Source organism: Sanguibacteroides justesenii, assembly GCF_003204205.1.
Classification (GTDB): domain Bacteria; phylum Bacteroidota; class Bacteroidia; order Bacteroidales; family Marinifilaceae; genus Gabonibacter; species Gabonibacter massiliensis.
Genome location: NZ_QJPL01000007.1, coordinates 57,672 through 173,014 on the forward strand (window position 1 = coordinate 57,672; position 115,343 = coordinate 173,014).

Consider the following 115,343-nt stretch of genomic DNA (forward strand, 5'->3'; position numbering starts at 1 on the left):
TCCGAGTCCCGTTCCCAAGGTGACCACCACGAAATTTTTCATTCCTTTTGCCCCGCCATAGATCATCTCTCCAATGGCGGCAGCCTTGGCATCGTTGGTCACTACAGCAGGTAATTTGAACTGCTTCTCGATGAGTTCCACGATCGGAATAATACCTTTCCAGTATAGATTTGCAGCGTGTTCGATGGTTCCGTTGTAGTAGTTGCCATTCGGGGCTCCGATGCCGACTCCGATGGGAGTAATATCCAGTGATTTCAATTCAGAGAAGATCTTGGCATGCAATTCCGTTATGAAGTTTTGGATATTATTGTAAGAGCGAGTGGCTAACGTTCCTTCCGCGTAACATTTACCCGCTTGATCAATAATACCGAAAACCGTATTGGTACCTCCTATATCGATTCCGAGTGAAACTTTCGTTTGCATGGTTATTTCCGTTTGAGTTGTATGTTTCTCCTTTCTGAGGTTAAAAGTAATAAAAAAATAAGAGATCGATGGGGCGATCTCTTATTTTTAATTACTAACTACTAACCTAAACATACAAACTTATGAAAAAAAACTGTGTCTTTTTGTCTGTTTCTACATTGCAAAGATAAAATGAAGGTAGGGATCGGATAGTTAACACTTCGTTAATCTTTTCTGTATAGAGATTTAAATCTGAGGGAAGAGGTGAAATAATTTAAAATGAAATAATTAGCTGTTCAGGTAAAAATCCATGGTCAGATTCTTGTAACTTTCATGGTATACATGTCTTTCTGTCTCAATAATTAACACGTCTTCTTGGTAAATGGTTTCCCGGTCGGAAATCTGCATAAGCAAACGTTTGGGGGCTTTACCTGGATTAGGTAAAACCTTCGTTAATTTGTTAATAAACCATTTTTGTGTTTTAATGTGCCCTATAAAACTCTCTGCTTCCGTTACCGGGAGAATGACATGAAAGGAACCTCCCGGGAGTAAAAGTTTTTGTACCGCAATGAAAAGATCTTCGTGAGACAAGGTTGTGCAATGCCTTGCCAAAGTTCGTTCCGGCAAAGGGGGCGGTGTGGAGCGAATAAAAAACGGAGGATTGCATAGAATGGCGTCGTAGCTGTTTTCAGGAGAAAATTGTTGGATCGCTCCTAAAAAAAGCTCTATACGGTCAGCCCAAGGACTGCTGGTGATATTTTCTTTTGCCTGAGAATAAGCCTCCGGATCGATTTCGATAGCATGGATTTTTGTTTTCGGATTACGTTGAGCTGCCATAAGAGCGATTAATCCGCTTCCGGTTCCGATATCGAGAATGTGTTTTTTATCTCGGATGTCAGCCCACGCTCCGAGTAAAACTCCATCCGTACCCACTTTCATGGCACACTTTTCCTGACGGACGATAAACTGTTTGAACTGGAAATAAGAGTTGCCCATAGTTTTGGCTGAAACTTTATGTAGAAAAGATGTTTAAAAAGTGGATTAGTGAATTCTTTTTAAACATCTTTTTGAGAGGAATTACTTACTCTCTTCTTGTTTCTCTTCGTCAAATAGCAAGATCTTTTTTTCCAACAAGAGATTGTACCATTGTAACATCTTTTTCATGTCGGAAACGTATACCCGATCTTTGTCGTATTCCGGAATGATGGATTCGATATAATCGGTGATTTTGGCGGAAGACTCTTTATGACTGATGGTCTGACCTCCGTTTTCTTTTTCGTAAATGCGCTTGAATACTTCTTTCAGCGGCATATCCTCACCTTCAGTGTATATGGAAATATCCTCCAAAGCAATGATTTTGGCATTGGAATAAGCTGGAAAGCGTTTACCGTCAATTAACGATTCGACAATAAGGGCCTTGGGGGTGTTGTTGATCAATTTGTATAAACCCGGTTGACCTGATATGGATAAAATCTCTTTTAACATACTTTGTTTTTTTGATGTGTTATAAATGAGACTGCAAAAATACGAATCAATGTTTAAAAGTAAAAGTAAAAACAAAATATAATCGAAAGGCAAAGGGCGAAATAATAATCAGGGATGATATTCGCGTGGTTTTATAAACCTCGTTGTTTTTTTATTTTTTCATACGCTTGGTTGATGGCCGTGAATTTTTTTTCTGCAGCCTTGCGTACGTCTTCTCCCAAATAACTTACCTTATCCGGATGATTTTCCATAGCCATTTTCCGGTAAGCTTTTTTAATCGTTTCATTGTCAGCAGACGAATCGACCCCTAAAATGCTATATGCTGAATTTAAATCGTCATAATACATGGATTTGATGGATCGGTAGGTGGTGGGATCTACTCCCAACAGATCGGCGATTCGATCCAATAACCCGATTTCCCGGTTACATACGTTTCCATCGGCCTTGGCCAATCCGAAAAGAAAATAGAGTAATTGAATCCGGGCGTGTATATTCATGTTTTGTCGAATCTGGATACATACGGGTTCGATTCTGATCTCTTTATGCATAATCTCTTTGATCATGGCCAAAGCTTCCCGTTCTCCTTCCGGTCCGAAATTTTCTCTGAAGAAAGTTTTCACGTAATCCAATTCGTTACGTGTGATTTTTTCATCGGCTTTCATTAATGCGGTAGCCAATACGACCAAACTACATAAGAAATCTCCTCTTCCGGAGGTGGTAGGACCTTCTTGTGTCGTTTGGATGACGGCCGGAGAATCAAAAGCCGACCCGATAAAGAAACCGAATAACGCTCCGATAGGACCGCCCATGGCGAATCCTAATCCCGCTCCTATCCATTTTCCGTATTTTCCCATAATATCGTATATTGTATGAAGTCTCTCTCTAAGGAAACTTTCGACCTATTGTATTTTTCTTGCAAAAATATAAAGATTCCCGGACAATGGGACTGGTATTTTAAGCTTTTAGTTTTTTTACGATTTCGATGATTTGCTCCAGAAGATAGTCTGAATCGTTATTATGGATAACAAAGTCGGATTGTAGGCATTTCTCCCTATCGGGTAGTTGATTGTTGATACGTTCTATTATTTTTTCCCGGCTGACCGCATCCCGCTTCATTGCCCGTAAGATACGGGTCTCCCGATCTGCGGTGACGGTGATTATGTGATCGAAAAGCGGAGTTAATCCGGCTTCGAAAAGGATAGCCGATTCAAAAAAAAGAAAAGGTGTGTTCTGGGATTCACTCCATTCTAAAAAATCTTCCGTCACAACCGGATGGACGATTTTATTGACTTGATCGATCCTCTTTTTGTCATTGAATATGAGGGAAGCGAATTTTTTTTTATCTAATTCTCCCGTCGGCAGATAAACAGATTCTCCGAAGAGTGCGATCAAGTCTCTTTTTATTTCATGGCGGTGATTGATTAACCATGAGGCTCTTGTATCGCTGATGTATACTGGATAACCAAGAGCTTGGAAGATGCGGGATACGGTTGTTTTGCCGCTGCCGATCCCTCCTGTCAGACCGATTTTTATCATCACCGTTTATTTGATTTTTTTTCAATAAGAAATTCTACCTGTTCGGGCGAGAATGAGAGGTTCTGAATATAGGGAGGATATTTCCCGAGTGTTACGTTTAAGGCCGTCGTGTTTTTAGTGATCTGCTTATAATCCACACTGAACCTGAAACTCGTATCCGTGACTTGATCGTATCGGCTAAGCCCCACGTCGAACGTGACGTCTATGGCGCTGGGAAATAATCGCATTTGTAAAGAATCGGGTAAATTCTTTACGGTTAATGTCACATTTTTTTTAGACTCGGTGAAACGTTCCACTTCGATCAGAATTTTAGCATTATTGTCATCTATCTGAACACCGTGGATCTCTTCGAATGAGACATTTTTCGTAATATCTTTGGATAAATCTTTAAGTCGGACGGGAAGGGTGCATACGGACTGAATCGTATCGATAACGGAAGCCGGGCCGCTAATTGTTAATTTATCGGGTGTCACGGATATAGGATTTTTTAGCATGTACTGTTTTTTCAGTGTATACTCGACACGAGGTTGTACGGGGACGACCTTACTTTCGAATCTTGAAAATTGGAAATGTATGGTCTCCGGAGTGATGTTCAATAGTTTGATATCCGAGTTTAGTTGAGCGGCGATTCTGTCCTTGATGTCTATCGTATTCAGGGTATAATCCAGCATGTCTTTCTTGTCGAGTATGCCGTTGCTGTAACTGTTCACGTTGAAAACGATAGGTAGGAAAGAGGTTCCTATTTTATAGCGTAACAGGGCAAACCCGTGAGCCCTGATTTCTAACGTCATCTCTTGAGGCAGTTCGGAAACAAGTAATTTACCCTTGGGTAAATCCGTATATCTTACGGGGTATGTGATTTGTGTCGCGTACTCTTTGTTTAGCGTGTTTAAAAACCACAAAACTGTTGCAACGATGAGACATATACCATAAGTAATGATATTGCGTTTTAAATGCAAACGCTTCCGTTCTTTAAACAAATGACCGATTCTACCGGATAAATCACGCATATTCAGAGGTTAAGTAATTCAAAGATTAAGTGATTCGGAAATCACCTGATCACTTAATCTGAAATCTGCAAAAGTATTGTTTTTATTTGGCCGGAACATCCGTCATGTCCTTAACAATGGCTTCTTTGCTTACTTTTAATCTTGCCTGGCTTTCAACCTCGATGATAACCGTAAAATCGTTGATCTCAACAATCTTACCGAAAATACCCCCCGTAGTCATTACTTTATCTCCTTTTTGTAAAGATTCTCTATATTTTTTGAGTTCTTTTTGTCTCTTCATTTGCGGTCTGATCATAAAGAACCAAAAAACGATAACAATCAGGATTAAAGGTAAGAATGACATAATACCACCGCCTTGAGCCGCTTGCGCTTGTAATGTTAACATGAAAATTGTGTTCATAGTTTACTGTTTTGTATTAATTTTTAATATTTGCCGTTATTTTTAAAGTAAAACTTTTTTCCGGAATGTTTGCAAAGATATGAATAACTTTGTATTGTTTGCCCATTCGACCGGAAGAGTTGAATTCGACCTCGATTTTTCCTTCTCCGCCCGGGGGAATAGGTTTCTTATCGTATTTAGGAATGGTACATCCGCAACTGCTTTCCGTATGGGTGATGAGCAGATTCTTCGTACCCGTGTTTTTAATCTTAAAAGTGTGCGTGACAATTTCTCCTTTCTGAATCTCTCCGAAATTGAAGTGTGGATCTTCTATTTGAACTTTGGCAAGAGTATCCGTGCCTTGAACCGAGTCCGTGTGTAGAGTGGTGATTGAATTTGAAATCGTGTTTTCATCCGTTTGCTTTCTCTCTTTGTTATCACAAGAGCAGATCAAGATGATTCCTGTCAATATATAAATGAAAAACCTCCCCATAATCCTTATTTTTGCAACGAAAATACGATATTAATTTAAAATATGAGATGCCTCATGGAATAATTTTTATCTTTGATATCATTCATCGTTTCAAGACCGATATCGAGATGTTGCCGAACGAAATTCTGAGTTACCATCTTGTCTGAGGCCGTTGTTTTGATACCGTCTGAAATCATGGGGCGGTCTGAGATCAAAAGAAGAGCTCCCGTGGGTATCCGGTTTGCAAAACCCACGGTAAAAATAGTTGCCGTTTCCATATCGATGGCTAAGGCACGAGTGGTAATCAAATACTCTTTAAAACGGTCGTCGAACTCCCATACCCGCCGGTTGGTCGTGTATACGACTCCCGTGTAATAGCTTCTTTGGTTTTTGGTGATCGCTTTCGAGCAGGCTTTTTGTATACTAAAGGCCGGAAGGGAGGGGACTTCTCTCGGCAGGTAGTCGTTGGAAGTACCCTCTCCTTTGATGGCGGCGATCGGCAAAATATAGTCCCCCACGAGGTGCTTGGTCTTGAGGCCGCCGCATTTTCCCAAGAAAAGAACCGCCTCCGGTTCTATGGCGGACAATAAATCCAGAATGGTCGCGGCATTAGCGCTTCCCATTCCGAAGTTGATCATGGTGATTCCATTGCTGGAAACATTAGGCATGTTTTTGTCTATACCGACGATTGGTGTTTGAAATTTTTCTGAAAAAAGTTCCAAATAATAATCGAAATTAGTCAGTATGATGTGTTTCGAAAACTCTTCTAAAGGACGTCCCGTGTAACGGGGTAACCAGTCTTCAACGATATCTTTTTTTGTTTTCACATTCTCGGATTTTCAGATTATCTTTGTCCCTTCAAAATTAAAACAATATTATGGACGAAGAAAATTTTCGTCTGAAAATTTGAAAGTATGTTAGAAGAGTTAAAGGGTATTCGCATAGAAGAATATACGTATGATCTGCCTGACGAACGGATTGCCAAATTTCCATTGGAGAATAGGGATGCCTCTAAATTGTTGATATACGAGGGGGGGAAAATCCGTGAACGTCGCTTTTATGAGGTGCCTGATATGCTGAATGCCGGACAGACTCTGATCTTTAACAATACTAAAGTTATTTATGCCCGTATCCTGTTTCAGAAAGTAACCGGTGCCGCCATCGAGGTATTTTGTTTAGAACCTTACTTGCCGGCTGATTATGTCCGGAACTTTGCGGCTGTGAAGAGTTGTGAATGGAAGTGTATGGTCGGGAATCTGAAGAAATGGAAGGAAGGAACCATCGTATGTCCTTACCATTGGGAAGGAATCGAGGGACAATTGAGAGCGACCCGAATGAAGCAGGAGGGAAATGATATGATTGTTCGTTTCGATTGGGATAGTCCGATTAGTTTCAGCGAGGTATTGGAACATTGCGGTAAAATTCCCATTCCTCCCTATTTGAACCGGGATTCGGAAGAGGACGATAAGATTCGTTACCAGACCGTCTATTCTAAAAACGAAGGTTCCGTCGCGGCACCGACGGCGGGATTGCATTTTAGCCTATCTGTGCTGGATCGATTACGGGCAAAAGGAACAATGATGGGGGAATTGACGCTTCATGTGGGAGCCGGAACCTTTAAGCCCGTGAAAAGCGAGACCATCGGGGAGCACGCCATGCATACGGAACACATTGTCGTACAACGGGAATTGGTAGAGCATCTTTACGAGTGTCCGGATCATATTATTGCTGTCGGGACAACTTCTGTCCGTTCATTGGAAAGTTTGTACTGGATGGGTGTAAAGCGATTGGAAGGTGATAACGATTTTAATTTGTTGGAACAGTGGGAAGCTTATACTTTACCCCGGCATTACTCTTTGCGGGAGGCTATGGCCTCTTTGTTGCAATGGTATAAAGAACGGGATGCTGAAATGTTAAAGGCGCAGACAACAATCATCATTGTGCCCGGTTACCGGTTCAGGGTGATTTCCGCCATGTTTACTAATTTCCATCAGCCGCAGAGTACGTTATTGCTTTTGGTCGCTGCGGCCATCGGGGAAGATTGGAAAAAAATATATCGGTATGCCTTGGAACATGATTTCCGTTTTCTCAGTTATGGAGATAGTAGTTTTTTAAAGATAAAAAAGTAAATTTGCGTGATTTGTCATAATATTATCCGATGAAAGAACTGTGCCTGCCTGCATTCGATTATAAGGTGAAAAAACAGCAAGGTCAGATGCTGATTTTTGATATCGTTCGCAAACGGTATGTCGTTTTGACTCCTGAGGAGTGGGTGAGGCAGCACTTCATTCATTTTCTGGTGGCTTACCGGGAATTTCCTGTACGATTGATCGCCGTGGAAAAAGAGGTGGCGGTTTGCGGATTAAAACAACGATTTGATATCGTTTGTTATGATCGGCAAGGAGAGCCCTATTTGATCGTGGAGTGTAAGGCACCGACTGTATCTCTTTCACAAGTGGTTTTCGATCAGGCTTTTCGTTATAATCTTTCCGTTGGGGCTCGCTTTGTGGCCATCACGAACGGGTGTGAGCTTTATTGTGGTGAAATGACGGAAAGCAGAGTGTTCCGGTTATTGGCTGGTATCCCTTATTTCGGTGCTTGATTTTTATGTTTGTCGGAGTGAGTTCGAGCTTTTTAGAGTAATATTTTGACCTGTTGTGACCGATTGTGGTAACTTTTTTTTATTTTTACGGGGAAAGTTTATAAATATTCACTAAATAGCAGCGTTATGATTCCAGCATTTGCTTTGAACCCCGATCCGTTAGTGCGATTTTTAGGAAAAATTCCCAAAGAGTTTACAAAGGCCGATATTATTCGTTATATCATAGAGAATGATATTAAAATGCTTAATTTAAGGTATCCGGGAGCTGATGGCCGTTTAAAAACATTGAATTTTATAATAAACAGTCTGGAACATTTGGATGGTATTTTGAGCTGTGGTGAACGGGTGGACGGTTCCAGTCTTTTCCCTTATATAGAAGCTGGAGCGAGCGATCTGTACGTGGTTCCTCGTTATAGAACCGCTTTTTATAACCCGTTTAGTGAGGTCCCTGCTATTGATATTCTTTGCAGCTTCTACGCGAAAGACGGAAAACCGTTGGAGATGTCGCCGGAATATACCTTGAGAAAGGCGCATGAAGCCCTTAAGGAGGTTACGGGAATGGAGTTCGAGGTGATGGGAGAATTGGAATATTATGTAGTGAGTAATAAAGAAGAGCTTTTTGGGGCTTCGGATCAGAAAGGATATCACGAATCGACCCCTTTCAATAAAGGGCAGGAGCTGCGGGTGTTGGCGATGAAATATATCGCCGAAACCGGAGGTTTGATTAAATATGGTCACTCGGAGGTAGGAAATTTCACGAAAGATGATTTGATGTATGAACAGAACGAAATAGAGTTTCTGCCGACGACTTTGGAGGATGCCGCGGATCAATTGATGATTGCCAAATGGATATTGAGGACATTGGCTTATCAATATAGGGTGGACTTGACATTTGCCCCTAAGATTACGGTCGGTAAGGCAGGGAGCGGATTGCATATTCATACCCGTTTGATGAAGGAGGGAAAAAATCAGATGATTCAAGACGGGGTGTTGACCGATAATGCTTTAAAAGCCATTGCCGGTTACTTGGATTTAGCTCCTTCTTTGACGGCATTCGGAAATAGGAATCCGACCTCTTATTTTCGGTTGGTGCCCCATCAGGAAGCCCCGACTACTGTTTGTTGGGGGGACCGGAATCGCTCGGTACTGGTTCGTGTGCCTTTGGGGTGGACAACCGGAGCGAATGAAATGGTAAAGGATGCTAATCCTTTGGAAAAGGTGTCCCATGTGGATCATAGCGTGAAACAGACGGTGGAGTTTCGTTGTCCGGACGGCTCGGCAGATATATATCTGCTGTTGGCCGGTTTGGCCGTGGCGGCCCGTCATGGTTTTGAGATGGAGAACGGATTGGATTATGCAAAAGAACGCTATGTGGATGTAAATATATTCGATGAAACGAATAAAGGCGTTGTCGCCCGGTTGAGTCAATTACCGACCTCTTGTGTCGAGTCTGCTGATTTCTTGCAGAAACAACGGGCTGTATTTGAGGAATATGGCGTGTTTGCTCCTCGTTTGATCGATGGAACCATCGAAATGCTGAGAAAATATAATGACCGGACATTGCGTCGGGACATAGGAGAGCATTCCGAGAAAATCATGGAATTGGTCAATCGTTATTTCTATTGCGGATAGACAATTGACAATTGTAGATTTGATGATTCGGAGATTCCGTGATTGAATTTGATGTTTTGAATCACGGATTCGATTCGTTGTTTTAATTGTCAATTTGCAATTTATAATCTACAATTAAAAGGTTATCTTCGCGTAAATGTTAATTAAGTGAGTTATGCAACAAAATATAGAACATCCGGAAAATGACGCTTGTTACGAGGGGTTGGCTGTTAATAAAGGAATTGAACAGCCTGATCCAGTGAATCCGGCTATCCTTGAAAGGCTAAAGCAGATTAAGAAAAAGACGTTGACCACGGACGATTACGTATCAGGTATTTTCCGAGGGGATATTAATATTTTAAGTCAAGCGATTACCTTGGTCGAGAGTGCCCGGGTCGATCATCAGGCGGTGGCTCAGGAGGTGATTAACCGTTGTTTGCCGAACACGGGGAAATCGGTACGAATCGGTATCACGGGAGTTCCGGGGGCTGGGAAGAGTACCTTTATCGAGGCTTTCGGTAAATTCTTAACTGCCCAGGGACACAAGATTGCCGTGTTGGCTATCGATCCGAGCAGTGAACGTTCCAAGGGGAGCATTTTAGGAGATAAAACCCGGATGGAAGAACTTTCCTGTGATCCTCATGCTTATATCCGGCCTTCCCCTTCTGCCGGATCGTTAGGAGGTGTGGCCCGCAAAACAAGGGAGGCGATGTTGCTTTGTGAAGCTGCCGGTTTTGATATCATCCTGATTGAGACGGTGGGAGTGGGGCAGAGCGAAACGGCGGTACATTCCATGGTGGATTTTTTCCTTTTGGTACAAATTGCCGGTGCCGGAGATGAATTGCAAGGCATCAAACGAGGAATCATGGAGATGGCCGATTCTATCATTATCAATAAAGCCGACGGAAATAATATCACCCGGGCCGAATTGGCGAAGGTGCAATTGCAAAATGCTCTCCACCTTTTCCCGCCTCACGAATCGGGCGTCGAACCTCAGGTGATGACTTGCTCCGCCTATGAGAAGACGGGTATCGATAAGATATGGGAAAACATTTTGCATTATTGTAGTGAAACCCAACAAAACGGTTATTTCGAACACCATCGAAGCGAACAAGCTAAATACTGGATGTACGAGACGATTAACGAGCAGTTACGTAATCGCTTCTATCAAAACCAAAAAGAAGCAATCAAGGAGGCAGAACGGCAGGTTCGGAATAACGAAGTCAGCTCCTTTGCCGCGGCATTTCAGTTGTTAGATAACTATTTTAATTGTAAATAAGAAAGAATTGTGATTTGGAGATTAATAGATTCCGTGATCGGGTGATATTTATTGATTTCGTGATTTCATTTTAATCTCCCAATCATTATATTTCCCGATATACAAACACCAATCTTTTTTAATCATCTAATCCCTTGTCCCTTGGTCCTTTAATTCTATCGTTTTTTGAATTGTCGACCGGAAATGTTGGTTTGAATTTTACCGTTTTTCGGGTATCCAATTGGATGCACTTTCCGCTATAAGGGCTATATGCTTCTCTCGGGGGACGTTCGTGCGGGAAGAAAGCACCGAATCCCATCAGGGTAATTCTCTCTCCCGATTGCAGGGTTTCCATGATGCAATCGATCATGGCCTGTACGGCTCTGCCGGCTTCTGTTTTCGTGATGCCGCTCCGGACGGCTACTTGATGGGCTAATTCTCGTTTATTCATGAAGTGTTATTAGTTTTTTCTCTGTTATTCTCTGATACAACGAACGGGTGCGGCCAAAGAGTTGATATCGTCGCCGTCGTTTAGAAAGGCATTTGCATTTCCCGGAGCCAAAAGCCCCACGTTGTGTGCCGGATCGTGAAAAATATCGATTACACTTCCTCCGTTTCCCCAGTACATACCGTTTGAGTAGTAATAGGGGTTGGGTGAGGAGGTCGGATACCGGTGAGCGTGGGTGGAGGTAAGTCTTCCGGATGCCTTAATACGGTAGCCGGGGCAAGGCAGGAAAAAGGTTTGGATTAGGTCTCCTTCAACGTCTTCTTTTATTAGTAGGATACCGGAGCACGCCAGCGGGTCTTCCGGGTCGTTTATCCGTCCGTAAAATATTTTATTGAAATAGGCGGCAATGGGTTCTCCCGTAGGAATAACCGGATCTCCGATGTTTCCGCTTGTGATTTGCCCTTTTAAGGTTGCTATAGCCGTTTGTCCGGGAACTGTATAGCCGGCGGGACTGATCGTCCAGGTCCCTGTCGACTGTCCTTGAACCTGATAGCCTGGGTAATCTATCCCTATTCCCGGGGTGATGGCGTCGTAATGAGTAGTCGTGTGCATTTGATAAAGGCCTCCTGGGACGTCCGGCCGGAGTGTGAAATTTCCCGGGGTATTCACGTTCCGGGCAGCCCAGTAACGGCTCCCGATCTGAATATCACGGAATCCCTGGTGCACATAAATGGTGTGGGTGGCATTGGAGAGGCCGTAGGTAATCACGATCTTTCCGTAACGGTCGTTGCCCGTAGTATTGGGTAAAAGCCGATAGGTAAAGCGAACAACCTTTTCTCCTGTTATACTTCCTGTGCCCAAGTCGGTAGCATCGTATCCCCCGATGCGGATAAAATCGTCTCCTTGCGTGACCGTGGCGGTCCAAAGTTCTTTCGTGTCATCTAAAACCACAGGGTAGATGCCGTCGTCATTATCATCCCGGTAGATACCGATAATACCTTTTCCGGTTATCCCGTCGAAATATTTGGATTGTTTTATGGCTATGATCTCGTCTTGGAAACCTTCGGCGCTTAGCTTGACGTACATGGTTCTGTAAGTGTTGTTGAGATGTTCTCCATAATATCCCGAAGAGGTCGTTAACGCAAAAATAACGGTTTGAGCAGGTTGCCCCGTTTGTACGGAAGTACCCGGGGCGGTAAAACTTGCGCTTCCGGTTTGTGCGAGGGTAATGTTTATGTTACCGGTCGGGTTGGCCGTGTCTACCGGTAAAGTGACGGGTATACGGATGCTGCAATCTTTTTCCCACCCTACGTAAAAGACGGAGCCTACCTCGAAGCGAAGCAACCGGCTTTGCCGGATGGAGATTTCCCGGGAGAGGTTTCCCACGGTTACCCGTATTTTGGCTTTTCGGGTTCCGGCGGCGGAAAGGGGAGGTAGCCGGAGAATCAACTCGCCTGACGGATTAAGCGGCAGAAATTCCCCGGCCGTTTTTCCGAGAATAAAGTCCTCGCCTGTCGTTGTGCCAGATTCTTCGACAAGGGTACACCGGATGTCGTCGAGGGTGGGTATCGTTCCGGTAACGCCGTTTATGCGGGTAACGGCCATCCGGGTAATCGTTACGTTTCCTTCCGTTTCCGTGGGTTCTAACAAATTAATGTCGGAGCGGGTCAGTTCCAGGGAGTATTGTCCGTTGGTAATCACATCTTTGATGGCCGAGTCTTCGTTAACCACGGTAGTTACACGGATATGATTGAAGGGAGGATACCGTAGGGCCTCGTCCAGGGTTGCGTATCCCGGGCCGTCGATCTCGAGGATCCGAATGTCGTATTGGTGGTTTCTCTTGATATCCAACGGAGTGTAAGCGGGAGGGTTAACCTGGGCAAGTGCGATTCTGTAAAAAGTGGCGGCGGTACTACCGTATTTCCCTTTCAGTATAAGATAGGGAGAGGCATTGCTTTTTCGCTCGTAGGCGTGGACGACGGCAGTTTGTCCCGAAATCCGGGCGTTGAATATTCCTGTCGTTGCCGAAGCGGGTTCAGTGAGCGTTGCTGGGGCGGAGGGAATGATCATTCCGGCGGTAAACGTGTTGTAAAGTTTGATGTCATCACAAACGAAATTGGAGATTCCGTTCCAGGAGATACTGATTCGGGCTGCATCCCGGATGACTTCGATCGAAGGAAGTGTTGTGAGAGCCGCAATGTCCGGGAGATGGATACTTCCCCACATGGTGTAATCCGTGTCTCCGGAAATGTTATATTCTTTACGGTCGATCAGCATCCCCCGAACCTCTCCTTCGTGCAGTCCGGCGAAATCGCTTGCAGAAAAAGCGGAGAGATTGGCATTTATCAAATAGTGTAAAGTACGTTCGTTCGTCAACGACGGATCGACGGAGAGCGTCAGATCATAGGTATACGTGCCGGGTATTCCGATCGCCGGGGATAGGTTGACGGCTTTTTTCCATTCTAAAAATATGCTGTCTTCCGAGAACACGAGCACGTCTATCGTGCTCAGGTCGCTACGGACCGTTCGGGCTGTCGGCGATACGGTCAAAGAGGGAGGGACGGATAGGAAGCCTTTTAATGTTGTGTGCTTTTTCCTTGTTTCCGGTTCCAAAGAGGGATCGGAACAAGCCCCGTGCAGGACGAAAAGCAGGATTAAAAACAGATAATCTCTTTTGTTCATGGCTATTTTGTTATATCGTGAACACAAATCAGACGGGCTGATGTGGCGTAGTTTCCTGTGGAAGTGGTATTGTCCGTCAAATTGACGATCGTGTACTCCGAACTACCGGTGGACAGTTGCCGGGCCGACCAGTAGGAGGCTCCGGAGACGAGGTTCGTGAAAGGAGCCACGGTACGGTTTGGGGTCCCCGGGGTATATTCCGCTTCCAGAGCCTTGTAGATTAATTGTAGTTCGGCGACGGTCGGTACCCGCCACCCGGGTCGTCCGTCTATGGTCGGCACGGTGAGGTTTCTGGCGATTTCATCCGGGTGATGAGGAGTGGTTCCGCCTGTCACCTCTTGCCCGTGAATATAGATTTGAAATCGGGGGGAAATTTTTTTATTCCCGCCTGCGGTGGGTTCGGTAACCCCATGGGTGGTTACAGGTATTGACAAGTCGACATCCCCTTCCCCGACCCGTGATTCGAATACGGTAAAATCCGGAACTCCCGGTGTGGCTTCCTGGAAAGAGGAGTTGGGGTATTGTCTGAACGTGAGTTTTTTCTCGAGTATACCGGAAGTGATGCTCACGGTGATGCCTCGTGTTGGAGTGAAAGAAGTAAGAGAAGGGAGAGTCGCTTCGATTCTGTTTTCATTGGCCAAAGAGTACGAGGGAGGAATGAGAACGGTTACGGGTGCGTTGTTGTTGTCGATGGCCGTTATTACCGGAAATCGGTTGGTCTTTAATTTGAAATCGAAAGAGGTACCCGTGAATTCGCCCTCGGTTTTGGACACTTGTATAAAATCGTTTACAACGGTTACATCCGATGATTCGAATGTCCACTCTTTGATTTCGATCCGGTTGCCGGTTAACGGAGTTGCTGTTTGCGGATTGTTTGCACCTAATTCCCGTACGATCACTTGAATGTCGAATAGGCTGTTACGTGCTATTGCCCTGTCGGAGAGGGGAATTTTATAGTAGTTATTCGCTTGGAGTATATTGTTTTGATCGATGTAAGGAAGTTGTAGAGTTATAAAGCTCTCTTCTCCGCGATCGTTCCATGGATTTTCCAACGTATAAAGAATGGTGGAGGTTTGGGATTGTAGTACGCCTTCCGCTGAAGGAGGGGAAAATGTTATACCGGGAAGGAGGGAATTCAAATCCTGATGGTTGATGGTGGACGTGGAAAGTGGCCTGAGCGGATCCTCCACGACCCGGCTTCGGGTGGAAAAATGTTGCCTTTTCAGTTCGATGTTTTCGTTTTTCCAGACTTTCCATTGTTCCTCGGGAGTCCCGTCAGCCTTAAGGGGAGTAGCCAAGGTGAAACGGAGGCGTATTTTAACGGCAATTCGTTTCAAAGATAACGCGATGAACGGGTAACGATTGATATTGTACGGGATAGCTTCGTTATTATGTGTTTCCATGATAAATAACGTGTTTGGAGCGTTATTCATGGCATGCTTTTCGTCGGTCAATTTGTTTTCCAACACGGATAGCTCTGTCGGAGGTGTTATATCGGTATGGTCGAAATTGGCCAAAGCGTATACCCATATATTATCCGTGGGGTTTAAGTCGCTTAAAGCAGAAACGGGAATCGTGATTAGCCCGTTTCCGTTCAGGGCTGTTGTAACCTCCGCTCCTGTTCTGGTGATTTTGACAATGATCTTTTTCTCTCCTCCTTCTTGTCGGACAAAAAAGAAAACCATCTCGTCGATTTTGTTTTCCTGTAAAGGGTCTTCGCCAGATTCGGAAACGGATCGTGCGACCGTTTTTTCTTTCGGGGTGCTGAGCCGGATATAAATGTACGTCTCTTCCGGTTCGGGAGTGGAGACCGGGGAGTGACAACACCAGAATAGCGTAATGGCGGAGAGGAGTAGATATATCTTTTTTAGCATGCTCATGTCTTAAGGTATTTGTCGAATGGTAATTACTGCACCGGGAACTCGTTTATTGTCCACTGTGATGTATACTTTAGTTTCATGATTCGGGTCTGTTCCGGAATTATAGGGCCGGGTCGGTCGGACACTAAATTTCAGGAAAGGCGGATTGGTTCCTGAATGCGGAACCTCACCGGAGGTGACAGATTCGGGTGTAAATTCAAAATCGTAGCCGTTCGAAAGCGATACGTGCCACCTTCGACCGATCGGGTGTCTCAGGCGGATTCCGATACGCGTGGCTTCGGATTCTCGTAATTCGATGGCGGCAGGCAAAGTTCCTATCGTTATGTCGTCGATCCATGTCCCCCATTCGTATTCCGTCGGTCCGAATTCTTCGGTGACCGTATCTTTGTTCCAGGGGCGGATCTCGGTTTTAACATAAATGTTTTCGGGCGTCCAATTCCGAATTTCCGCGTTTACGGTCAGGGACGAGTTCCGGGGAATGGCATAACTTATGATATCCCCGGGTGTTTTTTGGTATTCTAAAATGGTAGAGTAGGTATGAGATTCGGAAGTCTCCGTGTAGTATGGTGAAGAATTTGTACCTGTTAATTGCCTTTGAATAACCTTAAAATGAAGCGGTAACCCTTCGTTTAAATCGTAAGGATTTTCCGGGAGATTTTCCGGTATATAAAAAACGGTTGTTGCGCTCCTGTCGTGGGTTATTGAAATTTTACGCGTGTTTATAAGATTGATATAAGAAGTCCAGCTATCGGTAGTACTTGTTTTATGTATTACCGGAGTCGTTGTACCGAGTATGCGAGGATTACTTTTGGATATCAGGGAGTAGTCAGGTGGCGAAGAGATGTTGAAGGCATCTATGATGTAACAGCTTGCGATTCCTGTAGGATCACTCCACCAGCTTGTTGCGTTTGTGAAAACGGCCGGTGGTAATTGATTCAGGTTTACCGTCACCCGGGAAAGGGTACGAACCAGAGAGATGTTGATTTCGTTTCGACTATAGGGTTTGATTGCTTGATTCAAAAGGTTTGCCGTCATCAAAAAAGGGGTGGTTTCGCTTGGAGTAAAGAGGGTAGTGTAGGTTATTTTTAGATCGAGCAGTTGCTGTTCGGTCGTGACACCTGCGAGTCGGGCGGCGAGACCCGTTTCCGAGTCCTCGTTGGCCACGAGGTAGATATTATGCTTGCCGGGGGTAGTTTCCGTCTCGATCGTGATCGAGGTCCGGTCGGAGGGATAGTAGCCGGATACGGGAAAGCGTTGGTTGTTGGGGATGGATGTGTTCGTGAGGGAGTTGTTGTAACGACTGATACTGCCGTCGGGATCGAAGATCAATACCCGGACGGTTTTTACCCGGTTGTCGACATTGGTGGCGCTGATATTCGTATTCGGGTTGGAGAGTGAAAAGGAGACCGTCGATCTTTTGGTTTCGGGTGCGATGTTTTCCTCCTCTCTCGCCGGGAATGAATCTTGGCAAGAAAACATCAAAAACAGGCCGAAATAAAAGAAAATGATTCGCATGGTCTTTTCTGGTTACCAGATAATGGTTTGGTTAATTACTTCTCCCCACGGTTTTACCACTACATGAACGGAAAGACTCGTGGTGGCAATGTAGATGACGATGTTCATGGTTTGATTGGCCGCGGCTTTTGCCGGTAAGGGCTCCGAGTGGATGACTTTTCCGTCCCGGAGGATGTCGAGGGTCATTTGTTGTTTTATGGAACAGGGAAGCAGATTGCGTATTCCGCTATACCAGGCTTTCTTTCCGTGCAAGATTTCGGGACGGGGATCGAAACGGTAGTCCACGGCCTCTCCCCCGGATTTACCGTGAAAGTCCAGACCTTCTGGAGTGTGCTTGAGTCTGAAACGGATATCGCTTTCTCCCAATCCCTGATCCATGTCGTAGCAGGTGATGGCCACACTGCCCACGCTCCGACAAAGAGTGACGGTTTGGATGCGCTCTTCGTCCGGTTCGTCGCAAGCCAAGCGGGTTATCCCGTGAAAAAGGTCGGAAGGAAAGTTGACATACTCCCCGTTACGTGTCAGCAGTAGCCGGCAAGCCGCAAGAGCGGGTTCGTCCGGAATGGAAAATGTCTCTCTCGTGTCGTCCTGGTTTCCCCAGATCACCACGGTAATCGAATCCCGGGTGGGGTATTCCAATTCGATGGGTTGCTGTTGTTGAATGGTGTTTCCGGCTATTCTTTGCTGTTTCACGAGTCGGCCGTCCTTGTCAAAAATAAAAAGTAAGCCTTCTCTGACAGGATATGGACGGGTTGCTGCTGCTTTTGCCTGAACGTCGAGCTTGACGTATAGCTTTGCCCGGAAGACCGATGGGGGACAGTTGCTCAGATCATCCCGGATACAACCGGAACATAGGATACAACCTGCCACTCCTATTTTCGTGATCAATGACTTTAACATGGTCTCGGTTTAAGACTGCTGTTCTCCGGAGTGAACAGCGGCTTTGGTTTTGTTTGCTTTATATTTTTTTAAGATTACCATATTACGCTTTGTGTAATGGGCGTATTCCAAGGTTCGAGTGTAATTTGAGCGTCTAACCAGGCATTGACCGCAACCCAGGGATTGTTTGCTCCTTTACGGGTGATCGTTACTTGGATGTCGTAAACGTTGTTGCGGATGATGGTGTACTCCTGTGTTTGTCCCGTGTTTACATTGATGATGATGGGATAATAGACGGTTTCTCCCTCTCCGGCTACAGAAGGGTCATCTTTCCATTTTCCTTCGATGACTAACATCGTGGAGGCCTTGTGGTCGGTGATGACGGAATATTCACCGCTTGCTGCTTCGTTACCGTTATTTTCGAACAGGTAGTAATAGAGGGGAGCCGTGGAGCTTACGCCGCCGTTGGGCCAGTTGTCGGCTAATGCTGTTGTCGGGGTAATCGTCGTCGGATCTTTAGGAATGGAGTGATAGCTGCCCGGGTAGAGCGTATTATTCTTAAAGGGTGTTGTTCCTCCCGGATTCGATCCGTAAACGAAGTTTTCAAAGCCGTTTACCTTTAACGAGGTTCCTGTCAACTTGGATTGGTTCTTGCCGTTTAGAATATAGACTTTGTTAATTGTCAGGTTGGTGTTGATAGAGGTCTCCTTTTCGCATCGGGTTAACATGACTTTGGCTACGATGCGTTTTACTTTAAAATCGTCACCCACGCTGGTGCCTGTAGTCGGAGAAGCCCCGTATCCCAACGCGTTTTGGCCTGCTTGTAAAGAGCTTGTCGTTGCCTTTCCTGCCACGGTGGAGTGCGAGAATTGGTTGGCGATGTTTTCAATTGCCGGAAGCTCGTCAACCTTCGTGATTGTGGACAGGTCGAGCATGGTGGTTCCGTCGGCTGCGTAGACATTACCGAAAGCGTAGACGTTGTAAGACTGTCCAGCTGTGACTAAAATGCCTTTGACTTCCGTCACGGAAGTCGTAGCTCCTTCGGCCTCGGCTTTTCCGTAACCCGCCTTCACGCCGTTGGCAAACACAAGTATCTGCAGGTTTTTAATATCTATACTTTCATGGGCATTGTGGGAGGAACCTGTGGCTTTGGCGGTTGGGGTTCCCGATACGCGTACGCTGATTGATGCGGTCCCTTCCGGTTGGGGTTGAGGGGCGGTTTTGTCGTCGGAACAGGCCCCGAAAAGAAGTGTTGTCAGGGCTAATGTCCAGAATTGAAATTTTTTCATGATCTTTCTTTTTGTTATTAATGATTGTTTTGTTATGAAGGATTCTGCTCCTCTATTTGTCTGATGTATTTTCCTGCTTCCGGGATTCCGGCAGCTTCGGCTTTCATCAGGAATTTCAATGCTTCCTCCTTCTCTCCCCTGAAAAGATGACAGATCCCCAACGGGAAGAAACTTCGAGGATCTTCTTTGTATTGCTGTAATAGGTCGAATGCTTCCGTGTAATCTCCTCGATTCAACCGCTCGATGCCCCGGTTGATTTCCGTTAGTACCGGATCGGGAGCGGCTTTATAGAAGATGCGGATGTAACAGGCATTCCGTAATTGCGGATAATATTGGTCGAGTAACACGATATAAGCACGACCTCCGTGAAGGCTTTGGAGAGCTTGTTCTCTTTTTTCCACGGGGTTGCGGTCGATAATTCTTAGAATTTCGTTTTTGTACTTCAAAGAAGAGGAAGCGATCAAACGGCGCAATTCCTTGTAGTTTGCCCCTCGTTGGTAAATGGTAAAATTGTTTGATTCTATATGATGTTTATTCGCAATGTAATCACGCAGGGCCTTGGCTCGTTTTTGAGCCAATTGCTGATTATACAGAGAATTACCTTCCGGCGAGGCATAGCCTTCGATGCTGATGTTGTCGATCGTGCAACGATCGATCTGTTTTAATCCGGTAATAGCGGAATCGATAACGTTTAGTACTTCCCGGTTATCGTTTAGCTCCGGATCTATGCTTGATTCGTTAACTTTAAAACGGATGACGATCCTTTGTTTGTCGGGTCGTTTCTCTCCGGTCGGACTTACAAAGGTATACCGTCGCATAAGTTCTCTTTCAGGAGCTATTATCGGGGGGATATCCAAACCGTAAGGGGTAATTTCTGTTTTGAAAGAGCAGGTAATGGAATAAGTTTGTTCCTGCCGGGGATAAGTTTTAGAACAACCTTCCTCTTCCGTTTGAATCCGGAGTTGGCAGACAGCCATCCATTCTTTGTAAGGAATTCGAGCCTTGTAATGTAAAATATCCTCTTCTTTGCCAAAAAACGTATGCTTCTCTTTTTCCGCAACTTTTGCTAGAAGCCGTTTTTGCAGACTGCGTTTGCGCCATTGTCTGCCTTTGATGACCACGGAAGGAAGTTTCTTCTGTTTAGTTTTATTTACTATTGCGGGGTAGATCCGGAGACAATGGCAACTTTTTACGGTATTCCGGGTTTTGGAAATGGTGAAACTTACGTGTATATAGCCGTTTTCCACCTTGGTTTCTAATTGCTCAAGAGTCAAATGGGCCTTTTGGGCTTTTGCCGAAGAAATGATGAGTAACAGAATATAGAGGATGTATTTCTTCATAAGGATTTATTTTAGCATGTAAACAATCGATAGTCCTAATTTCGTTGGAATGATGCGGTTCCCGGAGAAGTCCCCTTGTTTTTGACTGCATCTGTTGCATTTGTAGAGGGAATAATCCGTGTGAAGGAAACCGATACCGGCGGTAGCTTCAATGTTCCATCGGTTTCCTATAACCCAGACATACCCGTACGAGAGTCCGACGGTAAATCCCCGCCCCTCGTATCTTCGGTAAGATAGTGTGTTGACGAACGGTATTCTTTTTTTACTGATATTGAATTCTACTAATCCCACGTGAAGACCGAAAAAGTGACCGTAAAATCGCTCACAGGTCCAGTAACGGAACTCCGATCGTATCAGCACATGCTTCCATTTTTCGTTATGACGGAAGGTAAACGGGTTGTATCCTCCGTCGATGTTTAGCGAGGTCTGTTTTCCTAATCCCAATTCGATGGAGAAATTGGGAGTTGCTGTTCCCCAGTATAATGCGTTTGTTTTGATGGCTATTGTTTGTCCGTGTGATACGGAAATGAGAACGAGAATGAAAAAGAGAAAAAGAGACAATTTCATATTGTAGTACTGTTTATTTTTATACACGTTTATTCATTATTTATCAGAATGTAAATATTAACTATATGTTCCGATTCTATATAAGAGGCGGAATAAATGTGATGTAGTGATTTATTATCGTGATAATAAGTATTTTATGTTTGTTATAGGATGATATTTAAGTTATTTGATAAACAAATTTGTAAACCTATTTTATTTATGGATAAACGGTGTTATTTATATTACTTATAATCAATAGTATATAATATAAAATAGAGTTGTATTAAATATGAATAGAAAAACAATTAGTTAACATAATGATAATCAATGTTATACAAAATAATAGCAAGAATGAATTATATAAAAAAAGAATTTATTTTTAATTTTATTTCTATATACAATGATTCCAGTTTTGTTTTTTATGGAATATAGTCATATATTTGCGACAATAATAGACAATTCCGCCTCTTATATAGAATCAGAATAGTCTATTGATTGCATTATAGCATGAATTGTTTTTAAAATTAGATCGGATAGAATCCGTAGAACAATTTTTTCTACCTTTTGTCGATATAAAAGACTATAACGAGGTCACCTCTTCGTTGGCTTTGTCAAGCAAGCGGTTATCCAATGAATCCAAGTAGATGACAGTTGTTCGTTCAGAATGGTGTCCCATGCCTTCGCTGATGATGTGAAGAGGAATTCCTTTACGATGAGCGATAGTAGCCCAGCTATGCCGAGCCACATAAGTAATATTTAGAAATGCAATAAAAAACAGAATGACGAGAATTAAACGTAAAACGTTTATAATTAAGCGTTTTGCAAAAATTGCATAATAGACAGACCTGCAAAAGAAAACAAAATATTGCGACGTTTCAGTTACCAGACTGTTAGCCGCCTGTTTCGGAAACAACGGCAGGTAACCAAGTTTTTACCGACAGGAACAAAGCGGATTTGTATTCACTGTTTATCAATGTTTTGCATGCCAAAGGACGCTTTTCAAAGGAGTATTTTTACAACCTAAAAAAGAGCGTATGAAAGTGGAAAAATTCAAGGTGCTGCTCTACCTGAAAAAGAGCGAGCCGGACAAGACCGGCAAGGCCCCGATCATGGGACGGATCACCCTGAACCGCACGATGGCGCAGTTCAGCTGCAAGCTTTCCTGCACTCCCGAGCTATGGAACGCGCGTGAGAGCCGGCTGAACGGCAAAAGCCGGGAAGCGGTGGAGACCAATGAAAAAATAGAGAGGCTGCTGCTTGCCGTACACTCGGCCTTCAATTCCCTCATGGAAAGGAAGAGAGATTTCGATGCCGCTGCCGTAAGGGACCTGTTCCAAGGTAACGCGGGCACGCAGATGACCCTGCTCAAACTTCTCGACCGGCACAATGAGGAGATGAAAGCGCGTGTGGGCGTGGACCGTGCGCCTACCACGCTCTCGACCTACCTCTTCACCTACCGCACGCTCGCCGAATTCATCAAAACGAGGTTCAAGGTCCCGGATCTTGCCTTCGGACAGCTCAACGAGCAGTTCATCCGTGACTACCAGGATTTCATCCTCCTGGAGAAGAAATACGCCGTGGACACGCTGCGCGGCTACCTGGCCATTCTGAAAAAGGTCTGCCGCATCGCCTACAAGGAGGGGCACTCGGAGAAATACCATTTCTGCCACTACAAGCTACCCAAGCAGAAGGAGACCGCCCCACGGGCGCTCAGCCGGGAGAATTTCGAGAAGCTGTGCGACCTGGAGATACCGGAAAAACGCAGGTCACATGTCATCACCCGGGACCTCTTCCTCTTCGCCTGCTACACCGGTACGGCCTATGCCGATGTGGTAAGCATCACCCGGAAGAACCTCTTCACGGACGACGATGGCTGTCTTTGGCTGAAATACCGGCGAAAGAAAACCGACTATCTCGGACGCGTCAAGCTGCTGCCGGAGGCCCTCGCACTGATCGAAAAGTACCGTGACGATACCCGTGCCACCCTCTTCCCGCCGCAGGACTACCATACGCTCAGGGCAAATATGAAATCCCTGCGCCTGATGGCGGGGCTCAGCCAGGACCTTGTCTACCACATGGGAAGGCATTCCTTCGCCTCCCTGGTCACGCTCGAGGAGGGGGTGCCGATCGAGACCATCAGCAAAATGCTGGGACACTCCAACATAAAGACCACCCAGATATACGCGAGCGTGACCCCGAAACGACTGTTCGAGGACATGGACAGGTTCGTCAAGGCAACCCGTGATTTGAAACTTATTCTTTAATCCCTAAACAATCATTATCATGCGCAGTACATTCAAGCTTTTATTCTACATCAACCGTAACAAGGTCAGATCGGACGGCACGACCGCCGTCCTCTGCCGGATCAGCATCGACGGGAAGAAATCGGCTGTCACGACAGGCATCTATTGCAGGCCCGGTGATTGGGACAGTACGAAGGGAGAAATCAAAACAGCCAGGGAGAACAACCGCCTTGCCGCCTTCCGCAGCCGGCTGGAAGAGGCGTACGCCAACCTGCTGAGGAACCAGGGAGTGGTCACTGCCGAACTGCTCAAGACCACCGTATCCGGTACCAATTCCGTGCCGGAATACCTCCTGCAGGCCGGAGAGGTGGAACGCGAACGTCTCAGGGTCCGCTCCAAGGAGATCAACTCCACTTCCACCTACCGCCAGTCAAAGACCACGCAGCTTAACCTCAGGCAGTTCATCGAATCCCGCGGGATGAAGGACATCGCCTTTTCGGACATCACCGAGGAGTTCGCCGAATCGTTCAAGGTCTTTCTCAAGAAGGAGCTGGGACACAGGAATGGACACGTGAACCACTGCCTGTGCTGGCTCAACCGGCTCATCTACATCGCCGTGGACCGGGAAGTACTAAGAGCCAATCCGATAGAGGACGTGGCATACGAGAGGAAAGAAGCACCTAAACTAAGGCATATCAGTCGCGGTGAACTGAAGCGGATGATGGAAACCCCGATGCCCGACCCGATGATGGAGCTGGCACGCAGGACGTTCATCTTCTCCTCGCTGACCGGTCTGGCCTACGCGGATACGAGGGCTCTCCATCCCCGTCACATCGGAACGACCTCGGAAGGAAGAAGGTATATCCGCATCCGCCGCGCCAAAACGGACGTGGAGGCGTTCATCCCGCTGCATCCCATAGCCGGACAGATATTGGAGCTTTACAACACCACGGATGACGACAGGCCGGTATTCCCGCTGCCGGTCCGCGACGTCCTCTGGTACGAGGTACATGGAATGGGCGTGGCGTTAGGTATGAAAGAGAACCTGTCCTACCACATGGCCCGGCATTCGTTCGGAACCCTGACACTGACCGCGGGTATTCCGATAGAGAGCATCGCCAGGATGATGGGCCATACGAACATCGACAGCACGCAGGTCTACGCCCAGGTCACCGACCGGAAGATATCCTCGGACATGGACCGGCTGATAGAAAGAAGAAAGCCTGCGGCTTCCTTTCCGGCCGCAGGCTAAATAAAAACTGCCGTCGGAATCGTAAATGCAATTCCGGCGGCAATCCTTAAACTTGAATACGATATTATACCAATGCAGGGTGATAATTCTCCTCCAGCAGCCTCTCGATGTCCGATTGCCTGTATAGGATCTTCCCACCGAGCTGGATATAGGGAATCCGTCCTTGATCCCTATAATCCTGCAGGCACCTGCGGCTGATCTTCAACATACCGGAAAACTCCCTGTCGGTCAGGAACCGTTCCCCGTTGAAGGGAGGACGGTTGTCACGGGCAAGACGCTCCATCTTTTTCTCCATGTTGTCCAGCAGGGCAAAGAACCTGCGGACACGTTCGTTCTCCTTGTCGATAATGCCTTCCATCTCTTCCGCTCTTTAAAGGTTTTCGTTCTTCCTTCTTTCTCTCACCTCCTTCTCCTTGCGTCTGATGCCGACGTAGACCATCAACTTCTCCACATCCCCGGGCTTGTAATAGAACTTCCGCTGGAGGCGGGTGAACGCCAGCCGTCCGGTATCGCGGAGGGTTTGCAGGGTACGTGGCGAAATGTCAAGGCGCAGGCAGACATCCTGACCGTCCAGTCACTCTCCGGATTCCTTACAGCGGTTTCTCTCATACAGTCTGTCCACACGTGCGGACAGGTTCTCGGCACGTGCCAGCATCCTCTCAAGGACACCGGCCTCGATGTAGCGTATTTCCATATTCCTAACTCGTTTAAATGTCAGTGCGAATATAAGGGAAGAAACCATGAGAGGCAAGCACGACCAGCACACTGGCAGGAATAGTCATGGATAGTCGGCTATTGTCATGCGAAAGAGGTAAAGAAAAAAAACTCCACCGTACAAAATAAGTATCAAAAAAATGAGTATAAAATCTCTGGAGTGCTCCATATAGGCTAAGAACTTTATCATTGCGATTTCAACAAGTGGTTCCAAACGAGAAATTGCTCCTGAACCTTATTTGTCCTTCGTAGTCTTTTCAATAAAAAGAGACTAGAACATTTAATTATTTGGAATTTAAATCTTGTTTTTGTAACTATGATTATAAAATCACTGGTCAATAAACACTTTTTAAGGATATAAACAAACTTCTTGTTGACATTCAGAGAAAATTTGCCGTTTTTCAAAAAGATGTGGAACAGCTGGTTTCCAAAGGCAACAATGTGGCAGGTATGAAAGCACGTAAAGCTACGTTAGAATTAAGGAGTTTGCTTAAGGAATTCCGTAAGATGTCGGTTGAAGTGGCCAAGTGATCTTTTATCGTCAAGTAGAATATATGTTGAGTTTAAAATAGCCTTCAAAAAATTGTAGTATCATCATGGAACAGAAATCAAACGTTCAATACAGGGCAGAGAAAGAATATAAGAATAGCCGTGAAAAATTCTTTCTTTTATTAAGAGAGATAATTTCCAATTCCATACATGCCGTTTTAATTCGGCAAAATAAAGAAACGAATTTTATCCCTCAGCTAGACCTAAATATTACTTTTGATGAAAATCAATGTAAAATCGAATTAAGGGATAATGGTGAAGGCTTTACAGAAAAAAATCGTCTCTATTTTGAAGAACTTGATAAAAAAAACCTGGAAAAGGAGCAGTTTAATTTCCATCCTTTGGGCCAAGGGAGATTGGCTATTGTATACTTTACCGACTCATCTGAATATGAAACGGTGTATAAGGATAAAGATGGTACATATCAAAAGCGAACCATTCCATATCCAAATACATCTGATGGACTTTTTAATTTTGATGAGTTTGTAGAAGAGATGCCAGAAATAAAAGATACCTATACCAAGCTGACAGCATACTTAAACAAACAAAACACATTAGGACGAGCAAAAACTTTTTTTTATAAATACCCAAACTCAAAAGCATTTAAACAATGGTTTATAGAAACTTTTTTTCCATTCATTGTAACCAATGAACAGCTTGTAGTAAATATTATTTTCAATGGAGAGGATGTTACTGTAAAAAAAGGAAATATTGAATCTGAAACAGAAAGAAAACCCTTTGAAATCAATCTCGCAGAGGGTAATAAATCTTTTATGCTATGGTTGATAAAAAAAGGAACACAAATGCATGGAGAGAATCCGGTAACCTGTTTTGCAAGGAACTTGAAAGCGGATTTATCCAATGGGAAATTAAGTTATTCAATTGATAATAATGACGGTTATTTATTGTATTTAACATCGGAATATTTCGATGAATATGTCGACACAAAAGGCGAAAAAATAGAAATCCCAATTGATGATATATTAAAAATAAATAAGAAAATAAGTGAGATCTTGGATATTGAATTTAGCTCTATTATAGAGAACAACCAAAAGGAGACAAAGCGTAATTTAAAGAATTTCAAAAAGAAGTACCCCTCGCTTGAGACATTTATTGAAGATAGTAATATTATCGATGATAAAAAGATAGTAAATGAGAAAGATATTGTACAATCTGCTATTGACGAGAAGAGTAGGATAGAGAAAAAGTTCTGGAATCAAATAGATAGAGAGTTCGAAAATGAAGAAGATAAACTTTTTAGTGATTCTGAAGAATGTTATAAGCTTTTAAACTCAAGTTTGCATATATATGTCAAACATCGAGAAAGTGTATTGAAACGTTTGCATATGTTAATTCAAAAATTTGATGAAGACGGAAATGATAAATCAGAATTAGAAAGCTCTGTACATGAACTCTTTATTAAAAGAGGAACAACTTTAAGTGATTCTTCAAATATCAATCATTTACATAATCTTTGGATTCTGGATGACAAGTTCACAACATTCTCAAACGATTTCAAAGTTAAAAGCACCAAGTCAGGGCAACCTTTGTCAGATGTTTACATTTGGGCTGATGACCCAGAAAAAACAAAACAAATTCTGATCCTTGAGTTAAAATCAACAACAAACGCACATAATGCAGGAAATACCAAAGAAGGAATGATAGCACAGGTTAAAAGATACGCTCACGATTTTTATAAGCATCCACATAAAACATTGAATTGGACTGTGAATACGGAGCAAGTACAATATACAGGTATCATTCTTGCTAGGAAATCCGATATAGACAAGGAGTTGACATCCAATAGTTTTAGTGGCGGATATAAACCTATCCCATTCCTTGCAAATTCATATTACTTTGAGGACAATTTTTCTAAGGATGACAATCCGAGAAATAAAATGGATATTAGGATAGAATTATATTCCTTTGAAGACATTTATGAACTTGCATCAAATAGAAACGATGTATTCTTTAAACTATTAAAGAAAGAATTTGATATTGAATAAGTTAATGAGAAAGAAGAAGGGAATAAAATATTTTTTAGGATAGGAATAAACGGAATTCATCGTTTTGAATCATTCATTACCTACTCAAAAGAAAGCAAAATACGGTGAGATGTTAAGGAGTAGGCAGACATCCTGATCGTCCAGTCATTCTCCGAGTTCATTACAGCGGTTTCCCTCATACAATCTGCCACATGTGCGGACAGGTTCTCGGAGCATGTCCGCATCATCTCAAGGACATCGGCTTCAATGTAGTATATTTCCATGCGCTCAATTTTTAATGTTCATTGGTGCGAATGTAAAGAAAGAAACGATACCTGCCAAACAAAATCAGTCCACTAGCAGGAATAGCCATGGATAGTTAGTTTTTGTCATATGGAAAAGAAAGCCGAAGCAGGGCTGGATTCACTACCCCCTTTGGCGTATGTGAAAGGAACGTTGCTATGAAAGAAAAAATTCCTCTTCACACATGGATGAAGCAACGCTGAGAATTCGACAATAAAAAGATGTGGCTTCTCTGCCCGGGTAAATGCCATGATTACAGAGTTTTTCATGTTTCTATACCATCAGGCCGATTACCTTCAAATTAAAAACTTATCCAACCTGTGGCAGACCCGGATGGGAAAGGCAATGATACCGCTGAATACGCATATAGCCATATGCCTAAATATAGAGATACGACGATAACGATAAGCCCTTCTATCGGAATAAGGATATAGCGGGATACACGGATAACCATATATGATTATCGGAACAGCGATATGGCAGGTTGTGGGTATATGACAGCGTCCATATACCTGATTTCGTTTTTTTTATTATCGGTATTTCAAATGTTCCAAAAAGCTCTTTTACAGATTACCATCCGGGATGATCACCTAAATTCACATGTACCAGACTTTCTATTTTCTTGATTACCAAACAACCAGAATACCAAAAAACAGGATACCCTGAAATCCTTTTTCCCTAATGACAATCGGAGAAAGCTACCATAACAAACATTCTTGTACCTGATGGCATAATATACCTAAACAGCCTTTTGACGGCTGATTGACCAGAACTTCAGATCCGAGCTTGTTTCCCAAAACAGCCGGTTATTTGTCGAAATCTGTCATTCTGTAACCGTCCCTGCCATCCGTTTTTTCTCTGTAGACGTTGTCTTTTTTTCTCGTGGTATTATGGTCATGTTACCGGATGGGAAGAGCCATCTCCATCACAACCATGAATTATAGTGTAGCCATATTTGTATATAGCCGTATGATACGCTATCCGGATAATGCTATTACAGAATTGCAATATAGCTGGATATTAAAATAAGGATAGCCGGAAGCGAAGGGAGCACGCACCTTTCCGGATACAGATATCTTAAAATCTCCATTTACAGAAGTGTATAAATATCAATTCACTAATGGAGAACTATAAAGAAAAACATAAGTCACACATGGCTACCTGTCATTCTCCATTTGCAGATGTGTATAAGTAGCAATCCGTTAATGGAGACGATGAAAAAACAATCAGGCGTATACGGCTACCTGTCATTCTCCATTTGCAGAAGTGTAGAAGTAGTAATTCGTTAATGGAGAATAAGGTATGTAAAGGGCAGATTTTCCGTATATTCGCCTCCTTATCCCCGAATTATGGGCGTAAGTCACATGGTTATGGAGATATATCTATCTTTTAATGGGGAGAACAGCCGGCAAATATCTGATGGAAAAGCCCCACAAAACACAGGAAAATAGCCACACAACAGTCTGATACACAATAATTATTGGATAAACGTGGTCCGCTCCTGCGGACAGCAAGTTGTGTTTTCGTTTAACCGAAAACGAACGGTTTAACGGCGAATACGCCGACAAACCATTTCAGCCTTTGCCTCCGGAGTCGGTATGTTTATAAGTGGAAAGACAACCGCATTAAAAACAGAAGCAATTTACAATATTAAAAAAATCAGAAAACTTTTTATGGAGTATATAATCTATAAAAATATTACATAACCATCAAGTACAAAATCTTATTCAATCAGTGATTGCAAGGATTGTGGAGCTTGATTTTTCCTATAATATTTCATGTCATCTACTGTTATGAATAAATACCATTGTGATAAATCTGGAAGCTGTATCTGGTATGTCAAAGATATTATTTCATAGAGAGGAGATCATAGACTGCAGAAAAGACGCCACCACAAACAAAATTGAAACAGCTTCTCAACTTATTTTATTCTTACCAATCAGGATTTGTTTCAGAAGTGAATTTTTAGACATTTCTACATTGGATATAGGATACAGATACATCTTGTCACTCCATGTAAGCTTGTCAACAAGCTGACAGGTATATTCCTCGCTTTGGCGGAAGTAATATAATAATTGTCTATATTGTAACCTCTGCCGGTCTTTCTTTCTACAGGCATGAATGCCACCACCATGTCCCATGACCTGATAGAGCTTGAGGGAGTTACCTTCTAATATGAGTACTGTAAATTTCATGCTTATATTTCATGATATCTTTATGAAATTCTGCTCTTCTCCTTATTATTAGCATAGACGTAATTCCCCAAGGGCCCTATCTTGAGAAAACCCTTGAGGAATAATTTAAATCAACCAAACAAATCCTTGTGTTTCTACCTTCTATCTCAAATCCTTACTCTTGACAAGAACGCACCCCAAACCCGACAGCCCGATAGTTGGAGGTGCTCAAAGGGATCACTTGCAACGAGCTGAAGTACAGGTAGTGACCCTTGGTCGGGCTGGACGGAACCGCCGACCAATAGAAGCCGTCGCTACTAACGTTGCTCACCATGCCATTGGAACGGTAGCGATACCCCGACGCAGGGAAGAAGATGGTTTTACTCTTTGAAGAATCAGTGTAGAAATTCCATCCCTTCAAGGAACTGCTGCTCCACGTTCCGTTGATTTCAGAAGACGTACTTGTACTGCCTCCGGTTGTTGTGAATCCAGTGAAAACATTACCGGGAGGAAGTTTGAAGCCCACAGGAGAGGGATCATAGACCGTTTTTACAACAGGATTGTCATTGGCGGTATAAACGGTGTTATCGACACTCCAGAGATTCGCATAAGCATTATCGCCAGAAACTTGATTCTGCATCACATCGGGTTTGAGAATATAGTTCATAATACAAGTAACGCCGGCAGAGAAGTTCTCTGTTGCAGGATTGCTTTGGGAAGAAGTGCCATTCTTGTCATACCAAGTTTTATTGGTATTGGCCAATCCGTTCGAAGGACGCAACGGATCTTTACGGCCCCACTGATAATAAGGATGATTGCCTCTTATTGTGATTGAAGCCGAGACTTGTCTGATGGTCACTTCCTTGCTTGCGTCTCCAGCAGTGAATCTCACCTTGCAACTACGCTCTGCATAAGTTGTGACATCATCATCACACCAGCCGAGATTGACAGGCATAATATTGTATTTTACGTTTTGGTAATTGGTTACCTCAATTACATTGTCGATGTTCTCATCGGTCACCCAGATATGCCAGGACCAAAGTACGTTGTTACTTGCATCCTTGATTGCGATGACGGCATTGCCTTGTTGGATAGAAAAGCGGTCCACTTTGAAAGAGATATTGCCGCCATTGGACCCGGCGTTGTATTTTATATCCGTAACCAGGTCCATCACATCCTGCCAAACCAGTTCGGCTTTAGCCGGTGTACATCCATTATTATTAGCGATGTATGGATCGGAGATCCCCGCCCCGGTATGATTGATGAAATTACTCAGAATATTGCTTCCGGTATTGCCTGTCTTATAGGCAGACTCGTTGGTTGAACGATTTTTAAGGGCATTCCCATATACCAGAGGGAAAGAGTAGTATCCCGGAGCGCTGACAACGTAGCAGTTGGCGGTATTTTCATCTGTTGGACCGCCATCAGTCTGGTTGGAGAGGTTATAGGGAGTATCTGCAGTCCCTTTGGCTGTCGCATTTTGCAACGCGGTCGTATGGGGGGATGTATCCGTACCGGTCTGTACGCTGACCGTTGCATCGTATGGCTGTGCAGAAGTCCCGCCGGCTCCGGATGCCGTGAAAGCGGTCAGCCACTCCGGTCGGGTGTCTGTCCAAGATACTCCGTTATCTACTGAATATTGTGCGGTCCATGGGGCAGCTTCTTGAACCCCTTTGGTGTTCTCACGGTAGCTGGTGACACTGTATGGCTGTGTACCGCCGGTATAGGTAAAGTCGGCTGGCCCCGAGACGGTAAGCGTGTAGCTCCAGTTGATGGAACTGCTGGAAATTTTATAAGTGACAGTCTTGCCAACAGGCCAGGATGTACCTTTGATGTCAGCGGTCAGCGTGTGGTCGATGCTGGAATTGTCAGTGAATACCACTTCGAGTTGTGCACCATCCGGAAGAGTCTGCGGAACCATCATGAAGGTCTGCGCTTCACTCGTGAGCGCCTCGTCAGGTGTGCCTGTTGTCACTTTATCCAATGTCTGCGAGAAGGTGGCAGGTGTATCCAAATCACTCCAGGTCTGTGTCCCCATATTGTAAGTCCCTTTGGAATAAACGTTTTTCAAACTGACGCTCTTTACGGTACCTACCTGCATGTCATCTCCGCACACGAACCTGATGGCGGTAAGGGCATGATTGAAACTAAGGGCCACGGCAGTGTTGGTGTTGCCGGCCAGTTCATCCGTCTTTGCCACGAGAAGGTCTTTTTGGTCGTTGACATCGCTCGGAATAGTGACGCTGATGGTGGGAGAACCTGCCTGTGTCCTGCCGGAAAGTACGTACTGAGTGTTGGCTGTCGGAGCATAGGCGAAGAACTTCATTTTATATGAAGAACCGGGCCAGTAATGGGTGGAGGAAAGCGTATAGCCGCCGTCGGACTTGCTGGCTGTGGCGTTGTAGAAGTAGTTGGGAGTTTTGTCTTCGCTCCAGGAACCGGTATACGAGTAAGCCGAGACACCGAAACTCTCGTACATGTTGACATCCTTTATGGGAGTGGCACGGGTAAGAACGCCCCTATCAGGCCGGCTGTCCGAAGGAGGGAGGGCGATGCTGTCGGTGTATAAGGTGTGTAGGTAAAGAGAAGTGCGACCGCCTTGTAAAGATGAGACGCTGTCCTGTGGCATGTCTGTTCCTGTCATGGTTCGTGCCGATGGACCCCAGCTGGATTGTATTACAGGGGTAAAAGAGATACTTGTGGAAGTTTTACCGCGTTCCAGCTCATCCTCACAGGAGGAAAGGTAAATACAACCGATGACAAACAATGAAAAGGATGTGCGGGATAAAACCGCCTTGCCGGAAAAAAACATAAATCGTCTCATATGCATATAACATTAAAAAATTGTGTATGAATTGTATGAACAACGAAAATTATTCTTTTGTAAAAAAACAAAATATCCAGAAAGGAAGGTGACAAGATGAAAAAGTGTACTGAATCGTTCCCTTGCTCTCCAATATAGATAAATATAGAGAGCAATACCCACCACAATCCAATCCGGACACTGAGAAAGTCAATTCTCATTGAAATGAATCACAAAAAAACTAAACTACATATTAACATTTACTGATTGATCTGTCCAGTCATCTACTGTTACAGTGAAGAAGATAGGTCCTCCCAAGACAGGATCGCCAGGATCTACACCTGGATCGGGATCTACATCTGGATCTACATCTGGATCTGGATCTCCTTGACCAGTTCCTCCTCCTGATCCACAGAAATTCAATGTATAGATATATTTCTTACCTGGTTCCCAATTCGTATCAATACCTATTGCAGAAAATGCATACTTCCCGTCCTTGTTGTCTGTAGCTGTCGGCTGAGGATACAGCAATGTTTCATTAGAGCCGTCCAAACTGTAAATACGGCAAAGTACAGATAGGTATGCTCCAGTTTTATCGGTGTGGCTACTGCCAACCCACTTTGTCAACTGTTGTGGTACAAGCATGAAATTATCATCCCCGAACATGATGGACCTAACAGTATCTGCCAATGTTACAGGGGTAGTCCCCTTAATATAGTAATCATTTGTACTACCTCCATTTTGTCCTGACCAGTTAGCCCATTGAGATTGACCTAAAACATAGGCTGCCGCAGTTTCTGTCTCTGGAAATGTGAAGTCCGCAGTTGTCGCCGCATTCACCATACGAACACCTAAAACCTCGATTTTGATCTTTTCATTGGAACATTTAGCCATTACTTGGATTTGTGAAAGGGCATGCTTGAAATTCAAGGGAACTCCCGGTCCTTCATTGACAGCCTTCGTGCCCGTATTGTAAGCAATGACAAGGTCTTTTTGCGCTGCGACATTCTGCTCAGGGGAAAAACCGATTATACTCTTTCCGCTATTGTTTATGCCTACTGTGCCACCTGGCGTTTGAGGCGCATACGCGAAAAAAGAGAGTCCATAACTTGGCCAATAATAAATGGACGCAGTTGCCCAAGTAAGCCCATTATCAGAAGAGGTGACTCCCAAATTCGTGAAATAATTGCTGCCATTACCAATAGCTGTTACATTGAATGCCCCGAGATTGCTCAAGGTTGTTACTGCTTTAGTACGAGCCTTATCCAAAGACGCGCGGAAAGAAATACCTCCTCCTTTGTTCACGTCAACAACATCGTCGTTGGTACACGAGGCTAAGGCTACAGCAGCCATAGCCGAAAATAAAAAATACTTTTTCATAAAAAATTAAAAAGGTTTAATGAATAAAATTTCGAAGATTCTATATCAATAAATACACATTTTACATCACATTATAACATCCACGTCTATATTCTGCCATTCATCGACCGAAGGGTGGAATCCTCCACCATTTACGATCGGCTTCGGCAGGGAGAGACCATCCAATAAGATGTAGACATCCCGCGGATCGGCCGCTTCGTCAACCTGTTTGCTGACGTCAAAGGTGTAATAATTCTTACTGCCGTCAGGCATGATCACATAAATAACTAACTTATGCGCAGGTTCTCCCATCCCCACTTGTCCGAAAACCAAAAATTCTGCCGTTAGCGTGGAGACCCCGTCAGAAACCACATCGAACGGAACGGTCACCAGATCTGACGCAAGTTCGTTCCGACCGACCAGCAGTCCTCCCGACAGTCCCGATAAGGCCCCGGAAAAACCCTCCGAAGAGATATACTTCAGATTTGACACGTTCCTGATCTCAACCCGGTAACGACATACCGAAAGCTCCGGATAAAGGGTTACCGTCTGATCTTCCTTGGATATTTCAATGGCCAGATCGTCCAGGCGATCGCTGTATAGCCGGTCCGGAGACCTGGCAATGCGTTCGTCCGAGGTGCCTTCTGGCCGAGGGGGAACGGAGGACGAAGATCCTACAGTCAGAACGCCATCTGGGACATAAACCTCAAAACTGTCAAAAAGGTCTATGTTGCGGTAAAGCACCGACTCCGTGTCCGAATTGACACACAAGGCTCTGTAACGGCCTGCCGGTACGTTAATATATCCACCCCGGTAATCCGTGAATTCGTAGGGAAGTGCTTTGCCTCCATCCAAAGGGAACAGGTACAGACGCATGGTCTCCGGTTTGGCATCGGGCGCGTGCTGCCAGTCGAAAACCACGTGCAGCCCGGCTGTATGGGAATGGTCATCACACAGTTCCTTATGCTCGCATGAACTGAACACCAGAACCGCTAAAATGATGAACGCTTGCAGAATATAAGTCATCTTGTTCATTGTTTGCCTCCTTTCTTCTCATTGTAATTGCCTCGTCCCAATAGCCACACCAACGAGATCTCCGCTTTGGTCGGACCGACCCAGTGGCGTATCCTCGTTCTTTCCCACACATAGCAGGCATCAACCGGAACATACTCGTAACATGTTCCGCCTAAATAACCCAAACCAAGTGAAAAATCCAGGTTCAGCCTTCGAGCCACAGGCAAGGAATAGCCATATTCAAAACCGACACCGTAATGAGCCTTATCCCACAACGTTCCGCCTGGGCGCCCACCCATATAACCACGTCCCCCGAATTCGAAATCATAGGTTAACAACTGACCGTAAACACCGATATGATGACCAGTCAGCGGCTTATCTGCTGCACGTTGACCGAAATATTTGCGCAGGTTGACTTCCCCTCCATACAGCCGCCAGTAACGGTGACGCTTGTCATTTTTCCACCAGCCATACATCCAGTTACCGCCCAAAGTCCACCCCTTGCCAAGAGCAAACTCCACGCCGATGTTCGGTACAAGCAGGGCGTCATAAACAAGGTTTGTCTTAAGCGCCATGTAGAACGGTTTGGAAGGTCCGGCAACAGGGACGGGGAGTTGGACCGTATCACGAAAAACAATCACCCTCTCAACCGTATCACGAACAATTACCGTATCAGCCGGTTGGCCTTCCGTTGCTCCCACCGGGGGGGCTAGCTCTTTTTCCATCCCAACAGGAGCAAATTCGCATTCGACCACCGAAGTGTTGCGGAGCTCGGGGAAAAAATGTGCATGCATGTATCGCCATGCCTGTCCGCCCCTTAAATTCATCAACTGCCGTTTGCGGGAATCCACGACAACACCGTTACGGGTCACCCATACAGGAGTATTGCGAAGGATACGCAACACTTCCTCCCGACAGGGCATATCCGATTCCTCGACAAGAGAGGTTAAGCCCTCCCAATCCTCCCCCAAAGAGACGGTTGTAAATACCGAATCCGGCAAGAAAAGACGCTCCTGAAGAATGGAACGGAAAGAGGCGAGCCGTTTATCTGACAGACGTCGGTTAAAGGTCAAGCCCCCTTCGGGAGAGGCACCGGAATGCAGACTCAAACGGCACAGCACGGCTGTTGCTTGCCGGGCATGAATCCCTGCCACAAAGGCATCCAGGCGCGAACCGTTCTCCCCATAGGAAAGATCCACAACGGAACTGCCCACAGGAAAGCAGATACGGCAACGCAACGTATCACTTCCGTAAACTGCCGCATCCATCTTCCAGATAGAGCAGGACAAAAAACAGAAAAATAAAAAAAATCTCATATTTATTTTAATTATTTATTATAATCAAAGAGAAGCTGATAAGACAGGAAAAAAGAGATAAAAAGTTTAATTTGTAAAATGTTTTCATGGAATACTACGGCTTAATAATTATTTATGATTTGTGTCAAAAATTACAGCGCAAAGAAAAATAATTAAAGTCAGACATATATTGTCATTTCGGCTCTATTATTTACCATTTACACTCAAGATTACTCCTTTTTATCTATATATCCAAAGCAAACTAAACTGATTCCAATTGACAACGAAAGATATCGGCTGGGGATTGTTCTTTGGCGTCTGTTAGATCACTGTTTCGTTTCCTGTTGTTTTAATATTTGTTTGACTGAATGCATGCAGCAATTGCAAGACAACGCTATGAAATACTGTTATTGGTTGATGCGGGGAAAAGTAGAGGAAGAAACCTAAGATAAACTGGAAACCAAATTCAACCGACAGAGGGATAACGGCTTTATCCGGAACCGGACCGATTCTATGATCGATTTTGAGTACTGTAGCAGGAAATAGGGGGAGTGTTGGAACGTGCAAGGCTGACCAATGAACAGGCGAGCGGTTGAAAAAGGAAGTCGGTAGGTGCGCCAAGCCATGGACAGGAAAAGCTGAAGTAATGAACCATATTCCCCGTTTCGGCTGATTTAGTTAGGCGACAACACTATTCGTCCACGTCTTTTGAGATACTTTATGGCTAATCTACATCTCAAAACGCACAAGTATTGAGGAGCTCTCCTTAATAATACGAAAATTGCCCAACGATGCCGCATCGGAGGATGAGACATTGACATTGCTTTGTGCAAAAGGGAAAATGATACTGCGCTTTTCTTTCACAATGCATCTCACATGTCCTAATTTATTGACCAATGCCTCTATTAGCTAAAGCGCTTTCAGGTACGCCGCCTTTAATGCTTCGATCTTCCCTTTTGGGTGGTACATCGACATAGCTTTGTTTTTATCACCTATGCACATGATGTTGATCCCTTTCGTGTCTATCAGCTTGAGTACTTCATCTATCTGATTGAAATCTGTCAGTGTAATGTCAAACTCTTAGCCACTAAAAAGTCTTGCTTCAGTCACCGCCAAAAGTCACCGCATTCTTGTGTCTGGATGGTATCCTTCGGGATCCCCTTCGTTTAGCGTTTGTATCAAACCTTGTTCAATTCGGCTCAATGCTACTTTGGTACAATATTTTTCCGATTTAGATTTCCCGCCAAACTCTCTTCCGGAATATTCTCGAATCTCAATGAGATAATGGATTTTGTTCGGTACGATTTCCACTTCGGATGTTTTCAGCTACTTAAATCTAATGTTCATTTGATTCCTGAACCTGCGCAGTAAACCCCATAAACAAGACGATTGCCTATAAAGATAATTGTATTTTCATAATAGAATCGGATTTAGTTTCATACGAACCCGATGAAAATACAAGCCTCTGACAATTTGATGAATAATGAAACTTTTTGTGACTATAAAAGATAAAAGACAGAACATCTAAACAAAATCTTACTCTGACTATCAAGCATAAAGTCAAAAATTTATTTTGTGCATCAGAGAAACTACGATTCAGACCTAACTAAAAAACTTTTTCATAAGTAGCATTACATAACATATAAAAAACAGACATATAAAGCAGAAAAAGTACGGATAACACAGTCGGAAATCTCATTGAACAATCCGAATCGATTCATCATATAAACAGGATCTGAAAACTCTCCTAAAATCAGTTCTCTGTACGTCTATTTATTTGTTCTCTCCATTCTTTAGGAGGACATCCCAGATATCTTTTACAATATCTGGAAAAATGAGCCAAAGAAGCAAAGTCGAATTCATCGGCAATGCTCCCTAACGACAAATCTGTAACCGAGAGTCTATATTTAATTTCTCCTAACAATTGCATCTTCATCCATTTGCTCGGTGTTTCCCCGAATTCCGCAATGAATTGCCTTTTAAAAGCAGGAAGAGAGAGCCCACACAACGATGCTAGTTCCTTTACGGTACTGCATTCTTTGTAATTGTTCAGAACCTTATTTCTTAAATCCTGGGATCGACCGATAATTGTGTAGAAAAAGTTTGCCTGTTCCTCCCTAGAATAATAAAAACGAATGTTCCAAAACAGTTCTTTGAGCTTAGTCTCATGAAAGTGTATACAGTTTGCTCCATCTTCCAGATAACAAACCAAAAGTTCAAGAAATTTTCGTAACTCGTCCTTTATTACAAGAGATTCCATGTGATATTTGATAATTTTTTTTAAATGGAACAGATCTGAAAAAGAAGCTTTTTGGCAGGGCGATATACCTCCTTCAAATAGGGCGACAACAACTTCACTTTCTTCCGACGAATACATGTTGAAGAGGCTATCACGGCTCCAAAAGAACATTTTCCCCTCTGAAACTGTGAACTCAAATTCGTTATACAAGAACTGCAGATTTCCTTTCAGAACAAACAAAATACAATCTTTTATCAGTCGCTCTTCATAGTTTATTCCTTTATCAAATTTATAGTAGCGAAATCCTTCCTCTATAAAATTTGAATAATTATAACAGGACGTATGTTCATTCAAATAAAAAAGAGACATAGCATATTTTTATTTATAAAATATTATTATTTATATCTTATTGTATAATTAATATCTATTTCTATTCCGCATTAAATCATAGAATAAAACGTATGCCAAAACGTTACGCAAAGATTAATAGAGTGTAATACATTTGTAATCAGATAATTATTATCTAACAACAACAGAGTTGCATGTGGAATAGAACAACACATATGTGGAATAATTCCACATATAAAAAGGAATATTTCCTACAGAGACATTATACTTTTTTAAATATACAATTTGTATTTTCCCGGATTATACGCCCTTAGTCAAAAGACTATGAACTCTCCAAAAGAGAGTTTCAGTTCATTATGTACTCTTGCTTCAGACGAAAGCGTATAGTTGCTACCGGGGACTTGCTGGCAATAGCATTGTAGAAATAGCTCAGGGCTGGTTCTCGCTCCACCTACTTGTGTAAGCATAAGCCAGTACCCTAAAATAATCGTGTATATTGTTTGTCGTTACAGACGTGACACGAGTCTTCCGACCCGTTGCCTCCTCCTCTCTGACTATTGAAGGAACGGTAATACTGCGGTATATAAGGTGTAAAGATAAAAAGAGAGGATAACCACCTTGTAAAGAAGCGACACTATCCTGTGGTACCTCTGTGCTGGCCATGGAACGGATCAATAGATCCCAGTAAGCACGTATTTCAGGAGTAAAAAATATGTTTGCGGAAATACGCCCCCGATCCAAATCATCCTCACAAGAAGAAAAGTAAATATTACTGATGACGAGCAGTGAAAAACAGGCACGAGACAAAACTTTTCCACCAGCTATCCCTAAACGAAATGTTCTCATAATATTAATAAAATAGCAAATTATTTTGCAAATAAAAGCAATTTGTAATGAAATCCAATTATCATTTTAGATCTATCATTTACCATTTATTTCCTTTTTTCCTTTTATAAAATAGAAGTAAAAAAACAGTGAAATATAGAATAAAAAATAGCCTTTTTAAGCCCCATAAGTGAAAATTTACTCCTAATATATCAAAAAGTTGTAGGTGAATGAAATCTCTCATTCGCCATCTAACTTCTTTGGCTAATTCATAAAAGAGAGAGGCTAACTAGGGAAAAGAAAACTTTTTCTGTGTACTTGAGTGAAATTGGCCTCCTGATGGTTAATTTTAAACCAATTGAAACCGGAAAAGCTTGTCTTTGTTATACGTAAAACGTATATTTGCATTGAAAATATCGTTCTTTGAATGATGCAAAAGAGAACTAAATATAGCATTCGCTCGTTTCTAAAACGTTACCTATCATCCGTAGAACAAGTAATAACTATCTATATTTCAACTAGATAGAAAATATGTTATGTTTTGCCGCATAAGAGGTTAGGGGTACGGGAAGATTTAATAATTCGGATATTTTTTTTAGTCGTTTGTTATGCAGGCGTTGGGCACTTTCGTATTGAAGTTGGAATGTACCATTTTTTCCCCGGATAATAGGTAAGAGGTAGGGGGATCCGGAGGTAAGGGATTGATACTTTTGGAGGATCTCTTTTAGATCAGGAGTAATTCGGATACGTAGGTATTGTTTGGTTTTCTGTCTCGTGTATTCGAGGTAATTGCCGATAACGGAAGTTTTTAAAAGATGAGCCATATCGATAAAGGCCATACCTCGCGTATAGAAACTGAACAGGAAAAGATCCTTTGACAGGTTCAATCCGTCGTTTTCTTCTAAGTTTAGTTTTTTCAAGTTGGCGATGACATTAGAGGAAACAGCTCTTTTCCTCGTTTTTTGTATGCCGGTATAAACAAGTCGGAATGGGTTTTCATCACGTTCGATAAAACCCTCTTCCAATGCTTTATTGTATAAGGAACGTAGAATCCTCATGTAAAATGATATGGAGTTTAGCTTTATTTCTTTAGTCTTAAGATATTCTTCGAAATCTTTTAATAAACCGGAATTGAGTTCCTCGAATTGTAATTTGCTTCTTTGGCAGAAAGAATAAAATACTCTAGAGGTTGTTCGGTAGTTGCGGGCCGTATGGAACCTTCCTCTCTTTTGCAGCTCTTCGATTTTTTTTTGTATGAACGGGAATAGGCCTTCGTTGTGTCGATTATTGTACAGGCGCAGGATATCTTCCATAGAGTAACTCTTTTGTTCACACAATTGCCGGATGATAGAGAAAAGAGTTTTTTTTTCTTTTATAACCTGCTTGTCGATCTCTTTCAAATAGTGGTATCGGTGAGGAACTGCTTGGAAAAAGATAACCTCCTCGTGCAAATTATTCCATTCGTAGGGGTATAGTTTATAAGGAAGTGTAATGGTTTTAACCTCTCTTTTGTGTATAAGTTGAATATATAGGGTAGCCGGCTTCCCGGATATTGTCGATAATCGGAGTTTAAACTTAATAGATGTCATATTACTATACCGTTGATAATCTTTGTTACGACGTTTATTGTTTTATGATTGGATTTGCCAGTTAATTAAAGTAAATATAATCAATTAGCCATAATAAAAAAAGAGCTTGGAATTTCCAAGCTCTTTTCGAGGATATAATTTAAAATTATTTCTCGGCATGCATGATAGCGGCTTGTGCGGCAGCTAAGCGTGCGATGGGAACGCGGAAGGGGGAACAAGAAACATAGTTCATACCTACTTTGTCACAGAAAATGACGGAAGATGGCTCTCCACCGTGTTCGCCGCAGATACCGACTTTTAATTTTTCATTGGTAGAGCGACCTAAGCGGGTACCCATTTCAACCAGACGTCCCACGCCGTTTTGATCTAAGATCTGGAACGGATCGTTTTTCAGAATTCCTTTATTGATATAGATGGGCAAGAATTTACCGGCATCGTCCCGGGAGAATCCGAATGTCATCTGGGTTAAGTCGTTGGTACCGAACGAGAAGAAGTCAGCTTCTTGAGCGATCAAATCTGCCGTAATGGCTGCACGCGGAATTTCGATCATCGTACCGATCAGGTATTCTACTTTTACGCCTTTCTCGATGAATACCAAATCTGCTACTTTGCGGATGATATCAGCCTGTAATTTCAATTCCTTCACGTCACCCACAAGCGGAACCATGATTTCCGGACGGGGATCCAATCCTTTTAATTTCAAGTTACATGCGGCTTCGATGATGGCGCGGGCCTGCATTTCGGTAATTTCGGGATAGGTATTCCCTAAACGGCACCCGCGGTGACCTAACATCGGGTTGAATTCGTGCAAAGCATCTACTTTTTGTTTTACCTCTTCGGCTGTAATACCCATTTCTTTGGCCATTTCGATCTGGGCTTCCAGCTCGTTCGGGGTAAACTCATGTAAGGGAGGATCCAACAGACGAACGGTTACTCCTAATCCGTCCATAGCCTCGAATATACCTTCGAAATCTCCTCTTTGCATCGGAAGCAGTTTCTCTAAGGCGGCACGGCGGCCGTTTTCGTCATCGGCCAGGATCATTTCGCGAACGGCTTTGATACGGTCTCCTTCGAAGAACATGTGCTCCGTACGGCACAGACCGATTCCTTTCGCTCCGAATGTGCGGGCTACTTTGGCGTCATGCGGCGTATCGGCATTGGTACGTACGTGCATGCGGGTGTACTTTTCAGCGATCTTCATGATCGTGCGGAAGTCTTCCGACAATTCGGCTTCAACGGTCTCTACCCGTCCGAGGTAAACTTCTCCGGTAGACCCGTTTAGTGAAATCCAGTCTCCTTCGTAAATGATCGTATCTTTTATGGAGAAACAGCGTTTTTCATAATCCACCACGATGGCTCCCGCCCCTGAAACACAACATTTACCCATTCCGCGGGCCACTACGGCCGCATGGGAGGTCATCCCTCCGCGAGCTGTCAGAATGCCCTCGGAAACGTTCATGCCCCGCAAATCTTCGGGAGAGGTCTCCAGACGAACCAAGATGACCTGTTCTCCTCTGGCTTTCCAGATTTCAGCCTCGTCGGCAAAGAATACGACCCGTCCGCAAGCTGCTCCCGGAGAGGCCGGAAGACCTTTGGTCAAAACTTTCGCTTTGGCTTTGGCTCCTTTATCGAATACAGGGTGGAGTAATTCATCTAATTTATTCGGTTCCATGCGGAGAAGGGCCGTTTTTTCATCGATCAGTCCTTCGTTCAACATGTCGACAGCCATTTTTACCATAGCCGTTCCCGTGCGTTTTCCGTTGCGGGTTTGGAGCATCCATAATTTGCCGTCCTGGATAGTAAATTCCAAATCTTGCATATCGTGGAAATAATCCTCCAACTTTTGTTGAGTGGCATTGAGGTCGGCGAAGGCTTGAGGCATCGTCTCCTCCAAGGAAGGATAAAAGCTGGCCCGAACCTCTTCGGTTATATTTTGTTGTTTGGCCCAACGGCGCGAACCTTCAATGGTAATCTCTTGAGGGGTACGGATTCCCGCTACCACATCTTCCCCTTGAGCGTTGATCAGGTATTCTCCGTTAAAGATATTCTCTCCGGTAGAAGCATCACGCGTGAAAGCTACTCCCGTGGCGGAACTATTACCCATGTTTCCGTATACCATGGCTTGAACGTTTACGGCGGTTCCCCACTCTTCAGGGATTTGGTTTAGTTGACGATACAGGATGGCACGTTCGGTCATCCACGAATCGAACACGGCGCAGATGGCTCCCCATAGTTGTTCCCAAGGACAAGTCGGAAAATCTTTACCGGTTTTATTTTTAACGACTTCTTTGAATTTCTTTACCAGAATTTGTAAGTCTTCTGTGGTGAAATCGGTATCGCTTGCGATATTTTTTTCTAATTTTAATTTATCGATTTCGGCTTCGAAAGGATCGTGCTCACCTTTGGCTGCTGCAACTCCCATGACTACGCCACCGTACATTTGTACAAAACGACGGTAAGAATCCCATGCGAAACGGGCGTTACCCGATTTCTCCGCAACGATTTTAACGGCATCGTCGTTCATTCCTAAATTAAGAACCGTATCCATCATTCCCGGCATGGAGACCCGGGCTCCGGAACGTACGGAAACCAAAAGAGGGAAGGCTTCACCCTTTGAACCGAACTTGGCATTCATTAACTTTTCAGTTGCGGCAATACCTGCTTTTACATCGGATTCTATTAATTTTACAACCGCATCACGTCCTTCTTGATTATAGAGCGTACAGACCTCTGTTGTAATAGTGAAACCCGCTGGTACAGGAACTCCGATAAGATTCATTTCGGCAAGATTGGCGCCCTTACCTCCGAGCAGATTTCTCATATCTGCCCGTCCTTCTGCTTTTCCGTCGCCAAAAGTGTAAACATACTTCGTACTCATATTCTGTTAGATTTTTCATTTATCTCCTGCCTGTCAGGAGACGGTTATTTATATAGATCATTCTTGTATTCCAAATATTAACCCCGGAAAGCGTATGGTTCAACGGCAACCGGATTAGGGGTGCAAATATAGTTTTTTTTATTCAATCTCTAAAGTAGCTTTTTGTATTAAAGTCAAGCGAACGTTCGGGGATTGAAAAATATTCACTTTTCTTACTTATTGGATGTAAATTTATCTTTTTTTGATGAGGTAACAAAAAAAGAATAAACTTTTGTCAAACTTTTTAGTGTCTATTGTCCAATTTTAGGCGAAGGGATTACGGAAACAGTATGCAGGGTACGAATACGTTTTTATAGGTGATGGTGGTTATCGCTTTATTTTGTTTATTTATCTTTGATTTTCACCCATTTCACTGCATCGGCCACTATGCTTTTAAGTGGGGTGTGGCGTTTGTCTTTTTCCTCCTCTTTTTCTACAGGGGCCCTATCGTCTAAGATCACGAACGATTTTCCTCGTTTTAATTCGAATTCACCCAAAGAAGCCCATCTCCCTTTTTCCCACGGGAGTAAGATCTCTTCGGATTTCGATCCTTCTCCTTTTACCGTGTAGTATTGGGCTTTCTGGGGGCTCCACGCCTCGGGGTGCATTGCAAGAATCTCGTAAATTCCGTCTTCGGGAATGTCGGCTGACCATTCTGCTTTACAGGAGCCGTTTCCGGCTCTTTTCAGGTATATACTCCTGTACTCGTTTCCGTGAGCATTACCGCGAAACTCTTTTTGCCAGGGGCCTGTCAGGATCATCTCTCCGCCGGAACTCTTTTCGGAGAAAAATTTCGGCCGGTTATTTCCCGGAAAGATCAATCTGAATCCGGGGTCCTCGTTGTCCACGATGATTTCTCCGTTTTGGGGGTTGAACACTGACGGCGATATATCCTTAATCCCTTCTCTCGTGTCCCGGGTGGTCCCGGTTTCAGTGGTTTGCATGACGGATGGGAGATTACGCGAGATACCCAAATCCAAGGTAAACATATTTGAACTCCCGTGCAAGCGGACCTCCTTGCATTCTCCCGGTTGAAGCCAAAGATGATAGGATCCCTCGTGGGAAAAAGAGTAAACGATGAAGCCCGGGTGTTCTCCCGTGTTCCAAATTTGAAAACGAGCCATCCATCCACTCCCGTACTCTTGTTCCACCCGTTCGTTCTTTAAATTTTGTACCCGAAAGTTCGTTACTGCTTGGGAATCCCACGCCTGTAATACTTGCTCGAAATCAAATTCCAACTCCGATCGTATGGCCTGGCATAACGTATCGAGAGGAATTTCCCCCTGATATGCGGTATAAAAGGAGCGCAGGAACCGGTAGAATTTCTTTTGCGGAACATGAACCGCCACGCGATCCAATAAAGCTCCTGTTTTTAAAGCCATCATCTGCTGCAAAACGTAAGACGGAATACTTCGGTCTTGCAGCGCCTCTTCTAACGTGTGATCTTGCAGGTAAACGTGAGCGGCCAGATCACTGTTGTAAATGATTATCGTATTTGCAGCTTTGGAGTAATGTTCGCCTTTGGCGATGAATTGTTTTAATATCCGGTCGATTGTCCGGTAACGGGAGGAGACGATGGTCACTGCCGGTTCTGTAAACATAGGCAGACAACAATAGGGGTTTAATACGAAAGAAGGGCTTAGGCGAGCTTTTTTTAAATTGAGTCTCTCTAAAAACGGGTTATTTGCGTTGCTGAGACTCGACGGGTCTAAAAAAGGATTTGTTATCAAAAAAGAACCTCTGATGAGACGTATCGCTTCTTCCTCTTGTTTTGCGTTTTTCCGTGAAAAGAAAGCGTAAGCATTCATGTTCATTCCTATTCCTCGTTCGCCTAACAACACCATTCCCGGTTGAACGTATTCGCTTCGTCCTTTCCATGTCCGGGCATGAGAAACAAACGGGAGCGGGGTTTCCACCAACAGCAGGCGACCTCCTTCGTCCGTGTACCAATCCCGGCGCAGTATAAAGTCTGAGATATGATCTTCTTTTTCGGGAGCGTAAATAGAAAAAGAGATAACCTTTCCTAAGCTGGTTAAAATATTTGTTTCTACTTGCTTTAAAATTTTTTCCCCGTCGAATTGTTGGATAAGAGGTGTTACGAAATCATTTTCTTTGAAATAATACCAATCCACTTTTATATCTTGTAAAGATATCGTTCGATGCTCGTAATTTCCGGCACAGAGAGTTACTCCTTCCAACGGACGGGATGGCGAAAACAATAGCGTGTCGCCTTGCCGGGACGGTTTGCCCTGTGATAATACGACCGGTTGTACGGGGGCCACGATCCGGAGGCGATAAAGCGTATAGTCTTTACCTGACAAGAACGGGAGGGAGGGATTGACGGGAGGGATGGTCACGGGATACCACATTACTTCCGGAACCAGTACCAACGAGGTATTGCTTACCAACACGTGGCGACGACCCAGGTGGAAGAAATTATTATTGCGTCTCGTGTCGTAATACGATTTGTCGTCTGAATCTAAGTAAGCTATCCTGCCATCCGGTACACCGGAGTAACGTACGGATAAACGGACGCTATCTCCGGCTGCCAGAGAACGCTCGATCAATATCGCCTGGCCGTCGCGGGTAAAGGCAAGCGGTTTATCCCGTTCCTCTATATGCTTTACCGTCAATCCCGGATTTAGGTACAACACGATACGGGATACCGCTTCCTTGTTCGGATTTTGTAACGTCAAGTCGCTAACGGATGTGATCCGGTCGCCCGTTTGACGGAGCGTGATATCGTGCCTCGACACTCTACAAGATTTTTCTCCGGCATGACGGTCAAAAGCAGCACGAAATTCGGCCCTCGCAGATTTTTCCTGCATGAAGTCACGAGCGTAAATACTGCCTAATAGCATCCCGATAAACAGCAAGGCGATGCCACCGTAACAGCATCGGGCAATCGTTCGTTGTTCGTTCGGTATTCGTTTACAGAAACGAATTGCCCAGTAGGTAAAACCGACTCCTGCCAACAAGTAAACCGAACGGTGGAGCAAATAATGCCAGCCGTCCACATGGCCTGTTGCCACGGAAAAAATATTCGACAAGGAACTCCCCGTGAAGTCGAACAGCCCATGGAATACACCCGGCAAAATTGTTACCGAGCAATAAAGGAATATCAATAATAATATCGCGGATAATACCCGGGAGCGAGTCAGCCACGTCATCCACAACGCGAATCCCGTGAAGAATATCAGAGACGGTACTGTTAGTGTTAGGAAATAATACAAATAATACAACGGGTTAAAGGGTGCCTGGCTACCCCAAATGTTTATCCCGCAACACGCGAGCAGGGAAAAGAATCCTACAGCGAGTAGTACAAAAATGATTCCCACTGTTTTACCGAGGAAATACTCCCCGTTACTCACGGAACGGGCGTGTAACGACTCTAACATGCCTCCTCTTTGTTCGCGGGTAAACAGATTTACCCACACAAAGATCACGATGAAGCTCTGCACGATATTATAGAGGTAAGCATTTACCAATGGAAATGAAAAGGTTTGGTGATGCATCAACCAACTCCACCCCCATGCGGTTACTTTACCTTGTACCAACCATTGCAATAAGGTTATGCCCCCGATGGTAAGTGTAACCAGAACCCAAAAAAGAAATGAACGGCATATCGCTCGAGCCTCGTATGAAGCCACGACTTTTACCTTCTTTAAATCCACGATACGATTTGTATTTAATTAATAAGGTTCGGTTATGGCTGATCTTCCTCCTTTATAGCGTCGCCGATCACTATATTCGTCGAAGCGGATGGTGCTTGTCGGAATTCCGTATACCACATGGTGGTAACGAATGTATTTGTTGTTACGATTATGTCATTTCCATACTGATTCGTAAATATTATTGAGGTCGTTATCATGGCAGTTCCGATTCTAATCCCCACGAGTCTCAAAATCCAGCTGAATATGCTATTGGAATTGTGAAACTGGAGTTCTGTTACGGACACAATATCTGGATTATTTGATATGACGGACCTGCTTACTACTATGAAACCTTCTGGATCAATATGATATTGCATGATATATGAGTCGTCTACATACATTTGTACGTTACTATTCTCGGGAGAGATTCTTTGTGCCATGGAGGCATTTACTGTAAATAATGCTATGATAAAAAAGCATGCGACTGTAAATTTTTTGATCTTCATGCTGTTTGAATTTTTATTGAAAGTAATTAATCTCGTTTATTCCTTTTCTTTGGGATTATTTTTAATTTTTATTTCTATCCCGTTTTTATCGGTTACCGTAATTTTGCGGGAAACTACTCGTTCTTGCCCGTTCTGATAATAGAACTTGTATTTATAGGTCGTTGTTCTTTCCGGTTTGATTACGAACGTGTATTTACAGTTCTTGATCTCTTGTGTTGTCGGCTTGTAAACAGCTGTATCAAAAACTATCGTTTTTACTACTTGGGGATTCCAGGCTACCTCTACAGTAAGCGGGGTACCTTTTTGAATAACAGTCCCTTCCACTTTCGTCAGTTTACCTTTGTCCCGAAAATACACGTAAGAAGCCCATTTTTCTTCCCGGGAAATTTCTTTTACAATTGTTTTTATTTTTTTTTGGGAAGTAGTATCCTTTGCTTGTGCTTTTACTTCCGCCATCGTGCAACATAATATTACTACAAATAATAGACACCATTTTTTCATAATGTTTGATTTTTAATGATTAGTAATTAACGTTATTTACTTCCTTTCTTGATAATTTTTTAACTCTTCTTCTTTTATCTCGACCCCGTTTTTATCCGTTACCGTGATTTTGCGGGAAGCTGATTCTTCTTTACCGTCTTGATAGTAGTGTTTGTAGTTATAGGTCGTTGTTCTTTCTGGCTTAATCGTGAACGTGTATTTCCCGGCTTTAATTTCTTGAGGAGTCGGTTTGTAAACCGTGGTATCGAATACGACTTTTTTTATCATCTGGGGATTCCAAGCCACCTCTACGGTAAGCGTGGTACCTTTTGGAATAATAGACTCTTTAATTTTCATTTTTTGGCCTTTATTCAAAAAATATACTCTGGAAAGCCAGATTTCTTTTCGGGAAACTACTTCCTGGGTTGTTTTCATTTTACCTTGTGAAGCGGTGTCCTTAGATTGAGCGTTTGTTTCCATCCCTACAAGGCATAATAACACCGCAAATAGTAAGCACCATTTTTTCATAATGTTTGATTTTTAATGATTAGTAATTAACGTTATTTACTTCCTTTCTTGATAATTTTTTAACTCTTCTTCTTTTATCTCGACCCCGTTTTTATCCGTTACCGTGATTTTACGGGAAATTAATAATTCTTTATCGTCATGGTCGTATATTTTATAATCGTATGTCGTTGTTTTTTTTTAGGCTTGATCGTAAACGTGTATTTAGAGTCTTTGATCTCTTGTGGGGTAGGCCTATAGACGACAGTGTCAAAAACGACTTTTTTTATTAGTTGAGGATTCCAGGCAACCTCGATGATAAGCGTGGTACCTTGTTGAATGACAGATTCTTTAATCTTCATCGGTTTGCCCTTGTTCAAAAAGTATACCTTCGTTTGCCACGTTTTTTGTTGGGAAATCACTTCTTGAATTATTCTTTTTTGACGAGTGGTATCCTTTTGGGCTTTTGCCTCCATTCCAACGAAGCATAGCAACGCTGCGAATAACAAATTCCATTTTTTTCATTTTATAAATTCAACATTATAAATATAAATTATAAAATATCTCTTCAAATATAATTTATTGTATTTTAAAATCCAAATGATAATAATAAAAATTAATAATCAATTTATAATGATTATTTAAACTAATGTGAAATTCAAAAGGAGGTATGAGCGGAAAGGGTTGGTAAAAGAGAGTCTCCGTATTTCTTTAAGGGGGTGTGTTGTGATTGTTTTGGGAAAAGAATCATGAAAAAAGAGAGAAATGTTAAATATTTAACAGAAAAAGTGTATTTTCGCAACTTCAATAGAAGTGTCGAGGTTAATGAATACAAGGCAAAGAAGATACAGGGATTATCCGACTTTTTTTAAAGGTTTATTTCAGGAGCGGGTGCAAAAACTCTCTATAGACGGGGGATTTACCTGTCCGAACAGGGACGGGAGCAAGGGAACGGGAGGATGTACTTTTTGTAATAACGAGAGCTTTACGCCTGAATACTGCCGGTGTGCGGGGAGTATTACCCGTCAGATAGAGGAGGGAATTCGCTTTTTCGATGCGAAATATAAGGGGCAGAAATATTTGGCCTATTTTCAGTCTTACTCGAATACGTATGCACCCATGGATGTTTTGCGGAAGCGCTACGCCGAGGCTTTATCGCATCCGAAAATTGTCGGTTTGGTGATCGGTACCCGTCCGGACACGGTTACCCCGGAAATTTTAGATTATTTGGGAGAGTTGTCGCGTGAAAGATATGTTTGCGTGGAGTACGGTGTCGAATCGGTTCACGATGAGGTTTTATGTCGTATCAATAGAGGGCATGGTTATGCCGAATCGGAATGGGCTATTCGGGAGACAGCCAAACGGGGAGTTGCTGTCGGTGCCCATCTGATATTCGGTTTACCCGGAGAGAGCCGGGATGAGATGTTGAGCGGAGTTGTCCGTTTGTGCGAGTTGCCGATACAAGTGTTGAAACTGCATCAGTTACAGATTATAAAGGGTACCCGTATGGCTGAGCAGTATGCGGCGGCCCCGGATGCGTTCGGACTTTACACTTTGGAAGATTATTTAGAGTTCGTGGTGGACGTGATCGGGCATGTCCGTCCGGATCTATATTTAGAGCGTTTCGTGAATCAGGCTCCTTCGGATTATCTGATTGCTCCCAAATGGGGCGTGAAGAATTTTGAGTTTGCGGCCATGTTGGAAAAACGTTTGGAGGAGAGAGAGGTATGGCAAGGGAAATGGAGAGATCAGGGGATAAAGGGGTTGAATAGTTGAATGATTATGTGATATAATGATTGGGAGATTGAAAAGATTGAGGATTATAGATTAAAGGATTCTGAGATTAAGCGGTTTTGAGATTCAAATTGAATCACTGAATTCGATTGATCTAAAATTTACGATGAACGGATTTCGTGATTGAGAGATAAGTTTTTTGAAATTTGTAGTATATATGGTAGGACAAGAGAAGGTATATGAAATTTTGGCAACGTTGGGAATTACGTTCGATTATGTGGAGCATCCGGCAGCTCCGACCATAGAAATTGCCAGGCAATATTGGAAGAACCTGGACAGTACCCATTGTAAAAATTTATTTTTCCGGAATCATAAAGGAGACCGGCATTATTTAGTCATATTCGACTGTGATCACGATTTGGCCATTCATGATTTGGAGAAAAGGCTGCAACAGGGAAAATTGAGTTTCGCTTCGGAGAAAAGAATGGAGAAATACTTAGGCTTGCGTCCCGGTTCCGTAAGTCCTTTCGGGTTAATCAATGATACGGAACATCATGTACATGTTTTTTTGGATGAGAATTTACGAAAGGCACAAAAACTCTCTTTTCATCCGAATGATAATCGGGCTTCTTTGGCTGTTAAAGTAGAAGATTTTATCCGGTACATGGATCAAACCGGGAACGGTTACGAGTGGATAGAACTATATTAATTGTAGATTGACGATTGTGGATTAAAGGATTCTGAGATTGAGCGATTTAGAGATTAAAAAGATTGTATATTGTAATTGTAAATGGAACGCTATTTTCTTAATTTACAATCTACAATCTAAAATTTACAATGAACACGTGGATCGGGAGATTAAAGAGATGGTGTGATTAGGATTTGGACCCTATTGATATGACGGACGTTATGAATTTTATAAACTTTTAGATTAATAAATATGTTGAGTGTAGCACAGGTTGTAGAAGATATCGTGAAGCATAAACCCTATCTGTCGGAGTCTTTAGCCATGGGGTTGATTAATATTTCGGCTTTGGCCCGGCAGATCAAATCGGAGGTGGAAGCGGCGTTGAAAAAAGAGGTTAATCCGGGAGCGATTGTTATGGCCTTGAATCGTTTGGCTCCCTATTTTCAAGTCCGTGAGCAGGTGCAGTTGAATAAGTTGCTTAATAATATGGGAGATATCATATTGCGAAGTAATTTATGCGATTACACGTTTAAAAATTCCAATACATTGTTGGAGTGTCATATTCGGGTATTGAAAAATATATCCCAAAAAGAGGAGGTTTTTTACACGATGGTACAGGGGGTGTTCGAGACGAATTTAGTCGTGAGCGATACGATGGAGGCGGCTATCGATAACTATTTTAAAGGAGAACAATGTATATTTAAACAAAGCGGTTTGTCTTCCGTGACGCTAAAACTGCCCAAGGGAAATATCCTGCAACCCGGTTTCTATTACAGTATAATGAAAGAGTTATCCTGGGAGGGAATTAACCTGACCGAGGTTATTTCTTCCACGAATGAATTTACGGTAGTAGTGGATAATTCTTTAATAGATAAGACATTCGTGGTTTTAAAGAATATAAGCCGGAAATAAATAGTGAGATAAAAGTTTATAAAATGTATTTGTTTTATGTGAAAATGGATGATATCGTGTCGTGTTTTTAGTTTTTAACATTTAGTTTTTAGATTGACGGTTAAAATTACTAATTTTGCAAGAAATGAATAAATAGAGAATTTAGTAGAGAAAGACAGATGCGATAAGGGCATTTTTCAATTTCCAAATTTCAATTAATAGCATATGTTTGAGAATCTATCCGAAAGATTAGAAAAGTCGTTTCAGATTTTAAAAGGACAGGGGAGAATAACAGAGATCAATGTGGCTGAAACCCTGAAAGAGGTGAGACGTTCGTTATTGGATGCCGATGTAAACTATAAAATTGCGAAGGAATTTACCAATACGGTAAAGGAGAAGGCGTTGGGCATGAACGTGCTCACTGCGGTGAAACCGGGGCAGATGATGGTGAAGATCGTGCATGACGAGTTGATCCAGTTGATGGGGGGAACCCATGTTGATATTGATATAAAAGGAAATCCGGCCGTTATTCTGATGTCCGGATTACAAGGTTCCGGTAAGACCACTTTCTCCGGGAAGTTAGCCAATTTGTTGAAGACCAAAAAGGGGAAGAATCCTTTGTTGGTTGCCTGCGACGTCTATCGGCCGGCTGCTATCGAGCAGTTGAAAGTATTGGGTGAGCAGATCGGTGTTCCGGTATATAGCGAAGAAGGGAATAATAATCCCGTGCAGATTGCTTTAAATGCCATCAGGCAGGCGAAAGCGACAGGGCGGGACGTCGTTATCGTCGATACGGCGGGACGTTTGGCTATCGATGAGCAGATGATGAATGAGATCTCTGCGATAAAAAAAGCGATAGAGCCTAATGAAACTTTGTTCGTGGTGGATGCCATGACCGGACAAGATGCGGTGAATACGGCTAAGGAATTTAACGATCGGTTGAATTTTAACGGTGTTGTCCTGACGAAATTAGATGGAGATACGCGCGGCGGAGCCGCGTTGTCTATCCGTACGGTGGTGGATAAACCGATTAAATTTGTCGGAACGGGAGAGAAGTTGGAAGCTTTGGATGTATTCCATCCGGAACGTATGGCAGACCGAATCTTGGGAATGGGAGATATCGTTTCCTTGGTAGAGAAGGCTCAAGAACAATTTGATGCGGAAGAAGCCAAAAAATTGCAGAAAAAGATTGCCAAGAATCAATTCAATTTCAACGATTTCCTGAGTCAAATCCAACAGATAAAAAAAATGGGAAATATAAAAGATTTGGCTTCTATGATTCCCGGTGTAGGGCGTGCTTTGAAAGATGTGGATATCGATGATGATGCTTTTAAAGGAGTGGAGGCTATTATTTTTTCCATGACACCCCAGGAGCGAGAAAACCCGGAATTGATCAACGGTTCTCGCCGTAAACGTATAGCCATGGGAAGCGGAACAACCATTCAGGATGTAAATCGTTTGCTGAAACAATTCGATGAGTCTAAAAAAATGATGCGGATGTTGTCCAAGGGCGGTAAGATGATGGGAAATGCCGCTATGAGAAGAAGATAATAATTAATTGACGATTGACAATTGTAGATTTTGGATTAAGCGATTATAAGAATGAGTGAGTAACGATGGGGAGATTGGTAAGCTACGATTTGCATTAAAAAGATCAGGCAATTGATAATTTACAATTTAAAAATAAAAGATGGAGATTATTGACGGAAAAAAAGTTTCGACGCGGATCAAAGAGGAGATCGCGGAAGAGGTGGCTCGCTTGCTTGCCGAGGGAAAGAAGATCCCCCATTTGGCTGCCGTTTTGGTAGGCAATGACGGAGCGAGTGAAACCTATGTGGCCAGTAAAGTAAAAGCATGTCAAGCCGTGGGGATTAAAAGTACCGAACTAAGATACGGTAGTGATATTGCCGAAGAGCAATTATTGGAGGTAATCCGACAATTGAATGAGGATTCGGATATAGACGGTTTTATCGTGCAACTTCCTTTGCCGAAACATATTTCCGAAGAGAGAGTATTAAATACGATTCATCCCGATAAAGATGTGGATGGATTTCACCCGTGTAACGTGGGTAAGATGGTGTTAGGGTTACCGACCTACCTTCCGGCAACTCCCGCCGGGATCATGGAACTGTTGGCTCGTTACCACATCGATACGGAAGGAAAACATTGCGTCGTAGTGGGACGAAGTAACATCGTCGGGACCCCGATGGCCGTGCTGATGTCCCGTAAGGCAAAGCATGCGAACTGTACGGTGACTATGTGTCACAGCAGAACCTCCAATCTGAAAGAGATTACCCGGCAAGCCGATATTTTGATCGTTGCCATAGGCGTTCCTCATTTTATCACGAAAGATATGGTACGAGAAGGGTGTGTCGTCGTCGACGTGGGAATTCATCGGGTTCCTTCTGAAACGACTAAAAGCGGTTGGAAATTGGTAGGAGACGTCGATTTTGAGCAGGTAGCTCCCTTGTGTTCTTACATAACTCCGGTTCCGGGAGGAGTAGGACCAATGACGATCGTTTCTCTTTTGCAGAATACGATCAAAGCCTGTAAAGCGAAACATTAATGATACGGGTAGTGGGATTTTGTGCTTGGGAGATGAAAGGAGGTTGTGATTCAACTCGCTCGTCTAATCATTCAATCTCTCAATCACCTAATCTCTCAATCACCTAGTCACTCAATCACCTAGTCACTCAATCACCTAGTCACTCAATCACTCAATCTCCGATCGCCTATGGTTCTTAACTATATTTGGATTTTTTTCTTCGGTGTAGCCTTTATCGTGGCTCTTTTCAAATTATTGTTTGATGGGGATACGGAGGTTTTTGCGTCCATTGTAAAAGCTACCTTTGATATGTCCAAGACCGGTTTCGAGATATCGTTGGGATTGACGGGGGTGTTGACCTTGTGGATGGGGATCATGAAGATCGGAGAGCGAGGGGGGGCGGTAAAGGTTATGTCGTGGATTATTAATCCTTTTTTCCGGCGTTTATTTCCGGAGTTGCCTCCGGGTAGTCCGGCTTATGGTTCGATTATGATGAATATCGCCGCTAATATGTTAGGACTGGATAATGCGGCTACTCCGTTGGGGCTAAGGGCAATGCAGCAGATGCAGGAGGTTAATTCTCGTAAAGACCGTGCTTCCGATGCTCAAATTATGTTTTTGGTATTGAATACCTCCGGGTTGACCATCATTCCTGTCTCTATCATGGTTTACCGGGCTCAGTTGGGAGCTGCTAATCCGGCGGATATTTTCATCCCGATTCTTTTGGCGACATATGTTTCGACCTTAGTGGGACTTATAGCCGTTGCTTTGTATCAGCGAATTAATTTATTGGACCGGGTGATTATGGCCTACCTGATCGGGGGTAGTGCTTTGGTAGCAGGTATTATATGGTATTTTTCAGGGTTGGATAAAGAGACGTTGACCAAAGTCTCTTCCTTGTCAAGTAATGTGATTTTGTTTTCCATTATTGTCGGTTTTATCGCTATGGGAGCCTGGAAGCGTATCAACGTTTACGATGCTTTTATCGACGGGGCGAAAGAGGGTTTCTCTATTGCCGTAAAAATAATCCCTTATTTAATTGCAATTTTAGTCGCTATCGGTGTCTTCCGCGCTTCGGGTGCAATGGATGCCGTCATGGACGCTTTGAAATGGGGGTGTGAGGCTTGCGGTTTCAATTCTGATTTTGTACCGGCTTTACCTACGGCTTTGATGAAACCGTTGAGCGGAAGCGGGGCACGGGGATTGATGATCGATACTATGAATACTTTTGGGGCGGATTCGTTTCCCGGACGATTGGCTTGTGCTTTTCAAGGAGCTACGGATACCACTTTCTATATTATTGCCGTCTATTTTGGGGCCGTGGGTATAAAAAATACCCGTTATGCTATTCCGTGCGGTTTGATTGCAGATTTGGCCGGAGTTGTTGCGGCGATTGTAATGGCTTATATCTTCTTTGCCTGATTTTCTGAAGGTGATGCTGTATTTAAAGGATGCTGTTCCTTTTTTTCCAAGGGGTAAATATTTCCCGTGTAGCTGATCGGGTAGCGTTTTTGATCGTTATAATAGAGATAACAGGTTCCGTCATAACGAATGTCCATGTATAAAAACAAAATATTGTCTTTGGTTAAAATACTGATTTGATAAGCGATACTCTTTTTATTTCCGCGTGGAAGTATTTTTACTGTTCGAGAAAAAAGAATATAGTTAAATCGAAGAGAATCTTGTCCCGGTCTCGGAACCCAATGACTGCCGTTACCGAAATAGGGCAAGCGCCCGCTGACCAGCGAATCTTGAATCTCTAAATAGCATTGTTCCGGGTCAATGGTGACGTTAGGGCCTTCCGATGGGGTGGCAACAAAGGTTTGTCCCGTTGGAGTAGCTATAAAAAATCGTATCATGAACCGATCGCTATTGACTATTTGAAACGTTTTCTGAAACTCCGCTTCAAACCGGGCACTCCTTTTTTGACCCGAGGAGATGGAGGGAAATGAGTAAAGTAGGATGGCGATAAAAATAAACGGTAAATAATTTTTCATGTGCTCTATTTTTGTCGAATAAGTTGACTTTTTCGTGGTTATCACGAACGAGTTTACGTTTGTAGAAATAAAAAGTTTGATTCAGGATCGTTTTTCATAGCCCGTTCGCATCCTCTGCATATAATTGGCAGATACTAATGAAAACGATTATTTTGAGTCGGAACAGGTAACGATTTTGACATGGCATTTTTGAAAAACGAATGAGAATGGGAAAAAGGATTTTCGGAAAAGGAATAACCGGATATCTGTTTTTACTTCCGGTGATGTTCTTTATGATGTTGTCAGTTGACGTGCAGGCTATACCGTATTTTATAAACGGTACTCTAAACGATACGACGGGATGGGTTGTGACCGGTAAAGTGACGGACGAAGGAGGAAAACCCCTGAAAGGTGCCGTTGTATTTATTAAAGATAAGAACACAGGAGGGCTGACTGATGGTAGGGGGAGGTTTTTTGTAAATGCAGATTCGAACGATATATTGTTATTTTCTTATGTCGGAAAAGAGATGCGGAGCATACCCGTCGCTCGGCAAAAGGTGATGGAAGTCCGTTTATACCGTGCTGTTTGGGTTTTGGAAGATTCTTATCCGGTTGTTTGCGTGAAGGAGAAGACAGACGAGGTATTCGAACCGGTTGAGGTTATGCCGGAGTTTCCCGGTGATGTGTTTGTATGGATTTCAGGACAGATAAAATACCCGGAGAAGGCATACGAGAAGGGGATAGAAGGAGAAGTGCAGATCTCTTTTGCGATCGATAAGAGAGGTAGGGTAAAAAGAGTCAATGTGGTCCAATCGACAGATGTGTTGTTGGAGAGGGAGGCGATACGGGTGGTGAAGGCGATGCCGAGATGGAAACCGGCGAAACAAAACAGAAAAAATGTAGAGATCGAGTGCTTGATTCCTGTAAGTTTTCTTTTAAAATAGGGGGGAGATATTTAAGAAGATATGATTCATTAAAAACGTTGCACGAAACGGCAACGTTTTTTTTCGGGCTTTGAATAGAGTATTGCTTGTTGAGGGTTATTCTGAATATAAGGAAAATCTTCACATTTTTTTGTCTTATCCCGTATCGTGTAGAATCTTTTATTGTGTATTTTTTGGAATAGAAGTATTTCTTTATTATGCTGTTGATGTGATAATATAATGATCTTAAGGCATATAATTGAACGTTTGATTAAAATATACAAAATAAATAATCTGACTATTAAATTTATTGATCTTGAATTGATAAAATGGTTTTGCAGGACAAGTAAATATATATGATAAACTATTGAATTATAGATGTATATGTATCTATATAAAACCTTCGTTTAATGACATTTTTATAGGAAAAACATCATGATTGGCTCAAAAAAGACAACACGTTGAATACAAGAATCGAAGATTTATCAAAAAATATTTATTTTATTTGTATTTGTAATTTTTTTACTATATTTGTAATGATCAAAAAACGAAGGTTTTTTGATAGGTGTATTAAAAATAGTCGTGAGTATAGTCGGATACGAGCTACGATAATGGACGTAGGGGGGATTTGTTTATATTCTAAAGTTAGGTGTCTGTATGCTCTGGGCCTCTTAGGGACGATAGGTTCAGTTTGATGAGAAGATAACTGGTGACTCCGGGGATAAAATCGATTATTCCGAAAAAACAATAATTTCTTTTTAAGTACGTTACTTGTCGACATGAGTTGTCAATAGTATTTATCGTGGAAAAAAGTTTTCTCTTTGGGTAGGAGAGGCTTTATCGAAATCATTTTTACGATCTCCTCAATGCGTCAAGATTACGTGGAATTATTGATAGATCCCGATAAGTAAGAGCTGTGCGTTATTGTATTGATTGTTCAATGCGATAATTATTGTTAACTACAAATGATGTCTAATTAAAAACAAGACTATGAAAAAGACGATTCAATTGATTGTTTTCCTGTTGTTAGCAGGAGTACAACTGTGTTTGGCTCAAAAGCGTGAGGTCTCGGGTACGGTGACCGATGCTGCTGACGGATCTCCGCTGCCGGGGGTTACGGTTGTTGTAAAAGGAACGAATGTCGGGACATCGACCGATGTTAAGGGACATTACGTTTTAAAAAATGTGGAGGCGGATGCCGTTCTTGTCTTTTCTTTTGTGGGGATGAAAAAACAGGAAATTAATTCCGGAACGCGAAAAGTGATCGATGTGAAGATGGAGCAGGAGACGGAGCGCCTGGAGCAGGTGGTCGTAACCGCTTTAGGTATCAAACGTCAGAAACGAGATTTGGGATACTCGACGGTAAATGTGACTAACCGGGAACTGGTTAAGGCTCGCGCTTTGAATGTGGCTGTCGGGTTACAAGGAAAAGTACCCGGGTTAAATATCACGGGTTTGAACAGTAGCGTGTTCGAGGATGTGAAGATCAATCTGCGAGGAATACGTTCGTTGACCGGTGACAATAACCCGATGTTATTGTTGGATGGTGTTCCGGTGGCTTTAGGTTTCCTATCCTCTTTAAATCCGAACGATATAGAGAGTGTAAATGTATTGAAGGGAACCTCTGCTGCTGCTATTTATGGTCCTGATGCCCGTAACGGGGTAATCGTTGTGACGACAAAAGTAGGTGCCGAGGGTGCTAAGCCGGAGATTACGATCAGTAACTCGACTCAATTTAGCCAAGTCTCCATGTTTCCCAAATTTCAAACGGAGTTCGGAAGCGGAGGATACGGTGATTATATTCCTTACGAGAATTGGTCTTACGGACCGGCTTACGACGGCTCGGAAGTCGTGTTGGGAGAGACGTTGCCGGATGGTAGTGTACAGAAGGTGAAGTATTCCCCGATAAAGAATAATCGACGGAAGTTTTTTAAAACGGGAATGACCATGCAAAACGATGTTTCTTACCTGGCTAAAGATTTTTTCCTGAGTGTACAGGATGCGCTCATCAAGGGGGTGGTTCCGAACGACCGCAACCGGAGAACGGGTATTCGTCTCAATGCTTCCAAAACCTATAAAATTTTTACAGTTAATTTTAATTCGAATTACATCCAGTCTAATTATGACGTGTTTGATGATACGGCTATGAGTGATTATTACTCTGCCAATAACGTGGGGTTGAATGACGGTTTGATGAACCTGATTTTTTCCACGCAGGCTCATGTGCCGCTGACTTCTTACAAAGATTACAAGAACAATGCGTTCGCCACTTACGATAATTACTACAATCGGTACGGGATAAATCCTTATATTGCGTTAGATACCTGGAGAAGAAAAGGAAAAAAGCAGGATTTGATTACCAGTATAGACTTTAAATTGTCACCTACCGGCTGGTGGGATATCAATTATCGAGCAGCCATGACTTACCGGACGGAGCAATATAAAGTCAAGACCCTGCTCCGAACGGTGACGGAATATGGAGAACATCGGGGAATATCGACTATCCCCCAGCGGGTGGAGGATTACTCTTATGTACAGAATAGGCTCTCTTCCGAATTGTATATGAATTTTCATAAAACTCTCGGAGATTTTAAGGGTAACCTATTGGTGGGAACTTACGTTCGCGATGTGGATACGAAGAGTATGAACATGATCGGAGACAGGTTAATTGTTGAAGATCTGTTTAATGTTTCCGCAAGGCCGGGAGAATTGACGGGAGGATCCGACAAATACAGGGTGCGGATGCTTTCGTTTTACGGAAGTTTGACGTTGAATTATAAAAATTTCGTCAACTTGGAAGTTACAGGGCGTAACGATAAGACCTCAGTGCTCGATCCGAAACACAACAGTTTCTTTTATCCGGGTGTGAGTGCTTCGGTTGTATTGACCGATGCTATTCCCGCTATAAAGTCTGACGTATTCAACTTCTTTAAATTGCGGGCTTCGTGGAATAAAACCGGTAATGCCGACATCGATCCCTATTTGTTAAGTGCTACTTCGGCTCAAATCTTGGGGTTCCCCTATGCCGGACTTCCCGGATACTCGATTAATTCGACCTCTTATGATCCTTTGTTGAAGCCAGAGTTTGTAAAGAGTATAGAATTCGGTTTTGAAGCGAGTCTTTTGGATAACCGGGTTACGCTGGATATGACCTACTATAACCAGAAGAACACGAACCAAATCGTACGGGTGAGAGTTCCCCGTTCTACCGGTTATAGTTTTGCCTATTTGAATGCTGCTTCTTTTAAAAATTTCGGTTTTGAGGCGCAATTAAAATTAACGCCGCTCGTTCGGTTTGGGGAATGGGACTTTAACTTAGGTACGAGCTTTACTTATAACGATAGTAAGGTCCTTTCCATTTTCGGGGATTTGGAGGAGTTGTCCGTCGGTGGATTCTATGCGGCCAGTAATCAAGCTGTCGTGGGTAAACCTGCTTTCGTGTTCAGTGCGAAAGATTATCAGCGAGATCCAGAGGGACGGGTGATTGTGGATGCCGGGACCGGATTGCCGAAAGTTGACGAAACCAATAAAATATTCGGCAGGACAATGCCGAAATACATTATGGGGCTGAATCCGACGATCACCTGGAGAGGATTGACGATCTCCGCTACTTTTGAGTATAAAGGCGGATATTATGCCTTTAATATGATCGGTGCCGATATGGCATGGACGGGAGTCTCCGAAAGGACAGGGGCCAATCACAGGGAACGCTTCGTTTTCCCGAACTCGGTCTACGAGGATCCCAAAAATCCGGGGAAATATATACCGAATGAGAATGTGACAATCACGGATGTGAATGATTTTTGGACGGGAGATAACTACCGGACGGTAGGAACGAACTTCCTGACAAGTGCCGATTCTTGGCGTTTTCGGGAATTTTCGATCTCTTACGATCTTCCACAGTCACTTATCGGAAAACAAAACGTGATCAAAGGCGTCACGATTGCTTTCACCGGACGGAATTTAGCCCTTTGGTTACCGAAGTCCAATGTGTATGGAGATCCTGATTTTCAAGGAAGTTATTTTAGTGATCAGAGAAATGTTTCCGGAGTGGGAGATGCTACTGTGAATCCCCCGACCCGGAGTTTTGGAGGAACAATTACGGTTAAATTTTAAATTAAACGGATATGAAGAAGATACAAATACATATGATTATTCCTTTTGTTATGCTCTTAATAGTAGGGTGTGGCGAGAGTTATTTCGATATCAATCAGAATCCGAACAGTGCGGCGGAAGCAAATATGACACCAAACCTGATACTACCCAGTGCCATGAATCGGGTTGGGGTTTTGACAGCCGCTACCCAGCCGAGTACGGATTACACCCAATTGAACGGAGCGAACGGAAATTATCAGCAATGGATGGGATATTATGCCCGTTGTGCCGGGACTTACGGTCCGAACACGGATCTTGAGGCATTCCAGCTTTCGGCAACTTTTAACCAAGGAGTTTGGCACGATTGGATGGATGTACTGAAAGATTTCGACGTGATGGAGAAAAGTGCTGTTGCCCGGGGGGAAAAGGCTTACGAAGCGATTGCCAAGATCATGAAAGCCATAGGTTTTATGACGTTGGTCGATCAGTACAATAATATTCCTTATACTCATTGTTTCGACATCACAAATTACATGTTAACTCCTTACGACAAAGCGGAGGATATCTATAAGGATTTATTGGAACAATTAGCGAAAGCAGACGAACTGTTGAAGACAGCCGAACAGGGAGAGAATTACGATATCGGGCGTGCGGATGTCGTTTTCAAGGGCGATTTAAAAATGTGGCGGAAGTTAGGGAACACGCAACGTTTGCGGATGCTTATGCATGAGGCTGATTTTCTTGGGGCTGCCGCTTTGAAAACGGAAGCGGACAAAATAGTGGCCAACGGGGCGGGTTTTCTTGGAGAGGGAGAGACTGCAGCCGCTCATTTGACCTATTCGGCGGATAAGGGAAAACAAAATCCTTTCTGGAATACTTATAGAGAAAATGATCAAGGGGTTGCGGATGCTTTCTTCCGGGCCAATAATTTCTTTCTGAATCTTTTACGGGATAATGGGGACATCCGGTATACCTATTTTTACTCGAAAGCTAAAACTCCCACGGGAGGAGAGTATTACATCGGTTTCGATTTCGGGGTGGTGGACAATAGCCTGCCTGATGGAGCCCACTCTTCTATGGTTTCCGGTCCGGGTATCGCTAAATCGGTCGATATGCCGCAATGGTTTTTACCCTCTTTCGAGAGCCTTTTCTTGCAGGCGGAAGCTATCCAGCGGGGAGCCCTCGCCGGGGATGCTCAAAAAGTTTACGAGAAGGCCGTAACCGAATCTTTCGTGTGGTTAGGGGTGGAAGATGCCGCGGAAGTAGCCGACAAATACCTGCATCCCACGGAACCGACCGATACTAAGTTTGCGGAGTGGGACAGCCATCCGGATAAATTGCGATTGATCTATTTGCAAAAGTATATTGCCATGTACGGAATCAACGGGGCGGAATCCTGGACGGATTACCGGAGAACAGGGGTTCCCGATATCCCTCGTTCCAAGCATCCGAGTGTGGGAAATAATCGTATTCCCTATCGTTTGATTTACCCGACTACCGAATACCAGTTCAATAACAAGAATGCAACGGCTCAGGGAACTATTAATCCCCAGGCAAATAAGATATTTTGGGATAAAAATTAATGTTTAAATATTGGATTATGAAAAAGATACATGTATTGATATGGATGATGTCGGTGATTTCATTGGGATTGACTTCCTGCTTGAAAGACGACAGGATCGATGATCTTGAATATGGCATCAGGCCGGAGGATCTTTCCACGAAAAAGATCATCGAGATACCGGCCGATGCGGACCATATGAAATCTATAGCTATTTTGGCTGTGGGGGCCGAACAGGAGATTACGATCGGGGAAGTGAGATTAGCGGCCGAGAAGCCGGCCGGGGAAGATATCGAAGTGGTATTGAAAAAATCCGTACAGGGAGATTTGATACCCGAGGGAGAAGAGTTGTTTCCGTTGGATAAGATCACTCTTCCGACGTCTGTGGTGATCCCGAAAGGAGAACGAGCCGTACCTTTAACAGCAAAGATAAAGACAGAAGCTCTGCAGGCTAATGGCAGTTATCTGGTGATAGAAATAGAGTCCGTGAAGCAGCCGGGTTATACGATAAGCGGAAATTTTGGAAATCTGTTATTGGCTTTGAAAGTACGTAGTCCGTACGAGGGTAAATACAAGTATGAAATGGAGGGGGATTTTGCTCCTCCGGCAAGTACGGAAGTTTACCTGGAAACGGTTAGTCCTACCCGGTTGTCGGCCGGTGGATTATTTGGTGGTAAGTTCTCGAATAAAGTATATTACGAGATCGATCCGACAACGAACAAGGTAACTCTTGACGTCGACGGACAGGCCACTTCCGTTATCTCGGGAACTTATGATCCGAACAAAAAGTCGTTCACGATCGAGTGGAATATTTTAGGAGGAAGGTACGTGAAGGAGACTTACGCGTTGATACAATAGTAGCAACTTAACCCCTGTTTGTTAGCAAGAGGCCGTTCCCGTTTGTAGACGGGGCGGCCTCTTCGTTGTTTTATCTTTACTATTTTTCATGATTATTAACCTTTGCCCGCTTCGACGAAATACATCTCTTCTATGTTCAGGTGCTTCCGGGCTGCTTGAAGAAGGTCCTCCGAGGTGCATTTTTTCATACGGTCGATCATTCTCAAGTAAAAAGTATTGTCCGTATCGTAATTCAATTTGTGTTTCAGAGCATCGGATTGGGCGAAAACACCGTCTAATTCCCGAAGCAGCTCCCCGTGAAAATAACTTTTAACAAGATCCAATTCTTCGGCCGGAATGGGTTCTTGCTGTAAACGGAGTATCTCTTTACGGATTTCAGTAATTGTAGCTTCTGCATAATCGGCATTGACATCGGTGGCGATGTTCCAATAAGAAGCGTTTTTCATACTGACATTAAATGAACTGATGCTATAGGTAAAGCCTTTCTCTTCCCGGATATTGGACATCAGGCGGGAACCGAAATAACCGCCTAAAACCATGTTGAGTAACTGAAAATCGGTATAATCTTCTTCCGTGAGCCTGACCCCTTTTTTGCCGACCCGGATACTGGTTTGCACGGCATCCGGTTTACGGATACGGTATTGTCCGGTAGGCTGGCTTTGGATGTCGAATGCCGGTTCTACGTCCGGAACGGGAGATTGTAGTATGGAAAATTGTTTTTCGACCTCTTGTAAGACGGACGTACTCACATTGCCGGAAAGAAAAATACGGCAGTTCAGGGCACTTACCCGTTTTTGATAAAAATCCAAGAGCCGGGGGCGGGTCACTTGGTCGAAATCTTCTCGGGTAAAATGATTAGCGTAAGGATGTTGTTCTCCGAAAAACAAGCGAAGAAACTCCATACGAGCCAGATAGGAGGTTTTTTCCAAGTTGACCAAATATTGTTGCTTTTTGTTGCGAAGGTAGACTTCCAATTCGTGTTCCGGGAAGGTACTGTCAGCAATCATCTCGGCTACCATTCCGATGGTCTTGTCCGCGTATTTGTTTAAGGAGATCAGGCTGATTTCCGACTTATGCAATCCGCAGTTGTAATCCACGTAAGCCCCGTGATAGTCGAAAAATTCGGCTATCATTTCGGAAGAATGGGAGCGAGTTCCTTCGTTTAACAAATGGAGCATAGTGGAAGCGATGATCGGTCGGGGTTGGAAATAAGCCCCGACAGGTAGAACGACATCCATTTTGAATACCTCTTGTTGAGGGTCGTTCATGTAAATGATTTCTACTCCGTTGGAGAGGATTCTTTTTTGATAATTCAGGACGGAAGGTTTGGTCAAGGCTTCCAGTTGGGGAGGTTGGTTGCGGTTCATACGGATTGAATTGTATAGATGATTGTTCTGTATTTTATTTCAGGTACCATAGGGTAGAACTGTTTGCAGGCGTAAATAGCTGTTGCGCCGTATTTTTTATCATTTCCCGGGTTATTTTTATATACCGGTTGCGCTCTGTATTGATCAGGTCGATATCTCCGAGGTACTCGAAAAATGCCAAGTTGGCAGACTTCCCCTGGTAGTTGATTTCGCTGTAAGAGATACGGGCATCGGTCTTATTGATGACTTTCTGAAGCTCTCTTTCCGATACGTTCTCCTGAATAAAACGATCGATCTCGTTTTGGATGGCCTGTTCTCCCTCTTCGATTTTCACGCCCTCCGATAGTTTTCCGGAAAAGATGAAGAGACCGGGATCCATGTCGCCTGTCACGTAAGCATCTATTTCTGAAAAAAGCTTGCTGTTTTTTATTAAGTTGACGTATAGACGGGAGGATTGTCCGTTGGACAGGATATCCGAAATAATATCACAGGCGTAAAAATTATCCGAATAGCGGTCGCCCATGTGGAATACCTTATACAGGGCATCCGCGGGAACTTTATTGTGCTCGCAGATCAATTGCCGGGCTTCCGTCTGTTCGGGTTCCGGAGATAACCTGTTTTTTACGGTATGGGAGGGAGGGATATCTCCGAACCATTTCTTCACCAACTCCAAAGCCCGAGATTCTTTTATATTTCCGCTGATACTGATAATGGCATTGTCCGGAGCATAGAAACGATGGAAGAAATCTTCGACTTCTGCTAAAGTCGCTTCTTCGATGTGTTCGATTTTTTTGCCTATGGTAGGCCATCGGTAAGGATGGACTTTGTAAGCCAACGGTCTCAATTTTAACCAAATATCCCCGTAAGGATTATTCAGGTAACGTTGTTTGAATTCTTCGATTACCACGTTTCGTTGTACATCGAGGGATTTTTGGGAAAAGTTAAGACTGAACATCCGGTCCGACTCCAGCCAAAGGGCTGTTTCTATGTTGGCTGCAGGGATGGTGATGTAATAATTGGTATAGTCGTTATTGGTGAATGCGTTACTGTCTCCTCCGGCTTTCTGCACATGATAGTCGTAATCGGGAACGTGAGCGGATCCGCCGAACATCAGGTGTTCGAAAAGATGGGCGAATCCGGTTCTGTTCGGATCTTCATCTTTTGCACCAACTTTGTACAGTATGTTTACGGAAACGAAAGGAGTTCCGGTATCCGTGTTACAGATAACCGTCAGTCCGTTATCCAATATATGTCGGGAATAGTGAATCATCGTTTTTCTGTCGCGTATTAAATAGATAGTTTTTCTATATTTTTCAATGCTTGTTCGTAGGCGGTAACGATATCGGTAATAATGTTTTCCGCACTCTCTTCCCGTTGTAGCATGGAAGAGATTTGACCTATTTCCAGTTCTCCTTCTTCCATATCTCCTTCGAAAATACCTTTTTTAGCCCGGCCTTTTCCTAAAACCGTTTTCAATGTTTCGGCATCGGCTCCTTTATCTTCCAGTTCTTTGATGTGTTCGTAAAATGCATTCTTTATCAGGCGGGTAGGAGCTAATTTTTTTAATGCCAGCATGGTATCGCCTTCTTCGAGTTCGTAAACTTTCTGTTTGAAATTCGCGTGGGCCGAAGATTCTGCGGCCACGGCAAAACGACTGCCGATTTGTACTCCTTCAGCTCCTAAAACCATTGCGGCCAGCATCGACTCTCCGGAGGAGATGCCGCCTGCTGCAATGACCGGAAGAGAACAATGTTTAACCACGTTAGGTATTAGGGTCAAAGTGGTAGTCTCTTCCCGTCCGTTATGTCCTCCGGCCTCAAACCCTTCCGCCACGACTGCATCCACTCCGGCCTCTTCGCTTTTCCGGGCGAAAACGGCACTACTGACAACGTGGACAACCGTGATCCCGTGAGATTTCAATAAGGGAGTCCACTTTTTAGGACTTCCGGCAGAGGTAAAAATGATCTTTACCTCTTCCTTAATGATAAGATCAATGAGTTTCTCCATTTCCGGATAGAGCAAAGGAATATTGATACCCCAAGGTTTGTCCGTGGCTTGTTTCATTTTGCGTATGTGTTCCAAGAGAGTTTCCGGATGCATGGAACCCGCTCCGAGCAGACCTAATCCGCCATTGTTGCTTACGGCGGAGGCCAGCTTCCATCCGCTGCACCATACCATACCGCCCTGAATGATCGGGTATTTTATGTCGAAGAGAGTCGTTATTCTGTTTGCCATGTTTTATTCTTTATTTTTGGTTTTATCTATTCATATCGTATGCATGCAAAAATAGTTTTTATTTTGGTATAATACTACCGTATAATACGAACGGGTGTTTCGACAAAGTGAAACACCCGTTTAGCGATAATTTGATGAATGATTTTATTTTTCGATATTCGGTAATTCCAAACCGTATCCTTTTTTCTTGTCTTCGGCTTTTAACCATAATCCTAAAAGGAAAGCCAAAACGCCCAAACTGGCGAAAATCAACATCGGAACGGTATAGTTATAGCTTACACCTTCGACTCCGGCTTTAATCTGTTCGGAAACACCCGGGTTACTTGCTTTTAAAGACCATCCGATAAGGATAGGGAAAGACAACAGACCGATATTCTGAATCCAGAAAATAACGGAATAAGCCGACCCTAAGTATCTGTTTTCTACTAATTTGGGAACGGAGGGCCATAAGGCTGCCGGAACCAAAGAGAAAGAGATTCCTAAAATAACGATGGCCACGTAAGCGATAAAATGATTCAATGGTGCTAACGCGAAGATCAGATGACAACCGCACATCAAGAGAGCTCCTATGATTAACATGGTTGCTCCTTTACCTTTATGATCCAGATAGGCACCTAACAGGGGAGTCAGAACCATGGCCCCGATCGGGAACCAGGAGAATACGGCTGCCGCATCGGTTGCGCTGAGTCCTAAACGGCTTTCCAACATACCCGTTGCGAATTTCTGGAACGGGAAGATAGCCGAGTAATAGAGCACGCATAAGAAGGCAACGATAAGGAATGTTTTGCTGGTAAATAATTTTCCGATGTCGCTGATATGGAAAGGATCTTCCGGTTCCGTGCTCATCTCACCGATTTGTTTATCCAGTTTCTTATCCATGAATACGTAAACCAAGAAAGTCAGCAGACCGATACAAAGTAAGGTACAGCACACGGCAACCGGGGTTACGATGTCCGGATTGATACTTCCGGCCAATAGCGGGGAGATACGGAATACGGCAAATACCCCTAAACGGGCTATGGCCATTTCCAGACCCATGGCTAACGCCAATTCTTTTCCGGTAAACCATTTTACGATCGCTTTTGATACGGTGATACCGGCCATCTCCGTACCGCAACCGAATATGGCGAATCCGATGGAAGCGACTTTGGCACTGGCGGGAATGCTTGTCCAGAAAGAGTTGAAAAATTCATACCCTATACCGCCGTTGTTAAAGTATTCAGTGATGGCGTATAGTTTTATGGATCCTCCGATAACCATTAGAGAAGCCGAGAGAAGTCCCGTAAAACGAACACCCATCTTATCGAGGATGATACCCGCGAAAATGAGGAAGAAGAAAAAAACGTTTAAGAAAAATTCGGAACCTTCTTCCATTCCGAATACGTCCGGACTCCATCCGCGTTCCGTCTCCAATAAGGTTTGTAATGGGGATAAAACATCTACAAACATGTACGCAAAAAACATGGTCGATGCAATAAGGATCAAGGCTGTCCATCTGGCAGCTTTGGAGTCCCTAAGGGTTTGTTGAATCTTTTCAGTCATGATATTTTATTTATAAATTAAAATTTGCACATACACCGTCCAAAAGTAGGATAAAATTTGGAATTTCTTTATATTTTTTTCTCTATTCTGTATACATTTCTGTCATTGGCGCTTCTGGAGATCAATTCGGCTAAAAATCCGGCTAAAAACAACTGGGTTCCGAGAATCATACAGGTCAGAGCGATATAAAAGTAGGGATTATGGGTAACAAGAGGAGCTTTTATCTCTTTGCTTAATGCTATCAGCTTCTCTATCCCCAACCATCCGGCCGCAAAAAAACCGATGATAAACAAAACGGTCCCCAATGCCCCGAAAAGGTGCATCGGTTTTTTGGCGAATCGCGTGATAAAGGTTACGGATAATAAGTCTAAGAAGCCGTTGATGAAACGATTGAGGCCGAATTTGGTCACTCCGTATTTTCGCGCCTGATGGTGGACCACTTTTTCTCCGATACGGGTGAATCCGGCTTGTTTCGCTAAAATGGGAATATAGCGGTGCATTTCACCGTATACCTCTATGTTTTTCACCACGTTATTTTTATATGCCTTTAGTCCGCAATTGAAATCATGCAGATATATTCCTGAAAATTTCCGGGCTGTTGCATTGTATATCTTTGTCGGTATGGTTTTCGTGATCGGATCGTATCTTTTCTTTTTCCAGCCGGATACCAAATCGAAATCCTCTTCCGTGATCATACGATAAAGCTCGGGTATTTCGTCCGGACTATCCTGAAGATCGGCATCCATGGTAATGACCACGTCTCCCCGGGCATCTTCGAAACCGCAATGCAAGGCGGCGGACTTCCCGTAATTTCTTCTGAATTTGATTCCGTGCACGCGGGAATCTTTCCGGGATAGTTCTTCGATCACCTTCCAGGAACCATCGTTGCTGCCATCGTCGACTAAAATGATTTCATAGCTGAAATGATTCTCTTCCATGACCCGGTTGACCCATGTTATAAGTTCGGGTAATGATTCTTCTTCGTTATATAAAGGAATGACAACAGATAAATCCATGGTTATTGTATTAATGTTAATAACGAGAAACGCGTTTGCGTAAAATCCCGGCTAAAAATAGCGTGAGAATGATACCGAAAAATAGTTTGTTCAGGAACTCTCCGACAGCGATACTGGCGGGATACAAAAAAGATTGAATACTTTTTTCAAACGTTTCGTAAAGAGGCGTGTTCCCGTATACTTGTTTTAGGATGGAGAGCATTACTTTTTTGAATCGCTCCATCAGATCGGGATCACTCGTGTAAAAAATAAAGATGTATAAGGCATAGAGAAAAGAGGCAATCGTTAGGATATATATTCCGGTCGAGAAGGATTTTCCGTAAGAGATGATTCCTTCTAAATGGTCGTCCCGGAATTTTTTTACTCCTAAAAAAATACCGGCAATCGTTAGCATTAAAATGATGTTGTTCAGTTGCGGGTTCAGTGAGATATTTTTCCCGCTCCAGAAGAACACTAAAGAAGCTACGATATAACTTCCGCCGACAAATAGACCGAAGATACTATTGTAGAGTAAAAATTCACTTGTTGTTTTTTTCATTATGACGATCAATAGAGTTGAGAATAACCTCTTAGAGATATCATTTCGCCGATTTGAGGCTGGCCTCCGTTTTCCATAAAATTATATCGAAGTAACCGATTCAATTTGATACCGTATATTTGAGAAATCATATACATGCTATCTCCTTTTTTGACTTTATGAAAGGTATAGCCTTTAGGCGCTTTATTTCTCTTGTGCTTTAGAAATACATGCATGCCTGTTCGAATGGAAGTCTCCTTTTTGTCGTTGTAAGCCAATAACCGTTTTAACGGGATTCCGAAATACCGGGCAATGGCTTCGAACGTGTCCCCTTCCTTAATTTTGATACAGGGTCTGTTGTTGATATACACGACTCGTTGTTGATAGTCCGGTCCCCCGTTCAGGGTGTAATTCATTTCGTAGGGAATCGGTTTTACCCGTTTCCCGGGGCGGTCGTAGATGAATAATTTTTCTTCCTCGATGATTCTGATCAGCTTTTGAGCATAATCCGGTGCCGTGGCATATCCTGCTTTTTTCAATCCTTTTGCCCATCCTTTGTAGTCCGTTTTGGGAAGTTCGAAAAGAAAGGAGTATCTCGAGCGTGAGGTCAGGAAGTTACTGTGGTCTACCCAGGATTGCTCCGGACTTTTGTATTTACGGAAACATTCGTTTTTCCGGTCATCGTCTTTTTTAAAACTGGGTCCGCTCCAGTCATGGCATTTGATGCCGAAATGATTATTGGCATTTATAGAGAGCTCGGATCTGCCGCAACCCGATTCCAATATTCCTTGAGCTAATTTAATACTGGCGGGAATACCGGTACGGTCCATTTCCTGAATCGCGAGATCCTTGTATTTTTTGATATAGTGTTGTCTGCTATCCGGATTTGCCGCGGCTACTTGGTAACAAACCAAGCAAAAAATGAAAAAAAAGTAAAATTTGTTCATCATCGGATATATTGTTTTATATTAGGCGGTAAAAATAATAAAAAAAACAGAATGGAAAAAGCGGAATTGAAGATAGAATACGAGGTATATAAAGAATCTTGTCCGGAAGAGTATAAGGAGTTATGTCATGCTGCTTTTGAAATGACACGTAATGCTTATTGCAAATATTCCGAATTTGCGGTAGGAGCGGCTGTTTTACTGAATAACGGAGAGATCGTATGCGGCTCGAATCAGGAAAATGCGGCTTTCCCCTCGGGTATATGCGCCGAACGTACGGCTTTGTTTTATGCCTGTTCCACCTTTCCTGAGGTGGGAGTGAAGGCTATGGCTGTTGCGGCTCGTAATAAAGGGGTCCCTTTGGAAGAGTTTATAACTCCCTGCGGAGCCTGCCGACAGGTGATCTCCGAGGTGATCAAACGATACCGGTCTGACTTCGACGTTATTTTAATAGGACGGAAAACGACTATCAGTGTTAAAGCCAGTCAGTTGTTGCCTTTTGCTTTTGATATGTAATGAGAATACTTCTGTTCTTGGTTCTGTTTGAAATTCTTTTGTATGTTGGACAAGGGAATTGGAAGAATCAATGATCTCATTTTTCATGGATGAGATCATTGATTTTAAAGTCGTGTTTACTCTTTTTTCATAAATAACTTAGACAAAGCAAAAGAACCATCTTGGAAAACAGAGGATGATTTAAAATTGGCAGGGATTGGCATCGTAACGGTAAAGTGGTAGCTGTTTGGGTTTATTTGTATTCGCCACTGGCCGGTTTCCGGGTCTTCCAAAACAGTGATAATAACTACTTTGGTTACTGTAACATCCGTGTAGCTGAATGTGACTGTAATCCGGAAAGTTCCTAACCCCTTTAGTATTACCTGCATTTCTTTTGTAGCTTGGTCATCTACAAAACCAGTGGGATTGCTAATTTCACATTTATCCGGTGTGTCTGATACTGCGGATACGAATGTATTTTTTAAGTAGAAACCTCCCTCGTCTCTAACCGTAAACTTGAGTGTTATTATTTCGTCGGCCCAAACGTTGGAGCAAAAACAGATAGCCATTAACATGATGGCTAACTTGGAAAACAAGCTTTTTTTCATGAGTTTAAGTTTTAAGTTTTAAGTTTGACATTAGTTGATTATATAGGACTACTCCCTTTTTACCCATTTTGCGGCGTCTACCACCAATACTTGTCCTGCGGATAACCCTTTATCGTGTAAGGTTAATTTTACATTGCCGGGAGATATGGTATATTTTCCTAAGGATATCCACCCGAGCGGGTAGTCGATTGCTCTTTCCTCCTCGTTTTTAACGGTATGATAGATGCGAACCTTGTAATTCTTGTTCGTTAGGTCGAGAAGGATGCGTTCTGTTTTGCCGTTATAATCGAATGTATAGTCGTAAGTAAGTTCTTGGTGTCCGCGACTGGCACTTAATTGGCATAGGTAGATGAAAAGTTCGTAAGTACCGCCTTCTTTTATTTCTGCATTCCATTCGACTGTGGATTTTGCCCCTCCGGTTTTGCAAAAGCAAGTAGTCAGGATGTCTCCATAAGCTCCGTTTTCAACGGCACGGGTCCATCGATGGGGGATATTGGATGAGATATAGTTGTATTTTTTAGGTTGTTTTCTTAGTTTTTGAAAAAAAGGTAATTCTTCTTGTATAATACGAAAGCCCGGGTCGGTGTCGTCCACGATGATCTCGTTCGTCGGGGCAAGAAACATCAGGGTGTCTACGGGGCGGATGTCTTGTATATCAGATGGATTAACTTCCGGAACTATGTCACCAAAGCTTGTTATTCCGAAATTTTCCGGCAAATTTCTGGAATAATTGGTATTTAGACAAAAAGAATAACTTAATGGGCGTTCCATTTTATCCGGGGGAACAGAATCTTTCAAAAGATAATATATTTCGATTGATTCATCTGGATGAATCAATCGACCTTGTATATGTCTGAATCCCCTCAGGTTCTCTTCTACAGAAACGACACCGGCAACCCGACTTCGATTCCATACTTTGAAATTCAAAAATATTTTGCCTTGCTGGTTTATTTGTGTTCGGACGGGTTTTATGTCTTTGATATAAAAAGCGGGAACTCCCTGTTCGATAAACCAGTTTTCCACGAGTGGCAGAATATTTATTCCGAGGTTTGTATTTAATTCTCCGGTAAATTGATCAAAAGATACTTCCTTGAATCGATATTTGCGAGAAAAGCCGTCTAAAAATAAATTGAAATCGGGCCATGAAGTTTGCAAAAGGATGTGATCTTGTAACTGAAAACTTTTCAGGCGGATAATATCTTGCAAAACTTCTTGTGTTCCAGGATCTTCCAAAGCTTCTTTTAAACTTTTGTGCGTTAGGTATTCTATCGCCTCCATATCGTTTTTTGTTTTTAGGGATAGGGCCTCGGAAGGATGTTTTTCTCTATACTTTAGCCCGGTATTTAACCATTGGATAACCCTGTTCATGACAGGAAATTCCGTGGAGTTGACGAATAGATTTTGTTCTTGTACCAGAAGTGAAAATGTCCGGTGAGCTTTTGGAAAAAAGAGAGTACCGTTTCTGGTGATTTGTATAGATTCTAATCTTTGCATCGTAAGCCAGTGTTGCTTATGTTCTTCTACATAGAATTTGAGAAGTTGCGGGTAGTCTATCGGTTTTTTGTCTTCCTGCTCCGGCATGAGTATGATCTCCGGATGTATATAGTCCAAAAGGGGTGTCCATGGACGGGAAAAAGAGTGGAAAGAGCGAGGAGTCTCTATGCAGGCTAATTTATGAAAGGGACAGGTCGATTGTTCTAAATAAACGTGTATGAATCCTTCACATCCCTTTATTCTACCCGAATCGGATGCGTTTAGTGCTCCCCGTAGCGGGTAGTGTCCTTTTTTATTGTAGAATTCCCAGCGGGTTATCGAGGTTTTTACCGTATCCCGGGCCATATCCCCCTCGGAAAGGATAATACCTGTCAGGGGGTATTTGTTGTTGAAACATGCGGTATCTCCCGATAATGTCATCTCGCCCTGGGAGATAACGGTTCTTTGCGGGGCAGAGATGACTTTTAATTTGAATAACGTGAAATCCTGTTGGTTGTTGAAAGGTTGGTCGAAGTTTACAGTGGGAATGGTAGTGGGATACCACAAGCATTCCGGTGTAAGTAGTGTAAATTTATCTCCTAAAAAAGCAAAATGACGCCCGAGAGAGAGGATGTATTCCGTTTTTTCCGTACGGAAAAACTCCTCGTTTGAAATGTCCGGGTAGCAAACGAGGGGATCGATTTTACCTTTGTAGTTCACGACCATGCGAGCCGAGTCTCGTGGTTCCATGGCGGCATCCACCAGGATAAGTTGTTCTTTTCGCTGGAAAGGAGTTTTTTGCCCGTTAAGAGTCAACTCCGTCACCTCTAATGCCGGATTCAGGTAAAGCAATAGTGTGTCTGTTTTTCGGGGTGTCCGGTTGACGATAGTCATCAGACTGGTGGCTTCGTATCTGTTTTTTTCTCTTTTGAAAATAATCTCGTGTTCTACGGTATTTATTTTTGGCATGAGGGCGACTTGGCGATAAAGTCGAGAGTACTCTGTTCTTTTGTCCTTGTTATGTTTGAAATGCAGGGAGTAGATGCTTGATGCGATCACGACTCCTCCGACGAAAAGCAGTAGCGCCCGGACCGGCCCTTTAGAGAGGCCTTTATGCTCCGAGAAGTGGGGGAGTTTCGTTATCGCCACGGAAATCAAAACCCCTGAAAACAATATAAAGATAGAACGTTGTAAAAGGTACACGTCGATTCCGGGGTGCCCGGTAATGGAAGAGAAGACATTGGGAATCTCGGAGGCGATGAAATCGAGAATCCCGTGCCCGACTGGAGGTAGAACAGAGATGGATGCGCCCCAGAATATAAACAGGATGAGAGAGGCAATCCAGGCGTTTTTTATCAAAATTTTTAACGCCAAGGACAATCCCGTCATAAACAGTATTGCCGGGAAGGTGAGGGTAAGGAGATAAAACAGGTAGTGAGAAAAATCAAAGGAGAAATTACTGGCGAAAAGATGAATCGTCATCGCGAGTATGATGACGAGTAAATCGATGAGTAAAATCATTTCAATTATCGCCAGGGTCTTCCCGATCACGTATTCCCCGGCGCTTGCCGGACGGGTAAGAAACACGTCGTTCGTGCTTTTCTTTTTATGCTGGTTTATAAAATCTCCGGCCAGAAAAATAACGGCCAGAGCCTGTAGAATACTGAAAAGGTATGCATTCGTGAACGGGATGACCGCCGGGATGTTGACCGGGGGATGCGGAACATTCCATTCGCTATGAAAATAGATATGAAAACTAAGCGTGCAGCCAATGATGAATAGCGTGAAAATGGTAAAAATAAGATTTCTTCGCAGAAGAACTCTTTCGTAATGTGCCACGAGTCTAATGTAATTTATGTTCATGACGGGATCGGTTTATGTTGCTCGTGTTCTTCTTTTATAACAAATTGTCTGTTAAAAATAGAGGTGAAGTCTTCGGAATCAAAAAAAGATGTAAAGTTATGAGGTATCGGCATGTTGACCGTGATGTTTTCGCCTGGTTCTATTTTTATGTCCCATTTGTTCTCCTTCTGGGTTACTGTGATCTTGACGGTTTCGGTTTTGGTTATATCAGTGTATGAAAATTGGACCGTGATACTGAAAGTTCCGGGACTCGATAAAGTTACGCGTATCTCTCTTTGACCGTTCTGATCGGTAAAACCGATAGGATTTTCGATTTTACAATTGGTGGAATCATTGGAAGAGGCTTCCGTTTTTACATTGGCTAAAGCGTAACCTTTTCCGTCTTTAACTGTAAACTTAATGCTTCTTTTCTCTTCAGCCCAAGTATTGGAACAAAAACAGACGGCCATAAACATAATTAGCAATTTGAAGATAAATATTTTTTTCATAGTATATAGGTTTGTGATGGTTTCTTTTAATAATTTAAATATATTCTTAATAAAATCAACGTTTACAAATTTAAGTAAATAAAGCAATGTATGTAAATATAATAAAATATAATATAGTATAAATTTAGTTGTTTGTAGGGATAATAGATTAGGGGAGGTCGTGAAATGGAGGGTGCGGGGGTCAGATTTTGAACGCTACCCGGTTGATGATGGAACGTCCTAAAGTGAGTTCGTCGGTATATTCGAGATCGTTTCCCACGGCGATTCCTTTGGAAAGGGTGCTGATGATCAATTCTTCCCGTCGGGGTAGTTTTTTGTAGATATAGTAACCGGTAGTATCTCCTTCAATGGTGGCTCGCAAGGCGAAAATGATCTCTTTTACCGGAGAGGTTGATATCCGGGAAATTAACGTGTCAATATGTAAATCGGCCGGTCCGACGCCGTCCATGGGAGAGATGATTCCTCCCAGTACGTGGTAAATACCGTGGTATTGTCCTGTGGCTTCGATAGACATCAGATCCCTGATGTCTTCCACGATGCAAATCGTGCCGGTGTCCCGTTGCGGATCGACACAGATTTCGCATGTTTCCTGATCCGTGATGTTATGACATTGGTTGCATTCCCGAATGGATTCTTTTAACTGCAAAATGCTGTTTGTGAACTGTTCGACCTCTTCCTTATTTCGGTGTAGTATATGAAGGGCGAATCGGAGGGCCGTTTTACGTCCGATACCCGGTAGGGTGGCAAATTGTTCTACCGCTTTTTCTACTAATTTGGAAGAGAACGATTGCATTTATCTATTATCTTCTTTGAATTTAATATCTCGAATCATCATTTGTATATCGATTTTTCCCATGAAAACGTTTTCTTGCAAGGTGTAACAGATGTCGAAATATTCTCCTTTACTGATGCGGTTAAAGTAATCCCCCATGCTGAAGGCGATGCCGCTCCGGTCATTACAGATACGGGTGTCGTCTACCACCACTAATTTGAGATGTTCGTTATTACGTCCGACCTGCTTTGATCCGATAAAATTGGTCACGTTTTCCGTCATGAAAACGGGAATGTTGTTATTCGGTCCGAAAGGAGCGAATTTTTGAATCATGTTATAAAGTTCCGGAGTGATATCTCCCAATTTTATTTTAGCATCGATATTGATTTGCGGAATCAACATCTCGTCGGTGATCGTTTCACTGACGATTTGTTGGAATCTTTTACGGAAGGGTTCGATGTTTTCGAGTTTTAACGTTAACCCGGCAGCATATTTGTGTCCCCCGTAATTTTCTAAATATTCACTGCATTGGGAAATGGCGTAATAAAGGTCGAATCCCTCTACCGAACGTGCGGATCCCGTAGCTAAACCGTTAGACTCGGTCAGGATGACGGTCGGCCTGTAATAGTACTCCGTTAATCGGGATGCCACGATTCCGATAACTCCTTTATGCCAGTTGGGATTAAATAAAACCGTGGCTTTCTGGGATTGATCGTATTGGGCCTGACCGATATACTCCAAGGCTTCTTCCGTGATGTTGTGATCCAGTTTTTTACGTTGGTCGTTGAAGTTATTGATGCTTTCGGCAACCTCCATCGCCTTTTGGGCATCATCGGCGATGAGTAGTTCGACCGATTTATTACCCGATTCAACCCGTCCGGCAGCATTGATCTTGGGGCCGATACGGAAAACGATATCGTTGATCGTTAGAGGTTTATTGATGCCGGAAAATTTTAATATGGTGTTCAGCCCCAAGCTGGGGCGTTCGTTGAGCTGTTGTAGGCCGTAGTGAGCCAGTATTCGGTTTTCTCCCGTAATGGGAACGATATCGCTGGCGATGCTGACACATATAAGATCCAATAAACTGTAAAGTTCCGACATCGGAAGATCGTGTTTCAAACTATAAGCTTGGGCCAATTTGAAACTTACGCCGCAACCGCTGAGCCAACGATAGGGATAGTTGCAGTCGCTCCGTTGCGGATCCAATACGGCAACGGCTTCCGGTAGTTGCTCTCCGGGGGTGTGATGATCACAAATAATTACATCTACCCCTTTGGTTTGAGCGTATCGGACTTTTTCTACGGCTTTTACTCCGCAATCGGTGACAATCATGAGAGTGATTCCGTGTTGGGCGGCATAATCGATGGCCCGAATAGAAACCCCGTAACCTTCCGTATAACGATCCGGTATGTAATACTCCGGTTTTTCACATTTATTTTTAAGGTATTTGTACAGTAATGCTACGGCCGTTGTGCCGTCTACGTCATAATCTCCGTAGATCATGATTTTCTCTTCCGTTTGAATGGCTTTTTCTAGTCGGGCAACCGCTTTGTCCATATCTTTCATCAGGAAGGGATCGTGCAGCATGTTTAAAGTCGGATTGAAGAAAGCGTGGGCCTCGCCTGCAGTTTCTATCCCTCTTTGTATTAAAAGGTTTGCAATGACATGACTGCAGTTAAGTTGTTTTGATAAAGTTTCTATTTTTTCCCACTCCGGTGGGGTATTGACTACCCATCTTTTTTTCATTATACACTTTCTCCTATTCAGCTACAAAGTAGTAGAATTTCCCCGTGATTTCAAAAGATTCGTAGTTATATTTTTTTAACCGATAGAGTATTTTATGCTATCGAATTGTAAATCAGAGCGGGCTAAAAGTTAAAAGATAGAGGATAAACCTAAAAGTTTGAAAAAAGAGGAGAGGTTGAGATAGGGGTGAATAAACTTTTTTCACTTTTCATTTTTCAATGATGGAATCGGTTTGTTATGAATTAGTAAATCTAAAATTATTACTATCTTTGCACTTTATTAAAACTTTCGTTTGCGCGAAGTATGTTCTAAAACCGCTAAAAGTTGATTGAAAATGAGCATAGAATTAAGTGAACAGGAAATAATTCGTCGGAACTCGTTGAATGAGTTGAATAAGATGGGGATAAATGCTTATCCGGCTCCGGAATTTAAGGTTACTCATCTTTCTAAAGAGATTCGGGATAAGTTTGAAACCTCTCCCGAAGAGTTACAGGAGGAGGTGGTGATTGCCGGCCGGATGATGAGTCGGCGAATCATGGGTAAGGCTTCGTTTTTTGAAATACAGGATGCTGCCGGTCGGATACAGGTATACGTGAGTCGAGATGATATTTCGGAGGGAGAGGATAGTACGATGTATAATGTGGTATTTAAGAAACTGATGGATATCGGAGATATCGTCGGCGTGAAAGGCCATGTATTCCGTACTAATATGGGAGAGATTTCCGTACACGCCAAGGAACTGACCATGTTATCCAAATCTTTGCGTCCGCTTCCGGTCGTAAAAGAAAAAGACGGAAAAGTATTCGATGCGTTTACGGATCCTGAAATGCGTTATCGCCAACGTTATTTGGATCTGATCGTGAATCCGCAAGTGAAAGAGGTATTCGTGAAGCGTACCAAGATGATCAATGCTATTCGTCAATTCTATAATGAAATGGGGTGTGTGGAAGTGGAGACGCCTGTTTTGCAAGCCATACCGGGAGGAGCTTCGGCCCGTCCTTTTATTACGCATCATAATGCATTGGATATCCCTCTCTATTTGAGGATTGCTAATGAATTGTATTTAAAGCGGTTAATTGTCGGAGGTTTTAACGGAGTTTACGAGTTTTCCCGGAATTTCAGGAACGAGGGAATGGATCGTACCCATAATCCGGAGTTCACTTGTATGGAGGTATACGTGGCTTATAAGGATTATAAGTGGATGATGGATTGTACGGAGCGTATGATAGAGGCGGCGGCATTGGCGGTAAACGGAACGACGAAAGCTCCGTTTGGCGAAAATGAGGTGGACTTTAAGCGTCCTTTTAAAAGAATAAGGATGGCGGATGCCATAAAAGAATATACCGGTTATGATATTACCGGAAAAAGTGAAGAGGAGATTCGGGCGTTTTGTTTATCCATCGGATTAAAGGTAGATGAAACCATGGGGAAAGGGAAACTGATAGACGAGTTGTTTGGAGAGAAGTGTGAAGGTCATTATATTCAACCGACATTTATCTACGATTATCCGGTCGAAATGTCCCCGTTAACCAAAATGCACCGGACGGATCCCGGCGTGACGGAACGATTCGAATTGTTCGTGAACGGAAAGGAGGTGGCAAACGCTTACTCCGAGTTGAACGATCCGATAGATCAATTGAATCGGTTTAAGGATCAATTGGCTTTACAGGAGAGGGGGGATGATGAGGCTATGTTCATCGACTACGATTTCGTGCGGGCGTTGGAGTACGGTATGCCTCCTACCTCGGGAATGGGAATAGGAATCGATCGTTTATGTATGTTTTTGACGAACAGTGCTTCGATCCAAGATGTTTTGCTTTTCCCTCAAATGAAACCGGAAAAGAAAATACCGGTAGATGGCGATGAGAAATTTTTAGCGTTGGGGATTGCCGAAGAGTGGATTCCTGTGATTCGGAAGATCGGTCACCAAACCGTGGAGTCATTGAAGGAAGTTGAGAATCCGAATAAGTTTCACCAGGAATTGTGCGGGATTAATAAAAAAGAAAAATTAGGATTGACGAACCCGACACAGGATGAGGTAAGGGTGTGGTTGAATAAGTAAATTTAAAGTTTTATATTGCGATTTACGATTCACAAATGATATTCGTGAATCGTAAATCGTTCATTATTAATAGAAGTATCATGCAAATAAGTGATAAACCCAGGATCGGGATTGTCGGCGGAGGTAGTTGGGCTACTGCCATATCTAAGATGCTGACGGAAAACAATGGTCGTATTAATTGGTTTATGCGCAATATAGAGACCATAAAGGCTTTTAAAGGTTTGAATCACAATCCGCGGTATTTGTGTGAAGTTGAATTTGACCTGGAGAAAATTAATTTTACCGATGATTTGGATAAATTGGTTACTCAATCGGATATTATTGTTTTTGCCATTCCGAGTGCCTTTTTGAAAAATGTGGTATCTCGATTACGGGTTCCGTTGAAAGAGAAAATTGTCGTATCCGCCATAAAAGGATTGATTCCGGACGATAATTTGATTATCGGGGAGTTTTTTCATAAATGTTATGATGTACCTTTCGGGCAGATCGTAATTATTTCCGGTCCCTGCCATGCCGAAGAGATTGCTTTGGAGCGTCTCTCTTATCTTACTTTTTCATGTGAAGATTTGAAATTGGCCCGGGCGATAGCGCAATTGTTTGAGTGTCATTACGTGAAAACGGCGATATCGGATGATATTTACGGGACGGAGTACGGAGCCGTATTGAAAAACGTCTTTGCCATTGCGGCCGGAATTTGTCATGGATTGAGATACGGCGATAATTTTCAGGCTGTTTTGATATCCAATGCGATTCAGGAGATGAAGCGTTTCGTGGATGCGGTACATCCGATAGAACGGGATATTAAAAATTCGGCTTATCTGGGAGATCTGTTGGTAACGGCTTATTCGCAATTTAGTCGGAACCGGACTTTCGGAACCATGATCGGGAAAGGATATTCCGTGAAGTCGGCTCAATTAGAGATGTTAATGATCGCGGAAGGGTATTTTGGTGTGAAGGGAATTCATGAGATCAATGAACATTATAACGTACATATGCCTATTACCAATGCGGTTTATAATATTTTATACGAGAGAATAAGCCCGACGATGGAGATACGGCTTTTAACGGATGAATTAAGGTAGCATGTTTAAGGGGGATGATGCTGAAAAAATGATTTTAATTTGGAATTGTAAATTAAGCGTGTGGTGAAAAAGATAGGGAAAAGGATGGGACATTGTGTAAGTAGGGCGTTGCCGGTTGCCTTGCGGACGTCGTCGTGGTTTTTGAAAATCATGTTACCCGTCTCTTTGTTCGTCACGTTGCTTTCTTATTTCGATATTCTGCCTTATATCTCCTCTTTTGCAGCTCCTTTATTTAAATGGGTCGGGTTGCCGGGTGATGCGGCTTTGGTTTTTGTCACGAGTATTTTTACGAATATATACACGGTGATCGCTTTACTTTCGACGCTGGATTTTACCGCACGGGAGTGTGTGATTATGGCGACCATGTGCCTGATTTCTCACAATTTTATCGTGGAGACTTTGGTGTTGCAGAAAACGGGTTCTTCTTTTATAGGTATGATCGTTTTAAGGATTGTTATGAGTTTTGTCGCTGCGTTCGGATTGAATATTTTATTGCCGGAGATGGGAGAAAAAATGATGAAGGAGACTTTAACGGTTTTACCGTTTTGGGCAACGATGCAGCATTGGCTGGTTAATGCCCTGTTTCTCTCTTTGAAAATCGTAGGGGTGATTTCGGGGTTAATGATTTTGCAACGGGTCTTGGAGGAGTTTGGTGTATTAAAAGTATTGTCCGGTTTATTATCGCCCCTGATGCGTATTTTCGGGTTATCTCCCGAGGTCGCTTTTCTTTGGTTGGTAGGTAATACCGTGGGGTTGGCCTATGGTTCGGCCATCATGTTGGATTGTGCGAAATCGGGTAAGTTGAGTCACCGGGAAGCGAATTTACTGAACCATCATTTGGCGATCTCCCATTCTCAGTTGGAGGATCCTCTTCTGTTTTGGGTTATGGGTTTACCTTTTTGGTGGTTGATGTTACCGAGAATGGTGCTGGCTTTGATCGTCGTGTGGATAAAAAGAGGGGAGTATTTTATACGTTCTCGTCATGATCATGAAAAGTGGCTTGTAAAATCTCAGGTATCCAATTCTTTAAATTAGTGTTATGGAATATACAATAGAAGAAGTTGAGAATGAACAACAGGCAAAAGAGTTTTTAATGTTGCCTGTGACCCTTTATAAAAATGATAAAAATTGGGTACGTCCTTTAAACAATGATATCAATAATGTATTTGATCCTGATAAAAATCCTTATTTTAAGCACGGAGAATGTACCCGTTGGTTACTGAGGGATGAAAACGGAGTTTGCGTGGGAAGGGTAGCCTCTTTTATCGATGAACATACCTGTCGTATGGATTCTTATGCTGTGGGGGGAATGGGTTTCTTTGAATGTATCGATGATCGAAAGGCGGCTTTTATGCTTTTTGATCGTTGCCGGGAGTGGTTGGAAGCCAGGGGAATGGAGGCGATGGAGGGGCCCGTGAATTTTGGCGAACGCAATGAATGGTGGGGACTCTTGGTAGACGGTTTTGTGCAACCAAACTATGGAATGCCTTATACGCATAAATATTATATAAAATTTTTCGAAGAGTACGGTTTCCTGGATTATTTCAAGCAGTATACCTATCGGACCCGGTTGGTTATGGAAAGTCTTTCGAAAGTAGTGGTATGGAAGTCGGATCGTTTATTGAAAAATCCGGATTATTCGATTGTATGTTACTCTCAAATAGATGCCCGGGAGGCGAAAAAAGCCTTTTTAGAGGTATATAATCATGCTTGGAACGAGAATGTACACGGGGTGGGAAAAATGCAAATGGAGCAGGTAGAAGCCCTGTTTAAGACTATTAAGCCGATTTTAGACCCGAATCTGTTGTATTTTGCCTATTATAAGGGACGACCGATTGGTTTTTTTATCATGTTTCCGGAATTGAACTATATTATCAAACACCTCAATGGGAAATTGAACGGAATAGGACTTTTAAAATTTTTATATTACCGTCATATCAAGAAAGGAAATGTGGCGTTGGGACAGATTTTTGGAGTGGTGTCCGAGTTTCAGGGAAAGGGTGTTGAAGCCGCTTTGATCCGGGTATTTTGTAGTAATATAATCGAAAGGCGTAAGAAATATGATTGGTTGGAGATGAACTGGATAGGTGATTTTAATCCGCAGATGATTCATTTGATGGAGTATATAGGAGCAAAGATATCCAAGACGCATATTACATATCGTAAATTGTTTCGGGAGGATATCCGCTTCTGCCGTTCGATAGATAAAATGAAAGAACGTTCGGAAACGAATTCGTAATTATTAAATAAACAGATATTGTATGGCTTGGTTAGACTCCTTATTTTTCGGGCAAGGTATAGCGCACTCCGTCTTGGTGTTCGCTATCGTTATCGCTATCGGAATTGTTTTGGGCAAAGTAAAGATAAAAGGGATTTCCCTGGGTATTACCTGGATACTTTTCGTGGGTATTATCTGTAGTCATTTCGGGATGAGGGTGGATGAACAGACATTGCATTTTGTAAAAGAGTTCGGGTTGATCCTTTTCGTGTATTCCGTGGGAATGCAGGTCGGGCCCGGTTTTTTTTCCTCCTTTAAGAAAGGGGGATTGACCTTGAACGTGTTGGCCTCGATGATTGTCTTTTTGGGTGTGATCACGGCCTACGTGATTCACTTGATAACCGGATTGCCGATAACGACTATGGTAGGAATCCTTTCGGGAGCCGTAACCAATACTCCGGGATTGGGAGCTGCCCAGCAAGCCTATACGGATATGACCGGGATAGGTGATCCTACGATTCCTTTAGGTTACGCGATTGCCTACCCTTTGGGGGTTATCGGAATCATCGGGTCTATTTTACTGATACGTGTGATTTTCAGGATTAAATTTGAACGTGAGCATGAGGTATTGGAAAAGCAGGATGAAGATAAGGCCACGAGTGCGCAACAATTTTCCGTGAAAGTCACTAATCCGGCTCTGTTTGGCAAGGACGTGATGGAGGTAACCCGTCTTATCAACCGTAAGTTCGTTTTTTCCAGGGTTTGCCACGGGGATGACCGGATTGAAATCGGTTCTTCCGATACCCGATTGAAGGCGGGGGATAAACTATTGGTTGTGGCTGCATCGAAAGATATAGAGGCTATTACAGCCTTTTTGGGAGAACAAGTGGATGTTGCCTGGGAACAATTGGACAAACAGCTGGTTTCAAGACGGGTTGTCATTACCAAATCCGATATAAACGGAAAGTTATTGGGAGAGATGAAGTTGCGGAACTGTTTCGGCGTAAACGTGACGCGGGTAAATCGCGCTGGTTTCGATTTGGTCGCCAAGCCGAATTTGCAATTGCAGATGGGAGACCGTTTGACTGTCGTGGGGCCGGAGGCTGCTGTTAATAATGTGGCGAAGGTATTGGGTAATTCGTTGCGTAGATTGAGAGAACCCAATTTGGTCCCTATATTTTTAGGTATATTTTTGGGCGTTTTTTTAGGAAGTATTCCTTTTACATTCCCGGGTATTCCTCAACCGGTGAAATTAGGATTGGCAGGAGGTCCTTTAATCGTTTCCATATTGATCAGTCGTTTTGGTCCTCATTATAAATTGGTGACCTATGCCACGATGAGTGCGAATCTAATGTTGCGGGAGGTGGGAATTTCTCTGTTCCTGGCCGGTGTCGGGTTGGGAGCCGGAGAAGGATTCGTGGAGACGGTGATCGATGGGGGCGGATTGAATTGGATCGGATACGGTGTCGTAATTACCGTTTTACCCTTATTGATCGTGGGGATCATTGCCCGGCTTTTCTATAAAATCAATTACTTTACTTTGATGGGATTGATCGCCGGCAGCACGACAGACCCGCCCGCTTTAGCTTATTCGAATGGAGTGGTCGGAAACGATATGCCTTCGGTGAGTTATGCAACGGTTTATCCGTTAACCATGTTCCTGCGCGTATTGACAGCACAGCTTTTAATTTTGTTTGTAGCATGAGGGAAGGATGATTTTGTTAATTGTATCTGATTCGAAGAATGCGAAAAATAGTCGTCGGTCTTAGCGGAGGGATAGATAGTTTTGTGACAGCCTTGTTGTTACGACAACAGGGGTATGAGGTTATAGGGGTAAATATGGATCTATGGCCGGCGAATGGGCAGGTACACAATCGTGATTTGGAGGAGTTTTGTAAACAAATAGAAATTCCCTTGTATCGTATTGAAGGGAGGGAACGTTTTGGACGTGACGTGGTTCTTCCTTTTCTTCAGGGGTATTTGGCGGGTATTACACCGAATCCGTGTGCCGTGTGTAACCGTTTTGTCAAATGGGAATTGTTGAAAGAGTTTGCGGATCGGCAAGGAATTCAACATATAGCGACAGGACATTATGTGCGCATCGGTAAAGAGAACGGACACTATTACATATACAAAGGGGTGGATTCCAATAAAGATCAATCTTATTTTTTGTGGGGAGTGAACGAGATGATTTTGAGCAGAGCCTTGACTCCGTTGGGAATCTACAGGAAAGAGGAGGTAAAAGAGATAGCCCGAATGAATGGTTTCCCGCTGCTTGCCAAGCAAAGGGAGAGCTCCGGGATCTGTTTTTTACAAGGAACGGATTATCGTACGTTTATCTGTCAACATACCGGATCGTCTTTTGGCTCCTCAACGGGTGAGATATGGGATGAGCAGGGTAATGTATTGGGAAGCCATCATGGAGTTTTGAATTACACGATCGGACAAAAGCGGGATATTCCTTTAAAGGACGGGAATCCTCAATATGTTTCTCGGATAGAGGCGGGTAGTAACCGGATTATCGTGAGTGATAAATCTGCGTTGTTCCGGAAGCGCATAGAGATAGAATCCGTTCATCTTATTGATCCAGAAGAGATGAATGCTGCAGATATCGAGATAAAAGTCAGGGGATTGGGGTTAAATCCGTCGGGGTATGTTCAGGTGGAGAAGTTACCCGGGAATCGGTTGATGTTGTATTTGTCCCATCCGGCCTGGGCGGTAGCTCCCGGGCAACCGGTAGCTCTCTACCGGGGAGAGCGGTTGATCGGAGGGGGAATCGTTCGAAAAACGATCATTGACGGTGATGAATCTTAAAGTCGGAATTTTTCGGGAGTGGAGTGAAAATTTGATGCGTTAAGTGGCTTAGGCTCTGGAAACTCCGATCGGTGTCGGGGAAATGACCGGAGAGGCTATGGTTTCTACTTGTTTTTCTCGAGAAAAATCTGTTATTTTGCAACGCTAAACACGGGAGTGGCTCAGTTGGTAGAGCATCGGTCTCCAAAACCGAGGGTCGGGAGTTCGAACCTCTCCTCCCGTGCATAGAACCACCTGCCGAGGTGGTTTTTTTATTTGATAGCGGATGAATGTTTTAAAGGTATGCCTATGGTTAAGTTAGTCATATTTGATTTGGACGGTACTTTGTTGAACTCGTTGGATGATTTGGCGGTTAGTACGAATTATGCTTTGCAAAAGCATCGCTATCCCACTCATGAGTTGCTTGAATATCGACGTTTCGTGGGAAACGGAATCAACAAGTTGTTGGAACGCGCATTGCCGGAAGAGGCGAGAACCGAAGAAAATGTGTTAAAGATACGGGAGGATTTTATGGCTTATTATGCCGTGCATAAAGCCGATTACACGGCTCCCTATCCGGGAATTGCGGAGTTGCTGGAGGCCTTGAGAAAGAAAAATATTTTATTGGCGGTGGCTTCTAATAAATACCATTCGGCAACTCAAGCTTTAATCCCTCATTATTTCGGTGAAAATACCTTCGGTTTTGTTTATGGTCAACGGGAAGGTATTCCGGTGAAACCAGATCCGACAATTGTTTTTGATATTCTAAAGGAGGCCGGGGTAAAACCGGAAGAAGTATTGTATGTAGGAGATTCCGGCGTAGATATGCAGACCGCATCTAATAGCGGGATCGTCTCAATCGGGGTGACCTGGGGATTCCGTTCTGCTGAAGAATTAAAAGAAAACGGAGCGATACATATCGTTGACCGTCCTTCCGATATCTTGAAATTATTGCGATAATAAGGGAGCTTGCGATAAGAGGAACAGGTGATTCTGCAACTGATCGCCTGTTCCTCCTATCCGCATATTCATTTTAAATCAACAGAATTCTGTGATTCAATGATTTATTGATTCCGTGATGCAATTACAATTTTCCAATCGTCAATCTATTAATCACCCGATCCACGTGTTCATTGTAAATTTTAGATTGTAGATTGTAAATTAAGAAAATAGCGTTCCATTTACAATATACAATCTTTTTAATCTCTAAATCGTTTAATCTCTAAATCGTTTAATCTCTAAATCTCAGAATCCTTTAATCTTTTCATTGTCTTTTGTCAGTATTTGAAAGAGCTGCCTCCGAGAAATTCGCGAATAATGGAAGTCGGCGGAATTTCTCTGGTAGGAACGGATTGTACATAGGAGAAGAACTTTAAGAGACGTAGAGCCTTGGAGTGTTCCGGGTATTTGGTCTGTACCTCTTCCAGTAAAGGAACAGCTTGTTGTTTAAGAGCTCCTAATTCGTATACCAATGCCGAATTGAAAATAACATCTGCTTCTTCTTGATAAGGTTCGATGTGTTTTTGTTCTCCGGATAGTACGCTTTCCCATCGTTTAAGGGTGTCCCAAGCCGAATATCCCCGGTATTTATGATCGCGAACCATCCGTCGGATCAAACGATTGTCCTTGGGGTTTATGATATTGTGGTTGTCAATGGATATTGAAGTTAATGCCGAAATAAAGATTTTGAAAAGACTTTCTTGGGGCAGGAACTCCGTCAAACGAGGATTCAGACCATGTATGCCTTCCACTATAATCACGTTATTCTTTGAGATCCTGAGTTTTTCTCCGTCGTAAAAACGTTGTCCCGTTTCAAAGGAGAATTTTGGAATCTCGACCTCATTTCCTTGTAGTAATTGCAGGATATTATCGTTGAACGTGTCGATATCGAGAGCGTCAATGGTTTCGAAATCGTATTCTCCTTTTTCGTCTCTGGGGGTATTTTCCCGGTCGACGAAATAGTTATCTAAGGATAAATTTACGGGTTTGATTCCATTGACCATGAGTTGCACGGCCAATCGTTTGCCAAATGTTGTTTTACCGGAGGATGAAGGACCGGCGATCAGGATTACCTTTACCTTTTTGTGTTTCTTTTTGACTAAATCCGCTATTTGGGAGATTTTTTTCTCGTGGAGAGCTTCACTTATTTTGATCATGGCTCCCACTTGTTTATTTTCTATAATTTGGTTCAGATCTCCGATTTGAGAAATTTCCAGGATTTTTCCCCATCTCTTGTATTCACTGAAAATGTTGAATAATTTCTCTTGTGGGATTAAGGGTGAGATTTCCGTCGGATTGTTTCTGTCGGGTAACATCAACAACATACCGTCTTTATAGGAGATCAGATCGAATACTTTCAGACAACCCGTGGTTGGAGCAAGAGTTCCGTAGAAATAATCCGAGGTCCCGTTAATGGAATATACCGAAGTATACATTTTGCCGCGGGTGGAAAGCAAGAGTTTTTTGTCCTTCAATCCTTCCCGTTGAAAAAGTTTTATAGCTTCTTCCGTGGGGGTCTCCCGGCGTATTATCTCCGTGTCTTGTTCGATGATTCTGGTCATTTCTTCTTTCAGACTCAGGATCGTTTCGGGCGTAAGAACCAGGTCCTTATTTGCGATCCGGCAAAACAGACCGTTGGAGATAGAGTATTCGACAATCAACGTCTTTTTCGGGAAAAGCGTTTTTACGGCTTTATAGAGAACGAAAATAAGAGAACGGATATAGATGCTATAACCGTCGAGAGAGGTAACGTCTATAAAGTTTATCCATTTGGGATTGTAAATCTCGTAATGTAAATCCTGTAATTCGTTATTGACTAACGCTCCGAGTATATTTTGATGGTTCTGGGGGAATACGATTTGTTTGAGTTCTTTCAAACTGCATCCTGTGGGTATTATATATTCTTGTTTGTTATTTTCACAATAGATCGTTATTTTATTTTTTTCCATAGCATTGAATATTTTATTTTTTAGGGAACTCATACTTATGAAAACAGTAATGCAAATTGTGTGCCGCTTCGATTATCTGTATTTTTCAGGCTGTCGGGGAATCGCGATATAATAACTTTTCTTTCCGGAAGCATGTAACGTGTTTGCCCTGAGCCAAGGATTAAAACGTTTTAAAGTTTTGTAAGATATTCCGTGAGTGTTGGCAAAGTGAGCCAGATCTTTGATGTTTTTATTGACTTTGACCTCTTCGCATTTTTCTACTTCATATTTCTCCGATACGTGAAAATCGTATAAATGGGGGTTCTCTATGATTTGCTTCATCGCCATGATCCGGAAGACATATCTTCCCGTCTCTTCTCCTAAAAGAAGGTCATAATAATTGTTCTCTTTTTGAAGATTGATTTGTCTTGTTAACATGTTCATTCCGGCATTGTAGGAAGCAGCGGCCATTACCCAAGTACCGAATTTCTCTTTTGCTTTTTTCAGGTACGCGCACGCTGCCCGCGTCGATTTTTCGATATGATACCGTTCATCTACAATTTTGTTCACTTCCATTCCCAGTTCTTTGGCCGTACCGCTCATGAATTGCCATAAGCCGACGGCTCCGGCGGGAGAGACGGCCAAGGGGTTCAGGCTACTTTCGATGACGGCGAGGTATTTGAAATCATCCGGTATTCCCTCCTCTTCCAATATGGGTTCTATGATGGGAAAATACCGGGAGACATTCTTTAATACCTGAATCGTATGGGAGTGTAAATAGGTGTTGACGATTAGTTCCTTGCGGAATGCTTCTGCAATGTCGGTTCTTTTTAAAGGTACATACTCGCCTGCCAAATCGAATGTTTCCGGACAATAAATATCCGACGGCTTCAACATAGGAACAACCTTGGATACGTGTTGTATCTCTAACGTGACAGGACGGTAAATGAGGTAAATGACGGCAGCCGTATCGAGTAGTACGATAAGGAACAGGATTTTTATAATGGTTTCTTTCTTCACTTCTTTTCTATTTTAATTTTCGAATATAATATATTTATACCTATTTTCCTTGCAGATGTAGTCATTGACAGGTACTTTTTAGGTTAATATAAATTCCCTTAATTATAATTTGTGCTTTTGCCAGCGGAAATGTTTCATATAGAGTAACGAGATAAAGCCGATACACAAGCCGTAAGTGACTTCCACCGTCCATACAGATTCGACTGACGTTTGCAGTACGCTTGCCAAAAACCAAATCTGGGCAGTATACAGGATAAGTACGAAGGTCTCGAGGATGAGAGCGTGAGAGGTATTTCCCGTTCCGGATATAGCTTCGAAAAAGGTGATGCCGAAACAAAGGGCGAGTGCGGCCAATCCGACGACATACAGGGAGTTGACGGATGCTTGTATCAGTTCGCTGCTATCCGAATAGATGGACAGTACTTGTTGTGGAAATAGATAACAGATGGCTAATATCGGGAGAACACTTAGCATGGAGAGGCGAATGACCTTTGTGAGCATGGGCATAACCTCTTTTTGTCTTTGTTCTCCTATTAGTCTGCTTGTCAATGTGTTGGCTGTGGCTCCGAAGCCGAATACCGGAATGACGATGAGCATATAAACGCTTCGGACTACAATGGTAATGGCGATGGGCCGTTCGCCCATATGCTCCACCAGGATGAAAAAAATAAACCAGGTCCCGAAAGAGAGAAGTTTTTGTAGCATGGTGGGAAGAGCTGTCTTTAGAATCGTTCCCATAAGCCATCCTTCTATTTTGTGAAAACTGAACAGGGCATATTGTTTGAGAGGGAGTTTAAGTAGGGTATACAGGGTGAAAAAAAGAAAGGCGGAAATTTCTGCCATAACGGAAGCAAGGGCTGCTCCACCGACTCCCAAGTTTGGAAAACCGAATTTCCCGAAGATCAGAAGGTAATTGAATAGCACGTTTACGGTAGCCATAACGGCTGTCGAATACCCGATGATCTTGGTATTGGATAATCCGATATATAGGGCCCGGTAAAGGAAATTAAAACAAACGAAAATAATGCCGTAATGCCGGAATGACATATATTCCATGGCGGCAGCATATATATTGGGTGAGTGGATTGCTGTTTCCAACAGCTCTTTGGTAAAATAATGCTGTACAAGAAAAAGGGACGTACCTAAAAAAGCGACGAAAAATAACCCGTGCTCGAATACGACTCCGATTCGATTAAGCCTTCCTTCTCCGAGACGTCTTGCCACGATAATTTGGATACCGATGGAAAATCCCCAAGCTAAAGTCGAAAAGACGTAATAGTAGATTCCGGCTATGGCTGAAGCTCCGAGAGCAATCTCGCTGACTCTCCCCAGAAAAGCGGTATCGGTAAGTGTAATTAAAGTTTGTGCCAAACTTCCCAATATGATAGGATAGGCGATGTTCCATATGATTTTGTTGCTTATGCTTGTCTTCATCCATGTTTTATTTGAGATACAAAATTACACCTTGTTTACGAAAATTGAAAGCGGGAGATTGAAAATGCGAGAATTTAATAGTAACTTCGTAAGTTCAAAATTAAAAGATATCAGATGACAATAGAAGAAAGAGTTAGCAAGGGCATCATGGAAGCCATGAAAGCTAAGAACACGGTACGTTTGGAAGTATTGAGAAATATAAAGAAAGTGTTTATTGAAGCTAAAGCCGTTCCGGGGGCGGGAGATTCGATTCCCGACAGCGAAAGTGTGAAGATCATACAGAAATTGGCCAAGCAAGGTAGGGACGCCGCGGTTATTTATAAGCAGCAGGGTAGGGAGGATCTGTTTTCCCATGAAATGGCGCAGGTTGAAGTACTGGATGAGTTTTTGCCCCAACCGTTGACGGAAGAAGAGTTGATAGCTGCACTGAAAGGGATTATAGAGAAGACGGGAGCCACGTCGGCTAAAGATATGGGCAAAGTAATGGGAATTGCTACCAAAGAGTTGGCTGGCGTTGCCGAGGGAAAAGTTATTTCGGCAAAAGTCAAAGAGTTATTGGGTTGATCGCTTACGAGTAAAAAGGCATTGATTTTCTCTATCTCTCCATCGAAAATAAGAATAGGATAATACTGTAATAATATAAAATTAATGCTGATCTTTGTCAACAGGAAAAGAATCTGCGATTTATACTCGTGTGAATCGTAATATAAAAATATAGAGATGGACGTAAAAGATTGGACAAAAAATGTGATTAAACAGGCTGAAATCGATAAATACTTGGTCAATGGAAAAGATTTTATCGATGAAGTCGAGATATTTGAGGAGCTTGAACGCCAAAAAAATCCCGACAAGCAAAAGGTGCGTGATATTATAAAAAAGTCGTTGGAGATTAAGATTCTGACTCCTGCCGAAACGGCTACTTTGTTGAACGTGGAGGATCCGGAGTTATTGCTGGAGATGCAGGAAGCGGCCTTGGAAGTTAAAAGACGGGTATACGATAATCGTATCGTTTTTTTCGCTCCCCTGTATCTGTCGAATCTGTGTGTAAATAGTTGTGTGTATTGTGGTTTCCGTGCAGAGAACAAGGAGGAGAAACGGCATGTTTTGACTATGGATGAGGTACGCGAGGAGACGGCAGCCGTTATTGACGAGGGACATAAGAGGATGATAGCCGTTTACGGAGAACACCCGAAAAATAGTGCCGATTATATGGCTGATTCCATTTCAACGATCTATGCAACTAAACGGACGACTCCTACCGGGAACGGGTTTAATAATATTCGTCGGGTGAATGTGAATGCGGCGCCCATGGAGATAGCGGATTTAAAAAAGTTGTGGCGTGCCGGTATCGGTACCTATCAGGTATTTCAAGAAACTTACCACCGTGGACGTTATGCCGAACTACATCCGGCTCATACGATTAAAGGAAATTACGGGTGGAGGCTTTACGCGATGCACCGGGCTATGGAGGCCGGTATCGATGACGTTGCTATTGGAGCCTTGTTCGGTTTATACGATTGGCGTTTTGAAGTGATGGGCTTATTGTATCATGCTTTGGATCTGGAACGGCAATTCGGTATAGGACCTCATACGGTTTCCTTCCCTCGAATGCAGCCTGCTCCTGGATCTTTTATTAGTGAACATTCACCATATTTGGTAACGGATGAGGCTACAAAGCGGTTGGTAACTGTTATACGTCTGGCTATTCCTTACACGGGATTGATCGTGACGGCCAGAGAGAATCCCGAGTTCAGGAGAGAGTTGATTCATATGGGATGTACGCAGACTGATGCTTCTTCTAAAATAGGTATTGGAGCCTATTCGAAGAAATTGCGTCAAGAGGAGAATTCGGATAAAGTCCAGTTTATGCTGGGAGACCAGCGAAGCTTGGATGAGGTGATTCGGGAATTGGCCCAGGATGGAATGATAACCTCTTTCTGTACGGCCGGTTATCGTTGCGGGCGTACGGGAGACAAGATTATGAATTTGTTGGAAAAAGGTGTGGAGGGAAAATTTTGTAAGCTGAATGCCGTCTTGACGTTCCGGGAATATCTGAATGATTATGCTTCTCCTGAAACCAAAGCGATCGGAGAACAATTGATTGAAAGGGAATTGCAGGAGATAGAACACACCTCTTTCTTTACGGATAAGAAGTTATTACCCACGTTCAAATCCTATTACGATCGTATAGCTAAAGGGGAACGTGACTTATACATGTAGTAAAGGACTCTTTAATATTAAAATTGCCTTTTTGATTCATTCAAAAAGGCAATTTTAATGTAATGCGTTCGGCTTCTTTTTGTCTTTTAATCCTCTCTTTTTCTCCTCGCCGGAAAACATATATTAAACCGTAATATTCACATTTCTTACGACGTTCCTCCTCGTCCTCTATTTCCATGTAATAGTTTTCTATTTCATTCCATAAGGTTAAAATATACTCATCCGCTTCACTACGGAATTGAGCTACTTCTGCGCAACAACGTGCCGAGTTCTGTTGGAATTGTTTTTGAGAAGCATATCCCTGTTTAAAATTTTCATAATTGACTTTTACTAAAGCGATGGAAGGGCTATAGACAGGATTACCTCCTCCGTTACGGGTCCGTTCCTGTTCTCCGTTGATGATCTTGGCTCCCCATTCCAATAAATCCTGTTCGCTAATCAGGGGAGGAAGTTTCGAATTGTTTTCATCTAACCCGTAAAAGGTTCTGGCCGAGGATTTCAATTCTCCGCGGGCAATAGTAAAATTCAATACCTGTAAAAAATGGGATATGTATAATTTTGCTTTTCTGGTGTATTCAGCGTATTTTCGGCTGTTAACGTTTTGTTTGTCTCTCGCGACCTGTGAATTGGTAATGGCCGTTTTGAATTTGGGTAAAAAGAACTCTATTTTTTGTTTCAACGAAGGAGAAAAAGGCAAATCGTTGAAATCCGAGGATGCTTCGTTCTTCAATGCTGTTTCCAAAGCACGTATCCTGGCCGCATCCGTATTGGGTAATCTTCTGTAAGGCATGATATTCCTATAATTATAAAGTATGACAAGTTCTAAATGCGAAGGTATGAAAAAAAGATGTGGGAATCAATAATTCGTACAATGAGTTTTGTTAAATTTGACTGAGTTTCAATTTTATTCCGGAATTGTGTTTTTGTAATGGGAATAATTTTCGAGGATATTATTTACAAAATCATAAGCTTGTTTGCCGTCACAATACCCATGCCGGATTAATGTATCCCGATAGAACTCGGGATTGGACTTGTGGAGTAGAAAGTAATCGACATTATTATTCCATACATAGGGATTCTTATTGTACGCTTCGGCTAATTTCATCGCATCTATGACATGTCCGGGGCCGGCATTATACGCAGCTAACGTGAATTTGATCAGGTCTTCTTTTTTCAACGGGTATTTGGAAAATATTTTTTCCAAGCGTTTGAGATAAGTTGTTCCTGCGCGGACATTATCCTTAGGATTGGTATAATCTTCGATACCGAGAGTGAGGGCTGTTTCCGGCATGACTTGCATTAATCCTACGGCTCCTAACCATGAGACGGCTTCCGGATTAAATCCGGATTCTTGGAAAATAATAGCGGCCAATAATCGCCAATCCCATCCCATCGTTTGGGCTGCTTTTTTTATGATGGGATCAAAACTCGATATCTTGCCGTTTTTTAATTTGTAGTATTTGGAATTGTGCAGGGAGGTCACGTAGCTACTATTGAAATATCGGTTGTATAGAACATTGAATTTGCCGCTTTTTTTAATGTTGTTTAACCACGCGTTTAGTTCGTCGGTAAGGAGAATTCCGTTTAATGCAGTCCCCCAGGCAATGGGAAATTCGTCGGATAGGCCCAGGCTGTAATCCAGATAAGGCATGTAATGTGCGGCTATTTTGGCAATATTATGGTCTGTAACGGTAAATTCCGCTTCCATGTTTTCTACCATGACCAGAATGTCTTCATACGTCGCCTCCGTTAGGGGAGAGATATTGAATTCCGAATGTAACGAGTCTTTCAACTGTTGTAAAAAATCTTCATAGAAAGTACCTTTTTGGATGTAAATGTCTTTACCCGATAGTTGCGATAGCGAATCGACGTGTTCCTTTCGTTTTTTATTTTGTACAAGTACACTATGGGTTTTGAATAGAGGATTCGTGAAAAGGATTCTTTTCTTCCGGTTTTCGGTGACGGATAGACTCATGGCAATCAGATCGTATTTCCCTTCGTTTAATTCCTGAATGCACTCTTCCATGTCCGAGTTTACTTCGACATGCAGCTTTACTCCGAGATATTCGGCAAAATCTTTGACGAGTTCGTAATGAAAGCCTTTTGTGACGCCTTTGTAAACATAGTAGTCGGTCGTGTTATAGTAAGTGCAGACATTCAATACGCCTCGCTTCGTGATTTCTTCCAATAGACCCGACCGGGGAAATACAAAAGGCTCCTTTTGTTTTACTTTGCAAGCGTTTAAGCAGCATAAGAAAAACAAGATGTATGTAATCTTTTTTACAACGTACATACAACAAATATAGGAAATGATCTGTAAATTATCAAATTAGTCAAAGAAATTCCATCTTAAACCAAATTTTACGGTTGCCGGTCCGATGGCGTAATTGGTAGCCGAAAGGTAGTTCCGGTTGCCGAAGAATTCATTGAAATGATCGTATTTGACAAAAATATCCGCCCGTTTTATATTTAACGTGAGGAATACGTCCATCTTGGGATAATTGCCGATTTTCTCTTTTCTTTGGTTATAAAATTGCATGATGGAGGGCATATAGGCGTCTGCATAGAACTTGGTCGTGTAGAAAACATCGATACCGAATTGCAGGCCTAACACCCTTTTGAATAGACGATTTTGATAATAGTTGTGGGAATATAGGGCAATCTGGGGAAGTGCAAGTATATCTTCCTTATTGCTGACCTGATAGTAGACTTTTTGATCGAAATAAAAATTGCCTAACCTGAAATTTTGTTTTACCCAAGCCGTGAATATCATTAAGTTCCCGTCGTATTGCCGGGGCATGGCAGTCGTATCCAGATAGATGTATCCTTTGGTATTGTTTAAGGCGATGCCGACTTCTGTACGGCGACGAATATTCCGGTATTTTCCTTGTAGTTGGTAGGAATGAATTTTTCCGAAGTTATTTTTCCAGATGTTATGATTTCCCATGTAAAGCTCATAAAATGGGTTGGGGGTTTTATTTTCCAATGATGCATTGATCGTTACCGACGAATTTTTTCCCCGGTTCAGGTATTGTGTGATCTCTCCCTGTAAGTTATAATCCGTATTGTAGTCGCCGAATAAACAGTAGGCGGCCCATATGTCGAAATTAAACAGGGAGTTGGTGTCTACGTTAAAGGTTCCGGCTGTCAAATAAGTCCCCGTGTACTTACTGCTTCCGAAATCGTTCGTTGTCGTATCCTGATCTATATTGATTCGTTGGTGATAATTCAGGTACTTGAAATTTAATCCGGCGTATATACCCGGTAAGTATTTGTACTTGGGATGTTCATTCACGATGAGTTTGGTCGTGATCTCGAACCGTTTGTTGTTGACGATATCCGCATTGGACATGCTGTCGATATAAGTGTTCGGGAAAAAAGATGTTTCTACGGATTTCTCCTTGAATTTGTACTGGTTATCTTGCACATTAAAGGATAATACCGCTTTCATCGGATAGACGATGGTCGTGTCCGTACGGGCGGAGTCCCGTTGGGTAACGATCTCTTTTCCCTTCCCGATGTTGTATTGGCCTAAAGTATAAAGATTGAAATTATAAAAATTGTTTCGAGGTTCACTGACGAGATTCGTCGGGATTAATTGCGAATCCAAGGTCGTATCCCGTAAAAAGTAGAGATCCTGAATTCCTCCGTTTTCAGTATAGTGGCCGACATTTTGGTTGATGAAAAAAGATATGGCTACCCGTTTTAGCTCGTAAGAAGAAAAGAACGAGAGATTATAGGTTTTGGACTTTTGGTAAGAGTAAGCCCCGAGTCCCGATATGATATTGTAGCGGAAACCGGCACTCCAATAAGGACGGATGTTTTGGACGTGCCATACGTCTAACAGGTCTTCTGATTTGGTACGGCCTCCTCCGTTGAAGTAGTTGAGTTGGGTGAAAGGGGTTGTCGTGTTGTATTCCAAGGCGTCTTCCGGTTTGAATATATAAGCTCTTACCCGGTTCAGAGGGAAAAAATCTTCGCTTTCGATCCGGTTGATAAAGATATTGGATTCATAGGCCGAAGGTAAATTGCCCAAGTAGGTATTGGAGACGCTTTGTTTAAATATGGGATTGAAGTTTTGGATTCCATCCGTAAGAGTGTCCAAAGGGATGAATTTTTTATAAACACCGTTGTGCATCCATCTCCAAGTCATACGATAATGTTTGACATCGGGCTTTTCTACGGAATCTTGTTCCATTCTTCTGTCCCGGGGATCTCTTTCCTCCTCGTTGTCATAGTCATAATCGCTCTGTGCCAGCGATATGATAGAGCTTAGACAAAATATGATGATATAAAATAATTTTTTCATGGCCTGCAAATATACAGAAACTTTTAAAACTCTCATAAATTAATTACCTTTGCGACTCGTATGTTAAATAATTTTAGTATGGATAAGAATCATCTCGTATCAGAAGAAGAGAATGAAGTGAAATCATTGAATTTCATAGAACAGATCATGGAAGAGGAGCTGGCAGAGGGCAAGAACGGAGGACGGGTGCACACGCGTTTTCCGCCGGAACCTAACGGTTATTTACATATCGGCCACGCGACGTCGATTTGTCTGAACTTCGGTTTGGCGGCCAAATACAACGGGAAATGCAATTTACGTTTCGATGATACCAACCCGTCGAAGGAGGATGTGGAGTATATTGATTCGATATTGGGGGATATCCGGTGGCTGGGATTTCAATGGGAAGGAGAACCTCATTACGCTTCTGATTATTTCCAACAATTGTATGATTGGGCGGAAAAGATGATTATGGAGGGAAAGGCTTACGTGGACGATCAACCGGCAGAAGCAATCAGCGCCCAACGGATGACGCCTACCGAACCGGGAGTAAACAGTCCTTACAGGGACCGGACTCCGGAAGAAAATCTGGATTTGTTCCGGAGAATGAAAAGCGGAGAGTTTCAGGCCGGAGAGAAAGTGTTGCGGGCCAAAATAGATATGGCCTCTTCTAATATGTTGATGCGCGACCCGATCATGTATCGTATTATGCACGTGGCTCACCATCGTACCGGCGATCAATGGTGTATTTATCCCATGTATGATTTTACGCACGGGCAAAGCGATTACCTGGAAGGGATCACTCATTCCATATGTACCTTGGAATTTGAAGTACATCGACCGTTATACAATTGGTTTTTGGATCAGTTGATCGAAACCGAATATCGTCCCCGGCAGATCGAATTCGCTCGTCGCAATCTGAGTTATACGGTGATGAGTAAACGTCGTTTGTTGGAGCTGGTGCAGAAGGGAATCGTGGCCGGATGGGACGATCCCCGCATGCCGACTATCTCCGGTTTGCGTCGGGCCGGGTATACTCCCGAATCCATTCGTAATTTTGCCGAAAAAGTGGGCGTTGCCCGCCGGGAAATAGTCGTGGATATGGCCTTGTTGGAGTTTTGTATACGGGAGCATTTGAATAAGGTGGCCCCTCGGGTAATGGCCGTGTTGGACCCCGTGAAGGTAGTTATCGATAATTATCCGCAAGGACAGACTGAATACGTGGAGATCGAAAATAACCCGGAAGACGAGAGTGCCGGAACACGGGCAGTCCCTTTCTCCGGAGAACTCTATATCGAGCGGGATGATTTTATGGAGAATGCTCCGAAGAAGTTTTTCCGTATGACGATCGGAAATGAGGTCCGTTTAAAGGGAGCTTATATCGTAAAATGCGAAAGCGTGGAAAAAGATGAGGAGGGAAACGTGACGACAATCCATTGTACGTATGACCCGGATACGCGGAGTGGTAGCGGGATCAATAGCAACCGGAAAGTAAAGGGGACTTTGCATTGGGTTTCCGCGGCGGAAGCTATCGATGCGGAGGTGCGATTGTACGATCGCCTGTTCAAAGATCCGGATCCTGCCGGGCATAAAGATATTGATTTTAAGGAATTTTTGAATGAAAACTCTTTGAAGGTGCTTACTCGTTGTAAGCTGGAACCGAGTTTGAAAGAGGTGAAGGAGGGAGATCGTTTCCAATTCCAGCGACTGGGATATTTTTGTGTGGACAAGGATTCGCAGCCGGGGAAATTGGTGTTTAACCGTACCGTGGGATTGAAGGATACTTGGGCAAAACAGAATAGTTAATTACTTGATATTAATGAGATGTACGATTTGCAATGCCGGCTTTTTCCGGCGATTGTAAATCGTAATTTGTACTTTAAAATTAAAACTAAATGTTGTCGAAAAAGAAAGTTGTATCGGAAGTCAGGGCATATGTATTGATTACGATAGGTCTGATGATGTATGCTTTTGCCGTGACCGCCTTTTTAGCTCCTCAAAAGATTGTAGGAGGCGGGGTGACGGGTATAGCTACGATTATTTATTTTTTATCGAATGAGTTGATTCCTATCGGTGTCAGCTATTTCGTCATCAATTTCTTGTTGGTGGCTATCGCCATGAAGATATTGGGTCCCAAGTTCGGAATTAAGACGATCTACGCGATATTCATGAGTTCTTTTCTATTGGGAATACTGCAGAGTTATATCCGGGAACCTCTGTTGGAAGACCGTTTCATGTGTGCCATCATCGCCGGTATCATGTGCGGTGCCGGAATCGGAATTTCTCTGGTAAACGGGGGAAGTACGGCAGGAACGGATATCATAGCCATGATCATAAATAAATACCGGAATATCAGTCCGGGTAAGATTATCATGTATATCGATGTGGTAATCATCGGTTGCAGTTATTTTATCGAAGGGAGTTTTCAGGATATTATGTACGGTTACGTGGTCATGGGAGTGGTTTCTTATACCATCGATATGGTATTTACCGGGCAGATGCAATCCGTGCAATTCCTTATTTTTTCGGATAAATACGAGGAGGTGGCTAATTCCATTACCCATGATCTGAAGCGGGGGGTGACTGTTTTGGATTGTTTGGGCTGGTACACGGGATCGGCCCGGAAAATGTTGGTAGTGGTGGTCCGTAAAAGCGAGATGCAAAATATCATGCGGGTGACCAAATTGGTCGATCCGGAGGCGTTTTTAACCATGAACACGGTAATGGGGGTTTACGGTAAGGGATTCGATACCTTAAGACCTTAACCCTGAATATTATTTTAAAAAATCCTCCCCGATCTGTTATTGCAAACCGGGGAGGATTTTTATGACTGTTTATGTTTGCGGAAGCGGTTATTAGATGTAAAGATTAATGTAAAAATAGTATGATAAAGTTTTTTGTAATGGTTATTTTCTTTTTCCCTTTGCTTTTGCTGCAAAGTAAAGAGGAAGGGAGTATTCCGGTGTATGTTTTGATCGGGAAAAATTCGGTGAATATTCAATATGTTGAGGAATATGACAGTTGTAGACAACATACTACTTATTGGTTCAGTTTTAAGGATACATTTGATTTAGAATGCACTTTTGTTCGCTATACCAATATGCGGGAAGATTATTTAAATGATACATTAATCAAATCCCGTTCTTTTTTGGATAGTATCTCTTATTATGATGAAAAATGGTTGTTGTCTTTCCCAAAGTCGATATTTTAGATAATTGGAGGAACCGGATTTATGTGATTGATACAACCAGCTTAGGACGAGACTCGATTGTTTTGCGCCGGTTTGATTTTTCGGCAGAAGAACCTACGGATGATGTCATCATGGAGGAGGAATTTAAATTTAATTAGATAATTTATTTTTTCTTTGGATCGTCCTTAGTTGTGCTTAAGCGATGCGGGAAGATTTTTGTTTTATGATTTTTTGATTTTCATCAAGTCATCCTCCGTTATAAATCGTAAATCGTATTATCTTTGTAAGAGATATAAAATGGAGAGAGATGGAAATAAAGGTATTTGTAAATAATCCATGGCAAGAGAACACGGTCGTATTGTATGATGAGACGGGTGAGGCCGTGGTAATAGATTGCGGATGTTTTTCGGAAGAAGAACGTCTGCGGGTGAAGGATTTTTTAGCGGATCATCATTTGAAACCGGTTGCGTTGCTGGATACCCACTTGCATATAGATCATATTTTCGGGAACGATTTTATGTTTAATGAATACGGTTTGTCGGCTCAAGCTCATCCCGCGGATGCTTTTTGGGTAGAGGATGCGGAAAAGTATGCGGCTATGTTGGGGGTACGGGGGATTACTCCGCCACCGGCCTTGGGTGATTTTTTGGAAGACGGCCAGATCGTTCGTTTCGGTCATTCGGAATTGGAAGTCATTCATGTCCCCGGTCACTCTCCGGGTGGCGTTTGTTTTTATAGCAAAAAGGATAAGTTGTTGATTTCCGGTGATGTGCTGTTTGAGGGGAGTGTCGGACGGGCGGATTTACCGGGTGGCAATATGGCGGAACTTTTGGATGGGATACGTGCTAAATTGTTTGTTTTACCCGATGATGTACGGGTTATTCCGGGACATGGAAGGGAGACAACGATCGGAGCGGAAAAGAGATATAACCCTTTTTTTCAGGTTTGAGATGAAAACGATTGGAATTATGGTGGCCATGAGTTCGGAATACGAGCTGGTCAGGTCGCTTTTAACGGGAAAGCAAGAGAAAGAGCATCATGGGATATGTTTTTTGGAAGGACAGGTAGAGGGGTGTCGGGTTGTTTTGGTGAAGTCGGGGATCGGTAAAGTATGCTCGGCCGTGGGAACGGTTCTGTTAATTCGGGATTATGTTCCGGATGTCATTATCAATACCGGGGTGGCCGGGGGAATCGATCCGCTTACTCGGGTGATGGATATTGTGGTCGGAAAGCAGATGGTATATCACGATGTTTGGTGCGGAGAAGGAAATGAATACGGGCAAGTACAAGGATTACCGTCCCGGTTTGTATCGGATGAGGAGCTTTATCGGGTTGCGTTGGATATTCCTCATGAAGGACAGGTATATGGCGGGTTGATTTGTAGCGGGGATCAGTTTATTACGGATCAGGCGGCTTTAGCTAAAATAAAAAAGAGATTTCCGGAGGGTTTGGCCGTGGACATGGAATCCTGTTCTATCGCTCAGGTCTGTTATTTGATGGATATTCCTTTTTTAAGTTATCGTATCATTAGCGATACCCCTGGAGTGGAGAATCATTCCGGACAATATCGAAACTTTTGGGAAGAGGCCCCTAAACGTTCTTTCGCGATGTTGAAAGAGTTGATTACGCGTGTCGGAAAAATGAAAGCAAGGATATAAAATGGAAGAATAATGGAAAAGATACCGAGTTTTACTATAGATCATATTCGTTTGTTAAGAGGAATATATGTTTCTCGGAAGGATACAGTCGGAAACGAGCTGGTTACGACCTTCGATATCCGGATGAAAGAGCCGAACCGGGAACCGGTATTGGGCCAAGGAGAGTTGCATACCATCGAACATTTGGCAGCCACTTATTTGAGAAATGACCCGCAATGGAGAGATAAAATTATTTTCTGGGGTCCGATGGGTTGTTGTACCGGAAACTATTTCTTGGTAAAAGGGGATTTGGAGCCTCGGGATATTGTGGAATTGATGCGTGAGACCTTCCGGTTCATCCGGGATTTTGAGGGTGAGATTCCGGGAGCGGCACCTAAGGATTGCGGAAATTATTTGTTACATAATTTACCTATGGCCCGATATGAAGCGGCTAAATACCTGACGGAGGTCTTGGATGTGATTGAAGAAAAAAATATGGTATATCCGGAATAGTATGAAATGGATTTGGGGAATAGTGCTGCTGTTATGTATTGTCGCTTGCGGTACAAAGCAGGATAAATCCAAAAATATCAGTGTGAGCATATTGCCGCAAAAATATTTTGTAGAGCGTATCGCGGGGGATTTCGTACGAGTGAACGTGATGATTCCGCCCGGCGCCAATCCTGCTATAAGCGATTTGACATCCGAGCAGTTGAAAATGCTGAATAATAGTTCTCTCTATTTTGCAGTCGGGTATTTGCCGTTCGAGCTTACTCATATTTACTCCTTATTGAAAAACAGGAGGGATATTCAACTGATAAAACATACTGACGCTATCGAGCTTCCGGAAAAGGAGTTTCCGGCGCATAAACATGGAGACGTGGAAAGTTTGGACCCGCATATTTGGATGTCGCCAACTTACGCCAAACAGATGGCTCGAACCATACGGGACGTTTTGAGTGATAATTTTCCGGAAAAAAAGAATCTTTTTTCGGAAAATTGCGATCGCTTTATGCAGGAGATAGATAGTGTGGATCGGGAAGCCCGTCGGATTATTTTATCCAAACGGCATAAATTGTTTTTGATATATCATCCGGCTTTAACTTACTTTGCCCGGGATTACGGAATGGAACAAATAGCGATAGAAGACGAGGGTAAAGAGCCTAATCCGGTTCATGTGAGGGCGATTATTGATCGTAGCCGGGAAAAGGGAGTGCGGGTTGTTTTTATTCAGAGTCAGTTCGATGAGGCTAATGCGCGTGCTATCGCTACGGAGATCGGGGGAGAAGTGATAGCAATTGATCCCTTGAGTCCGGATTGGAAGGAAGAGATGATCTCCTTGTTAAAAATCATCGATCAAAAGATGGATTGATATGAATGAAATTCTGGAATTAAAAGGAATAAGTGCGGGATATGAAAATCATGTCGTTTTGCGGGGAGTAAATCTAACCATTCATGACAATGATTTTATCGGTATTATCGGACCAAACGGAGGAGGAAAGACCACTTTATTAAAAGTCATTTTGGGTTTGATGAAACCGTTTTCCGGGGAGATTATTTATCATACCTCCAAGCAATCATTATTTGGTTATCTGCCGCAAAACAGTCGTTTTGATGTTCGTTTCCCAATTAGCGTGGAAGAAGTTGTGTTGTCCGGGTTGATGTCAGAAAAGGGAGTATGGAAAACCTATTCGAAAGAAGATCGGTTGAAAGTAAAGGAGTTACTTGATACTTACGGAATGGGGGCATATCAGAAAACACCTATCGGGGATCTGTCTGGAGGACAAATGCAGCGGGTGTTTTTGTGTAGAGCTATTATTTCATCTCCTAAAGTGTTGATTCTGGATGAACCCTCAACTTACGTGGATTCCAATTTTGAGAAGGAGTTTTACGAATTATTGGAAGAGTTGAATAAAAAGATGAGTATCGTGATGGTTTCCCATGATTTGGGGATGATATGTTCTTACGTGAAAACGATTGCCTGTGTGAATGGGGGCTTACATTATCATGAGTCGAATCTGATTTCTCAGGAACAGTTGAAGATGTATAATTGCCCGATAGAGTTGATCTCTCACGGGACGGTGCCTCATCGGGTGTTATTGAAACACGAGAAAGACGGGGAGTAAAAATTAGAGATGGGGAATGATATGAAATACAACTTATTAATAATCATGAAAATATCATATTTTTAGAATCTAAAATCTACAATTGTAAATTTAAAATTAGAAGATGTTCGATTTATTGGAGTACGGATTTTTTCAGAATGCCTTAGCCGGAACGATATTAATCGGGATAAGCTGCGGTTTGATAGGAACTTATATCGTGGCTAAGCGAATGGTTTTTATTAGTGGGGGAATCACTCATGCTTCCTTCGGAGGTTTGGGATTAGCTTATTTTTTGGGTATCTCACCCCTTTTCGGTGCTGCTGTATTTGCTTTGATTGCCGCTTTCTGCATTTTGTATTTATCCGATAACAAGCGTTTCAAAGAAGACTCTTTAATCGGTATATTTTGGTCGGCCGGAATGGCTATCGGAGTACTGTTTATCTACTTGACACCGGGCTATGCTCCGAATCTCCTTTCTTATCTTTTCGGTAATATATTGACTATTACCGGGGATCAACTTATGATGGCATTGTTGCTCTGTGTAATGATTTTTCTTTTTTTTATGAAGTTTTATCGTCCGCTTTTTTATATCGCTTTCGATAAAGAGTACAGTCGGACCCATTATATCGCTCTTTCTTCGATAGAGATCGGAATTACGGCCTTAATTGCTCTTTGTATCGTTCTTTGCATGAAGTTGGCGGGAATCATTCTTGTTATCTCTTACCTGACCATGCCTCAGGCTATCGGAGGTATGTTTTATAAAAATTTCAAACAACAGTTGATACTCTCTACCTTAATTAGTTGTTTAGGATCTGTCGTGGGACTTTTTCTTTCCGCTTTTTTGGAGATCCCTTCCGGGGCTGCTATTGTCCTCTGCTTTTTAGTCGTTTTTCTGTTCTGCTATTTGATTAGACGCAAAAAGTGAATCCCGGGCACGGTTCTCAAGCGTACCCGGGGTATTGTTATTTACTTGATGTAGTTTTGTGCGAATTGGCGTCCGGCACGTAAGGCTTTTAGATTCATTTCCACGATGTCGGCTCCTTTCCGTTCGAAGATTGCTGCAATTCCTTTTTCGAGGTATTCGAAAGGAATCTCGATAAAGGGTGATGCGGCTCCTAACATGACAAAATTACTGGCTCTGACGTTTCCGGCTGCTTCTTTTGCGATGGTATCGGCATCGATGATTACCTGGTGAGGTAATGCCTTTAATGTTTTCATCAGCTCTTCGGTATCCGGGTAGTTCGGAATATTGATGAACGGCGTGGAGTTGGTTACCACGTATCCGCCTTGTTTCAGGTAAGGCAAATAACGTAAAGCTTCCATAGGTTCAACCGAAAGAATGATGTCGGCTGAGCCTTTGGCAATCAGATCGGAGAAGATCGGTTGATCCGATATTCTCATATAGGATTGAACATCCCCGCCCCGTTGGCTCATCCCGTGGGTTTCGGCCTGTTTCATGTATAAATTATTGGTGAGGGCCGCGGAACCTAAAGCGGCAGCGATTGACAATATACCTTGTCCTCCTACACCGGCTAATATGATATCTGTCTTCATGATTTTTAATTTTAAAATGGATTTCCAATTGATCCGTTATCTTTTATTTTTTCTTTTTCTTAGCATCGCGGGAAGCTTTCTGGATACAAACTCTTCTCGGAATGATCACGGATACACCCTTGTATTCTATCTCGTCGCGAATAATCTTACAAAGTTCATCGTGGTTTTTCGGAACAGGAAGCAAAACCCGGATGTGTTCCGGCTCTACTCCAATACCGCGACAGATGGCTTCAAGATGTCCTAAGGCGGAGGATTCCTGTCCTCCAGTCATAGAGATGGATTCGTTGTCTGAAATAATGATGGTAATGTTGGATTTTTCATTTACGGCATCCAAAAGCCCCGTCATCCCCGAATGGGTAAAAGTAGAGTCTCCGATAACGGATACGGCGGGATATAATCCGGCGTCCGCTGCACCTTTGGCCATAGTGATAGAGGCTCCCATATCTACGCAGGAGTTAATGGCTTGGAAAGGAGGAAGGGCACCTAAGGTATAACATCCGATGTCCGAGAAAACCCTTGCGTTGGGATATTCGGCCACGACGGCATTTAACGCGTTATATACATCCCGGTGGCTGCAACCTACGCATAAAGCGGGCGGGCGGGGGGCTACTATTTCCGGTACGGGAGCTCCTTCCGTTACGGGTATTCCGAAAGCCTTGGCGATCCAATCCGGATTCAATTCTCCGTCGCGGGGAAGCGTGCCGTCCAAGCGTCCGTGTACTTCTTCTTTTTCCAGGTATCCTTTTAGTAATTCTTCCATGATAGGATATCCCTCTTCGATTACCAGAAGTTTTTCACAGCTTTCAGCCAATCGGGTAATCATTTTTCTGGGGAGGGGATACTGACTAACCTTAACTACCGGATAAGGGCATTTTCCTTTAAATACTTCCATCAGGTAATTGTAACCGATACCGCAGGCAATAATCCCCATGGATTTGTCGGCCCCGTCGATGTAGCGGTTGAATGCGGAACGGTCGGATTCTTCTACGAAAGCGGTTTGTTTTTCTAATAATATCTTGTATCTTTTTTTTGCGATGGCAGGTAATAATACGAATTGGCGTTTGTCTTCCGGCAGGTGCAAGTCGTTTTCCTTGACGGCCTCTCGGGTTTCGACTCCGGCACGGGAGTGAGCCAGGCGAGTAGTGATACGCATCATTACGGGGGTTCCCATTTTTTCGGAAAGTTCAAAACCGTAGCGGGTCATTTCGTATGCTTCCTGTTGGTTGGAGGGTTCTAACATGGGAATGAGTGCGAACTTTCCGTAAGCGCGGGAGTCTTGCTCGTTTTGAGAAGAGTGCATGGACGGATCGTCGGCAGCCGTGACCACCATTCCGCCGTTTGCCCCGGTAATAGCCGAGTTCATGAAACAATCGGCAGCGACGTTCATTCCCACGTGTTTCATACAAACCAATACTCTTTTACCGGCGTAAGACATACCCAAAGCAGCCTCCATGGCTGTTTTTTCGTTAGCGGACCACATCCTGTGAACGTTACGGGCGATAGCCTGTTTGGATTCTTGAATGTACTCAGTGATCTCTGTTGATGGGGTTCCGGGGTAAGCGTATACTCCGGAGATTCCTCCGTCTATAGCACCTTGTGCAATAGCTTCAACACCTAATAATAGTTGTTTTTGCATAGTGATAAGATTATGATATTAAGTTTTTGTTGATTTTTATAATGGAAAAACGGTTTCACGATCTACAATCGTGAGACAACGGGGCGTTCGGTTTATAGTCCTCCGAACAGTTTAAGAACGCCTACAATGTAAGCTAATACGAAATAATACTCTGACGGACGATACATCACGCGTTATTTAAAACGTTTTCAATACTCATTTCGGTGCTAATGTAGCATTATTATTTAACAAGAGCAAATTTTTATATCGTTTTACCTGATAACTCTATTTTAAGCATCCAACGAGTCTGAAAAATAAAAAAATAGAGTCAAATACCTGTTTTTCTTGAGGGAATTCGTTAATTTCGACCAATTAATCACTGAGATCATGTTTAAACGTATAGAGAGGTCATTTTCGGCTAAGTTGAGTTTTTATTTGATAGCCTCTATGACTGTTTGGGCGATTGTTATGTTTGGTGTTTTTTATCACTATGCCGTGTTGAAGTTGGAGCGGGATGTAGACGAGCGAATATGGAATATTGCTGAAAAATCAGATTTGCGATTGACCACTCTTTTGCGAGGGGTGGAGAAAATTCCGAAAAATATGGCTTGGATGATATCCAATGGGTTCTTGGATGCGGATTCTATCTTCAGTGTTACTCGCCGGGTGGTGGAAGACAACGATGAAGTTTTTGGTTGTGCCATTGCTTTTGAGCCGAATTATTTCAAGTCTAAAGGATATTATTTTGCTCCTTATTCTTACATGAGCCGGGATTCGGTGATAACCGTTCAGTTGGGAGATGTCGCCTATAACTATTTTGAAATGAGATGGTATGCCCGTTCCAAGAAATTCGGTATATCGCGATGGAGTCAGCCTTATAGGGAGTTTGGGGATCATGATATAATTACATCCACGTATTCCGTTCCGATGTACGATAGGAAGAGACGTTTTATCGGTATTTTCTCTGTCGATTTGTCGACTAATTGGTTGACCGATCTGGTGGATTCTATTAAGCCGTACCCGAGTAGTTATGCTATTGTTATTGATAGCTTAGGGAATTATATTGTTCATAAGAGGGAGAAAAATATGGTGGAACGGACCATTTTCGACGTGGCCGAGGCGATGTCCGATACGACGGCAATGTTGGTTGCCAAGCGGCTTGCGGCGGGTAAAAAAGGGAAGATGCGGATGTTGGATAACGATGAAGATGCCTATGTATATTATATGCCTTTAAATGCGACCGAATGGTATATGGCAATCGTTTGTCCCTACCAGGAGATCTATCGCGAATTTTTTCAGTTTAATGTTATCTTATGGGTGGCTTTTTTGATTATAATATTGATGCTTTACATCATAAGTTCCGGAACGATTAGGCGTCTGACTGCTCCGTTGAAAGATTTCGCTCAATCGGCCCGGACGATAGCCTTAGGAAGGTTTGATACGCCTTTGCCCGTCATCCATTCGAGGGATGAGATGGCAGAGTTGCGGGATTCGTTTGAATACATGCAGCAACAATTGACGATGTTTATCGAGCGCTTACAGCAGACCACTTCGGCAAAAGAAAAGATAGAGAGTGAATTGCGAATTGCTCATGATATTCAGATGGGGTTACTTCCTAAACCGGCTGTTGCCTGTCCCAAATGGGAAGGGGTGGAACTTTATGCCGTTCTGAACCCCGCGCGACAGGTCGGGGGTGATTTTTACGATTACTTTGTAATTGGAGACGAACTTTGTTTTGCGATAGGGGATGTGTCGGGAAAAGGAGTTCCGGCTTCTTTATTGATGGCTACTACATTGAGTTTGATGCGTTCCATCTCCTTTTCGAATTTCGAACCTCAATACGTGACGAATTTTATCAATCAGGGGTTATTGCGTTCGGGACAGCCGGATCGGTTTGTCACTTTTTTCGTCGGAATGCTTCATTTGAAGAGCGGGAAGTTTAAATTTTGCAATGCAGGTCACTCTTTACCCGTTATGATCCAACCGGACCATTCGGTTCGGATTATGGAGATGGAACCGAGTCTTCCTTTAGGCATATTGAAGGAGTACGAGTATAAGGAGTACAATTGTTCATGGGAGCCGGGAGCAAAGATGTTGCTCTATACGGACGGAATTACGGAAGCGGAGAATGTCGGACATAAGCTTTATTCGCGAGAGCGACTGTTGGAAACGATTCGAAACCATGCTTCTTCCTCTTCGAAAGGAATGATCGAAGCCATTCTGATCGATGTCAATGAGTTTGTTTCGGGAGCCCTTCAATCTGACGATCAGACCTTGTTAAGTATATCTTTTTATCCGGAAACAGAAGAATAGACGACCTTGTTCGTGCATGAATAAGGTCGCCTGTCCCATGTCATTTTTTTAACGCTACGGCCATTCTTTCGATCCCCCAAATCAGTAAGAACCCGAGGACGCACATGAGTACGGCTTGCCATGTATAAGGATCGCTTACCTGCATTTGTTCGAAGGTATGGGGCAGAACATTTTTTTCCGTTTCGAATATCTCTCCGTTGATGAATTCCGGATTGTTGATTTTCCAGGGCCATATTTTATTCAAAGATCCGATCATAAACCCGATCAATAACGCAACCGTCAGTCCGTGATAATTTTTTAATAGCCAAGAAAGTAAATGAGAAAACGCGATTAATCCGGAAACGGCTCCTACTAAAAAAATAAGTAGTATACCGATATTGAAATTACTAACGGCGGTGATGATATATTCGTATTTCCCGAGTAAAAGGAGAATGAACGCTCCGGATATTCCGGGTAGGATCATGGCACAAATGGCTATAGCTCCCGAGAGTAAGATAAACCACCAGGTCTCCGGTGTCGTGGTTGGGGTAAGTACCGTGATCGTGTAGGCTATTACACCTCCTGCTAATAACGAGAGTACGGTAAAGGTGTTCCAGTTTTTAACTTCTTTAAAAACTAAAAAGGCGGAGGCTATGATTAGTCCGAAGAAAAAAGACCAGACATGAATAGGATATGTTTCTAACAGGAATTTCATTAGTTTGGCTAAGGAGAATATGGATATAGCTATTCCGGCAACCACGGAAAATAAGAAATTACCGTTTATATGTTTCCATAATTCTTGCCATCTGAAGGTGAACAGAAGTCGTAAAGCTTGTAAATTAATGGAGCGAATGGAGTTGATTAATTCTTCATATATTCCGGTAATAAAAGCAATGGTGCCTCCGGATACTCCCGGTATGACATCAGCCGCACCCATCGCACATCCCCGCAAGACAAGTAATAGATAGTTTCTTTTTTGCATATATTTATATTAAAAATGTTTTTTCGCTTATACGCTGAACACGTTGCGATGTTCAAAGCGCAGCAAGTCAAATACGGTTTTTACCGGGGTAAAAGTTGACAAGGGAACTTCGACGAAGAGCGTGTTCCAGTTTGCCATGGCTCCATTCCAAAGTCCGGGTAATTCCTGAACTTCGATTTCCTGGCCTTCATAAGATTTTTTGGAGATGAATCCTTGTGTCGCATCGATGAACTCATTTAAATCGAATTTTTTTCCGCGATAATTATAAGTACTGCATACGATATCTACCGGATTGAAATGAGTCGCTTTGGAAAATATTTTTTTCTGTTCCTTATCCTTTAGATCGATTTGGGCACTTTCCAAGATCATTAGGCGGCTTCCCGTATCGTCGCCGACCCAGAAAGGTCCTCCTCCGGGTTCTCCTTCATTTTTAACCATGCCACATATGCGAATGGGGCGATCCAGTAAATGTTTCAGGTATTTGATTCGCTCTTTGGCAGAGGAGAATGTAAATCCTTCCTTTAGTTTGTACCCTAAATTCTCACTTATGAAGTTTTCGATCTCGTTCAATTTTTCTTCCGTTAAATTATTCCTGTTTTTAGTCAGAATCTTCAGGTAACCGAATACTTTTTCCTGGATATCGAGCAATAGTCCGGCTAAGATCTTTTTGTATTTGATCGTGTCGGCTTTGTTCCTGTCCGGAGCTACATTGTCGATATTTTTGATAAAGATCAACTCTTCTTTCAAATCGTTCAGGTTATGGATTAAGGCTCCGTGTCCTCCCGGCCGGAAAACGATGTTTCCCTGGGCATCGCGTAAAATATTTCCATCTGCATCCAAACTAATCGTATCCGTTGAGGGCTTTTGAAGGGAAAAAGAGATCTTGTATTTTATGTTGTACTCTTTTTGGTAATCCTTTAGAATGTTTTTTAACAGTAGTTTGAATTTACCGAGGTGCTCTTCGGAAACTGTAAAGTGCAGATTGGCTGTTTTCCCGTTGTTACAATACAATGCGGCTTCCACGAGATGCTCTTCCAATGCGGTTCGGATATGATCCTGATAAATATGAAAATCAATAAGGCCCTTGGGAGTCGAATTGTAATTCAACCCTTTTTCTGTCAACAGGTACTCTAAGATTTCAGAGAATTGATTTTTCCACAAAAGCTTATCGACATCTAACATGTCTTTATAAAGGGCTTCCTTCAGATGAGGATAGAAGGGGAATTCTTTTAGTTTTTCGAAGAAGGAGAATATGGTTCCCGGCTCTTTGTTTTGTCGGAAATTCAGGTAATCTTCGTCGCTTCCCGTGTAGGTATTATAGAATGTGTTTAAGGTTTTGAACATTCGCGAAGCGGAACCCGAAGCCGGAACCATTTTAACCATATCGAGAGCGTCTTTTTTATTTTCGAAGATTGAAATATAATTGTTTTCCTCTTCTTCTGTTAAACTTTTTATCCCGTTCCGAAGAGTGGCCGCATCTTGAAGTTTGACAAATCCGAAA

94 protein-coding genes and 1 tRNA gene (2 of these 95 cut by a window edge) are annotated in these 115,343 nt (G+C 43.0%); 39 read left to right on the forward strand and 56 right to left on the reverse strand.

All coding sequences use genetic code 11. From position 1 onward, the window contains the following. From DMB45_RS11795 to DMB45_RS11835, 9 genes are all read right to left on the reverse strand, one after another. A protein-coding gene (locus DMB45_RS11795; protein ID WP_041505099.1) for an ROK family protein crosses the window boundary here: on the reverse strand, positions 1 to 423 show its 5' portion. It extends 528 nt beyond the left edge of the window; only the first 423 of its 951 coding nucleotides appear in the window; it begins with the start codon at positions 421 to 423; its stop codon lies off the left edge, out of view. 267 nt (positions 424 to 690) lie between these two features. Then, the gene (locus DMB45_RS11800; RefSeq protein ID WP_110688793.1) at positions 691 to 1,398 is read right to left on the reverse strand and encodes a tRNA1(Val) (adenine(37)-N6)-methyltransferase; all 708 of its coding nucleotides are present in this window, start codon (positions 1,396 to 1,398) and stop codon (positions 691 to 693) included. 81 nt (positions 1,399 to 1,479) lie between these two features. Beyond that, entirely contained in the window at positions 1,480 to 1,887 is a 408-nt protein-coding gene (locus DMB45_RS11805) for a DUF5606 family protein (protein ID WP_041504265.1), read from the reverse strand. Positions 1,888 to 2,018: 131 nt separating this feature from the next. Further along, entirely contained in the window at positions 2,019 to 2,741 is a 723-nt protein-coding gene (locus DMB45_RS11810) for a TerB family tellurite resistance protein (protein WP_041505101.1), read from the reverse strand. A gap of 100 nt (positions 2,742 to 2,841) precedes the next feature. Next, positions 2,842 to 3,423 (reverse strand): dephospho-CoA kinase, encoded by a 582-nt coding sequence (gene coaE / locus DMB45_RS11815; RefSeq protein WP_041505102.1) that lies wholly within the window; start codon positions 3,421 to 3,423, stop codon positions 2,842 to 2,844. Then, entirely contained in the window at positions 3,423 to 4,433 is a 1,011-nt protein-coding gene (locus DMB45_RS11820; RefSeq protein WP_041505103.1) for a CdaR family protein, read from the reverse strand. The genes coaE and DMB45_RS11820 overlap by 1 nt, the downstream gene beginning before the upstream one ends. An 82-nt stretch (positions 4,434 to 4,515) precedes the next feature. Next, a complete protein-coding gene (gene yajC, locus DMB45_RS11825; RefSeq protein WP_181416518.1) occupies positions 4,516 to 4,833 on the reverse strand; it encodes a preprotein translocase subunit YajC in 318 nt (105 codons plus the stop codon). A 16-nt stretch (positions 4,834 to 4,849) separates the two neighbouring features. After that, positions 4,850 to 5,305, reverse strand: a complete 456-nt coding sequence (locus DMB45_RS11830) for a DUF1573 domain-containing protein (RefSeq protein ID WP_110688794.1) — start codon at positions 5,303 to 5,305, stop codon at positions 4,850 to 4,852. A 35-nt stretch (positions 5,306 to 5,340) separates the two neighbouring features. Further along, positions 5,341 to 6,111, reverse strand: a complete 771-nt coding sequence (locus DMB45_RS11835) for an AMP nucleosidase (RefSeq protein WP_041505105.1) — start codon at positions 6,109 to 6,111, stop codon at positions 5,341 to 5,343. An 87-nt stretch (positions 6,112 to 6,198) separates the two neighbouring features. On the opposite strand from DMB45_RS11835, the gene DMB45_RS11840 reads away from it, so the two are divergent. From DMB45_RS11840 to meaB, 4 genes are all read left to right on the forward strand, one after another. Next, positions 6,199 to 7,413, forward strand: coding sequence for an S-adenosylmethionine:tRNA ribosyltransferase-isomerase (locus tag DMB45_RS11840; protein ID WP_041505106.1), 1,215 nt, complete (start codon positions 6,199 to 6,201; stop codon positions 7,411 to 7,413). Between the two features lie 29 nt (positions 7,414 to 7,442). Beyond that, positions 7,443 to 7,886: a type I restriction enzyme HsdR N-terminal domain-containing protein gene (locus DMB45_RS11845; RefSeq protein ID WP_041504272.1), complete on the forward strand. Its 444-nt coding sequence runs from the start codon at positions 7,443 to 7,445 to the stop codon at positions 7,884 to 7,886. 126 nt (positions 7,887 to 8,012) lie between these two features. Next, entirely contained in the window at positions 8,013 to 9,518 is a 1,506-nt protein-coding gene (locus DMB45_RS11850; protein ID WP_110688795.1) for a glutamine synthetase family protein, read from the forward strand. Positions 9,519 to 9,672: 154 nt separating this feature from the next. Continuing rightward, positions 9,673 to 10,776, forward strand: coding sequence for a methylmalonyl Co-A mutase-associated GTPase MeaB (gene meaB, locus DMB45_RS11855; RefSeq protein ID WP_110688796.1), 1,104 nt, complete (start codon positions 9,673 to 9,675; stop codon positions 10,774 to 10,776). 118 nt (positions 10,777 to 10,894) lie between these two features. Here meaB and DMB45_RS11860 read toward each other — a convergent pair whose 3' ends face one another. The 9 genes from DMB45_RS11860 to DMB45_RS15050 all read right to left on the reverse strand — a co-directional run bounded on the left by DMB45_RS11860 (position 10,895) and on the right by DMB45_RS15050 (position 22,079). Continuing rightward, a complete protein-coding gene (locus DMB45_RS11860; protein WP_052634809.1) occupies positions 10,895 to 11,206 on the reverse strand; it encodes an HU family DNA-binding protein in 312 nt (103 codons plus the stop codon). A 24-nt stretch (positions 11,207 to 11,230) separates the two neighbouring features. After that, positions 11,231 to 13,885, reverse strand: a complete 2,655-nt coding sequence (locus DMB45_RS11865) for a hypothetical protein (protein ID WP_041504274.1) — start codon at positions 13,883 to 13,885, stop codon at positions 11,231 to 11,233. A gap of 2 nt (positions 13,886 to 13,887) precedes the next feature. After that, positions 13,888 to 15,765 carry a hypothetical protein gene (locus DMB45_RS11870; RefSeq protein ID WP_041504275.1) on the reverse strand — a complete coding sequence of 626 codons (1,878 nt, stop codon included), beginning with the start codon at positions 15,763 to 15,765 and terminating at the stop codon, positions 13,888 to 13,890. 3 nt (positions 15,766 to 15,768) lie between these two features. Beyond that, positions 15,769 to 17,280 (reverse strand): fimbrial protein, encoded by a 1,512-nt coding sequence (locus DMB45_RS11875; protein WP_041504276.1) that lies wholly within the window; start codon positions 17,278 to 17,280, stop codon positions 15,769 to 15,771. A 12-nt stretch (positions 17,281 to 17,292) separates the two neighbouring features. Next, positions 17,293 to 18,180 carry a FimB/Mfa2 family fimbrial subunit gene (locus DMB45_RS11880; RefSeq protein ID WP_041504277.1) on the reverse strand — a complete coding sequence of 296 codons (888 nt, stop codon included), beginning with the start codon at positions 18,178 to 18,180 and terminating at the stop codon, positions 17,293 to 17,295. A gap of 74 nt (positions 18,181 to 18,254) precedes the next feature. Beyond that, positions 18,255 to 19,448 (reverse strand): fimbrial protein, encoded by a 1,194-nt coding sequence (locus DMB45_RS11885; RefSeq protein ID WP_041504278.1) that lies wholly within the window; start codon positions 19,446 to 19,448, stop codon positions 18,255 to 18,257. Between the two features lie 32 nt (positions 19,449 to 19,480). Further along, on the reverse strand, positions 19,481 to 20,788 hold the full coding sequence (locus DMB45_RS11890; RefSeq protein ID WP_041504279.1) for an OmpA family protein: 1,308 nt from the start codon (positions 20,786 to 20,788) through the stop codon (positions 19,481 to 19,483). A gap of 6 nt (positions 20,789 to 20,794) precedes the next feature. Further along, positions 20,795 to 21,355: a DUF3575 domain-containing protein gene (locus DMB45_RS11895; protein ID WP_041504280.1), complete on the reverse strand. Its 561-nt coding sequence runs from the start codon at positions 21,353 to 21,355 to the stop codon at positions 20,795 to 20,797. Positions 21,356 to 21,914: 559 nt separating this feature from the next. Then, positions 21,915 to 22,079 (reverse strand): tyrosine-type recombinase/integrase, encoded by a 165-nt coding sequence (locus tag DMB45_RS15050; protein WP_317046871.1) that lies wholly within the window; start codon positions 22,077 to 22,079, stop codon positions 21,915 to 21,917. 289 nt (positions 22,080 to 22,368) lie between these two features. Between DMB45_RS15050 and DMB45_RS11905 the strand changes: the two genes are divergently transcribed. Continuing rightward, entirely contained in the window at positions 22,369 to 23,598 is a 1,230-nt protein-coding gene (locus DMB45_RS11905; protein ID WP_110688799.1) for a site-specific integrase, read from the forward strand. Positions 23,599 to 23,617: 19 nt separating this feature from the next. Next, the gene (locus tag DMB45_RS11910) at positions 23,618 to 24,829 is read left to right on the forward strand and encodes a site-specific integrase (protein ID WP_110688800.1); all 1,212 of its coding nucleotides are present in this window, start codon (positions 23,618 to 23,620) and stop codon (positions 24,827 to 24,829) included. Between the two features lie 64 nt (positions 24,830 to 24,893). Here the strand turns inward: DMB45_RS11910 and DMB45_RS11915 are convergent, their stop codons facing one another. Then, entirely contained in the window at positions 24,894 to 25,187 is a 294-nt protein-coding gene (locus tag DMB45_RS11915) for a helix-turn-helix domain-containing protein (protein WP_095231404.1), read from the reverse strand. Between the two features lie 12 nt (positions 25,188 to 25,199). Beyond that, the gene (locus tag DMB45_RS11920) at positions 25,200 to 25,403 is read right to left on the reverse strand and encodes a helix-turn-helix domain-containing protein (RefSeq protein WP_095231405.1); all 204 of its coding nucleotides are present in this window, start codon (positions 25,401 to 25,403) and stop codon (positions 25,200 to 25,202) included. 497 nt (positions 25,404 to 25,900) lie between these two features. Here DMB45_RS11920 and DMB45_RS15055 point away from each other — a divergent pair, with 497 nt between their 5' ends. Together DMB45_RS15055 and DMB45_RS11925 are read left to right on the forward strand one after the other, a co-directional pair. Next, positions 25,901 to 26,074 carry a histone H1 gene (locus DMB45_RS15055; protein ID WP_215710725.1) on the forward strand — a complete coding sequence of 58 codons (174 nt, stop codon included), beginning with the start codon at positions 25,901 to 25,903 and terminating at the stop codon, positions 26,072 to 26,074. A gap of 65 nt (positions 26,075 to 26,139) precedes the next feature. Continuing rightward, complete coding sequence (locus tag DMB45_RS11925; RefSeq protein WP_095231406.1) at positions 26,140 to 28,098, forward strand: ATP-binding protein; 1,959 nt, start codon at positions 26,140 to 26,142, stop codon at positions 28,096 to 28,098. Between the two features lie 2,631 nt (positions 28,099 to 30,729). On the opposite strand, the gene DMB45_RS11940 is transcribed toward DMB45_RS11925, so the two are convergent. From DMB45_RS11940 to DMB45_RS14735, 13 genes are all read right to left on the reverse strand, one after another. Then, complete coding sequence (locus DMB45_RS11940) at positions 30,730 to 33,384, reverse strand: fimbrillin family protein (protein WP_110688801.1); 2,655 nt, start codon at positions 33,382 to 33,384, stop codon at positions 30,730 to 30,732. Between the two features lie 219 nt (positions 33,385 to 33,603). Further along, positions 33,604 to 34,737, reverse strand: a complete 1,134-nt coding sequence (locus tag DMB45_RS11945) for a fimbrillin family protein (RefSeq protein ID WP_095231409.1) — start codon at positions 34,735 to 34,737, stop codon at positions 33,604 to 33,606. Positions 34,738 to 34,803: 66 nt separating this feature from the next. Beyond that, positions 34,804 to 35,751: a DUF5119 domain-containing protein gene (locus DMB45_RS11950; protein ID WP_074908878.1), complete on the reverse strand. Its 948-nt coding sequence runs from the start codon at positions 35,749 to 35,751 to the stop codon at positions 34,804 to 34,806. Then, positions 35,748 to 37,046 (reverse strand): DUF3575 domain-containing protein, encoded by a 1,299-nt coding sequence (locus DMB45_RS11955; protein WP_394341864.1) that lies wholly within the window; start codon positions 37,044 to 37,046, stop codon positions 35,748 to 35,750. The genes DMB45_RS11950 and DMB45_RS11955 overlap by 4 nt, the downstream gene beginning before the upstream one ends. 1,732 nt (positions 37,047 to 38,778) lie before the next feature. Beyond that, complete coding sequence (locus DMB45_RS11965; protein WP_046452333.1) at positions 38,779 to 39,633, reverse strand: helix-turn-helix domain-containing protein; 855 nt, start codon at positions 39,631 to 39,633, stop codon at positions 38,779 to 38,781. Between the two features lie 408 nt (positions 39,634 to 40,041). After that, a complete protein-coding gene (locus tag DMB45_RS11970) occupies positions 40,042 to 40,458 on the reverse strand; it encodes a hypothetical protein (protein ID WP_074908884.1) in 417 nt (138 codons plus the stop codon). 497 nt (positions 40,459 to 40,955) lie between these two features. Continuing rightward, positions 40,956 to 42,026, reverse strand: coding sequence for a tyrosine-type recombinase/integrase (locus DMB45_RS11975; RefSeq protein WP_110688802.1), 1,071 nt, complete (start codon positions 42,024 to 42,026; stop codon positions 40,956 to 40,958). 145 nt (positions 42,027 to 42,171) lie between these two features. Next, on the reverse strand, positions 42,172 to 44,904 hold the full coding sequence (gene ppdK, locus DMB45_RS11980) for a pyruvate, phosphate dikinase (RefSeq protein ID WP_041504282.1): 2,733 nt from the start codon (positions 44,902 to 44,904) through the stop codon (positions 42,172 to 42,174). Between the two features lie 383 nt (positions 44,905 to 45,287). Beyond that, positions 45,288 to 48,617, reverse strand: coding sequence for a golvesin C-terminal-like domain-containing protein (locus DMB45_RS11985; protein WP_041504283.1), 3,330 nt, complete (start codon positions 48,615 to 48,617; stop codon positions 45,288 to 45,290). 521 nt (positions 48,618 to 49,138) lie between these two features. Next, positions 49,139 to 49,603, reverse strand: coding sequence for a hypothetical protein (locus DMB45_RS11995; RefSeq protein WP_041505110.1), 465 nt, complete (start codon positions 49,601 to 49,603; stop codon positions 49,139 to 49,141). Positions 49,604 to 49,639: 36 nt separating this feature from the next. Continuing rightward, positions 49,640 to 50,110, reverse strand: coding sequence for a hypothetical protein (locus DMB45_RS12000; RefSeq protein WP_041505111.1), 471 nt, complete (start codon positions 50,108 to 50,110; stop codon positions 49,640 to 49,642). A 119-nt stretch (positions 50,111 to 50,229) separates the two neighbouring features. Further along, positions 50,230 to 50,448 (reverse strand): hypothetical protein, encoded by a 219-nt coding sequence (locus DMB45_RS12005; protein WP_146216443.1) that lies wholly within the window; start codon positions 50,446 to 50,448, stop codon positions 50,230 to 50,232. Continuing rightward, positions 50,438 to 50,602: a hypothetical protein gene (locus DMB45_RS14735; protein ID WP_160289155.1), complete on the reverse strand. Its 165-nt coding sequence runs from the start codon at positions 50,600 to 50,602 to the stop codon at positions 50,438 to 50,440. The genes DMB45_RS12005 and DMB45_RS14735 overlap by 11 nt, the downstream gene beginning before the upstream one ends. Before the next feature lie 309 nt (positions 50,603 to 50,911). Between DMB45_RS14735 and DMB45_RS12010 the strand changes: the two genes are divergently transcribed. The 6 genes from DMB45_RS12010 (at position 50,912) to DMB45_RS12035 (ending at position 57,366) form a co-directional block, all read left to right on the forward strand. After that, positions 50,912 to 51,862, forward strand: a complete 951-nt coding sequence (locus DMB45_RS12010) for a TIGR01212 family radical SAM protein (protein ID WP_041505113.1) — start codon at positions 50,912 to 50,914, stop codon at positions 51,860 to 51,862. A gap of 175 nt (positions 51,863 to 52,037) precedes the next feature. Continuing rightward, a complete protein-coding gene (locus DMB45_RS12015; protein WP_041504288.1) occupies positions 52,038 to 52,529 on the forward strand; it encodes a prolyl-tRNA synthetase associated domain-containing protein in 492 nt (163 codons plus the stop codon). A 231-nt stretch (positions 52,530 to 52,760) separates the two neighbouring features. After that, positions 52,761 to 53,420 (forward strand): hypothetical protein, encoded by a 660-nt coding sequence (locus tag DMB45_RS12020; protein WP_041504289.1) that lies wholly within the window; start codon positions 52,761 to 52,763, stop codon positions 53,418 to 53,420. Between the two features lie 204 nt (positions 53,421 to 53,624). After that, positions 53,625 to 54,950, forward strand: coding sequence for a signal recognition particle protein (gene ffh / locus DMB45_RS12025; RefSeq protein ID WP_041504290.1), 1,326 nt, complete (start codon positions 53,625 to 53,627; stop codon positions 54,948 to 54,950). Between the two features lie 139 nt (positions 54,951 to 55,089). Further along, the gene (gene folD / locus DMB45_RS12030) at positions 55,090 to 55,965 is read left to right on the forward strand and encodes a bifunctional methylenetetrahydrofolate dehydrogenase/methenyltetrahydrofolate cyclohydrolase FolD (protein WP_041504291.1); all 876 of its coding nucleotides are present in this window, start codon (positions 55,090 to 55,092) and stop codon (positions 55,963 to 55,965) included. Positions 55,966 to 56,133: 168 nt separating this feature from the next. Then, positions 56,134 to 57,366, forward strand: coding sequence for a nucleoside recognition domain-containing protein (locus tag DMB45_RS12035; RefSeq protein ID WP_041504292.1), 1,233 nt, complete (start codon positions 56,134 to 56,136; stop codon positions 57,364 to 57,366). On the opposite strand, the gene DMB45_RS12040 is transcribed toward DMB45_RS12035, so the two are convergent. Continuing rightward, positions 57,348 to 57,941 carry a DUF4251 domain-containing protein gene (locus tag DMB45_RS12040; protein ID WP_041504293.1) on the reverse strand — a complete coding sequence of 198 codons (594 nt, stop codon included), beginning with the start codon at positions 57,939 to 57,941 and terminating at the stop codon, positions 57,348 to 57,350. The two genes, DMB45_RS12035 and DMB45_RS12040, sit on opposite strands and share 19 nt — an antisense overlap. A 206-nt stretch (positions 57,942 to 58,147) precedes the next feature. Between DMB45_RS12040 and DMB45_RS12045 the strand changes: the two genes are divergently transcribed. From DMB45_RS12045 to DMB45_RS12060, 4 genes are all read left to right on the forward strand, one after another. Continuing rightward, on the forward strand, positions 58,148 to 58,864 hold the full coding sequence (locus DMB45_RS12045; RefSeq protein ID WP_052634811.1) for an energy transducer TonB: 717 nt from the start codon (positions 58,148 to 58,150) through the stop codon (positions 58,862 to 58,864). Positions 58,865 to 59,833: 969 nt separating this feature from the next. Further along, positions 59,834 to 62,959 (forward strand): SusC/RagA family TonB-linked outer membrane protein, encoded by a 3,126-nt coding sequence (locus DMB45_RS12050; RefSeq protein ID WP_041505115.1) that lies wholly within the window; start codon positions 59,834 to 59,836, stop codon positions 62,957 to 62,959. 11 nt (positions 62,960 to 62,970) lie between these two features. Beyond that, positions 62,971 to 64,521 (forward strand): SusD/RagB family nutrient-binding outer membrane lipoprotein, encoded by a 1,551-nt coding sequence (locus DMB45_RS12055; RefSeq protein ID WP_041504295.1) that lies wholly within the window; start codon positions 62,971 to 62,973, stop codon positions 64,519 to 64,521. Positions 64,522 to 64,538: 17 nt separating this feature from the next. Further along, the gene (locus DMB45_RS12060; protein WP_146216444.1) at positions 64,539 to 65,357 is read left to right on the forward strand and encodes a DUF7015 domain-containing protein; all 819 of its coding nucleotides are present in this window, start codon (positions 64,539 to 64,541) and stop codon (positions 65,355 to 65,357) included. 95 nt (positions 65,358 to 65,452) lie between these two features. Here the strand turns inward: DMB45_RS12060 and DMB45_RS12065 are convergent, their stop codons facing one another. The 7 genes from DMB45_RS12065 to DMB45_RS12095 form a co-directional block, all read right to left on the reverse strand. Continuing rightward, positions 65,453 to 66,724: a M16 family metallopeptidase gene (locus tag DMB45_RS12065; protein ID WP_041504297.1), complete on the reverse strand. Its 1,272-nt coding sequence runs from the start codon at positions 66,722 to 66,724 to the stop codon at positions 65,453 to 65,455. A gap of 34 nt (positions 66,725 to 66,758) precedes the next feature. Beyond that, positions 66,759 to 67,994 carry a M16 family metallopeptidase gene (locus DMB45_RS12070; RefSeq protein ID WP_041504298.1) on the reverse strand — a complete coding sequence of 412 codons (1,236 nt, stop codon included), beginning with the start codon at positions 67,992 to 67,994 and terminating at the stop codon, positions 66,759 to 66,761. 17 nt (positions 67,995 to 68,011) lie between these two features. Then, positions 68,012 to 68,959 (reverse strand): NAD(P)H-dependent flavin oxidoreductase, encoded by a 948-nt coding sequence (locus DMB45_RS12075; protein ID WP_041504299.1) that lies wholly within the window; start codon positions 68,957 to 68,959, stop codon positions 68,012 to 68,014. Between the two features lie 144 nt (positions 68,960 to 69,103). Then, positions 69,104 to 70,501: an MFS transporter gene (locus DMB45_RS12080; protein ID WP_110688805.1), complete on the reverse strand. Its 1,398-nt coding sequence runs from the start codon at positions 70,499 to 70,501 to the stop codon at positions 69,104 to 69,106. Positions 70,502 to 70,569: 68 nt separating this feature from the next. Next, a complete protein-coding gene (locus DMB45_RS12085; protein WP_041504301.1) occupies positions 70,570 to 71,517 on the reverse strand; it encodes a glycosyltransferase family 2 protein in 948 nt (315 codons plus the stop codon). Between the two features lie 16 nt (positions 71,518 to 71,533). Next, on the reverse strand, positions 71,534 to 72,055 hold the full coding sequence (locus DMB45_RS12090; protein WP_110688806.1) for a DUF4199 domain-containing protein: 522 nt from the start codon (positions 72,053 to 72,055) through the stop codon (positions 71,534 to 71,536). Between the two features lie 8 nt (positions 72,056 to 72,063). Continuing rightward, positions 72,064 to 72,984: a glucosaminidase domain-containing protein gene (locus DMB45_RS12095; protein WP_235375104.1), complete on the reverse strand. Its 921-nt coding sequence runs from the start codon at positions 72,982 to 72,984 to the stop codon at positions 72,064 to 72,066. Positions 72,985 to 73,032: 48 nt separating this feature from the next. On the opposite strand from DMB45_RS12095, the gene cdd reads away from it, so the two are divergent. Then, a complete protein-coding gene (gene cdd, locus DMB45_RS12100; protein ID WP_041504303.1) occupies positions 73,033 to 73,494 on the forward strand; it encodes a cytidine deaminase in 462 nt (153 codons plus the stop codon). A 116-nt stretch (positions 73,495 to 73,610) separates the two neighbouring features. On the opposite strand, the gene DMB45_RS12105 is transcribed toward cdd, so the two are convergent. The 5 genes from DMB45_RS12105 to recJ form a co-directional block, all read right to left on the reverse strand. Next, positions 73,611 to 74,081 carry a hypothetical protein gene (locus DMB45_RS12105; protein ID WP_041504304.1) on the reverse strand — a complete coding sequence of 157 codons (471 nt, stop codon included), beginning with the start codon at positions 74,079 to 74,081 and terminating at the stop codon, positions 73,611 to 73,613. A gap of 48 nt (positions 74,082 to 74,129) precedes the next feature. Then, positions 74,130 to 77,417 (reverse strand): ABC transporter permease/M1 family aminopeptidase, encoded by a 3,288-nt coding sequence (locus DMB45_RS12110; protein ID WP_041504305.1) that lies wholly within the window; start codon positions 77,415 to 77,417, stop codon positions 74,130 to 74,132. Then, entirely contained in the window at positions 77,414 to 77,905 is a 492-nt protein-coding gene (locus DMB45_RS12115) for an Ig-like domain-containing protein (RefSeq protein WP_041504306.1), read from the reverse strand. Before DMB45_RS12115 ends, DMB45_RS12110 begins: the two co-directional genes overlap by 4 nt. Positions 77,906 to 78,086: 181 nt before the next feature. Then, on the reverse strand, positions 78,087 to 78,698 hold the full coding sequence (gene recR / locus DMB45_RS12120) for a recombination mediator RecR (RefSeq protein ID WP_041504307.1): 612 nt from the start codon (positions 78,696 to 78,698) through the stop codon (positions 78,087 to 78,089). Then, a complete protein-coding gene (gene recJ, locus DMB45_RS12125; RefSeq protein ID WP_041504308.1) occupies positions 78,699 to 80,423 on the reverse strand; it encodes a single-stranded-DNA-specific exonuclease RecJ in 1,725 nt (574 codons plus the stop codon). It lies immediately after the preceding gene. 334 nt (positions 80,424 to 80,757) lie between these two features. Between recJ and lysS the strand changes: the two genes are divergently transcribed. The 8 genes from lysS to DMB45_RS12165 all read left to right on the forward strand — a co-directional run bounded on the left by lysS (position 80,758) and on the right by DMB45_RS12165 (position 89,538). Then, positions 80,758 to 82,485, forward strand: coding sequence for a lysine--tRNA ligase (gene lysS / locus DMB45_RS12130; RefSeq protein WP_041504309.1), 1,728 nt, complete (start codon positions 80,758 to 80,760; stop codon positions 82,483 to 82,485). Positions 82,486 to 82,565: 80 nt separating this feature from the next. Further along, a complete protein-coding gene (locus DMB45_RS12135; protein WP_041504310.1) occupies positions 82,566 to 83,567 on the forward strand; it encodes an NAD(P)H-dependent glycerol-3-phosphate dehydrogenase in 1,002 nt (333 codons plus the stop codon). Between the two features lie 63 nt (positions 83,568 to 83,630). Beyond that, positions 83,631 to 84,602 (forward strand): nucleoside recognition domain-containing protein, encoded by a 972-nt coding sequence (locus tag DMB45_RS12140; RefSeq protein WP_236684975.1) that lies wholly within the window; start codon positions 83,631 to 83,633, stop codon positions 84,600 to 84,602. A gap of 4 nt (positions 84,603 to 84,606) precedes the next feature. Continuing rightward, positions 84,607 to 85,806, forward strand: coding sequence for a hypothetical protein (locus tag DMB45_RS12145; RefSeq protein ID WP_110688808.1), 1,200 nt, complete (start codon positions 84,607 to 84,609; stop codon positions 85,804 to 85,806). A 22-nt stretch (positions 85,807 to 85,828) separates the two neighbouring features. Next, on the forward strand, positions 85,829 to 87,490 hold the full coding sequence (locus tag DMB45_RS12150; protein ID WP_041505118.1) for a putative transporter: 1,662 nt from the start codon (positions 85,829 to 85,831) through the stop codon (positions 87,488 to 87,490). Positions 87,491 to 87,528: 38 nt separating this feature from the next. Then, positions 87,529 to 88,599 (forward strand): tRNA 2-thiouridine(34) synthase MnmA, encoded by a 1,071-nt coding sequence (mnmA, locus tag DMB45_RS12155; RefSeq protein WP_041505119.1) that lies wholly within the window; start codon positions 87,529 to 87,531, stop codon positions 88,597 to 88,599. A gap of 150 nt (positions 88,600 to 88,749) precedes the next feature. After that, positions 88,750 to 88,822, forward strand: a tRNA-Trp gene (locus DMB45_RS12160). A gap of 65 nt (positions 88,823 to 88,887) precedes the next feature. Beyond that, positions 88,888 to 89,538, forward strand: a complete 651-nt coding sequence (locus DMB45_RS12165) for an HAD family hydrolase (protein WP_041504461.1) — start codon at positions 88,888 to 88,890, stop codon at positions 89,536 to 89,538. Between the two features lie 317 nt (positions 89,539 to 89,855). Here DMB45_RS12165 and DMB45_RS12170 read toward each other — a convergent pair whose 3' ends face one another. From DMB45_RS12170 to DMB45_RS12180, 3 genes are all read right to left on the reverse strand, one after another. Next, positions 89,856 to 91,526 (reverse strand): nucleoside kinase, encoded by a 1,671-nt coding sequence (locus DMB45_RS12170; protein ID WP_041505120.1) that lies wholly within the window; start codon positions 91,524 to 91,526, stop codon positions 89,856 to 89,858. A gap of 72 nt (positions 91,527 to 91,598) precedes the next feature. Next, positions 91,599 to 92,525, reverse strand: a complete 927-nt coding sequence (locus DMB45_RS12175; RefSeq protein WP_041504315.1) for a lytic transglycosylase domain-containing protein — start codon at positions 92,523 to 92,525, stop codon at positions 91,599 to 91,601. A 102-nt stretch (positions 92,526 to 92,627) separates the two neighbouring features. Continuing rightward, on the reverse strand, positions 92,628 to 93,959 hold the full coding sequence (locus tag DMB45_RS12180; protein ID WP_041504316.1) for an MATE family efflux transporter: 1,332 nt from the start codon (positions 93,957 to 93,959) through the stop codon (positions 92,628 to 92,630). A 114-nt stretch (positions 93,960 to 94,073) separates the two neighbouring features. On the opposite strand from DMB45_RS12180, the gene DMB45_RS12185 reads away from it, so the two are divergent. Both DMB45_RS12185 and hydG read left to right on the forward strand, forming a co-directional pair. Continuing rightward, positions 94,074 to 94,523 carry a GatB/YqeY domain-containing protein gene (locus DMB45_RS12185; RefSeq protein WP_041504317.1) on the forward strand — a complete coding sequence of 150 codons (450 nt, stop codon included), beginning with the start codon at positions 94,074 to 94,076 and terminating at the stop codon, positions 94,521 to 94,523. A gap of 156 nt (positions 94,524 to 94,679) precedes the next feature. After that, positions 94,680 to 96,179 (forward strand): [FeFe] hydrogenase H-cluster radical SAM maturase HydG, encoded by a 1,500-nt coding sequence (gene hydG / locus DMB45_RS12190; protein WP_082032919.1) that lies wholly within the window; start codon positions 94,680 to 94,682, stop codon positions 96,177 to 96,179. A gap of 40 nt (positions 96,180 to 96,219) precedes the next feature. Here the strand turns inward: hydG and DMB45_RS12195 are convergent, their stop codons facing one another. The 3 genes from DMB45_RS12195 to DMB45_RS12205 form a co-directional block, all read right to left on the reverse strand. Next, on the reverse strand, positions 96,220 to 96,969 hold the full coding sequence (locus tag DMB45_RS12195; protein ID WP_041504319.1) for a hypothetical protein: 750 nt from the start codon (positions 96,967 to 96,969) through the stop codon (positions 96,220 to 96,222). A gap of 114 nt (positions 96,970 to 97,083) precedes the next feature. Next, positions 97,084 to 98,472, reverse strand: a complete 1,389-nt coding sequence (locus DMB45_RS12200) for an MltF family protein (RefSeq protein WP_110688809.1) — start codon at positions 98,470 to 98,472, stop codon at positions 97,084 to 97,086. Between the two features lie 36 nt (positions 98,473 to 98,508). Continuing rightward, positions 98,509 to 100,488: a putative porin gene (locus DMB45_RS12205; protein ID WP_041504462.1), complete on the reverse strand. Its 1,980-nt coding sequence runs from the start codon at positions 100,486 to 100,488 to the stop codon at positions 98,509 to 98,511. A gap of 78 nt (positions 100,489 to 100,566) precedes the next feature. On the opposite strand from DMB45_RS12205, the gene DMB45_RS12210 reads away from it, so the two are divergent. From DMB45_RS12210 to DMB45_RS12250, 9 genes are all read left to right on the forward strand, one after another. After that, complete coding sequence (locus tag DMB45_RS12210; RefSeq protein ID WP_052634815.1) at positions 100,567 to 102,273, forward strand: glutamine--tRNA ligase/YqeY domain fusion protein; 1,707 nt, start codon at positions 100,567 to 100,569, stop codon at positions 102,271 to 102,273. Between the two features lie 89 nt (positions 102,274 to 102,362). Continuing rightward, positions 102,363 to 103,232: a YitT family protein gene (locus DMB45_RS12215; RefSeq protein WP_041504321.1), complete on the forward strand. Its 870-nt coding sequence runs from the start codon at positions 102,363 to 102,365 to the stop codon at positions 103,230 to 103,232. A gap of 119 nt (positions 103,233 to 103,351) precedes the next feature. Then, a complete protein-coding gene (locus DMB45_RS12220; RefSeq protein WP_041504322.1) occupies positions 103,352 to 103,678 on the forward strand; it encodes a hypothetical protein in 327 nt (108 codons plus the stop codon). A 286-nt stretch (positions 103,679 to 103,964) separates the two neighbouring features. Further along, positions 103,965 to 104,606 (forward strand): MBL fold metallo-hydrolase, encoded by a 642-nt coding sequence (locus DMB45_RS12225; protein ID WP_041504323.1) that lies wholly within the window; start codon positions 103,965 to 103,967, stop codon positions 104,604 to 104,606. Position 104,607: 1 nt separating this feature from the next. Then, a complete protein-coding gene (locus DMB45_RS12230; protein WP_041504324.1) occupies positions 104,608 to 105,315 on the forward strand; it encodes a 5'-methylthioadenosine/adenosylhomocysteine nucleosidase in 708 nt (235 codons plus the stop codon). A 12-nt stretch (positions 105,316 to 105,327) separates the two neighbouring features. Further along, the gene (locus DMB45_RS12235; RefSeq protein WP_041504325.1) at positions 105,328 to 105,807 is read left to right on the forward strand and encodes an S-ribosylhomocysteine lyase; all 480 of its coding nucleotides are present in this window, start codon (positions 105,328 to 105,330) and stop codon (positions 105,805 to 105,807) included. A gap of 1 nt (position 105,808) precedes the next feature. Further along, a complete protein-coding gene (locus DMB45_RS12240; protein ID WP_041504326.1) occupies positions 105,809 to 106,666 on the forward strand; it encodes a metal ABC transporter solute-binding protein, Zn/Mn family in 858 nt (285 codons plus the stop codon). A gap of 1 nt (position 106,667) precedes the next feature. Further along, complete coding sequence (locus DMB45_RS12245; RefSeq protein WP_041504327.1) at positions 106,668 to 107,420, forward strand: metal ABC transporter ATP-binding protein; 753 nt, start codon at positions 106,668 to 106,670, stop codon at positions 107,418 to 107,420. Between the two features lie 103 nt (positions 107,421 to 107,523). Further along, a complete protein-coding gene (locus DMB45_RS12250; protein ID WP_041504328.1) occupies positions 107,524 to 108,324 on the forward strand; it encodes a metal ABC transporter permease in 801 nt (266 codons plus the stop codon). A gap of 41 nt (positions 108,325 to 108,365) precedes the next feature. Here the strand turns inward: DMB45_RS12250 and DMB45_RS12255 are convergent, their stop codons facing one another. Further along, on the reverse strand, positions 108,366 to 108,953 hold the full coding sequence (locus tag DMB45_RS12255) for an indolepyruvate oxidoreductase subunit beta (RefSeq protein WP_041504329.1): 588 nt from the start codon (positions 108,951 to 108,953) through the stop codon (positions 108,366 to 108,368). A 43-nt stretch (positions 108,954 to 108,996) separates the two neighbouring features. Next, the gene (locus tag DMB45_RS12260) at positions 108,997 to 110,589 is read right to left on the reverse strand and encodes a thiamine pyrophosphate-dependent enzyme (protein ID WP_041504330.1); all 1,593 of its coding nucleotides are present in this window, start codon (positions 110,587 to 110,589) and stop codon (positions 108,997 to 108,999) included. A 366-nt stretch (positions 110,590 to 110,955) separates the two neighbouring features. On the opposite strand from DMB45_RS12260, the gene DMB45_RS12265 reads away from it, so the two are divergent. Beyond that, positions 110,956 to 112,881: a SpoIIE family protein phosphatase gene (locus DMB45_RS12265; protein ID WP_041505127.1), complete on the forward strand. Its 1,926-nt coding sequence runs from the start codon at positions 110,956 to 110,958 to the stop codon at positions 112,879 to 112,881. Between the two features lie 40 nt (positions 112,882 to 112,921). On the opposite strand, the gene DMB45_RS12270 is transcribed toward DMB45_RS12265, so the two are convergent. Together DMB45_RS12270 and DMB45_RS12275 are read right to left on the reverse strand one after the other, a co-directional pair. Then, positions 112,922 to 113,842 carry a DUF368 domain-containing protein gene (locus DMB45_RS12270; protein ID WP_041504332.1) on the reverse strand — a complete coding sequence of 307 codons (921 nt, stop codon included), beginning with the start codon at positions 113,840 to 113,842 and terminating at the stop codon, positions 112,922 to 112,924. Positions 113,843 to 113,869: 27 nt separating this feature from the next. Further along, positions 113,870 to 115,343, reverse strand: partial view of a DUF4301 family protein gene (locus DMB45_RS12275; RefSeq protein ID WP_041504333.1) — the 3' portion only. It continues 89 nt past the right edge of the window; the window shows 1,474 of its 1,563 coding nt (coding positions 90–1,563); its start codon lies beyond the right edge, outside the window — the gene reads right to left on this strand; its stop codon occupies positions 113,870 to 113,872.

Bases quoted from the DNA above. Each gene is read 5' to 3' on its own strand.
- ffh (WP_041504290.1), top strand. From the start codon at position 53,625: ATGTTTGAGAATCTATCCGAAAGATTAGAAAAGTCGTTTCAGATTTTA.
- recR (WP_041504307.1), bottom strand. From the start codon at position 78,698: ATGCAATCGTTCTCTTCCAAATTAGTAGAAAAAGCGGTAGAACAATTT.
- DMB45_RS12265 (WP_041505127.1), top strand. From the start codon at position 110,956: ATGTTTAAACGTATAGAGAGGTCATTTTCGGCTAAGTTGAGTTTTTAT.
- DMB45_RS12015 (WP_041504288.1), top strand. From the start codon at position 52,038: ATGGTAGGACAAGAGAAGGTATATGAAATTTTGGCAACGTTGGGAATT.
- DMB45_RS12055 (WP_041504295.1), top strand. From the start codon at position 62,971: ATGAAGAAGATACAAATACATATGATTATTCCTTTTGTTATGCTCTTA.
- DMB45_RS12075 (WP_041504299.1), bottom strand. From the start codon at position 68,959: ATGGCAAACAGAATAACGACTCTCTTCGACATAAAATACCCGATCATT.
- DMB45_RS12195 (WP_041504319.1), bottom strand. From the start codon at position 96,969: ATGCCTTACAGAAGATTACCCAATACGGATGCGGCCAGGATACGTGCT.
- DMB45_RS11925 (WP_095231406.1), top strand. From the start codon at position 26,140: ATGGAACAGAAATCAAACGTTCAATACAGGGCAGAGAAAGAATATAAG.
- DMB45_RS12165 (WP_041504461.1), top strand. From the start codon at position 88,888: ATGGTTAAGTTAGTCATATTTGATTTGGACGGTACTTTGTTGAACTCG.
- DMB45_RS11975 (WP_110688802.1), bottom strand. From the start codon at position 42,026: ATGACATCTATTAAGTTTAAACTCCGATTATCGACAATATCCGGGAAG.
- DMB45_RS11820 (WP_041505103.1), bottom strand. From the start codon at position 4,433: ATGCGTGATTTATCCGGTAGAATCGGTCATTTGTTTAAAGAACGGAAG.
- DMB45_RS12270 (WP_041504332.1), bottom strand. From the start codon at position 113,842: ATGCAAAAAAGAAACTATCTATTACTTGTCTTGCGGGGATGTGCGATG.
- DMB45_RS12145 (WP_110688808.1), top strand. From the start codon at position 84,607: ATGGAATATACAATAGAAGAAGTTGAGAATGAACAACAGGCAAAAGAG.
- DMB45_RS12220 (WP_041504322.1), top strand. From the start codon at position 103,352: ATGATAAAGTTTTTTGTAATGGTTATTTTCTTTTTCCCTTTGCTTTTG.
- DMB45_RS12245 (WP_041504327.1), top strand. From the start codon at position 106,668: ATGAATGAAATTCTGGAATTAAAAGGAATAAGTGCGGGATATGAAAAT.
- DMB45_RS11830 (WP_110688794.1), bottom strand. From the start codon at position 5,305: ATGGGGAGGTTTTTCATTTATATATTGACAGGAATCATCTTGATCTGC.
- DMB45_RS12210 (WP_052634815.1), top strand. From the start codon at position 100,567: ATGGATAAGAATCATCTCGTATCAGAAGAAGAGAATGAAGTGAAATCA.
- DMB45_RS12250 (WP_041504328.1), top strand. From the start codon at position 107,524: ATGTTCGATTTATTGGAGTACGGATTTTTTCAGAATGCCTTAGCCGGA.
- DMB45_RS12215 (WP_041504321.1), top strand. From the start codon at position 102,363: ATGTTGTCGAAAAAGAAAGTTGTATCGGAAGTCAGGGCATATGTATTG.
- hydG (WP_082032919.1), top strand. From the start codon at position 94,680: ATGGACGTAAAAGATTGGACAAAAAATGTGATTAAACAGGCTGAAATC.
- DMB45_RS11965 (WP_046452333.1), bottom strand. From the start codon at position 39,633: ATGTCTCTTTTTTATTTGAATGAACATACGTCCTGTTATAATTATTCA.
- DMB45_RS12180 (WP_041504316.1), bottom strand. From the start codon at position 93,959: ATGAAGACAAGCATAAGCAACAAAATCATATGGAACATCGCCTATCCT.
- DMB45_RS12105 (WP_041504304.1), bottom strand. From the start codon at position 74,081: ATGAAAAAAAGCTTGTTTTCCAAGTTAGCCATCATGTTAATGGCTATC.
- DMB45_RS11910 (WP_110688800.1), top strand. From the start codon at position 23,618: ATGCGCAGTACATTCAAGCTTTTATTCTACATCAACCGTAACAAGGTC.
- DMB45_RS12065 (WP_041504297.1), bottom strand. From the start codon at position 66,724: ATGAACCGCAACCAACCTCCCCAACTGGAAGCCTTGACCAAACCTTCC.
- DMB45_RS12040 (WP_041504293.1), bottom strand. From the start codon at position 57,941: ATGAAAAATTATTTACCGTTTATTTTTATCGCCATCCTACTTTACTCA.
- DMB45_RS11970 (WP_074908884.1), bottom strand. From the start codon at position 40,458: ATGAGAACATTTCGTTTAGGGATAGCTGGTGGAAAAGTTTTGTCTCGT.
- DMB45_RS11995 (WP_041505110.1), bottom strand. From the start codon at position 49,603: ATGAAAAAATGGTGTCTATTATTTGTAGTAATATTATGTTGCACGATG.
- DMB45_RS11860 (WP_052634809.1), bottom strand. From the start codon at position 11,206: ATGAATAAACGAGAATTAGCCCATCAAGTAGCCGTCCGGAGCGGCATC.
- coaE (WP_041505102.1), bottom strand. From the start codon at position 3,423: ATGATAAAAATCGGTCTGACAGGAGGGATCGGCAGCGGCAAAACAACC.
- ppdK (WP_041504282.1), bottom strand. From the start codon at position 44,904: ATGAGTACGAAGTATGTTTACACTTTTGGCGACGGAAAAGCAGAAGGA.
- DMB45_RS14735 (WP_160289155.1), bottom strand. From the start codon at position 50,602: ATGGAATTTGTTATTCGCAGCGTTGCTATGCTTCGTTGGAATGGAGGC.
- DMB45_RS12255 (WP_041504329.1), bottom strand. From the start codon at position 108,953: ATGAAGACAGATATCATATTAGCCGGTGTAGGAGGACAAGGTATATTG.
- DMB45_RS12240 (WP_041504326.1), top strand. From the start codon at position 105,809: ATGAAATGGATTTGGGGAATAGTGCTGCTGTTATGTATTGTCGCTTGC.
- DMB45_RS12005 (WP_146216443.1), bottom strand. From the start codon at position 50,448: ATGAAGATTAAAGAATCTGTCATTCAACAAGGTACCACGCTTATCATC.
- DMB45_RS12090 (WP_110688806.1), bottom strand. From the start codon at position 72,055: ATGAAAAAAACAACAAGTGAATTTTTACTCTACAATAGTATCTTCGGT.
- DMB45_RS12205 (WP_041504462.1), bottom strand. From the start codon at position 100,488: ATGAAAAAATTATTTTATATCATCATATTTTGTCTAAGCTCTATCATA.
- DMB45_RS11940 (WP_110688801.1), bottom strand. From the start codon at position 33,384: ATGCATATGAGACGATTTATGTTTTTTTCCGGCAAGGCGGTTTTATCC.
- DMB45_RS12225 (WP_041504323.1), top strand. From the start codon at position 103,965: ATGGAAATAAAGGTATTTGTAAATAATCCATGGCAAGAGAACACGGTC.
- DMB45_RS12095 (WP_235375104.1), bottom strand. From the start codon at position 72,984: ATGATGAACAAATTTTACTTTTTTTTCATTTTTTGCTTGGTTTGTTAC.
- DMB45_RS12135 (WP_041504310.1), top strand. From the start codon at position 82,566: ATGCAAATAAGTGATAAACCCAGGATCGGGATTGTCGGCGGAGGTAGT.
- DMB45_RS11955 (WP_394341864.1), bottom strand. From the start codon at position 37,046: ATGAGATTTTTTTTATTTTTCTGTTTTTTGTCCTGCTCTATCTGGAAG.
- DMB45_RS12170 (WP_041505120.1), bottom strand. From the start codon at position 91,526: ATGGAAAAAAATAAAATAACGATCTATTGTGAAAATAACAAACAAGAA.
- DMB45_RS11890 (WP_041504279.1), bottom strand. From the start codon at position 20,788: ATGAAGAAATACATCCTCTATATTCTGTTACTCATCATTTCTTCGGCA.
- lysS (WP_041504309.1), top strand. From the start codon at position 80,758: ATGAGCATAGAATTAAGTGAACAGGAAATAATTCGTCGGAACTCGTTG.
- DMB45_RS11845 (WP_041504272.1), top strand. From the start codon at position 7,443: ATGAAAGAACTGTGCCTGCCTGCATTCGATTATAAGGTGAAAAAACAG.
- DMB45_RS11840 (WP_041505106.1), top strand. From the start codon at position 6,199: ATGTTAGAAGAGTTAAAGGGTATTCGCATAGAAGAATATACGTATGAT.
- DMB45_RS12235 (WP_041504325.1), top strand. From the start codon at position 105,328: ATGGAAAAGATACCGAGTTTTACTATAGATCATATTCGTTTGTTAAGA.
- DMB45_RS11800 (WP_110688793.1), bottom strand. From the start codon at position 1,398: ATGGGCAACTCTTATTTCCAGTTCAAACAGTTTATCGTCCGTCAGGAA.
- DMB45_RS11810 (WP_041505101.1), bottom strand. From the start codon at position 2,741: ATGGGAAAATACGGAAAATGGATAGGAGCGGGATTAGGATTCGCCATG.
- DMB45_RS12045 (WP_052634811.1), top strand. From the start codon at position 58,148: ATGGGAAAAAGGATTTTCGGAAAAGGAATAACCGGATATCTGTTTTTA.
- DMB45_RS12080 (WP_110688805.1), bottom strand. From the start codon at position 70,501: ATGACTGAAAAGATTCAACAAACCCTTAGGGACTCCAAAGCTGCCAGA.
- DMB45_RS11805 (WP_041504265.1), bottom strand. From the start codon at position 1,887: ATGTTAAAAGAGATTTTATCCATATCAGGTCAACCGGGTTTATACAAA.
- DMB45_RS11870 (WP_041504275.1), bottom strand. From the start codon at position 15,765: ATGAGCATGCTAAAAAAGATATATCTACTCCTCTCCGCCATTACGCTA.
- DMB45_RS11950 (WP_074908878.1), bottom strand. From the start codon at position 35,751: ATGAACAAGATGACTTATATTCTGCAAGCGTTCATCATTTTAGCGGTT.
- DMB45_RS12070 (WP_041504298.1), bottom strand. From the start codon at position 67,994: ATGATTCACTATTCCCGACATATATTGGATAACGGACTGACGGTTATC.
- DMB45_RS11905 (WP_110688799.1), top strand. From the start codon at position 22,369: ATGAAAGTGGAAAAATTCAAGGTGCTGCTCTACCTGAAAAAGAGCGAG.
- DMB45_RS11915 (WP_095231404.1), bottom strand. From the start codon at position 25,187: ATGGAAGGCATTATCGACAAGGAGAACGAACGTGTCCGCAGGTTCTTT.
- DMB45_RS11875 (WP_041504276.1), bottom strand. From the start codon at position 17,280: ATGCGAATCATTTTCTTTTATTTCGGCCTGTTTTTGATGTTTTCTTGC.
- DMB45_RS12200 (WP_110688809.1), bottom strand. From the start codon at position 98,472: ATGTACGTTGTAAAAAAGATTACATACATCTTGTTTTTCTTATGCTGC.
- mnmA (WP_041505119.1), top strand. From the start codon at position 87,529: ATGCGAAAAATAGTCGTCGGTCTTAGCGGAGGGATAGATAGTTTTGTG.
- DMB45_RS12035 (WP_041504292.1), top strand. From the start codon at position 56,134: ATGGTTCTTAACTATATTTGGATTTTTTTCTTCGGTGTAGCCTTTATC.
- meaB (WP_110688796.1), top strand. From the start codon at position 9,673: ATGCAACAAAATATAGAACATCCGGAAAATGACGCTTGTTACGAGGGG.
- DMB45_RS11880 (WP_041504277.1), bottom strand. From the start codon at position 18,180: ATGTTAAAGTCATTGATCACGAAAATAGGAGTGGCAGGTTGTATCCTA.
- DMB45_RS12185 (WP_041504317.1), top strand. From the start codon at position 94,074: ATGACAATAGAAGAAAGAGTTAGCAAGGGCATCATGGAAGCCATGAAA.
- DMB45_RS11895 (WP_041504280.1), bottom strand. From the start codon at position 21,355: ATGAAATTGTCTCTTTTTCTCTTTTTCATTCTCGTTCTCATTTCCGTA.
- DMB45_RS12020 (WP_041504289.1), top strand. From the start codon at position 52,761: ATGTTGAGTGTAGCACAGGTTGTAGAAGATATCGTGAAGCATAAACCC.
- DMB45_RS12115 (WP_041504306.1), bottom strand. From the start codon at position 77,905: ATGAAAAAAATATTTATCTTCAAATTGCTAATTATGTTTATGGCCGTC.
- DMB45_RS11850 (WP_110688795.1), top strand. From the start codon at position 8,013: ATGATTCCAGCATTTGCTTTGAACCCCGATCCGTTAGTGCGATTTTTA.
- folD (WP_041504291.1), top strand. From the start codon at position 55,090: ATGGAGATTATTGACGGAAAAAAAGTTTCGACGCGGATCAAAGAGGAG.
- DMB45_RS11865 (WP_041504274.1), bottom strand. From the start codon at position 13,885: ATGAACAAAAGAGATTATCTGTTTTTAATCCTGCTTTTCGTCCTGCAC.
- cdd (WP_041504303.1), top strand. From the start codon at position 73,033: ATGGAAAAAGCGGAATTGAAGATAGAATACGAGGTATATAAAGAATCT.
- DMB45_RS12060 (WP_146216444.1), top strand. From the start codon at position 64,539: ATGAAAAAGATACATGTATTGATATGGATGATGTCGGTGATTTCATTG.
- DMB45_RS11945 (WP_095231409.1), bottom strand. From the start codon at position 34,737: ATGAAAAAGTATTTTTTATTTTCGGCTATGGCTGCTGTAGCCTTAGCC.
- DMB45_RS12230 (WP_041504324.1), top strand. From the start codon at position 104,608: ATGAAAACGATTGGAATTATGGTGGCCATGAGTTCGGAATACGAGCTG.
- DMB45_RS12260 (WP_041504330.1), bottom strand. From the start codon at position 110,589: ATGCAAAAACAACTATTATTAGGTGTTGAAGCTATTGCACAAGGTGCT.
- DMB45_RS12150 (WP_041505118.1), top strand. From the start codon at position 85,829: ATGGCTTGGTTAGACTCCTTATTTTTCGGGCAAGGTATAGCGCACTCC.
- DMB45_RS11885 (WP_041504278.1), bottom strand. From the start codon at position 19,448: ATGAAAAAATTTCAATTCTGGACATTAGCCCTGACAACACTTCTTTTC.
- recJ (WP_041504308.1), bottom strand. From the start codon at position 80,423: ATGAAAAAAAGATGGGTAGTCAATACCCCACCGGAGTGGGAAAAAATA.
- DMB45_RS12050 (WP_041505115.1), top strand. From the start codon at position 59,834: ATGAAAAAGACGATTCAATTGATTGTTTTCCTGTTGTTAGCAGGAGTA.
- DMB45_RS12085 (WP_041504301.1), bottom strand. From the start codon at position 71,517: ATGGATTTATCTGTTGTCATTCCTTTATATAACGAAGAAGAATCATTA.
- DMB45_RS12110 (WP_041504305.1), bottom strand. From the start codon at position 77,417: ATGAACATAAATTACATTAGACTCGTGGCACATTACGAAAGAGTTCTT.
- yajC (WP_181416518.1), bottom strand. From the start codon at position 4,833: ATGAACACAATTTTCATGTTAACATTACAAGCGCAAGCGGCTCAAGGC.
- DMB45_RS12000 (WP_041505111.1), bottom strand. From the start codon at position 50,110: ATGAAAAAATGGTGCTTACTATTTGCGGTGTTATTATGCCTTGTAGGG.
- DMB45_RS12010 (WP_041505113.1), top strand. From the start codon at position 50,912: ATGAATACAAGGCAAAGAAGATACAGGGATTATCCGACTTTTTTTAAA.